This window comes from Polaribacter irgensii 23-P, from assembly GCF_000153225.1.
Taxonomy (GTDB): domain Bacteria; phylum Bacteroidota; class Bacteroidia; order Flavobacteriales; family Flavobacteriaceae; genus Polaribacter; species Polaribacter irgensii.
This window is the reverse complement of record NZ_CH724148.1, coordinates 1,122,040-1,237,382: the sequence shown is the minus strand read 5'-3', so window position 1 is coordinate 1,237,382 and position 115,343 is coordinate 1,122,040. Positions and strand designations below refer to the sequence as shown.

Sequence of the window (115,343 nt, the reverse complement as noted above, 5' to 3'; positions counted from 1 at the left end):
ATATTAAAAGATTTTGCTGCAAACATCTTTCTCTGCTCCATGGAAGTTGCTCCCATGTCTGCTGTTAAGATTTCTAAAAAGGCAGCATACTGATCCATCGAAGAAATGGTAAAAGTATCCTTGAAATTTTTTGCAGAAGCTCGAATCAAAGAAATCCCACCAATATCAATTTTTTCTACAATGTCCGCTTCAAGAGCTCCCGAGGAAACTGTTTTTTCAAATGGATATAAATCTACAATAACTAAGTCAATTTGAGGAATATCAAACTCTTCTAACTGCGCAATATCTCCTTCGTGATCTTGTCTGTTTAAAATCCCACCAAAAACTTTTGGATGCAATGTTTTTACTCTTCCTCCTAAAATCGAAGGGTATGAAGTTACTTCTTCAACAGGAACCACAGGAATCCCCAATTCTTTAATAAATTTTTCTGTACCACCTGTAGAATAAATGGTAACATTTAATTGATTTAATTTTCTCACAATAGGTTCTAAACCGTCTTTGTGAAAAACGGAAATTAATGCAGATTTAATTGTTTTTGAAGTGCTCATTTTGTTGTGTTGTTAAGCACACAAAATTAAGAAAACTATAAGGTTACTACAATAGTAATTTTATAAAAAAAATACAGCTTGTTTTTATTCGTATTTAGCACATAATTATATTAATAAAAAATTATGTACGCCACACAAAAAATATCTTTGGTTGACGTTATTTACGAAGAAAAGACCACAAAGTTGTTGCTTTTTAAAATTTATAAGCTCCTCCGGAAAAATACGTAACATTTTGTCATGCATGCTAAACCTTGAAAAAACAAAAAAGATTTTTACTTGAATCCTGAGAGCATTCCTTGAATAATACAAAAATAAAATTTATTCACTATTTTCTAAAAAATCTCGGAACCATTCTATGAATTTTTCTTTAAAATTTTTTGGTTTTTTTTGTCTTTCTGCTGCAAAAGAAAAGGTGCTTTCTCCTTTGGAAATTGATTCTGAATGCCGCCCTTTCATTATTTAGGGGAGCTTAATGATTAGAAATTTTCTTTAAAAACTTATAATCAAACACATGACAAAAAAAGAAGTTTGGCAATCCCTGAAATCAGTGTTTTTCACTCCACCGCTTGTGAACGAATCTCATAAAATTTCTGCCACTTTTTTACAAACAAATTCCAATAATTCCTCATCATCTGCAGTAAAAACGTTTGCTGTATGGGAATCGATATCTATTTGACCTACATTTTCATCATTCACAAAAATCGGAATTACAATCTCAGACTTTACTTTCCAACCACAAGAAATATAATTCTCTTGTGCAGAAACATCTTGCACCACGAAATTTTTATTGCTTACTGCCACTTGACCACAGATCCCCTTTCCAAAAGGAATGATCGTATGCTCAGTTTCCTCACCTGTGTATTGCGCTAATTTTAGTTCATTTTTATCTCCATTTTTAAAATAAAATCCAACCCAATCATAATGCAGAATTTCACGCTCCAACAAATCACAAATTGCCTGCAACCTATCCATTGTTTGCCCATTTAGAGAAAGGGCCTTCTCTACTTTACTTTTTAATATATCTATTTTCATTTGGTTTTGTTTTGACATGGCGAACGTAAATAAATTCCAGTTATTTGCCGAACAAAAATAAGCTGAATAATACCAAATACAAATGATTTGAACCCTTTTGTGAGTAATAGTCACATTATCAAACAATTTAACAAAAGATTTACATTTGTTATTGTAAATTTGTACCCCGTATGAAAAGTAGTTGCCTTAAAATATTTTCCACCTTTTTAGCCTTTCTAGTGCTATTCTCAACCCTGTCTTTCACTGTTGAAAGCCATTATTGTGGAGATTTTTTAGTAAACACTTCATTTACTGGACATGCAACTAATTGTGGTATGAAAATGTCACAAAAAACAGCAACAAATCAGAAATCCTGCTGCACAGATGTAATCATTAAGACAAAGGGACAAGATGAACTGCACCAATTACCTTTTCAACAAATAGATTTTGAAAAAGCACAATTCTTACCCATCTTCCTTTTTTCTTATGAAGTTTTGTTCCACGACAACCCTCCTAAAGAGCAAATTTACAAACAAGCTCCCCCCACAAACATCCCCATAAACTATCAGATACTATATCAATCTTTTTTAATTTAATTTTATTCTAATTTCAAATAAAAACTTCTATCGAGGAGTACTTTTTTAATTATTATAAAATATATATCAATGAAAAAATACGCTATCAGTAGCTTCTTGCTACTATTACCAGCGCTAATTCTTGCCCAAACAAACCTTAAGGGCATGATAATGGATGCACAAAATCCAAAAAATAATCTCGGCGTTTCTGGCGCAACCGTAAATTGGTTGGGGACAAATATTGGAGCAATTACCAACAAGAAAGGCTGGTTCACCATTCCATATAACATCCAAAATAAAAAATTAATTGTAAGTTATATTGGGTACAAAACGGATACCATATCCATTTCTAATACAACCCCCGTTCACCATTTCATCACTTTAGCTGGTGAACTGAGTGAAATCACTATTCGAAGTAAGCGAAAAGCAATTCAAAAATCTCTATTTGCAACCGCAAATACTTTTACTGTGAACAATGATGAATTGTTAAAAGCTGCCTGTTGTAATTTAGCCGAAAGTTTTGAAACCAACCCGTCTATAGACGTCAGTTTTTCTGACGCGCTTACTGGAACACGTCAAATACAAATGCTCGGACTTAAAAGCCCTTATTTACAAATTATGCAAGAAAATATTCCGTCTATTCGGGGTGCTGCTCAAGCATTTGGATTAACATTTACACCAGGAACTTGGGTAGAAAGCATCCAAATTACAAAAGGAGCAGGATCTGTTGTAAACGGTTTTGAAAGCATCTCAGGACAGATAAATGCCGAATTGGTAAAACCTTTTTCCGATGCTAAATTCTTTTTAAATGCATACAGCTCATTGAACGGAAGGTTCGAATTGAACACACACTTAAACAAGAGGGTTTCAAAAAAATGGCAAACAGGACTTTATATTCATGGAAATTATAGAGGTGAAAAATTTGACAAAAATAAAGATGGTTTTTTAGATGCACCGCTAGCCAACCAAATAAATGTAATGAATCGCTGGCAATACACAGACGCACAAAATGGTTGGGTCAGCTTTATAACTGCTCGATTTTTAAATGATGAAAAACAAACAGGTGAACTTAATTTTAATTCTGAAACAGACAAAGTATACCCAAATTCGATACGAAACTCTGACGACGTGTGGGGTAGCGAAATTGATACAAAGCGTTTTGAAACTTCAGCAAAATTAGGATATGTTTTCCCAGAATTACCTTACCAGAGCCTGGGGCTGCAATTGGCGTATAGCATGCACGTACAAGACTCTTATTTTGGATTAAACGTCTATGATGCACAACACGAAAGTTTATATTCTAATTTTCTTTTCAACTCGATCATCAATGACACTAGAAATAAATTTAAAACAGGTATCAGCTTTACATATGATAAATATGATGAACTTGTGAATGAAACAAACTACAAAAGAAAAGAAAGTTCACTCGGTGCTTTTTTCGAATATGCTTTTGACAATTTAGACGATTTTAGTCTAACGGCTGGTCTTCGAATAGATACTCACAACCTACTCGGAACCTTTATCACCCCAAGAGTCCATTTGAGATACGCTCCTTGGGAAAAAGGAGTTTTTAGAGCTTCTGCTGGAAGAGGAAAAAGAAGTGCCAATATTTTTGCTGAAAATCAACAACTATTTGCGAGTTCGAGAGGAACGCAAGGAAATATTAATATTGATGATACCGACGGAAATATCTATGGACTAAACCCAGAAGTTGCTTGGAACTTCGGAGTTTCCTACCTACAAAGATTCAATTTATTTGATAATAAAGGAGATATTGTATTTGATTTTTATAGAACAGATTTTAGCAACCAAGTAGTAGTTGATTGGGAAAACCCCCAAGAAATTTCTTTTTATAATCTAGACGGAAAAAGTATTGCAGACAGTTTTCAGTTAGAAGTAAATTATGAATTGATAGACAACTTAAGCCTAAGGACTGCCTTCAAATATTTTGACATATCAACAGACTATAAGAGTGGAAAATTACAAAAACCACTGCAGCCAAACAAACGATTTTTTGCAAACCTCTCCTATGAAACAAAATTAAATGACAAGAACGCGCAATGGAAAATTGATCTTACTTTTAATAACATTGGCCGACAGAGATTACCAAACACCGCCTCCAATCCGATCGCATATCAATTGGCAACGCACTCGAAAAGCTACAGCTTGCTAAATTCTCAAATTACCAAAGTGTTCTCAAATACTTTTGAAATTTATTTTGGAGGAGAAAACATTACTAATGTGCAGCAAGAAAATCCTATTTTAGCAAGTGAAGCTCCTTTTGGACCTAACTTTGATACAACTATTGTATATGCACCTATTTTTGGCCGCGCAATCTATGCAGGACTTCGTTTCAAAATCAAATAAGCTTTCAGAAAAATTAAGTGCTCTCGTAAAATTAAAAATAAATCATAAAATAAAAAAGATGAGAAAATTAGTATTTATATTCAGTGTGTTTTTGATGGGCTTCTCCACTCAAGGACAAAAAGTAGAAAGGAAAAAAAACGCTAAGATTGCCTTTGAGGTAGATGGTATCTGCGGCATGTGCAAGAAACGTATCGAGACTGCCGCCTTAAAAACCAAGGGCATAAAATTTGCTATTTGGGATGTAAAAACACATCAATTAAACGTGATTTTAAACGAACAAAAAACAAGTTTAACAACGCTAAAAACAAACATCGCCGCTGCTGGTCACGATATAAAAAACTTTAAAGCAACTGAGGAGGCATACGCTTCCGTGCACCCATGTTGTATGTATAGAGATAGTAAAATTGTAATAGACCACGAAGGAGAACTAAAGAAACAAAATAATTAGAAAATTTAAAAGCCTCATAATAACTATTATGAGGCTTTTTTTTTGTCTGGTTTATCTGTAAATTCTAATTATGTAAAATACTCTAAACTATACTTACAAACGTTTATTAGTACCTGTAATGCTCTGGCTTGAATGGCCCTTTTGGAGTCACACCGATATACTCAGCTTGATCTACACGCAATTCTGTTAGCTCTACACCTATTTTAGCTAGGTGTAAGAATGCTACTTTCTCATCCAAGTGCTTTGGCAACATAAAGACATCGTTTCCGTAAGCAGCAGAATTTTTCCAAAGCTCAATTTGTGCTAGCGTTTGATTTGTAAATGAATTAGACATTACAAAACTTGGATGCCCAGTTGCACAACCTAAATTCACTAAACGTCCTTCTGCGAGTAAAATAATATCTTTTCCATTGACATTGTATTTATCTACTTGTGGCTTGATAGTATCTTTCGTGTGACCATGATTTTTATTCAACCAAGCCATATCAATTTCATTGTCAAAATGCCCAATATTACATACAATCACTTTGTCTTTCATTGCTTCAAAGTGATGCGCTTGTATGATATCTTTGTTCCCTGTCGTAGTGATTACAATATCTGAATTTGCAACTACAGTCTCTAATCTTTTAACTTCAAAACCATCCATTGCTGCTTGTAAAGCACAGATGGGGTCAATTTCAGTAACTGTTACAATAGAACCCGCTCCCTTAAAAGAAGCTGCTGTTCCTTTACCTACATCTCCATATCCACAAACGGTTACGCGCTTTCCTGCTAACATTGTATCCGTTGCTCTTCGAATTGCATCTACTGCAGATTCTTTACAACCGTATTTGTTATCAAATTTAGACTTGGTAACAGAATCATTTACATTAATTGCTGGCATTGGTAAAGTTCCATTTTTCACTCTTTCATACAACCTGTGAACTCCTGTTGTAGTCTCTTCTGACAATCCATTAATTCCAGCAGCTAATTCTGGATATCTGTCCAGAACCATGTTTGTTAAATCCCCTCCATCATCTAAAATCATATTCAACGGTTGCTTGTCTTCACCAAAAAACAAAGTCTGTTCAATACACCAATCGAATTCCTCTTCAGTCATATCTTTCCAAGCGTAGACAGAAGTTCCTGCGTCTGCCATTGCAGCTGCAGCTTGATCTTGTGTAGAAAAAATATTACAAGAACTCCAAGTTACTTCCGCACCTAAAGCTTGTAATGTTTCAATTAAAACCGCTGTTTGAATTGTCATGTGCAAACAACCCGCAATTCTTGCCCCTTTTAAAGGTTGCTCATTTTTATACTCTTCTCTCAAAGACATTAGTCCTGGCATTTCTGCCTCTGCCAAATGAATTTCTTTTCTACCCCAATCCGCTAAAGAAATATCTTTTACTTTAAAAGGTACGTACGTGGCTGTTTTAGTGCTCATATTTTGTATATTTATGTTCTAATTTTCGAACTGCAAAGTTACGACATCCATTTCAAAAAAGTATGCCTCTTTACAAAAGTTTAACGGTTGATTCTAAGACGAAAGTACTCATCTGGAATATTAAGGAGTATATTAACGATTTAAAAACAAACGTTTTATTGACAGAAAAAAGTCAAGTGCGTTTAAATAGCATGAAATCAGAACTGCATCAACGCGGGTTCTTGAGCGTGCGCCACCTCTTAAAAGAAGTGGGATACTGCGATGCCGATTTATTTTATGACCACTACGGAAAACCCCATCTAAAAGATGGAAAACACATTTCAATTACCCATTCCTATACATTTTCGGGAATTATCATTTCAGACGAAGTCCCGGTAGGTATTGACATTGAAAAGCAACGAGATAAAATATTAAAAATAGCTCATAAATTTACACCTATTGAAGAGTATAAAACAATTGCAAATCACGAAGCCTTAATTCGTAAACTTACTATTGTTTGGGGTGCCAAAGAAAGTTTGTATAAAATCTATGGTAAAAAAAGCTTGCTTTTTTTACACCATATTTTTATTGACGACTTTAATTTTATAAATAAAAAAACAATGGGATCCATTCGATATGAAGGACAGACAGCTCCCTATGGCATACATTTTTTAGAGTTTGAAGGCTTTACCTGCGTATATGCGCTGTAAGTTTTGTTTTCTTTGAATATAAACAAGCTCGATAAAGGAAAATCCTTAAATTTGTAAGCGCAACAATAATAAATGTTAGAACTATTTAATGTCCTTTTTGAACAATACAAAACCTACGAAACCGTGGATATTGTGTTGGAAATTATTGCAGTAATTTTTGGTTTTTTATCCGTTTGGTTTTCGAAACAAAATAAAATATGGGTTTTTCCAACGGGAATCATCAGCACCATTATATTTGTATATCTATTGCTAAAATGGGGACTTTTAGGGGACATGATGATCAATGCTTATTATTTTGTTATGAGCATCTATGGATGGTATCTTTGGACTCGTAAAAATGACAACATCCATTTTACACCAATTACTAAAATGACTTCTAAAGAAAATAAAATAGCAATACTTCTCTTCATAGCAGCATTGCTCTTTGTTTTTATTATTTATAATATTTTTGATAAATGGACCCACTGGACTGCATATATAGATACCATTACTACCGCAATTTTCTTTGTAGGTATGTGGTTAATGGCAAAACGTAAAATAGAGAATTGGATTTTTTGGATTGTCGGAGACCTCATTTCTATACCTTTGTACATTTATAAAGGTTTTGCATTTACAAGCTTTCAATATTTCGGATTTACTTTTATTGCCATTTTTGGTTATTTAGCATGGAAAAAAAACTTACACAAGACCCAATTAACCTCGTAAAAGTTGTTTTATTTGGTCCTGAATCTTCAGGAAAAACGACCCTTTCTGGGCACTTAGCACGGTATTATAATACGGTTTGGGCACCAGAGTTTGCGCGTGAATATCTTCAAAGAAAATGGAATAATGAGCGTAAAACATGTCAGCAAGAAGACATTGTTCCAATTGCCATTGGCCAAATGAACTTAGAAAATAAATTGGCTAAAAGAGCCGACAAAGTACTCATTTGCGATACTGATCTTTTGGAAACAAAAGTATATTCTGAAGAATTTTATGGAGGTTTTGTCGATGCTAAACTAAATGAAGCAGCAAATACAAATGAATATGACCTCTATTTGTTAACTTACATAGATACTCCTTGGGAAGCAGACGATTTGCGTGACAGACCAAAACAACGTTTAGAAATGTTCAAGGCTTTCGAAAATGCATTAAAAAAACATAAAAAAAATTATATCATACTAAAAGGTGATAAGGAGACGCGGTTAAAAAATGCGGTTGAAGCGATTGATAAAATCATCGCGAACAAGAAGGATTTACATTCATTCTCAACCTCTTTATTTAATTTGGATATTCCATTTAAGCATCAAAAGAATAATTATAGAAATTCTTTTGACTAAATAAAGATCAAAAAAACTAGTGAAACAAGAATAAGGTGCAATTGATTTCAATAAAATAACAGCCTCAATGAATACCGAAAACATCTTAAAAGAACTTGGATTTAAAGCAACAAGAAGTTCTGGGGCGGGAGGACAGCACGTGAATAAAACGTCTTCCAAAGTGGAACTATCCTTTAATCTCGAAAACTCTCTTGCGCTCTCAGAAAACGAAAAAGAACTTTTGAAGAGCAAACTTTCATCAAAACTAACCAAGGAAAATATTTTGCTTCTTTTTTGCGAAGAAACACGCTCACAACACAGAAATAAAGAAATTGTTATCAAGCGTTTTGTATCTGTTCTGAAAGCAGGTTTAATAATTCCCAAAAAAAGACGAAAAACAAAACCAAGCTATGGCGCTTTAAAAAGAGGGCTTGAAAGTAAAAAACGTGCTTCAGCAAAAAAAGACCTTCGCAAAAAACCAAAATTAGATTAAAATAATTCACTTTTCTGTTTCACAATCAATTTTTCCTACTTAATTTTGCCGCGTTCTCATAAAGGGGTGCCAATTTTTGTTCTTGATTTTTAGTTTTTAGTCCTTACAGATTCCTAAACTATTCGCATTTGAACCTTAAAAAGCTGAGATCATACCCATTGAACCTAGAACAGGTAATGCTGTTTAGGAAGCGAATGTTCAGCAAAGATCTTATGGATCTTTACTGGCGAATGCAAAAATGAAGCCTAGCTTCACACTTAATTATTCAATATTAATCACAAGAATAATTACCTCTTTTTATTCGTTTTAAAATTTTTAAAATGAAAAAAATTACTTTTTTTTTATTCTTGTTTGCAAGTGCGCTTGTAAACGCCCAGTCATTTACGCTCAAAGGGAAAGTTGTAGATACAAACAATGCATATTTACCTGGAGCCACTATTTTAGTCAAAGAAACAAAACAAGGAACCTCGAGCGATTTTGAGGGAAACTTTCGTTTCAATCTTGAAAAAGGAACCTATACCGTTCAGGTTTCATTCATTGGTTATAAAACAGTTTCAGAAAAAGTTTCAATAACTGAAAACAGTCAAATCAAATTTTTATTAGTTCCGGACTCCACCGTCTTGGAAGAAGTCTTAGTAGCTGCAGTGCGCGTGAGTACTGCCGTTCCTGTCTCTTTTTCTAATTTATCAAAAAAGGAAATTGCCACACGTAATTTAGGACAAGACATTCCTATTTTACTAAACTATCTACCTTCTGTAGTCTCATCTTCGGATGCTGGGGCGGGAGTTGGATATAGCTATATGAGTGTGCGTGGATCAAATGGAGAACGGATTAATGTTACCGTAAACGGAATTCCATACAACGATCCTGAAAGTCATGGTACTTTTTGGGTAAATTTAAGTGATTTTGCTTCCTCCACAGAGAATCTACAATTACAGCGTGGAGTTGGAACGTCTACCAATGGCTCTGGCGCTTTTGGAGCAAGTTTAAACATCTTAACAGATGCAGCCTCTAATGACGCATTCGCAGAAATTTCTAATTCTTTTGGCTCTTTTAATACCCGAAAGCACACGGTGAAATTTAGTACAGGAAAGATTAATAAACACATAGAAATCGCAGGACGTTTGTCTAATATTTATTCAGATGGTTATGTAGATAGAGCGTTTGCTGACTTGAAATCATATTACCTACAAGGAAGTTATACCGATGAAAATACGCTGATAAAAGCAGTAACCTTTGGTGGAAAAGAAAAAACATACCAAGCATGGAATGGTTTGACCGCTAGCGAATTAGAAGAGGACAGAAGACAAAACCCGTACACATATGACAATGAAACCGATAATTATGAACAAAATCATTATCAGTTGCATTGGAATGAACGACTAAATGCCCAATGGTCTACCAATTTAGCTCTAAACTACACGAAAGGAGCAGGATACTTCGAGCAATTTAAAGAAGGTGAAGATGCTGTCGATTTTAACAATCTAATTGCAGATGGTAGTGATGTAATTGTAAGACGTTGGTTAGACAATGATTTTTATGTTGTAAACTTGAATGCCAATTATAAAACAGACAACCTAAATTTTATCTCAGGAATTTCGTATTCTGATTACAGTGGAGACCACTATGGAGAAGTAATTTGGGGCTCTGATCTATCTGAGGGGGTGAATATTAGAGATCGTTATTATTTTTCAGATGCAAAGAAAACTGATCTTTCGGTATTTGCGAAAGCGACCTTTGATATTACAGAGAAGTTAATTGGATACTTAGACGTACAAGGAAGATTTGTCAATTACCAAACACAAGGAATTACCAATGACATTGTACCCATTAATATAGATGCTAATTTTAAATTCTTCAATCCTAAATTTGGATTTACCTATAAAATCAATGAAAACAGCAGTCTATATACTTCATTTGCCGTTGCAAATAGAGAGCCAAATAGAAATGATTTTGAAAATGGTGTAGCTACACCTGAAACTTTAAATGATTATGAATTAGGCTGGCGTTTTAAGAGTGACAACGTTAAACTAACGATTAATAGTTACTTCATGGACTACAAGAATCAATTGGTATTAACAGGTGCCTTAAATGATGTAGGTGCACCCATTAGAGCAACCTCGGGAAGCAGCTATCGATTGGGTACAGAAATAGATGCAGACATCACAATTTCTGATAAATTTTCTATTAGACCAAATGCTACTTTTAGTGCGAATAAAAACAGGGACTTCTTCATTACTAAAGACGGTAATGCAACACCACAGTCTTTGGGAAATACCGATTTATCATTTTCACCAGACGTAATCGTTGGAAATATTTTCACCTATATGCCAGCAAAAAACGTACAACTCTCCCTCTTATCGAAATATGTTGGTTCGCAGTTTATGAGTAATTTCAGCAGTGAAGTTTCTACAAACGATGTTTTAGACAGCTACTTTACCTCTGATCTAAATCTTGTATACACACTAAAGACAAATAACATCTTTAAATCTGTTGTTTTTACCGCATTGGTAACCAATCTTTTTGATGCAGAATATGTAGATAGAGGGTATTATTTTACCTTCGATGATGATTACTCTAACCCAGGGACCGTAACTACTGTCGATGGAGCAGGATATTATCCACAAGCGACTAGAAATTTTCTATTAGGTGCGACTTTTAGATTTTAACTAAATTCTCTTTTTTTAAGTCATAATCGACTAAAACTTGTTAAAATAGACCCAAAGCGAGTGATTTTTAGTAGAAAATCGCTCGTTTTTCGTATATTGTAGGTTCATGAATTATACCATCCGCATTTTAAGAAAATCCACTCGAATTGGCCTTATTGTTAGCAATCGACTGGTTCAGTTCAAACTTCCCGCATTTTAAACCTCTCGGTATAAAAATGCTTACTTACTGCGTTTACAAGAGGTAGCCCTTTTTTAAAAGACCCCCTACTACCATCCACTATTAAAATCACAACCATATACCATGAGACAACTTAAAATTGTAAAACAAGTCACCAATCGCGATGCCGAATCTTTAGATAAATATTTCCAAGAAATTAGTAAAATTGGCCTCATCACTGCCGATGAAGAAGTTGAACTTGCACTAAAAATTAAAGTTGGAGATTCGAAGGCTTTAGATGCACTTGTAAGTGCCAACTTAAGATTTGTAGTTTCGGTTGCCAAACAATATCAAGGGCAAGGTTTAAAGCTATCTGACCTGATCAACGAAGGAAACTTAGGCTTGGTAAAAGCAGCAAAAAGGTTTGACGAAACCAGAGGATTTAAATTCATTTCGTATGCTGTTTGGTGGATTCGCCAATCGATCATGCAAGCCTTAGCAGAACAATCTAGGATTGTGCGCTTGCCTTTAAATAAAATAGGAAGTATCAATAAAATAAAAAAAATATATGCACGTCTTGAACAAAATGAGCAGCGCATGCCCACTCATAAAGAAATTGCAAAACAACTAGACATGACGGAAGCTGAAGTAGAACAGTCTTTAAAAAACTCTGGAAGGCATGTTTCTATGGATGCTCCTTTTAAAGAAGGGGAAGATTCTAATCTCTACAATGTATTGCAGTCAGGAGACTCCCCAAGACCAGACAGCCAGTTGATGGCACAATCCTTAAAAATTGAAATCGAAAGGGCGCTGGGTACACTTACTTATAAAGAGGCAAAAGTCATAAAAATGTATTATGGCATTGGAAACGAAGCCATGGCGAGTCTGGAAGAAATTGGTGAGAAATTCGACCTTACAAGGGAACGTGTTCGCCAAGTAAAACAAAAGGCGATTCGGAGATTGCAATCAGGCTCCAAGACACAGATGTTGAGAACTTATTTGGGTTAAAAAATACGAGCTTTAAGCTCGTATTTTTTTTGCAAAAAAAATTCATATGTGCCTCCCCACAATACCTATTTAAAGGATTGTTTTTCTTCTAAAATCCACTGCTGGTAGCCTCCGAGAACATTGACGACTTCAAAGCCTGCTTTTTTCAAAATTTTACCCGCTTTTGTGCTTCTCGATCCACTTCTACAATACAGGTAAACAGGTCTTAACTTATTCAATTTAGCTGTTACTACTTTCTCAAAACCAACATCAAAGTAATTCACAAAAAGTGCTGTTTTTATAGCTCCTCCTTTGATTTCTTCCGGCGTTCTAACATCCACTAGTTGAATTTCTCCTTTTTCAAGCAGTAACTTTAGCTCTTTCGTAGAAATTGAATTGAGTGCTTCCTGTCCACTGAAATTAAAAAAAAAGAAACTCATTAATAAAAAATACTTGCTCTTTTTCATTCTGATTTAAATTATTTCAATGTTTAAATGATCTATTTTAATCTTATCGGGACCACTTTCAAACGAATTTTACAAGCTCTCTAAAAGAAAGTTTTAACACATCTCTTTAAGTATTCGATTGCTGAATATATTTAGCATATTTTTCTTGAACTGCTGTATCTCCAGTTCTATAAAATTTCACTGCCTGATGAATGCCCATATAAAAATGCTGTCCATCAATTATTTCTAAAAAACCGCTTCTAAAAAATGCATCCCGAACAGGTCCTTTTACCCCAGCGAAATAAAATAAAAGCTGTTTTTTTTGAAAGAAACGAATCCGTTCTTTCAACATCTCAACTCCAGTACTATCTACTCTATTTATACTTTCTGCATCTAAAATAATCAATTTTAAAGCAGCACCCTTTTTTAGTGTTAAGTCATCCAATTTGTCCCGAAAATAGCTTGAATTTGCATAAAATAGCTGCGCGTCAAATCTTAATATTAGAATATCTTCATCTACAATAACTTCCTCAAATCGTTCTATATTTCTATAAAAATTAGAATTGGGTACTCTCCCTAATTCGGCAATGTGTGGCCGAGAGGTCCTAAAAACTAAAACAACTAAAGACAAACTTACACCCGCGCTTATGCCATACTCTATTCCTAAAAATAAAGTTGCTAAAAAAGTAACAAGCAGTAACCAAAAATCTAATTGGTTTGCCTTCCAAAGAAACTTTGCCTCTGTAAAATTAACCAATCCTAAAACTGCCACAATTATTATTGCTGCCAATATCGTTTTTGGTAGATAATAAAATAAAGGGGTCAAAAACAGTAAGGTGATCGCCACCATAAGTACAGAAATTAACGCTGCCATTCCTGTCTTTGCACCACTTTCTTCATTAATAGCAGACCGTGAAAAACTTGAGGCACTGGGATATGCTTTAAATAAAGAACCGAACATATTACTAAGTCCCAATGCTATTAATTCTTGGTTTGGTCTTATTCTATAAACGTCTTGTTTGGCTTCTAATAATTTACCAATAGAAATGGTTTCTAAATAACCAACCATTACTAAAGTCAATGCAATAGGTAATAATTCTCTTATTCGCTCAATATTAAATTCGGGCATACTAAAAGAGGGCAACCCAGACGGAATCTCTTTTACGATGGAAACATCTGACAAAACCGCTCCAAAATATTTCATAATTAAGATGCCCAGAACCACCACAATTAATGCATTTGGGATTCTCTTATCTATTTTTTTAGAGAGCATAATTAAGAAGATGGCGCACATCCCAATACTTGCTGTATTCACGCTAAAATCCCCTATTTGCAACCAGATATCTACAAGAATCGTATGCAACTGATCACTCTGGACAAAAGGAACTCCCAATAAATTTTTTAACTGATTTAAACCAATAATTATAGCGATCGCTGAAGTAAAACCTGTGATGACCGGTTTGGACAGGAAGTTTACAATAAAACCTAAATTAAAAACTCCCATAATAAATTGAATCGCCCCTACCATCAGAGCCAATAAAATAGCAATTGCAATATAATTATCAGATCCAACTACTGCCAAAGTTGAGACACCTGTTGCTACAATTAAAGAATCCATCGCTACCGGCCCAATTGCTACTTGCCGAGAAGAACCAAAAATAGCATATATAAGTTGTGGTATCAAAGCACAATACAACCCATAGATAGGAGGCAAACCTGCAATCAGCGCATATGCAATACCCTGTGGTATTAATACAATTCCTACGGTAACACCAGCCACTAAATCTCCTTTAAAAAGAACCTTATTGTACTTTGGCAGCCATTCTAAAATCGGCAGTATCTCTTTAATCTTCATACAGTCTTTTTAAGTTTTCCGGAAGCAACAAGATGTATCCTTAATTCATATGCCCTTTGTGTTAAAACTAAAAAAGCTCTCCGTGATTTTTCCCTTTTACTCTCCCTAAATGTTTGTATGCCAATTCCGTTACTTCCCTTCCTCTTGGTGTTCGCATAATAAAACCTTGCTGAATTAAAAAAGGTTCATATACTTCCTCAATGGTCTCTGTATTTTCACTTACAGCCGTTGCAATCGTAGACAGCCCTACTGGACCTCCTTTAAATTTATCTATAATGGTAACTAAAATCTTGTTATCCATTTCATCCAAACCGTGTGCATCTACATTTAATGCTTTTAACGCATATTTTGCGATTTCAATTGAGATAGTACCATTCCCTTTTATTTGCGCGAAATCACGCACCCTGCGCAATAATGCATTCGCTATTCTTGGTGTTCCTCTACTTCTGCCTGCAATTTCAATTGCCGACTCCATTGAAATAGGTACGTTTAAAATTTGGGCACTTCTTTGGATGATGGTGGTCAGCAAATCAGTTTTATAGTAATGCAACCTACTGCTGATTCCGAATCGAGCTCTCATCGGAGCCGTCAGAAGACCAGAACGTGTAGTCGCACCAATTAATGTGAAGGGCTCTAAATTGATTTGCACCGTTCTAGCATTCGGTCCGGACTCAATCATAATGTCTATCTTATAATCCTCCATAGCTGAATACAGATACTCCTCTACTATTGGACTTAACCGGTGTATTTCGTCTATAAATAAAACGTCACGTTCTTCTAAGTTGGTAAGCAATCCAGCCAGGTCTCCAGGTTTATCTAAAACCGGACCTGAAGTTACCTTAATACCTACCTGAAGCTCATTTGCTAAAATATGGGCCAATGTCGTTTTACCCAAACCCGGAGGACCGTGAAACAACGTGTGGTCTAGCGCCTCATTTCTTTGATTTGCAGCTTCTACAAAAATCTTAAGATTATCAATCGCTTGATCTTGCCCCGTAAAATCATCAAAAGAAAGGGGACGTAATTTTTTTTCTACATCTAAATCTTCGTTGGAAAGATTCGAATTTTCCGGATTTAAGTTTTCATTCATGAAGCAAAGATAATAGAATTAAAGAGGAAAAAACAAACTTGTTACAAAGCAAAAAGCCTCTCCATATTGGAGAGGCTTTTACTTTTACTTTATCGCTTTAAGAAGGAATTTCTCCTTCAAGCATTGGTGTTGTTTGCAATACAAAGTCTTCACCGTGTAGAAAACCACTTGCATCGTCATTTGCATCTATTCGCTTACTATAATCATATGCCCATCGGTGCACCTCTGGCAAACGCCCAGGCCAATTACCATGCACATGCTCCACAGGAGTTGTCCACTCTAAGGTATTCGACCTCCAAGGATTTTGCGTAGCTTTTTCCCCTCTGTACATCGAAATAAAGAAATTTGATAAGAAGAACAATTGTGCTGCTCCCCCAACTAAAGCAAATAACGTAATTACAACGTTTATATCTGCTAAATCATCAAACATTGGAAAATTTGTGTTGGTATAGTACCGTCTCGGTAATCCTGCCAAACCAATAAAGTGCATTGGCCAAAACACTCCGTAAGCACATACTATTGTAATCCAGAAATGCCAATATCCTAATGTTTTGTTCATCATTCTACCATACATCTTAGGAAACCAGTGATAGATACCTGCATACATTCCAAAAATTGCTGATACTCCCATTACCAAGTGGAAATGCGCAACGACGAAATACGTATCGTGAATATTAATATCTAAAGCAGAATCTCCAAGAACTAAACCTGTTAAACCTCCTGTTACAAAAGTTGATACCAAACCAATTGAAAACAACATTGCTGGATTTAATTGCAGATTTCCTTTCCAAAGTGTTGTGATATAGTTAAATGTCTTCACTGCTGAAGGTATCGCAATTAACAATGTTGTAAAGGTAAATACGGACCCTAAAAATGGATTCATTCCTGTAACAAACATATGGTGTCCCCAAACTACGGTAGATAGAAACGCAATTGCCAATATAGAACCAATCATCGCTCTATATCCAAAAATTGGTTTTCTAGCATTGGTAGATATAATTTCTGAGGTAATCCCCAAAGCAGGCAATAAAACAATGTACACCTCTGGGTGCCCTAAGAACCAAAATAAATGCTCAAATAATACGGGCGAGCCTCCTTGATAATGCAAAACCTCTCCTGATATAAAAATATCTGAAAGATAAAATGATGTCCCAAAACTTCTGTCAAAAATTAGTAGAAGCGCTGCTGAAAGTAAAACTGGAAAAGAAACGACACCAATGATGGCGGTCACAAAAAATGCCCAAATTGTCAAAGGCAACCTGGTCATTTTCATTCCCTTTGTCCGTAAATTTAAAACGGTTACAATATAATTCAATGCTCCAATTAAGGAAGATGCCACAAAAATAGCCATTGAAACCAACCATAAAGTCATTCCCATTCCTGATCCCGGAATTGCCTGTGGCAAAGCACTTAAAGGGGGATAAATTGTCCATCCTGATGCTGCAGGCCCCGCTTCAACAAATAAGGATATCACCATTATAACACTTGAAACAAAAAATAACCAATAGGAAACCATGTTTAAAAAACCTGACGCCATATCTCTTGCACCAATCTGCAAGGGAATTAGTAAATTCGAAAATGTACCACTTAAACCCGCAGTCAATACAAAGAAAATCATGATCGTTCCGTGTATTGTAACCAATGCTAAATAAATATCTGGATCCATGATCCCGTCTGTTTGATGAGAACCTAGAAAAGCCTCCACTAATGAAAATGAAGTTTCTGGCCAAGCCAATTGTAAACGAAATAACATTGACATTAATACAGCTATGATTCCCATGAACATCCCGGTTACCAAAAACTGCTTAGAGATCATTTTATGATCCTGACTGAAAATATATTTTGTTACAAATGTTTCTTTATGATGATGCTCTGACATAATATCTTACGTATTTGTGCTGTTTTTTTTCTAAAAATAAATTATTTAATCACTTCTGATAAGGTAAGCTGCTCTCCGATCCATTCATCGAACTCGTCCTGCTCTACCACCGTAATTTTCATTTGCATGTTGTAGTGGGATGCTCCACAAATCTTATTACATAACAATAAATAATCAAAAATATAAGGATCCTCTCCCTTTGCTCTTCTTATTTTATTAATCCCTATAGACTTCTCGATAACTTCCGACTGATTTCTCATTTCTGCCGTAGTAAATTTTGGTGTAAAACCAAATTGAGTCACCATTCCTGGAACACAATTCATCTGTGCTCTAAAATGCGGCATATACGCCGAATGCAATACATCTTGAGATCTAAACTTGAAGTGTATTTTCCTTCCCTTTGGCAAATACAACTCAGTTACCTGTTTGTCATCTGCAGCATTTACATCTGTCATATCCACACCCATTGTGTTCATGCCTTTGATAAAGTTTACATTCCCAAAACCTAAAGTGTTGTCTGCTCCTGCATACCTGGCTTTCCAATTAAACTGTTGCGAATACACTTCGATCACAATGGGATCTTCCAAATCAGACAAGTCCATAATGCTGTTCCACTGCCACAGACCGTAACTTACCAGACCGACCAATACAATTGATGGCGTTACCGTCCAAATAAACTCTAATTTATGACTGTCTGCATAAAACTTGGCTTTATTATTTTTGTTACCTCTGTACTTAAAAGTAAAGTAAAAAATCAAAAACTGCATCCCAAATTGCACGATACCGATTAACCAGAATGTAATTTTAAATAAATTGTCATCATGTTCGCCCTCAATAGAAGCCGACTCAGGCAACATTATCACGTTCATGAATATCAGGCAATAAATCATCATTGCGTATAAAAAAGCCATAAAAACAATGGCATATTTACCTTGAGCATCGTTGTCCTTATCATTGGCTATAGACCCCCTAAAATTCATGATTCTAGTAATCTGCCAAAAACTTACCCCGATCGCAACACCTATAAAAATATAAAATAGAGCTAGCATATGTATCTTTTCTTAATTTAATTCAACTATTTATTAATGATCAGCTGATCCTTCTCCTGTGTGTTCGATATTATAATAATGGAAATGCTCACTTTCTTTCAAGAAAGGATTTCCTTTTGGAATTGCATTCGCTTTTGAAAATGCATTTAACGTTGTATAAATTAACAAGCCAATAAAGAAACACAACGCACTCAACTCTGGTATTCCAAAGAACCATTGTGCACCAACTGTTGATGGCATTATCATAATAAATACATCAATATAATGTCCTGCTAAGATAACCACTCCTCCAATGACAACAAACCAAGGTTTGCTTTTAAAATCACTATTTAACAAAAGTAATATTGGAAAAACAAAGTTCATCACTACCATGCCTAAAAATGGCAACTTATACTCTGTAAACCTCATTACAAAATACGTAGTCTCTTCCGGGATGTCTGCGTACCAAATTAACATAAACTGCGAAAACCATAAGTAGGTCCAAAAGACTGAAAACCCAAACATAAACTTCGCTAAATCGTGAATGTGACTGTCATTAATACCTGGTATCGCCCCTTGTTCACGCAAATAGATAGTAAAAAACGCAATCACTGTTAGCGCACTAACCAATAAGGTGGACAATACGTACCATCCGAATAACGTTGAAAACCAATGCGGATCTAATCCCATGATCCAATCCCATGACATCATAGATTCTGTGATCATGAAAATAAATAAAAATATTACGGAAGCATTGAAGTTTTTCTTGTAAGTCTTGTTGCCGTCGTTAGCAGTATCTTCTTTGATTGAACTTTTTCTGATAAAAAATCGATATACATTCCATGCGACTAGGTAAAGAATACTTCGCACCATAAAACCAGTAGAATTCATCCACCACGATTTACCATCTACAATGGCATCATAATTTTCACTTGCAGGGTCTACAGTACCGTCTGCCATCCATGGAAACAAGTGATTCATGTGCATCACTGATGCTGCAAGCAACAAAATCATGAGAATAGATGTTGGCAATAAATTTGCCGAGATTGCTTCCATCACTCTTAAAATGACAACGGACCAACCTACTTGAGCAACTCTCTGTATTGCATAGAAAGCTAAAACTAATAATGTAATTCCCAAAGAGAAAAATAAGGCCACATAAAAAGCTGACCACGGTCTGTTCTGTAATTGATGTAAAACATGTTCTTCGTGCTCTTGAACATCGGAAACACTGTGTTCTTCTTCTACAGATTGGTTCTCATTTGTATGTTTTTCAGTGTGCCCCTCTACAGCTTCATGTGAACCCGCAACGTTGTGCTCTTCTTTTGAAGAGTAACTTTTGGTTCCATTTTCTTCCGAATGCGAATCTCCATGTTCATCCGCAGCGTGTGCCTCAATTTCTGAAGCATGCTCCCCTTCACCATCTCCTTCTGCGTGTACTGCTGCTGCTCCATGTGACTCTCCATGGCCACTACTGTGAGATGCAGCGATTACCTGCTTTGCATCTTCTATGGTCTTTTGAGAACCATTATAAAAACTGAAGACAGTTCCTATTAGACCAATAATTATTAGTGCTAATGAAAATGTTTTTAACTTACCTGAGAATTGATACATATCTTTCGTATTCTTTCTTATTGTGCTTTATTTTAACAAATCTGCTCTTAATACTTCTACGTATTGAATGATTTGCCACCGTTCATTGTATGTCAACTGCGAAGAATGCGAACCCATTAAATTGATTCCATGCATTAAAATGTGGTATACACTTCCTTCTGTAATATCTCTATCCTTATAATTCGGAATTCCTAAAAACTTTTCTGAAGTTGACAAATATCCGTTTCCATCCCCTTTTTTACCGTGGCATGAAATACAATAGATCGTATACATTTTCTTACCGTTTTCAAGATTTTTCTCGTTCTTATCCAGCGGAGATTTCAAGCTTAATTTTGCTTCCGCATACCCCTCTGCAGTATCTGCAATATCGTATGCCGGCGTTCCTCCTCGCGTCAATGTTTTGAGCACTGGTTTGCTATTTACTGGCTTTCCTCCAAGACCTTTTGCTCCATCTGCTTTGTAAGGAATAGATTCATACATGTCTGGCATGTACTGTGCTTGCCTTGTTTTATTGTCATTACAAGACAGTATGCTTGTAAGAACTACTAACCCGATAATTAATTTAAAATTCTTCATTATCTCTATATTAGTGCTTATCTACTATATTAATTTCTACAGCTCCTGTTTTCGCTAATAAAGAAACCAAAGCTTCCTCATTATTGTTTACTGGGATTTCCATTAAAAAATGATCATCTGTAGTTCTTGGATCTGGATTCTCTGCATCTTTAAAAGGCCATATTCTACTTCTCATATAAAAAGTAATCACCATTAAGTGTGCCGCAAAAAATACGGTCAACTCAAATATAATTGGAACAAACGAAGGCATGTTTTCTATCCATGAAAAACTTGGTTTTCCACCAATGTCCATCGGCCAATCTTCAATCATAATATAATTTGTCATCCAAATAGCAAAGGCCAAACCAGTAATCCCGTAAAAAAATGCGGTAATGGCAATTCTTGTAGGTGCCAATCCCATTGCTTTGTCCAGACCATGGACTGGAAAAGGACAAAAGACCTCTTCAATATGGTGATGCGCAGCTTTCACCTCTTTTACTGCATCTAACAACACTTCGTCGTCTGTATAAAATGCATGAATAACTTTTGATGCTTCCATAATTATCCGTTTAAATTGTTATCAGAACGACCGTTAATTGCTGAACTATCAGTTGCGATAATTGCAGGTTTTGTAGGAATTCCTTGTGCTCTTCTCTTCTTGTAAAATTCTCCAGAAGATTTTAATATTGTTTTCACCTCTGCTTGGGCAATTACGGGGAATGTTCTTGCATATAATAAAAACAATACAAAGAAAAATCCAATAGTACCTATAAAAATCCCGACATCTACAAAGGTAGGCTCAAAACGCCACCATGTAGACGGTAAATGACCTTTACTTAATACAATTGCAATAATATCAAAACGCTCAAACCACATTCCTATGTTTATCGCTATCGAAATAATAAAAGTGATGATAAAACTTCTTCTAAATTTTTTAATCCACAACAACTGAGGTATTAATATATTAAAAGTAATCAGTGACCAAAATGCCCAAGCATAAGGACCTGTTGCCGCTCCTACAGAAAGATAAGTATAATTTTCATAAGGTGAACCAGTATACCAAGCGATGAAAAATTCGGTACCGTATGCTACCGCTACAATTCCACCGGTTAAAATAATTACCATGTTCATGTACTCTACGTGCATCCTTGTAATGTAATCTTCCAAATTTGTTACTTTTCTCATAATTCCTAACAAGGTTTGTACCATCGCAAATCCTGAAAAGATTGCTCCTGCAACAAAATAAGGAGGAAATATTGTTGAGTGCCATCCTGGATTGATAGAGGTAGCGAAATCCATCGATACAATTGTATGCACCGACAATACCAAAGGAGTAGCTAAACCTGCAAGTACCAGAGATACTTCTTCAAAACGCTGCCAATCTTTTGCTCTTCCTGACCATCCAAAAGAGAGTAAGGCATATATCTTTTTTTGAAAAGGCTTTACTGCGCGATCTCTTATCATTGCAAAATCTGGAAGTAAACCTGTCCACCAGAAAACCAATGACACTGATAAATACGTTGAAATAGCAAAAACATCCCATAACAAAGGAGAGTTAAAATTTACCCATAAAGATCCGAACTGATTCGGAAGTGGTAACACCCAATAGGCATTCCATGGACGACCCATGTGAATAATTGGAAACAATCCTGCTTGAAAAACAGCAAAAATTGTCATTGCTTCAGCAGATCGGTTAATTGCCATTCTCCATTTTTGACGAAATAATAAAAGCACTGCTGATATCAATGTACCTGCGTGACCAATACCAACCCACCAAACGAAGTTTGTAATATCCCAAGCCCAACCAATGTTCTTGTTCAATCCCCAAACTCCAATACCAGTTCCTACGGTATAAAAGATACATCCAAATCCCCAAAGCATTGCTGCTAAAGAAATATAAAATGCAATGTACCAATTCTTATTTGCTGCGCCTTCTATGGGCTTTGCAATGTCCTCAGTGATATCGTGATAACTTTTATCACCTAATACTAAAGGTTCTCTAATGGATGCTTCGTAATGAGACATATTTTTATATCTTAAATTTAAATTACGCTTCGTTTGTATTCACGACTTTTACTTGATATACTACATTTGGCTTCGTTTGAAGATAATCCAAAACGTGGTATGCTCTTTTATCTTCCGCTAGCGCTGTAACTTCGTCTTCTTTATTATTTACATCTCCAAAAACCATAGCCCCTGCAGTACATGCAGCCGAACAAGCTGTTTCAAACTCATCTGTATTGACTGGTCTTCCTTCTTTCTTAGCTGTTAAAATAGTCGCTTGTGTTTTTTGAATACACATAGAACATTTTTCCATTACTCCTCTTGCACGTACTACAACATCTGGGTTTAATACCATCTTGCCATATTCATTGTTCATGTTAAAGTCGAACTCATTATTATCCGCATACTTAAACCAGTTAAATCTTCGAACTCTATAAGGACAGTTGTTTGCACAATATCTTGTACCTACACATCTGTTATACGTCATTTGATTCTGACCTTGACGACCGTGGGTTGTAGCTGCTACTGGACAAACCGTCTCACATGGAGCATGGTTACAGTGCTGGCACATCATTGGCTGGAAGGTAACCTCAGGATTTTCTGCTTCCGTTTCCAACGCTTGATACGTAGCTGCTGTGCTCAAACCTAATTCTTTAGCATCTTCTCTTGTTTCTACTTCCGAAGAATAGTATCTGTCAATACGCAACCAATGCATATCTCTACCCACTCTTACCTCATCTTTCCCTACAACAGGTACATTGTTTTCAGCATGACAAGCTACCACACATGCTCCACAACCTGTACACGAAGTTAAATCAATTGATAAATTGAAATGATGCCCCATGTCTCGATTGTGCTCCTCCCATAAATCTATGGTTTTTGCTTCCACCTCTTTGTGATCATAAGAAACATACGCTGGCTTGTTCCAACCATTTTTATGATCTTTAGGAGCAACCGTATTGTAATCTTTTAAAGAAACTACTTTTAGAATATCATGACGACCCGCAATTGTTTTTTGCACTTGTGTACAAGCAAACTTATGCGTCCCCGCTACTTTGTCTATTGTAACGTTGTATTGAATGTTCTGCCCTCCTGAATATAAAGGATATGCATTTACACCTACCTTCATTTCCTCTTTTAAACCAAATGTTTTTCCAAAACCTAATGCTAAACCTACAGACCCTTTAGCCTGACCAGGTTGTACCATCACGGGAACAACTGCAGATACGCCATTTACCGATACCTTCGCATAATCTCCGTTAATTGCACCATTGTCCTTTACAGGATTTGAAAAACCCAATTCTCTAGCATCTGCCATAGACATGGTTAAGTAATTATCCCAAGAGGTTCTAGTAATTGGATCTGGAAACTCTTGCAACCATGGATTGTTTGCTTGTTTTCCGTCTCCTAAACCAGTTTTAGTATATAGATTCAACTCCATTGCTGAAGTTTTAATACTTTCTTTTAATGCACTCACTACTGTTGAAATAGCAATGGAAGTACTTTTTAAATTCCCAGAAGCATTGATATTCTTAGTATAGAAACCATTGTGCAAGGCTTTATTCCACGAAGACCCATCTAAGATATTTGTCGTCCAAAAGGACTTTAAATAATCATAATAATCTTCTGTACTCCCAGACCACTTTAATAAAACGTCTTGTAACTGACGTGTTTTAAATAAGGGTTGGATCGTTGGTTGAACTAAACCGTAACCTGATTCAGTAAACTGGGTGTCCCCCCAAGATTCTAAGAAATGTGTTGTTGGCAATGCATACTCCATTGCATTCACAGTTTCATTGTTTTCTACTGACAAAGCCACTTTTAAATCAACCTTTGACAAGGCCTCTGTAAACTCGGCAGCATTTGGCAGGGTGTAAGATGGATCGGTATTTATTGTCAATATCCCTCCTACTTTTCCAGCCTTCATGTCTGAAACCACCTCTTGAACTTTCTCAAAACTACCTTGACGAATATTCAATGTATTGCTCGTGTCTAGTATTTCGCTTCCTAAAAGAGTATTAATTTCTAATGCAATTAACTGTGCATTTTTATCGTTTATCCCAGTCATCACAACTCCTTTCGAACCTGCCTTTCTGAGTGCTTTTGCTAACTTTTTAATTTCTGCGTCAATCGGCGTAGCTTGTAAAGAAACCGATTTTCCTGAAAGCTCCTGATACAAGTTTAACAAAGAAAAAACAACATCCGACGGTTTAGCTATCAAGCGCTTATCGGCATTTGCTCCTGTAAGAGACATGTTGCTTTCTACCTGAACATGGTAAGACATCTTTCCTGTTTCTGGCTTTCTGCCTGCTACATATGCTTTTTCAAAACCACCGTGAAAATCGCCTAAAAAATCTGCGCCAAAGGAAACAATTGTCTCCGCATTTTGTAAACTGTAATTTGGCAATGCTCTTCTTCCATACACAGCTTCAAATGCATCAACAGCGGCGTCTTCAGAAATAGCATCGTAAATAACGTGCTTTGCATTGGGATAGGCAGCAATAAAGTCTTCAACAACTTTCGATGTTGATGGACTAGCCATGGTTCCAGAAAGTAAAACAACCTGTGTGTTTGCTTCCTTTAAAGAATTTAATTTCTCTAAAATCTCTTTATCCGCATCTACCCAAGAAATGGCAGCACCCTTCTTCGTTGGCTCTTTTAGGCGCAATTGCTCGTCATAGAGAGAAAGCACTACTGCTTGCACTCTTGCGCTCGTTGTTCCGCCTGCTTCTTTATTGGGCATTATTTGGATAGGTCTGCCTTCACGTGTTTTGATTAAAACATTTGCAAAATCAAAACCATCTGCAACAGAAGTAGCATACCAATCCGCTATTCCAGGCATGATATCATTGGGCTTTACTACGTAAGGAATCGATTTAACCACCGGTCCCTCACACGCTGCTAATGAAGCTGCTGCCGTTGTAAAGCCAACATACTTTAAGAAATCTCTACGTGTAGTAGAAGAAGTCTCTAAGGTTTCTTTATCTCCTAAAAAATCTTCTGTAGGAATGTCCGATACAAACTCGTTTTTAGTAAGCGTTTCAACAACAGAACTTCCTTTAAGTTCTTCAACACTTTTCCAGTATTTTTTGTTTAAAGCCATTTATACTTTTTTATTTAATGATTGAAAGATGTAAGAGGCTGAAACAGCATTCTATATCTTTTAATTTTTGAGTCTTTTACTTTTTTAATAATGACATTTACCACATTCTAAACCACCCAACTGTGCGATAGTAACTTTTTCTACCCCGTATTTAGTCGCTAATTCATCATGTATTTTTGCGTAATAATCATTTCCTTTTAAATCAACATTTGTTTCTCTGTGGCAATTGATACACCAACCCATTGTCAAAGGAGAATACTGATACATTTCATTCATCTCTTCCACAGGACCATGACATTTCTGACACTCTATCCCTCCAACAGTAACGTGCTGTGCGTGGTTGTAATACACGAGGTCTGGTAAATTGTGAATACGTATCCATTTGATTGGCTTCTCTACTCCGGTATACACCCGCTCTTCAGGATCCCAACCTGCAGCATCATATACTTTTGCAATTTCGTTGTCCAATCGCTCCTTTCCATAAATCTCTCCGTTCCACTCCAATTCTGTTCCCTCTGCTACTTCTGCAATTGCTTTGTGACAGTTCATACAAACATTTACGGAAGGTATTCCTGAATGCTTACTGTGCTTCGCAGATGAGTGACAATATTGACAATCTATTTTGTTTTCTCCTGAATGTATTTTATGTGAAAAAGCAATAGGCTGAATTGGTTGATATCCTTGATCGATACCAATCGTCATCAAACTTCCAAAAAAGAGATAGATGCCCATCAAAACTAGAAATATAACAAGCAATATTTTCAGGAATGTATTTTTCTTGACACCCGCCCAAAGTTCTTGTAAGTCTCTCTTTAGATTTGATTTGGAATCCGCCTTTTTCTTTCCTTTTAACTCATTCACTTGTTTCAGCAAGCTCGCAATCATTAAAAACGCAACAATAATCGCAGCTGCTAAGAAATAGATAACCCACGAAGGAGCTCCGCCATCTACAACTACATTCCCTCCGATGGTTGTTTCGCCAGCCGCAGGTACCTTTTTAATTTCACCTACTGTTGTGTAATATAAGATATCGTCTATGTTGGTATCTGTTAGCTGTGGAAAAGCATTCATAGCAGATGTACTATACAATGCCGCCTGCGCTGCTTCTGCATTTACCTTTTGAAATTCTGCATTATTTTTGATCCACGACTTTAACCAAGAATTCTCCCTACGCTCCTCCACACCACCTAAAGCGGGACCTACTAATTTCTTGTCTAATTTATGACAAGAAGCACACAAGGATCTAAATAATGTACGTCCTTCTTTATGACGAGCTTCATCTATATCTTGGGAAAAAGACGAGATACTGAACGCAAAAAACAAAAGCAATGTAAGCCCTTTTAAAAGTACCGAAGTTCGTTTATTCTGCAATGCTACACTTTTCATATTTACAAACTATAATTTTACTATTGTGTATAAAATCGTCCAGAAAATACAACTGCTGAACACTCCTACAAAAGTAATACATATTGCTAAATTTTGAAAAGCTAATAGAATCTTAAATATCAATTTATAACCGTTCTAAATAGCTAAAGAAATCAATGTATTCTTTGATAAATGCGTATTTTTAAGGTCAAGTTTTAACCCATGAAAAATAGATTATTTATAAAGATATTTGCATGTTGCGCATTTGCCAGTGGACCAATTTTACACGCTCAGGATGCCGTAAATAATGCAAAAAAAATTTCTAATTTATTAGAAAAAAAACGAAGTTACAACATCTCAAAAGGAAATGGATATTGCATTCAAATCTATTACGGAAATGAATTAGCTGCAAAAAAAAAGAGTGCTGCATTTAATGCTTTATTTCCTGAAGCACCTGCCACACTTGTTTATAACGATCCAGAATGGAAAGTACAGGTAGGTACTTATAAAACAAAGCTTGAGGCAGATAGGATAAATTTAATTTACCAAAAGGAATTCTCTGCCACCATCGTAGTTCCTCTCGGAAAATAACATTATCAGCTTCTTTTGTTCGAAAACGAACCTTTGTCCTTTGACAATAAGGCTAATCCGTGTAAATTTCATAAAACAGTGCATAAAAAAGCCGGAATTCAAATGAATTCCGGCTTTTACTTTTAATTGTAACTCTTTATTTTAACTTTTTCTTAACGGCTACTTCTTTGTATGCTTCTATTAAATCTCCTTCTACAATATCATTGTAGTTCTTAACTTGTACTCCACAATCATACCCCTTAGCTACCTCTCTTACATCGTCTTTAAAGCGTTTTAAAGCAGTAAGCGTTCCATCATGAACCACGATGCCATCTCGAATGATTCGGATCTGGGAATCTCTGAAAATCTTACCTGACATTACCATACAACCCGCAATATTTCCAACTTTAGAAATTTTATAAACTTCTCTAATCTCAACATTACCAGTAACCTCTTCTTTCATGACAGGAGATAACATTCCTTCCATAGCATCTTTCAGATCGTTTATTGCGTCATAAATAATAGAATATGTTCTAATATCTACTTCCTCTCTATCTGCTATTAATCTTGCATTTCCTTGCGGTCTCACATTAAATCCTACAATAATTGCATCCGAAGCAGTGGCTAATAATACATCACTTTCTGTAATCGCTCCAACACCTTTGTGTAGTATATTTACTTGAATTTCTTCGGTTGATAGTTTCTGGAAAGAATCTGTTAACGCCTCTACTGAACCATCTACATCTCCTTTTAAAATAATATTCAACTCTTTAAAGTCACCCAATGCAATTCTACGTCCAATTTCATCTAAAGTTAAGGTCTTCTGAGTTCTCACGGATTGCTCGCGCTGTAATTGAGATCTTTTTGAAGCAATCTGTTTCGCCTCTCTTTCATCATCAAAAACAACAAACTTATCTCCTGCTTGTGGTGCACCATCCAGACCTAATATCGATACTGGTGTTGATGGACCTGCAACTTTTAAATTGGTTCCTTGATCATCAAACATGGCTCTTACCTTACCACTGTGTTTACCTGCTAGCAAATAATCTCCAATCTTTAAAGTTCCCGCTTGCACTAAAATTGTAGAAACATATCCTCTACCTTTGTCTAACAAGGCCTCTACTACTGCTCCAAGCGCATTTTTATTTGGATTGGCTTTTAACTCTAAAATTTCCGCTTCTAACAAAACCTTTTCTAACAACTCAGGAATACCTTCTCCTGTTTTTGCTGAAATATCTTGCGACTGAATGCTTCCTCCCCATTCTTCAATTAATAGATTCATTGAAGATAATTGTGTTTTCACGTTGTCTGGATTCGCATTTGGTTTGTCAATCTTATTGATTGCAAAAATAATTGGAACTCCTGCTGCCTGCGCATGAGAAATTGCTTCCTTTGTTTGCGGCATCACATCATCATCTGCTGCAACTACAATAATTACTAAATCCGTTACTTGTGCTCCACGGGCACGCATTGCGGTAAACGCCTCGTGACCAGGAGTATCTAAAAATGCTATTTTTTGCTCTCCCACACGAACTGAGTACGCACCAATGTGCTGTGTAATTCCTCCGCTTTCCCCATCAATAACATTCGCCTTTCTAATATAATCTAACAATGAAGTTTTTCCGTGATCTACGTGACCCATTACTGTAATAATTGGCGCACGTGTTAATAAATCTTCCGGCTTGTCTATTACCTCTTCAATAGATTCCTCAACCTCTGCTCCTACAAACTCAACTTTGTGATTAAATTCTTCTGCAACAATAACTAATGTCTCCGCATCTAATCGCTGATTCATTGTTACCATCATTCCTAAAGACATACAAGCCGAAATAATATTCGTTACTGGCACTTCCATCATCGTTGCAACCTCACTTACGGTAACAAATTCTGTTACTTTAAGAATTCTATTGCCCAATGCTTCTGCCTCTAACTCTGCGTCTGAGTGTTCTCTTCGCGCATCTCTCTTATTTCTTCTATATTTTGCACCTTTTCCTTTGGAAGATTTTCCCTGAAGTTTTTCTAAGGTCTCCCTTACTTGCTTCTGAATATCTGCCTCTGTAGGCTCTTCTTTTTTAACGTTCGCAGCTGGCCTTACGTTTGCTCTCGATTTGTTGTATGGACCTCTCCCGTTTCCTGCTCTGCTTGGTACTGCACCTCTAGCTGCACTTCTACTTCCCGGCGCACCAATTTTAGTAACAATACGCTTTCGCTTCTTACGAGGATCTAAAGCGGCTTCTTTTTTAACTTCTGGCTTCTTCTTTTTGGGCTTCTCAAATTGTTTTAAATCAATCTTCGCTCCTGTAAAGTTTGGACCATTTAGTTTTTTGTATTGCGTTTTAATCGCTTCTGCATTTTCTGCAGTAATCTCCTGAACTTTCTCTTCTGCTTTCGCGGTATCTTTTTTAACTTCAACCTTCTTCAAAGCCTCTTTTTCCACTCCTGAAACAGGTCTAACAATCTTAACTTCCTTCAATTCGGCAGCTTCCTTAACTACTGGTGCTTTTGCTACTGGTGCTTTTGCTACATCTTTTGGAGCCTCGACAGCTTTCACCTCTGGAATTGCTGCAACTTCTGGAATTTCTGGAGTAACCACAACTTCTTTTTTAGGAGCTCGTTTCCCAAGATTGTCGATATCTATTTTACCTACCGTCTTTACCTCTAATTTTTGAGCTTTTGCCTTCAGAACTTCTTCTTTCTTCGCATCTTCTGCTCTCTTTTCCTCCTGCTTCGCTTCTAACGCTGCACGAATTGCTTCTTTTTCCTTTCGCTTTTCTACACCAACTTCCTTAGAAGCGGCCTTTTTGCTAGCATCTGTTTGGAAACCATCCAGCAGGACTTGATAGACTTCACCAGAAATTTTAGTAGTAGGTCTAGATTCAATTTCATGACCTTTATCTGCTAAATATTCTACCGCTCTATCTAGAGAAATATTTAAATCTCTTAAAACCTTATTAAGCCTCGTTGTTTTGCCTTCAGACATATATTATATTTTAACCTTTAATTTTGTAAAAAAAACACTCTCTTACGTTTACTCTTTACTCAGAAACTATTGCTCAAACTCCTCTTTCAAAATTCTTTGAACATCTAAAATAGTCTCTTCTTCTAAGTCGGTTCTTTTTACCAATTCTTCGACACTAGCTTCCAATACACTTCTTGCTGTATCTAAACCGATATTTTTAAACTCCTTAATAACCCAAGCTTCAATTTCATCACCAAATTCTGTTAATTCAACGTCTTCTTCTTCAAGTCCTTCTCTCTTAACGTCTATTTCATAACCCGTTAATTCACTTGCCAAACGAATGTTAACACCACCTCTACCGATTGCTTTAGAAACCTCTTCTGGCCTTAAAAGAACACTTACACGCCCTTTTTTGCCATTTCTCTCTTCCTCATACATTTCAATTTCCATTGAAGTCACTTTTGCAGGACTCAATGCTCTTGAAATGAATAATTGTTCGTTTTTGGTGTAATTAATAACATCAATGTTTTCATTACCCAACTCACGAACGATTCCATGAATTCTTGACCCTTTTACACCTACACAGGCTCCTACGGGATCGATTCTATCATCATAAGAATCTACGGCAACTTTCGCTTTTTCTCCCGGTATTCTTGCAACTCTTTCTACTGTTATTAAACCATCGAATACTTCTGGAATTTCTTGTTCAAAAAGCTTGTTTAAAAATGCAGGAGCAGTTCTTGATAAAATAATAGCAGGTTTATTACCTCTTAATTCTACTGTTTTTATAACCCCCCTAACTGAATCTCCTTTTCGAAAGAAGTCTGAGCGAATTTGTTCACTTTTTGGCAACACGATTTCATTTCCATCATCATCTAGTAAAATGATAGCATTGTGACGGATATGGTGTACCTCTGCGCTGTATAATTCTCCCTCTAATTCTTTGAAATGCTTAAATATATTTGTGCTATCGTGTTCGTATATTTTTGAAATTAAGTTTTGACGAAGCGCTAATATAGCTCTTCTTCCCAAGTCAATTAATTTAACTTCTTCAGAAACATCTTCACCTATTTCAAAATCTGGCTCGATTAAACGCGCTTCTGCTAATTCAATTTCCTCGTTATCATCCTCTGAAAAACCATCTGCAACCACGACTCTATTTCTCCAAATCTCTAAATCTCCTTTATCAGGATTGATGATGATATCAAAATTATCATCCGAACCAAACTTTCGTTTTAGCGTCGCTCTAAAAACCTCTTCTAAAATAGACATCAATGTTACTCTGTCTATGCTCTTGTTGTCTTTGAATTCTGAAAACGAATCAATTAATGCTATATTCTCCATTACGTTTTTTCTTAAAATACGATTTTCACTCTTGCTTCTATAATATCTGTATGCGCTATGGTTATTGTTTTTAAAACCGTAACTTTTCCCTTACCTATTTCTTTGGGCTCTCTCGCTTTCCATTGTAGGATTATTTTATCTTCGTCTGCAGCGGTTAAAGTTCCTTCAAACTCCTCTGCTGCTGTTTTCACCTTGAGAATTCGATTCAAATTCTTAAGGTATTGCCTCTTTACCTTTAATGGGTGTGCAATATCTGGAGTGGTAACTTCTAAAGAAAAATCCTCAGACTCTCGATCCAAATTAGCATCTATATTTTTGCTGATGCGAATACATTCGCTTAAAGGCACCCCATTATCGCCGTCTACGACAACTTTAATTTTGTCATTTACAGAGATTGATAATTCGATTAAATACAACGAGTCATTAAGTGCTAATGCTTCGTCAACTAAGTCTTTTATTGCTGTTTGATTCATACTAAACCTTAAAATGAAGTATAAAAAGAGGGGACTTTTGAGTCCCCTTCCTGCGTCCTTCACTGTAAATTTCGGTGCAAATATACAAATTGTTTGTGATTTACCAAAGCTCTAGAATTCATTATTTTTTTGTAACTTCAACTTAAGCAACTTTTAATCTTAAAACACCGACTTATGAAAAAGATTCTAGTCCCAGTAGACTTTTCTAAACCGTCTGAATATGCTGCAAGAATGGCCGCTAAAATTGCAAACAAAACTCAAGCTACAGTATATTTAATACATTTTATTGAACTTCCTTCTGGAGTTATGGATATTGGGGTTAGTAGTCGTTTTAGCATTCCTGAAAGCATGCTGTATCTGCGGAAGACAAAAGACAAGATGATCGCATTTCAACAAACTTTTTTCAGTGAGAAAATTGCGGTAGAATACTTCATAAAAATAGGCCATCCATTTGAAGGCATCAAAAAATATGTACAAAAAATTAATGCTGATTTAATTATTATGGGCTCTAAAGGACATTCAAAGTTTGATGATATTCTCATTGGCTCGAACACAGAGAAAATAGTGCGAAGCTCAAAAACGCCCGTTATCATAGTAAAAAGAAACCCTAAAAAGTTCAAATTAAAAAACGTGGTCTTTGCTTCTAATTTTAAAAAAGAAAATAAGGAAGTTTTTAGTAAGTTTTTAAACTTTGCGAATGCCTTTAACAGCAAAATTCATCTCTTACAGATCAATACACCTTCAAAATTTGAAAGTACTGCAAATTCAAAACATAAAATTAAAAATTTTATTAAAGAACACCATCTTCTAAAATTTTCTATAAATATTTATAACGACAGCTCGGTAGAAAAAGGAATCCTAAACTTTTCTAGGGAGAAAAAAGCAGACCTGATTGCTTTAAGTACGCACGGTAGGAGCGGAATATCCCATTTATTTGCAGGGAGTATTGCTAAAAACCTATCTAAAAAAGCACTTAAACCAATGTTTACTGTAAAAGTTTAAATACCAAAAAAAACCTCCTTTTCATATTTATAAAAGGAGGTTTTTAACTCAGAAAATAGAAATCTTACTATAAAATATAATCTGTATTAATAAAATTAGAATTCTTTTTATCTAATAATTCTTGCAAGATTGCATTGTTGTATTCCGTATCTTTAGCTGCTAAAAAAGTTCTAATTGAAAAAGAACGCAAAGCATCATGCACACTTAAGGTTGCCACAGCAGAATCTTTCCTTCCTGTAAAAGGATATACATCAGGACCTCGCTGTGCCGCACTATTTAGGTTTACCCTACATACTAAATTTACCAGTGTATCAATTAAGGGCGCTAAGGTTTTTACTTCACTCCCAAACACACTTACTTGCTGTCCATAATTTGAAGCGGCCATATCATCTAAAGGCTCTTGAATATTTTTAAATGAAACCACAGGAATCACCGGACCAAATTGCTCTTCTTCAAAAACTCTAGAATCTTTAGATACTGGATATAAAACTGCAGGGAAAATATAATTCTCAGTAGTTTCTCCTCCTTTTTTATTGATTATTTTCGCTCCTTTTGAAACAGCATCATCAATTAGCTCTTGGATATATGCTGGTTTTCCAGGCTCTGGTAACGGTGTTAATTTCGCATCGTCCTCCCAAGGATTTGCAAATTTCAAACTGTCTACTTTTGCTGCAAATCGCTTGTTAAATTCAGCTACAATATCTTCGTGAACGTATAATATTTTCAAAGCGGTACAACGTTGACCGTTAAAAGAGGTTGCTCCTGAAATACACTCGCTGATTGCCAAATCTAAATCTGCATCTGGCAACACAATTCCTGGGTTCTTAGCTTCTAAACCCAAGACCAAACGCAACCTGTTTTTCTGCGGATGGTTCGCTTGAATTGCATTTGCCGAAGTACTGTTTCCTATCAATGCTAAAACATCGACAAGACCTGTTTTCATAATTGGAGTTGCTAAAGTCCTTCCCCTACCGTATATCACGTTCACAACACCTGCAGGAAAACTTGTTTGAAACGCTTCTAATAAAGGAGACAATAACAAGACTCCGTGTTTTGCTGGCTTGAAGACTGCTGTATTTCCCATAATCAAAGCAGGAATTAACAAGGCAAAAGTTTCATTTAAAGGATAGTTATAAGGCCCTAAGCAAAGTACAACTCCTAAAGGACCTCTTCTTATGTGTGCATGGACGCCACTGTTTTTTTGAAACTTTGCGGAATCTCTATCCATTTGTTTATAATCTTCAATGGTATCATAAATATATTCTACCGTTCTATCAAATTCCTTTTCTGAATCTGGTAAGGTTTTACCAATTTCCCACATCAGTAATTTTACAATAGCAGCTCTTTTGGTTTTCATTTGAACCACAAATTTCTCCATGGCAGCTATTCGCCCTTCTACCTTCATTGTTGGCCACAAACCCTGACCTCTTCCGTACGCTTTCGAAGCTGCGTGTAACGCCTCAAGCGCCTCATCTCCAGTTAAATCTGGAACCGACCCCAACAAGGTAGGTTGGTATACCTCTGTTGACGAAATTGTTGAGTGTACCTCTGCCATAGCACCATTCCATACTTTCAGCACCCCATCCACTAAATAGGTGTTTTGGTTAACCAATGACGTAATTTTATATTCGTTCGGGATTTCTTTAAATATATTCTTCATAAATTGAGTTTTGTAAAAAAGCGAAGTTCTTTGATTAAAAAATAATAAATTATAGATAAAATGATTCTGAATCTACATTATCATCAAAATTAACGAAAAAAAAACATAAAATATATAAATTCCTTTTTAAAAAGCGAAAAGCATTTCGAACTTTATCAAGGCGGTAAAAAGACTAAAGTAAAAACTGTAACAAATCTGGTTTATCGTTTAAATAGTCTCCAAAAAAGCCTTTTTCCTTCATTCTTTGCATCAACGGTGCTAAATCTTTTGCTGATTTTAGCTCTAAACCAACTACTGCAGATCCATTTTCTCTATTTGTTTTTTTAGTATATTCAAAGTGAGTAATATCATCTTGCGGACCTAAAACTTCTGCAACAAAATCTTTTAAGGCTCCAGCCCTTTGTGGAAACCTAACTATAAAATAATGTTTTAAATTCGAAAATAGCATGGCACGTTCTTTAATTTCTGCAGTTCTCGTGATGTCATTATTACTTCCACTAACAATACAAACAACGCGTTTTCCCTTTATTTCGTCCGCAAAAGAATCCAAAGCCGCAATACTTAAAGCACCTGCCGGCTCTACAACAATAGCATCCTTATTATACAAGTCTAAAATTATCTGACATACTTTTCCTTCGGGAATTGTCACCATATCGTGCAAATTTTGCTGACAGATTGCAAAATTTAAATCACCCACTCTTTTAACAGCAGCGCCATCTACAAAAGAGTCAATTTTTTCTAAAGCAGTAATTTTTTTGTTTTTTAGAGAAGCAACCATCGAAGGGGCACCCTCTGGCTCTACACCAATAATTTTTGTTTCTGGAGATAAATACTTAAACACTGACGAAAGCCCAGACGACAAACCTCCACCGCCAACAGCCACAAAAACATAATCAATTGTCTTCGTTGTTTGTGTTAAGATTTCCAGACCAACGGTAGCTTGTCCTTCAATTACTTTTTCATCATTAAAAGGATGGATAAACGTTTTATTCTGCGCCTTGCAAATTGTATTTGCAACGTTGAATGCGTCGTCAAAGGTATCTCCTTCAATAACCACTTCAATAAAATCCTCACCAAACATTTTTACTTGATTTATTTTTTGATTCGGCGTTGGGGAAGGCATGAATATGGTTCCTTTTACCTTCAAAAGCTTGCACGACAAAGCAACACCTTGCGCATGATTTCCAGCACTTGCACATACAATTCCACGTTTCTTTTCATCTGCATTCAAAGAAGACATTTTATTATAGGCACCTCTAATTTTATAAGAACGAACCACTTGTAGATCCTCTCTTTTAAATAAAATAGTTGCATCAAACTGCTTCGAAAGATTGCTGTTTTTATTTAATGGTGTTTTATATGCAACTCCTTCTAAATTTTTAGCCGCAGCCTTTACGTTCTCGAGACTCGGAAAATAAACTTGTTTTATTTGCATTGTATTGAATTTATGATCAAAGCCTGTCAGAATTTAAACGCTGACAGGCTTTGATAAAATTTAAAATCTTAAGGGTCTCTTTATACCGATTTTATAACTTTCATTGCTGTCATAGAAGCTCTTAATTTTGCTCCTACAATTTCTACTGGGTGGTTTCTAATAATCCCATTAATTCGAATCAGCTCTTTGTTATCAATATCATTTACATCTGTAAATTTTTTACCAATAAGATCTGTGCCAACTGTTTTCATGAAGTTCGTTAACAACGGTTTACAAGCGTGATCAAATAAATAACAGCCATATTCTGCAGTGTCAGAAATTACCCGGTTCATTTCAGCCAATTTCATTCTTGCAATTGTATTTGCTATTAATGGGGTTTCGTGCAAAGATTCGTAATACGCAGATGCCTCTATAATTCCAGAGTCTGTCATTGCTTCAAAAGAAAGCTCTACTCCAGCCCTTACAAAAGCTACTAATAAAGTTCCGTGATCAAAATACTCTTGTTCAGAAATCTCTTTTGTTGTAAGTACCTGTTTTTCAAAAGCTGTTTCCCCTGTTGCTGCCCTCCAAATTAACAAGTTTTTATCGTCATTCGACCAATCTTCCATCATGGTTTCAGAAAAATGACCTGTCATAATATCATCCATATGTTTTTGAAACAACGGACGCATGATCTCTTTTAATTCCTCAGAGATTTCAAATGCTTTTACTTTGGCAGGATTCGACAAGCGATCCATCATATTTGTAATTCCACCGTGCTTCAAGGCCTCTGTTACTGTTTCCCAACCATATTGAATTAATTTAGCGGCATAACCTGGCTCAATTCCTTCGGCTACCATTTTATCAAAAGATAAAATAGCTCCTGTCTGCAACAACCCACATAGAATGGTTTGCTCTCCCATTAAATCGGATTTTACTTCTGCCACAAAAGAAGACTCTAAAACACCTGCTCTGTGACCACCAGTTCCAACAGCATATGCTTTTGCTTGCGCCCATCCTTTATTTTCTGGATCATTTTCTGGATGCACCGCAATTAATGTTGGCACTCCAAATCCTCTTTTATACTCCTCTCTCACTTCAGATCCAGGGCATTTAGGAGCCACCATAATTACCGTTAAATCTTTTCGAATCTGTGTTCCTTCTTCGACGATATTAAAACCGTGAGAATAGGACAAAGTTGCTCCTTTCTTCATCAAAGGCATCACCGTATTTACAACGTTTGTATGTTGCTTGTCTGGCGTTAAGTTTAGCACTAAGTCTGCAGTAGGAATTAATTCCTGATAGGTTCCCACCGTAAATCCATTTGAATTGGCATTCACAAAAGAAGCTCTCTTTTGGTCGATAGCCTCCTGTCTTAAAGCATAAGAAATATCCAAACCAGAATCTCTCATGTTTAAACCTTGATTCAAGCCTTGTGCACCGCAGCCCACAATAACAATTTTCTTTCCTTTCAACGCCGCTACGCCTTCTTCAAATTCTGAAGCATCCATAAAGCGACATTTTCCTAATTGTTCTAATTTTTCTCTTAATGTTAATGTGTTAAAATAATTTGACATTTTAATGTATTTTAATTGTTATTGTAGGTTTCCAACAATGCTGAAATTTTCATTTCTTCTTTGGTAATGGCCACGCGACCCGATCGTGTATACTGCATGATTCCAAAGACACTCAATTGATCGTATAATGCTACTACCTCTTCTTTTTTACCCGATTTTTCTAAAACAAAAAATTCTTTGTTTACCGTAACGATTCGCGCGTTGCTTTCTTTGATGATATTCTGGATCTGAGGCTCTTCAAACAAAAGCTCAGATTTTATTTTAAACAAGCCTGAAATCTGATAAATGGTTTCGTCATCATTGTGATAATATGCCTTAATAACTTCTACCTGCTTCTCTATCTGCCCAATAATTTTCTTTACATTTTCCACTGTCATATTTACCACAATCGTAAATTTAGCAATGCCTTCAATTTCTGATGGAGAAATATTTAAACTTTCAATATTGATATGTCTTCTTTGGAAAATTGCTGAAATCCGATTCAGCAGTCCAATATTATTTTCAGTGTATACTGAAATCGTAAATAATTGCTTTTCTGTACTCATATCTTTTTAAAAAGATTTTGGAAGTAAGTTCATAGAAATCTTATAAAACTCCCTCTTTATTCCTTGTTTTTTTTAAAGTTTACTCCAATCTAATTTGTGAAACGCTTGCTCCAGTGGGTACCATTGGAAATACGTTTCCTTCTTTTTCTACAAGCACTTCTAAAAAATAAGCATCTTTACTCGCCATCATTTCTGCAACCGCCTCTTTTAAATCCTCTCTTTTAACTACTTTCCGAGCTTTGATGTAATAGCCCTCTACAATTGCCACAAAATTTGGATTTACCATTTCTGTAGAAGCATAGCGTTTTTCAAAAAACAACTGCTGCCACTGTCTAACCATCCCTAAAAACTCATTGTTTAAAACCACCATTTTAAGGGCTACTTTCTGTTGAAAAATGGTTCCCAATTCTTGGATGGTCATTTGAAAACCTCCATCTCCAGAAATTGAAACAACTTCCCGCTCAGGAGCTGCCATTTTAGCACCAATTGCTGCAGGCAGACCAAAACCCATGGTGCCCAATCCACCAGAAGTAATATTACTTTTCGTCTGATTAAATTCCGCATATCTGCACGCAATCATCTGGTGCTGTCCCACGTCTGTAACAATTGCTGCCTCTCCTTTACTTTGAATATTAATTTCTTTGATTACCTCGCCCATTGTCAATCCCTCTTTTGTTGGGTGAATATCTCCTTTAATTACTTTCTCATATTCAATTTCATACAAGTCTTTAAACTGCTGATGCCAAGCTTCATGCGTGTTTTCATTAATTAAAGGTAAAATAGCTTCTAAAGTTGCTTTTGCATCTCCTAAAACTGCCACATCTGTTTTTATATTCTTATCTACTTCTGCTGGATCAATTTCAAAATGAATCACTTTTGCCTGGGTAGCATACTCGTCTAACTTCCCCGTAACTCGGTCATCAAAACGCATTCCAATGGCGATTAAAAGATCACATTCATTGGTTAATTTATTGGGAGCATAATTACCATGCATGCCCAACATACCCACATTTAGAGGATGTGAAGTTGGCAACGCCGAAGCACCTAAAATTGTCCACGCAGCCGGAATTCCAGCTTTTTCTACAAACGCTTTAAACTGGGCTTCTGCAACACTTAAAACAACCCCTTGCCCCCATATGATTAAAGGTTTTTTAGCAGCATTAATTAATTTAGCCGCTGCCTCTAAAGTCCCTGCCACTGTTTTTGGAATTGGCACATAACTTCTTATTTTAGTACATTTTTCATAGGAGAAATCAAATTCTTCAAACTGTGCATCTTTTGTGATGTCTACTAAAACGGGACCTGGCCTTCCACTTCTTGCAATGTAAAAAGCTTTTGCCAAAGCTATTGGAATGTCAGCAGCCCTGGTCACTTGACAATTCCACTTTGTTACTGGTGTTGAAATCCCTACAATATCTGTTTCCTGAAAGGCATCACTTCCCAACAAATGTGAAGGAACCTGCCCTGTAATGCAGACCATTGGCGTAGAGTCTATCTGCGCATCCGCAATACCTGTAACTAGATTGGTTGCTCCAGGACCAGAAGTTGCAATTGCCACTCCTACTTGCCCCGAAATTCTTGCAAAACCTTGGGCAGCATGTGCTGCTCCTTGCTCGTGACGCGCTAAAACATGGTGAATTTTATCTTGATATTTATACAACTCGTCATATACTGGCATAATGGCCCCTCCAGGGTATCCATAAATTATTTTTACGTCTTCTGCAATTAAGCACCTTACGATTGCCTCGCTACCAGAAATTCTTTCGGTAACCTTTGCTGTTATGTCTTTATCTACTATGGTTTGCGTTTCCATATTCTTTTAGTTTAGGTGCTGCTTGTGCAGGAGCACGATTTTTATAAGTCTGTTACACATCCTTTAGATGCGGATGCTACTGTTTTTGCATATTTATACAAAATTCCTTTTGTATGCTTTAGTGCGGGTGCAACCCATTTTACTTTTCTTGCTGCAATTTCATCCTCAGAAATTAAAACATTAATAGAATTATCTTCTGCACTAATTCTAATTGTATCGCCAGTTTTTAAAATCCCAATGGTTCCTCCCGATTGTGCTTCTGGTGTAATGTGTCCAACAACAAAGCCATGTGTTCCTCCAGAAAATCTTCCATCTGTAATTAATGCTACAGACTTTCCTAAACCTGCACCCATAATTAAGGACGTAGGTTTCAGCATTTCTGGCATTCCTGGACCTCCTCGAGGACCCACGTATCTAATAACGACGACATCTCCTCTTTCTACCTCTCCATTTGTAATCCCTGTATTTGCAGCTTGCTCACCATCATACACGACAGCTTTTCCTTCAAAAAGTAGCCCTTCGTTTCCAGATATTTTTGCTACTGCTCCTTCAGTTGCTAGGTTTCCATAAATTATTTGAATATTTCCTGATGATTTTAATGCGTTCTCTTTTGGGTAAATCACATCTTGCTCTTCAAATTCCATCGCCTTAACATTTGCTAAATTCTCAGCCAATGTTTTTCCTGTAACCGTCAAACAATCCCCGTGCAAATAGTCATTTTCTAATAAATATTTCATGATCGCAGGTGTGCCTCCAATATTATGCACATCTTCCATAAGATATTTTCCTGATGGTTTCAAATCTGCAATTAATGGTGTTCTGTCACTCACTCTTTGAAAATCCTCTAAAGTAAACTCAATATCTGCAGCGTGCGCAATTGCTAAGAAATGCAAGACGGCATTTGTTGACCCTCCTAACGCATTTACAAGGGTAATGGCATTTTCTAAAGATTTCTTAGAAATAATATCTAAAGGTTTTAAATCTAATTCTAGTAAGTTTTTAATCGCCAAGGCAGTTCTTTCCGCTTCAGACAATTTATTCGGATTTTCTGCCGGAATTGAAGAATTATAAGGCAATGAGAACCCCATACATTCAATCGCAGAAGCCATTGTATTTGCAGTGTACATACCACCACACGCTCCAGCGCCTGGAATGGCCCTCTTAATTATTTCTCGATACTCTTCTTCTTCAATTTCTCCAGACATCTTTTGACCTAAAGCCTCAAAAGCGGAAACAATATTTAACTTTTTTCCTTTGTAATTTCCCGATGCAGTCGAGCCGCCATACATCATTATCGCAGGGCGATTTAAACGCAGCATGGCAATCACTGATCCTGGCATATTTTTATCACAACCCACAATAGCAATTACTGCATCGTAACTTTGTGCATTCATAACCGTTTCGATAGAGTCTGCTATGATATCTCTTGAAACTAAAGAATAATTCATGCCTGAAGTTCCCATAGAAATTCCATCTGACACCCCAATTGTATTGAACCCTAAACCGACTAAACCCGCAATATTACACTCTACTTTAACCTCTTCTTTTAGATGATTTAAATGCATATTACAAGGATTTCCGTCATATCCAGTACTTGCAATACCAATTTGCGCCTTCTGCATGTCCTCATCTGTTAAACCTACAGCGTACAACATTGCTTGTGATGCCGGTTGAGATTCATCTTGTGTTAATCTTTTGCTATGTTTGTTTAATTCCATTTATTGTTTTCTTCAATTGTTTGACTAAATTACGGTGTTTCTCTAATTTCAATGCATATTATTCAATACCGAAACCTAAATTCAGGTATTAAAAAAATTATATAAAACACTAAAAACTAGTATTTTGTATAATTTTTATTATGATACTCAATGGGTGAAATAAAATCATAAAAAAAACCTCCATTTTACAAGAAGGTTTATTTCATAGAATAGGATAGACTATTGTTTAAGTTTTGAGAATATTTCCCATAAAAGAGACTCTAATAAGCTGAATTATTTGAGCGATGCATCTGTAAAATTATTTATACTTTTCGCACAGTTAAAATCAAACAATAGAAAGAAAATCGTTTTTACTTTGCTGTGAAGCTTATTTCTTAGAATTTTAAAGGCTCTTGTCATATGGCCTTCAATTGTTTTTATAGAGATGTTTAAGTGTTCAGATATTTCGATGTGTGTTAATCCTTCTTTTTTATTAAGTAAAAATATTTCTCTACATTTTGGTGGTAAATCACGAATCTCTTTGTCCACTAATTGCAGCAGTTGGTCTAAATTTTCATCCGAATTTTCGACCACTAGATCTACAGATTCTAAATATTTTTTTTCTAAAAAAAACACGGGTTTATTCTTTCTGTATTGGTTAATAAACTCATTATAAACCGATTTATATAAATAACTTTTTATAGAAAATGACGTATTTATATTCTTCTTATTTGACCAAACTTTTACAAATACATTTTGAACAATATCTTGAGCCGCTGCATGATCGTGAGATAATGTATATGCATAGCCGCATAATTTTTGATAAAAAGAATGCATCAAGAAATCGTAGGCTTTCGCATTGCCTAGTTTCATTTGTTCTGCTAAAAATAAATTATCGTTAAAATCCAAAAAAGTCTAATTTTAAAAACAAATCTATACAAATAAAATTGAATATGAGAAAAACGCATTAAATTGATGAAAAAAAAATAATCTAATAAAAATAGAGGGGTGTTATTAAACAATACGTAATAAAGATATAGAACAAAAACAATAAGTGTAATTTAAGTTGAAATGAAGGATCTAGAAATAGAAAAAATAATTATCAAATACATCCAGCAAGAAGCAAATTACAGTGAATTAAAAAAGCTTGATTTATGGCTTAAGGATAAGACTAATAACGAACTTTTTAATCATTTTGTGAAAACCGAATATTTAATTGCAATTAATTTAGGAAACTACAATTTACAAAAAGGGAAAAAGGCTATTAGAAAGAAACTTGATTTGCAAAGAAGAAAAAGAAAAGTTGCTATTATAAAAAAAATGTCTCTTGCTGCTTCCATCGTTATTGTTTTAAGTTGCTCTATTTCGCTACTGATAGGAGATAATAGCTCATTAAAAAACAGTCTTATTGAGACGCCTATTGAAATAAAAGTCAATAAGGCAATTCTTACTTTAAATAACGGAGAAAAAATAAATTTAGATTCCAATAAAAAATACAGTGCAAACAACGCAGCAGGAAATGACAAAGAACTTTTGTATTTGCCAAAAAATGAAACAGAGAAGACCGTTGAAAAATTAGCCTATAATTACTTGACAATCCCTAGAGGTAGCGATTTTTTTGTTCAACTTTCTGACGGGACAAAAATATTCTTAAACTCAGATTCAAAAATAAAATACCCAGTAACTTTTAATGAAGGAAAAACCAGAAAAGTTGAGCTGCTTTACGGAGAAGCTTATTTTGAAGTATCACCAAGCTCTAAACACAACGGAGATTCATTTACAGTACTTACAAAAAACCAAGAAGTGCTTGTTTTAGGAACTCACTTTAACGTGAAAGCATACAAAGAAGACCGCCTAGTGTACACCACCCTAATAGAAGGAACGGTGAAGGTAAATAGCGGTTTAAATGCTATTTTGTTAGCACCAAATCAACAATCTAGAGTTTCTAATGATACAAAATTTATAGAAGTTTTAAATGTAGATGTGTCTCACGAAGTTGCTTGGGTTAAAGGACTCTTCTCTTTTAACAATGCGCCTCTTAAAGAAATTATGAAAACGCTATCTAGACATTATAATGTCGAAGTAATTTTTGAATCGGAAAAAATAAAAAAATACAAATTCACAGGAATCTTAGAAAGTAAAACAGCACTCAAAGAAATTTTAAAATTCTTTGAATCGATAAGCGATGAAAATATAAAGTACAGTTTAAATGATAATAAAATAAGAATAAAATAAAAAAGGAAATGGCCTCACCTTGGACAGTATCAGCCATTTTCCAATCGACTTTAATTAAAAAGATGTTTAACTAAATCAAATGCAAATTTATGAATTTTAAATTTACTAAAAACAGCGTTCACCCTTATCGTGGACTCCTAAGAACAATTATGAAAAGTTTTCTTTTTCTCTTTTGTACACTATCTTTTGCTTTAGGACCTAAAAAGGGGTTCTCGCAGGATGCAAAAATAACTATTGAAAAAGATATGGAAATAGGAATTGGTGCAGTCTTTAAACTTATTAATGAACAAACAGACTACACGTTTGTATATCGAAATGATGTATTAAAAGAGGCTTCCAAATTACAGCTAAAAAAAGGCATCATAAAGGCAAGTGTTTTATTAAAGCAATGTTTGTCTCCGAACAACTTAACCTATGAATTTACAAAAAACAAAACAATTCTTGTAAAAAAGAGCGAAGCCAACAACATTCAAAAAGAATCCAAAAAAGCACAAGCAACCTTAAAAATTACAGGGGTTATAACTGACAAGGCTGGTGGGCCTTTGCCTGGTGCAAGTGTCTTAGAAAAAGGAACCACCAATGGAGTTAGTACAGATTTTGATGGCAATTACACAATAGCCGTTACTGATAGAAATGCAGTATTAGTTGTTGCCTTCATTGGGTATGCTTCTAAAGAGGTTCCCGTGTTAGAGAATACTGAGATTAATATTATCTTACAAGAAGATGCTGCAAATTTAGATGAAATTGTAATTATTGGATATGGTTCTGTAGCTAAAAAAGACTTGACAGGCTCTGTTGGTGTTGTAAGTAATATTGGAGAAAGACCAGTTACCAGTACTGCCGCAGGTCTGCAAGGTAGTGTGTCTGGTGTTACGATATCTAACACTGGTGGAGATCCTACGGCACAACCTAATGTACAAATTAGAGGGTTAGGAACCGTAAATAACGAATCTCCTTTATACGTTGTAGACGGTGTTCCTTATTTTGGAGGACCTATTAATCCTTTTGATATTGCTTCAATCAGCATTCTAAAAGATGCTTCTTCACAAGCTATTTACGGAGTAAGAGCCGCTGGTGGAGTCATTTTAATAACTACCAAGAAGGGGAAAAACGGAAAACTATCTTTCGATTTTAATAGTTTTAGTTCTATGGTATCTGCAAAAAAACCAAAGGCCTTGAGCGCAGCTGACCGGGTTACTTATTTAACGCAAGCTGGTTTTGACACCAGCTCTAATCCTGTTGAATATAGCACGGTTACCAGAACTGATTGGGTAGATGAAATTTTTAGAACAGGCGTTGTTCAAAACTATGACATTGGTGTAAGAGGTGGTAATGAAAAAAATACATTTGCATCTTCTATTGGTTATAATACCACAGAGGGAACTTTAATAAATACAAATGCAGAACGATTAACTTTTAGATTAAGTTCTTCCTTTAAAGTAAATGACAAACTAAAAATTGGAGAAAATATTTACTACACTAGGACAAGTGGTAACTCCGTATTTACAGGAACTACCGATGAAAATGGTGGGCAGAGTTATAACGGAATTATAGCACAGGCTATTAAAGCAAATCCAGGTGTCGCTGTTTTTGATGAACGTGGAAATTATTCAGATTTACTATCAGTAAGTACGATTAATCCAGTTTCTACATTAGAAAGGTTAGATATTGAGGATGTGAATCAAGATTTTTTCGCAAACTTGTATTTTGATTATAAAATTTTAGACAATTTAAAATTAAAGTCGAGTTTCGGTATCAATTCTAAAACAAGAAATTTTCAACAATTTAAGCCTAAAAGTCCAGAAGTTTCTAAAACTAGAACGGATCAAAATAGCCTAGATTATTTAACCGGTGAACAGCAAGATTGGTCTTTAGAGACCACGCTTACATATAACGAAACTTTTAAAGATGTTCATAATTTAACACTGTTAGCGGGTAATACCTTACAGCGTTTTGAAAGTAGTATTTTTAGCATAACAGGTAGAGATTTTTCTTCAGAGCTCCCGAATCTTAGACAACTTGTAAACGCTACTTCATGGACAAAACCTCTTACTAGCTATAATTCGAACTCTTTAGTTTCTTATTTTGGTAGAGCTATTTATGCCTATGATCAGAAATATATTCTTACGACCAGTTTAAGAGCAGACGGAACTTCAAAATTACCGAGTTCCGCCTCGGAAAACACGTGGGGTACGTTTCCATCAGTAGCAGTTGCATGGAGAATGTCCAATGAAAATTTTTTAAAAGAGAATAAAACGATTAGCAATTTAAAGTTAAGAACTAGTTGGGGTATTATTGGAAACATCAATTCTTTAGACAACTACCCTACAGATATTCGATTGGCTACCGTAAATACCGTTCTGGGTGCAGATGACAACAATTACCTTTCAGGCCTTGCTTTAGACGGAAGATCAAATTCAAATATTAAATGGGAGCTCACAAAGTCTCTTAATTTTGGTGTAGACCTTAGCCTATTTAATAATGCATGGTCTGTAACAGGAGATTATTTTATTAAAACTACAGATGATATGCTCCTTAGATTACAAGGAAGTACACTTGAAGGAATTGGTGAGTTTCCTTTCGTAAATGGAGGATCTGTTGAAAATAAAGGATTTGAATTAAGCCTAAATTATCAAAAAAACCAAGGTGACTTTACCTATAAATTTTCTGGTAATTTATCTAAAATTGATAATACGCTAACATCAGTTTCAAACGATTCTTCGATACCACATATTATAGGGTATAATGTTGCTAGTCATACACCGCTCTTAACTGAAATTGGTGAATCTTTATTTTCTTATTATGTTTTAGAAACAGCTGGTGTTTTTCAAACAGATGCGGAAGCAACTGCTTATGCAGTGCAACCAAATGCAGTTGCAGGAGATTTAAAATTTGTTGACCACAATGGTGATGGCAAAATTACTGATGATGACCGCGTTACAAGGGGTAGTGCATTCCCAGACATTACCTATGCTTTTAATGCCGATTTTAATTATAAAAACTTCGATATGCGCGTTTTCTTGCAAGGAGTGAGTGGTTCCAGTGCCTATAATGGCTTTAAATTAACCACAGTATATCCAAATCAAACATCAGTTGGCCCAGAAGCAAATTTATCTGCTGACGCTATGGATACATGGAGCCCAAACAATACGGGATCCTCTAACTTCAGATTAGGCGGAGCTGGAGACAATTTAAGACCCTCTGATTTTTGGATTGAAGACACCAGTTACTTAAGACTAAAAAACATAACTATTGGATATACATTTCCTGCAATAAAAGGAATCAGCAGGCTAAGAGTTTATGCAGCAGGTGAAAATTTATTTACGCTTACAAACTATTCGGGATTAGATCCAGAGGTTGGGAATAGAGGTTTAGATGGTGGACAATATCCGCTTGCGACTACCTTCACAATCGGACTAAATGTGGGCTTTTAATTTACAGCAAATCAATTAATAATATAAATTTCAAAAACAATGAAAAAATATATATCAGTACTAATATTAGCGCTATTTGGACTAACAGGTTGCGAAAATTTTTTAGAAGAACAACCCAAAGGAGAGCCTACCAACGCTAATTTTTGGAAAACAGAAGCAGATGTGATTTCTGCCACAACTGCTCTCTACATCTTTAATGATTACCAAGGAATATACGGAAGAGGAATGAACCTTTATTCTTTGGTGCCAAGTGACGATTTTGTCGTTGGAAAACCAAAGTCTCAAATTGAAGAAATTAAGGACTTTATAACCTCTGGGAATGGTTCTTATACAAGAGATATTTGGCCGATGCATTTTATCGTTATCAAAAGAGCGAACGATATCATACGCAATGTAACCGATTTAGATATTAATGCCGAAGTAAAAAACTTTGCTTTAGGAGAAGCTTATTTTATGAGAGGTTTGGCCTATTTTCAATTATCCCTCTTATATGGAGATGACAACTCTGGAGGAATTCCGATTATTGATGAAACAGTTGCTGAAGATTTTTTTATTGAAAGACCTGCTTCAGTCAGCATAAGTTACGCGTTTGCTGCAGCAAGTTTTGAAAAAGCAGCAGAATTGTTACCTTATTTTAATGCAGCTGACAGTGAGCGTTTTGGAAGACCCCATAAAAATGCAGCGCTTGGTTATTTAGCAAGAACACACTTACACAACGCAGAATATAACGCTGCTTCTTGGGATATTGTAATTACCGCATGTGACCAAGTTATAAATTCTAATAAAAATGCTTTAGAAACTAATTTTAAAGATGCGTTTAAAATTGCGAGTAACTGGGGGCCCGAATATCTTTGGTCTGTACCAAGTAATACAGTAGGTGGTAGTATGTTCGCTGGAGCATCACTAGAAAATAGGGCTTGGGGTAAGTATAATGGCTGGGGATATTTTGCGCCAACCAAGGAGTTGTACGATTCTTACGAAACTGGCGACGAAAGAAGAGATGCCACCTTGTTAGCATTTGGAGACGAATTTGAATTTTTTGGGAGTACTAGGAAATATGCCTCTGCAAATAATTTAACAGGTTTTCAATTAAAAAAATTCTTAGAGCCTTATGGCTATGCTAGCCCAATTCATCTAAATCCGAACGGAGACCATCCTTCGACAGACTTAAATTTACCATTATTAAGATATTCGCATATTTTATTGATGAAAGCAGAAGCTTTGATTGTAAAAAATGGCGCGGGATCAGGAGATACCGAAATTAATTTAGTTCGAGCACGTGCAGGATTAGCTGCAAAAACAGGCGCAACTTTAGAAGACTTAAAGTCAGAGAGAAGAGCGGAATTTGCGGGAGAGCTACTTGGGCGCTACGAAGATTTGTGCCGTTGGGGTGATGTTGCTAAAATTAAGGGAGCTTTGCATGGAAAAAGACATTTAGGTGTTGTGTTTGACACCTCTGAAGGAGAGAATAAAGGTTTTCCTGTAAATTCTACAGACTTTACGCAAAACTTTCCAACCACAGAAGTTTGGAAAGAAAGAAGCAACTTTATCTTATCAACCCATCGTATTTGGCCCATTCCTGCCAATGCAATAGATACAAGTAGAGAGACATTATCACAAAATAAAGGCTGGTAATCATCCTATTTATCGGTATATAAGTTTGGATTATTTGTAAATGACAAGTATGTTTTTATTGCATACTTGTCATTTTTTAGCTCATTTTCTGCCGTTTCCCGTGCATACAAATACAAGATATTAGTATTTCAATCTATCTGTTTCTAACAACTTCTTAGGGATCTTATAATTTAACACCCAAAATCTTATGAAGCTTAAAATTAAAGTATATGTTTAAAATAAAAATTCCTTCCTTCAAACAAATACCACCATCCGAAGACAAAACTCCAGCGGAATTAGTACCTAAAAAATTTAAATACTGGCGCTGGCGGATGTTTATTGGCATGTATTTGGGATATACTATATTTTACTTTACACGAAAAAACATTTCTCCTGCGTTGCCGCTAATTAGTGATAAATTAGAGATTGATATTATCCAATTGGGCATATTAAGTAGTGTATTCTATATTGTTTACGGCATTGGTAAATTTATTAGTGGAATGTTTGCGGATAGAGCAAATATTAGAATGTTTATGGCGATTGGACTTTTTTTAGCCTCAATAATCCATTTATTTATCGGTTTTTTAGATAGTTTGTATTTAATCGTTTTCTTTTGGGGACTGAATGGCGCTTTTCAATCGATGGGATTTCCCCCAATAGCTAAAGGATTAGTGCACTGGTTCTCGCCAAAAGAAAGAGCTACAAAATGGACCCTTCTTTCTTCTTCACATACAGCAGGAACCTTTGGAGTGGGTTTGCTAGTGGCAGGTATTATTAACTTATACAATAAAGGCCTTGTTGGTTGGGAAGCTGTTTTCTATATTCCCGGCATCATCGGGTGTCTTACCGCTATCTTTCTGTTTATAACGCTAAGAGATAGACCTGTATCTTTAGGATTGCCAGAGATTGAAGATTTCAAAAAAGACAGTGCTTTGTTAGTCTTATCTAAAAACACAAAATCCCATTGGGAAATTTTAAAAAAATACATATTTACAAATAAATATATTTGGATTTTAAGTTTGGCAAATATGTTTATTTACATCATCAGATTTGGCACTTTAGATTGGGCAACTATATTTCTATATGATGTAAAGGGAATAGACCAAGTAAGTGTGGCTATCTTTTGGACCCTAATGCCTTTGGCAGGAATTCCTGGAGGAATCGTTGCTGGTTATTTAGCAGATCGTTTTTGGAATGGGCGTTGTGCACCTATTAATGTTATTTATTTAATACTCTTAACGTTTAGTATTTTAGGTTTTTATTTTTACTCTGGACCTAATAATATTGTTATTACAGGAGTGTCTCTATTGCTGATTGGTTTTTTAATTGATGGACCACAGAATTTAATTAGTGGCGTTCAAACATCTCGGGTAACTGTAAAAGAAGCGATTTCTGCAGCCTGCGGTATGACTGGGTTTTTTGGATATGTAGGCGCTACATTTTCTGGAATAGGCTTAGCATACATTACAGAATCTTTTGGTTGGCTTGGAATGTATCTAACCTGCGCCTCCTCTGCAATTTTCTGCATCATTTTAGTTTTAATGACTTGGAAAAAAGAGAAAACAAATGCTATTAATACTATATAATAGTACTTTGACCCGCATGAATATTCATAAAGTTCAGGTTACTATCCTCCTGATTTAAAATGTAATCAGCAATAAAATCTCCAACATTAGAAGTAGAAGCTGGATATTTATTTTTTCCTTTAATATCCTGTGTCATAATCCCTAAAATTAGAGATTTTTCCACGGCACGCTCTATCGCGCCAGCTTCTTCATGCAAACCTAAATACTCTAAAAGCATTCCTGCAGATAAAATAGATCCTATTGGGTTTGCAGTGTCCTTCCCTTTGGCTGTTGAAAAAGAGCCGTGTATGGGTTCAAATAATGCGTTTTCTGGTCCTATTGAGGAAGATGCTAGTAAACCTATGGAACCACTGATGACACTTGCTTCATCCGAAATGATATCTCCAAATAAATTTTCTGTAAGAATTATATCAAACTGTTTTGGATTTATAATTAGTTGCCTTGCTGCATGCTCTATGTATAGATATTCCAACACAACATCTTTGTATTGTTTTGCAATTTCGGTAACCGTCTTTCTCCACAAGCGAGAAGTTTCTAAAACATTCGCTTTGTCAATTAAAGTTACTTTTTTCCTTCTGCTCTGGGACGCTTTAAAAGCAATATGTGTTATTCTTGAAATTTCTTCCACCGTATAAGATGAAATATCAAAAGCAGTCAGACCATCCGTACTTGTTTCTTTTTTTCCTGAGTAAATACCTCCAGTTAGCTCCCTATAAATAATAATATCAGTTCCAATAATTATTTCTCTCTTTAAAGGAGAGTTTTTAATAAGACTATCAAAAGCTTTTACGGGCCTTGTATTACAAAATAAACCAAGCGCCTGTCTCAGTTGCAGAAGGCCTTGTTCTGGGCGCACTTTTGCCCCGGGATCACTGTCGTATTTAGGGTCTCCAATAGCACCAAATAAAATTGCGTCTGCTCCCTTGCAAATCGCAATAGTTTCTTCAGGCAAAGGCTTTCCAAAACGCTCGATTGCACACGCACCCATTTGAGCTTCTTGATATAAGAAAACGTGGTCATACATTTCTGCAACTGCATCCAGCGCTTTTTTTGCTTGATTAACAACTTCTGGCCCAATGCCATCTCCAGGAATTACCGCGATTGTATATTTCATTTATAGGCTTATTTCAAGATTTTATGCAACTGCTATTTTAGAAACTTTGTTCACTTTTTTCATAACTTCATGAATCCCTTCGTCTCTTACTTCTTTTTGCTTATCTGCAATAATTAAAAACGCATCATAGGCAATGTCTAATTGAATCTTTGTCAATTCATACCCAATTTTCTTTGCTCTGTATGCCAAAGCAGCTCTTCCACTTCGCGCTGTTAAAACAATAGCACTTTCGGTAACTCCAACATCTTCCGGATCCATAATCTCATAGGTTTCTCTATTTTTTATGACCCCATCCTGATGAATTCCAGAACTGTGAGCAAATGCATTTGCGCCCACAATTGCCTTGTTTGGCTGCACGGGCATCCCCATACTTTCACGCACTAAAATGCTCGTGTCGTATAAAAGTTTTGTGTTGATACTGGTTTCTAAATTTAGATAAGGGTGCTGTTTTAACACCATTACAACTTCCTCTAAGGCTGTATTTCCTGCACGTTCTCCAATTCCGTTTATTGTGCATTCAATTTGACGCGCACCTTGAATCACTCCAGCAATAGAATTTGCAGTGGCCATTCCCAAATCGTTATGACAATGACAAGAAAGTATAACATTTTCGATACCCCTTACATTTTCGCGTAAATACTTTATTTTCGCGCCGTATTCTTCTGGGAGGCAATACCCTGTAGTATCAGGGATGTTAAGAACAGTTGCCCCTGCTTTTATAACTGCTTCACAAACTTTGGCTAAAAAAGCATTGTCTGTTCTTCCAGCATCTTCAGCATAGAACTCCACATCTTCTACAAAAGTCTTTGAAAAAGAAACTGCTTTTACAGCTCTCTCGATCACTTGCTCTCTCGTTGAGTTAAATTTAAATTTTATATGAGAATCGCTTGTTCCAATTCCTGTATGAATCCTAGGAAACTTCGCATATTTTAAGGCTGCTGCAGCAACTTTTATATCGTTCTCTACAGCTCTTGTCAAAGCACAAACACTTGCATTTTTTATAATTTTTGAAATTTCAGAAACGGACGTAAAGTCTCCCGGACTAGATACTGGAAAACCGGCCTCTATCACGTTTACACCTAATAAATCTAGGCGCTCAGCTATTACTAGTTTTTGCGCTGTATCCAACTTACAACCCGGAACTTGCTCTCCATCTCTAAGTGTTGTATCGAAAATTTGTACTTGGTTGTCTTGCATAATTTCTGAAAAGATTGTAATTATTATAAATCAAATATATACCTTGCTTACTTATTCGCATTTACGCTGCAAGATACCATACGATTTCTAAAGCATGTCAACCATATTCAAAAACTTGAACCTCAATATTTTATGAGCAAAATCATTACATCCGCCAGTCAGCAAAATGATGCTCTTTTTGTACTAATTAAGTCCTTAACCAAGTCCGAAAAGCGACAATTCAATCTGTATGTTGGAAGATTGGGAGGAAATATTGACGCTAAATTTTTCTCTTTATTTAAATTTTTAGAAAAGTTAAAAATATATGATGAGAAAGTAATTATTGGAAGTGGTATTGTTTCGAAACAACAACTTTCTAACTTAAAAGCACATTTATACAAACAAATATTAATCAGTCTACGTTTGAATCCTGCCCATAAAAATGTAAGGATTCAAATTAGAGAGCAGCTAGATTTTGCAACCGTTCTCTACCAAAAAGGGTTGTATAAACAAAGTTTAAAACTATTAGAAAAAGCCAAGAATATGGCTTTGGATAATGAAGAAAAAAATATCGCTTATGAAATTGTAGAGCTAGAAAAGGTTATCGAAACGCAGTACATAACTCGAAGTTTAAGCAACAGAGCTGACCAACTTTCTGTGCAAGCAAAAGAGTTAAGTCAGCAAAATGTAATTGCCAGTAAACTCTCTAATTTATCGCTACAGCTATATAGCCACCTCTTACAAAACGGCTATGTAAAAAACGAAAAAGAAGTGGCATTTCTCGAGGTGTATTTTAATAAAAAAATGCCAAAATATGACTATCGGTCTTTAGGCTTTAGAGAAAAGCTGTGGCTTTACAAAGCCAACTTATGGTATAGTTTTCTGATTCAAGATTTTTTATTGAGTTATAAGTATGCAAGAAAATGTGTCGATTTATTCAACAGTTCAAAACTCATCCACTTACATCCTGTCTTTTATTTAAAATCAAAAAACTATCTTCTAGAAGCATCTTTTTTAGTAAAAAAAACATCTACTTTTAAAAAAGAGTTAGCAGCTTTTGAAACGGAAATTGAGAACAAAGAAATTCCGTTAAATACAAATACAGAATTATTGATTTTCATGTACTTATATTCTAACAAATTGCATTTGCATTTTTTAGAGGGTTCTTTTAAAAGTGGAGAATATTTGGTCGCTGTGATTAACGCTAAAATTGAAAAATATCAAAATAGATTAGACAATCATTATGTTGTTTTATTGAATTATAAAATTGCTTGTTTATACTTCGGTATGGGTGAGAACAGAAGCTGTATTGCTTACCTACAGAAAATAATTCGTTCTAAAAATTTAAGCTCTGCAGAAGATTTACAGTGCTTTGCGCGCATCTTAAATTTAATAGCACATTACGAGTGCGGATTAGATTACGACCTAGAACGCCAATTTGTAGATACCTATAAATTCTTGCTTAAAATGGAGAATTTACAGGAAGTTCAAAAGGTTTTCTTAGCCTCTATTAGAGACCTAAGTGATGTATTTCCGCATGAAATTAAAAATGAATTCAAAAAAATTCATGCCAAATTAAAAAAATTCGAAAATCACCCCTACGAGAAAAGAGCCTTCTTGTATTTAGATATTTTATCATGGTTAGAAAGTAAAATTCAAAATAAATCCATCGCTACGATTATTAAGGAAAAAGCAAATCTATCTGCGAAGTAACTTTTAATTTTAAATTTTAAGCTCTTAATTTTATCAAAATCACATTAATGCGGTTATTTTTTAAAATAATTCACATTCCATAATTGCAAATTAAATATAAAGAATACTTTTGCTTTGTGCGTCCAACAATATTCAACATAAAAAACATTCAAACTATTTCTATGGTTCGTATTTCTATGGCTAAGAATACGCGTACTTCTTCTACAACCATTACCCTTTAAGGGTTTTATATATTTATATTAATTTAGGTCATACAACGTTTCGAAACATCTCGAAATAAATTCAACAACAAATAAGTTCCATTAATTACACAGTACCAATGAAAGTATTAAAATTTGGCGGCTCTTCGGTCGCAAACTCAGAAAACATAAAAAAAGTCTTAACTATTGTTGCTCACGCGTCTCAAAAGAATAAAGTGGTCGTTATTGTGTCTGCGTTTGGCAAAACTACCGACAAACTTTTAGCTACCGCGAATAGTGCATTACAAGACATCAGCATTTCAAAATCAATTTTAGAAACCATTAGAGCGCTTCACAACCAAATTATAAATGATTTGGTTGTTGTCCATAAAAAAGAGGTTTCAAAAGAAGTTACTTATTTATTTAATCGCTTGACCTCTATCTGCGAAGGAATTTTTCTACTTCAAGAATTATCTGACAAAACACTTGCCAAAGTATGTAGCTTTGGAGAGCGACTTTCTTCACTTATTATCGCAAATGCGGCAAAAGAATTATTTGACGCTGCACATAAAGAAAGTAGAGATTTGATTCTTACGAATGACGACTATCTAAACGCGCAGGTAAATTTTAAACTTACAAATGAAAACATCGGCTCTTTTTTTCAAGAGAATAAAAATCGTGTTGTAATGTTAGGAGGCTTTATATCTTCTAATATTTCTGGCAATACGACTACCTTAGGAAGAGGAGGTTCTGATTTTTCTGCTTCCATTTATGCCGCGGCCTTAAACGCAGAGGAACTTCAAATATGGACCGACGTGAGTGGAATGTACACTGCAAACCCCAGCGTTGTGAAAGAGGCATATCCAATCTCAGAAATTTCCTACGAAGAAGCAATGGAGCTCTCTCATTTTGGAGCAAAAGTTCTATATCCCCCAACAATACAACCCGCTTTAAGAAAAGAAATTCCAATTCGAATTAAAAATACTTTTAACCCCGAAAGTATTGGAACTCTAATTTGCAAACACCCTAAAAACAAGAATGAAGTAAAAGGAATTTCACACATCGAAAACATTAGCTTAATTACTTTAGAAGGCGGTGGGATGATCGGAATCCCAGGTTTTTCCAAACGACTATTTGAAACATTATCACTGGAAAAAATTAATGTTATTTTTATCACACAAGCGTCTTCTGAGCACTCTATTTGTGTAGGTGTTTATGAAAATGATGCTTCAAAAGCAAAAGAGCTTTTAGATGAAACTTTTAGCACAGCCATCGAAAGAAAAAAAATAAAGCCTATAATTATTGAAAGTGACTTAGCAATTATTGCGGTCGTCGGAGAAAGCATGAAAAACCATCAGGGCTTAAGTGGACAAATGTTTAGTGCATTGGGGAGAAATAATGTAAATATTAGAGCGATCGCTCAAGGTTCCTCAGAAAAAAACATTTCTGCTGTCATCAATAAAAAAAACGCAAAAAAAGCTTTAAATATTTTACATGAGCAGTTTTTTGAAGAAAAAACAAAACAATTAAACCTTTTTATAACAGGTGTTGGAAATGTTGGAGAACGCTTTCTAGCGCAACTACAGCAACAAAACAAATTTTTACTGGAAAATTTAAAATTAAATATACGGGTAATAGGAATTTCAAATTCTCGTAAAATGTATTTTAAGAATACTGGTATCGACCTTAACACCTGGAAAGAAAACTTAGAAAACGGCACGCCAACCAGCTTAGAGCTCTTTCGTGAAAAAGTAAAAAAAGCAAATCAAAGAAATAGTGTTTTTATAGACAATACCGCAAACCAGCAGGTATCTGAAGTCTATGAAAAATACCTTCGTGAAAGTATTTCTATTGTTACCTGTAATAAAATTGCCTGCGCTTCTAGTTTTGAAAATTACAAAAACTTAAAAGCACTTTCCAGAAAATACAACGCATCATTTTTATTTGAAACTAATGTTGGTGCAGGATTGCCGATCATAGACACGCTGAAAAATTTAATTAATTCGGGGGATCGAGTTCATAAAATCCAAGCAGTGTTGTCGGGAAGTTTAAATTTTGTCTTTAATAACTTTAATGAAGACACAAGCTTTCACGATGTGGTGGCAGCAGCTCAAAAAGAGGGCTACACAGAACCAGATCCAAAAATCGACTTGAGTGGTGTTGATGTTGCTCGAAAAATTCTAATTTTAGCGCGCGAAAGTGGGTATAAACTAGAATTAGAAGATATTTCAAACAACTCTTTTTTACCCACAGAGAGCTTGAGTACTTCAAGCAATGCCTCATTTTATGCGGCGTTAACTAAAAATGAAAAACATTTCCAAAACCTCTATAAAGATTCCAACGACCGGGGGAATCGCTTGAAATATGTAGCAGAATTTAGTGATGGAAAGGCAAATGTAGGATTGCAGCACATCGCTTCAACACATCCCTTCTATAATTTAGATGGAAGTGATAATATTGTCTTATTTTTCACGGACAGATATCCTGAAAATCCCTTAATTATAAAAGGTGCTGGCGCAGGTGCAGATGTAACTGCTTCAGGTCTTTTTGCGGATGTCATTAGAATTGCGAATAAATAAGTCTTCAGTTCAAAATAAGCAGTAAAATGTTTGCGAAATACTGAATACAGAACACTAAAATAAATGGATTATTTAAAAATATTTTCCCCTGCAACCGTCGCTAATGTCTCTTGCGGATTCGACTCTCTCGGTTTTGCTGTGGATGCCGTTGGAGATGAGATGACCTTTACAAAAACAGCTGAAAAAGGTGTAAGGATACTGCAGATTACCGGTGCTGAACTCACCTATAATGTTGATGAAAATGCGGCAAGTGCGGTTGTCAAAAAAATGTTAAATGAGGCCAATGCTAATTTCGGAGTGGCGCTTACCATACATAAAGGGTTTTCTCCAGGAAGTGGCTTAGGTAGCTCTGCTGCCAGCGCCGCTGGAGCTGCCTTTGGTGCAAATCAACTTTTAGGAGCTATGTACTCTAAATTAGAACTGACAAAGTTTGCCATGTTTGGAGAGCAAGTTGCTTGCGGTACAGCCATCGCAGACAATGTAGCTGCTGCCATATACGGCGGGTTTGTTTTAGTCCGAAGTTACCAACCATTAGACATTATAAAATTACCCGTCCCTAAGAAATTGAGAGTTGTTGCAATCCATCCTCAAATACAAATAAAAACAAAAGATGCTAGAGCAGTTCTACCAACAAAAATCCCATTAAAAAATGCCGTTATCCAATGGGCGAATCTTGGTGGCTTAGTGAGCGGTTTGTACACGGAAAATTATCAACTAATTAGCAATTCCTTAGTGGATGTAGTTGCAGAACCTGCCCGTAAACGTCTAATCCCATTTTTTGACGCTGTTCAAAATGCCGCTAGAAAAGCAGGTGCCTTAGGTGCTGGAATCAGTGGCTCTGGACCCACCATTTTTGCACTCTGTAAAGGAGATAAAATTGCTGAGGTAGTTCATAAAAGTATTGAAGAATCTTATTCAAATAAAGGAATTGATTTTGAGATGTTTATTTCGAAAGTAAACCAAATAGGAATCAAAATAATAAAAAGCACATAAAAACAGCGCGATACAAATTTAATATAAGACGAAATTCACCGCACAGGAAAGCATATTTGTCTGTGCCAGTGATTTTTTAGGAATAAAAAAAAAGTATTGAGCACCCAAAACTAATATAAAATGAACTACTACAGTCTGCACCACACATCTCCGAATACAACTTTTAAAAATGCTGTTGTACAAGGTCTAGCAAAAGATAGAGGCATCTATTTTCCAGAGAATACAACACCCCTTTCCAAAGATTTTATTGAAAATATTACCGATTATTCAAACCATGAAATTGCATTTGAAGCAATTAAACAATTTGTGGGAGACGAAATTCCCGCTAAAAAATTAAAAGCAATTATTGCAGCAACTGTTTCTTTCGATTTCCCTTTGATAAAAATAGACGATAACATTGCCTCTCTAGAGTTGTTTCATGGTCCCACAATGGCTTTTAAAGATGTTGGAGCAAAGTTTATGGCGCAATGCTTGGAGTACTTTAACAAAGATCATAAAGAAGAGATCACTGTTTTAGTTGCCACTTCTGGAGATACTGGTGGCGCAGTTGCAAACGGTTTCTTAGGAGCAAAGGGAGTTAATGTTGTCATTCTGTATCCTTCAGGAAAAGTAAGTGATGTGCAAGAAAAACAACTAACTACACTGGGCCAGAACATAACCGCCTTAGAAGTAGATGGTGTTTTTGATGACTGCCAAGAAATGGTGAAAACTGCTTTTTTAGATACCGATATTACTAAAAAATTAACGTCTGCAAACTCTATTAATGTTGCGCGCTGGTTGCCACAAATGTTTTATTTTTTCTTTGCCTACAAAGCATTAAAAAAAATAAATAAAGAGCTTGTTTTTTCAGTACCAAGTGGAAATTTTGGAAATATATGTGCCGGAATTATGGCAAAAAAATTAGGCTTACCGATTCAACATTTTATTGCTGCAACCAATATAAATGATACCGTTCCCAATTATCTAATAGACGGCATTTACAATCCCAAACCATCAAAAACAACTATTTCAAACGCGATGGATGTTGGAAACCCGAGCAACTTTATAAGAATTCGAGAATTGTTTAACAATGATCTCGAATTGCTTAAAAACACTTTTTCCTCTTATAGTTTCTCTGATATCGAGACACGAACTACCATGAAAGACATATACTACAATACAGGTTATGTTGCAGAGCCCCACGGAGCTATTGGATATCTAGGTTTAAAGAAATACGGATTGAAAGAAAATGAATATGGTGTTTTTCTAGAAACAGCGCATCCCGTTAAATTTTTAGATGTTGTTGAAGAAACCCTGCCTGTTCAAATTGAAATTCCCGAACAGATTCAGAAAGTAATCAATAATAAAAAAGTGGCGATACCAATTTCTAACTACGAAGGCTTAAAATCGTTTTTATTAAAATAAAGCAACCTCAACCTCTTTTATATTTAGAAATTAAAAACTCTTTTTTTTACGGAATAAACAATGTAGTTTTAGCGGTGTTAAATCAAAACATACAGCATGCAAGAAAAAAAGAATACCACCGCAATAATTATAATTGCAAGTTTATTTTTCATTTTTGGTTTTGTAACTTGGATAAATGGCGCTTTAATTCCATTTATGAAAACAATCAACGAGCTTACCGATGCACAATCGTACTTAGTAGCCTCTGCATCCTACATTTCGTTTGTAGTAATGGCACTACCCGCGTCTTACATTTTAAATAAAATTGGCTACAAAAAAAGCATGTCTTTAGGGCTCATAATTATGGCCGTTGGAGCGTTGATTTTTATTCCCGCAGCCTCTGCAAGAACCTATTGGATTTTCCTAACAGGTATTTTCATTCAAGGAGTTGGAATGACAATTTTACAAACAGCAGCAAATCCATATATTACAATTTTAGGACCTCTTGAGAGTGGTGCAAAACGCATTGCAATCATGGGAATTGCGAATAAAACTGCAGGTGCGTTAGGCGCTCTGATTTTTGGAGCTTTGTTATTATCAGGAATTGACGAAACAAAAGCAAAATTGAGCAGCGCAACAATAGCAGAAAAAAACACCCTGCTAGATGCCATGGCAGACAGCGTTTTTATACCCTACTTAATTATGGCTATCGTGCTTTTTGTACTAGGTGTTTTAATAAGAAAGGCACCTTTGCCACCTGTTGAGGCAGATACAACAGAAGAAATAATACCAGGAACCACTGCAAAAACAAATATTTTCCAATTCCCAAATTTATGGCTGGGTGTTTTAGCATTGTTTGTTTACGTAGGTGCAGAAGTACTTGCTGGAGACACAATTATTGCATACGGAATTTCACTTGGTTTTACAGGAGAAGAGGCGAAGTTTTTTACAACATACACTTTAATGGCAATGGTTGCAACCTATGCCGTTGGAGTCTTTTTAATTCCAAAATATGTACAGCAAAAAACGGCCTTGATTGCAAGTGCTATTTTAGGAATTGTTTTAAGTTGCTGTATTATAAATACCACAGGATTTATTTCTATTATGCTTGTGGCGGCACTTGGCATTGCGAATGCTTTAGTTTGGCCCGCAATTTGGCCACTAACCTTAGAAGGTCTCGGTAGGTTTACAAAAACAGCCTCTGCACTTTTAATAATGGCGATCTCCGGTGGAGCTATTATTCCTCCTTTATATGGCCGGATTGTAGATGCAAACAAGGTACACCTAATTACCAATGGAATAGGGGAAACAGAAGCCTTGGCAGCTGCCTCTACTAGTAGTTATTGGATTTTAATTCCGTGCTATACGCTCATCTTATTTTTTGCTATTTGGGGACATAAAATGAAAAAATGGACTGCTACTATATCTCGATAAAAAAAATAACTGACTTACTTTTAGACAATAAAGAACACACTTTAAACAACACGGTGTGCTACACAATAAAAAATCCTAACAAATTATATTTGTTAGGATTTCTATGTTGGCCTACAAGGACTCGAACCTTGAATGTCGGTACCAAAAACCGGTGTGTTACCAATTACACCATAGGCCAATGCTGCTTAGCGGATGCAAATTTAGTCTATTCTTTCAATTTCACAAACATTTTTTTAGGAATTTTTTATTTAACAAAGTTTTATATCCCTTTACCCCCGTAATTCAAGCCTTTAAGAAGCAATTTATTCATATTTATTGTTAAATTCGCCTGACCAATATTTTGTAGTTCTTATGACAATAGCAAACTTTAAAAAATGGAATATCATCTTAGGGTGGATTACATTTATACTAGCACTAATCACATATTCATTAACAATTGAGCCTACCGTTAGTGCTTGGGATGTTGGAGAGTATATCGCAACCTCTGTAAAACTTGAAGTTGGTCATCCGCCAGGTGCACCCTTGTTCCAGATGCTAGGTGCATTCTTTGCGATGTTTTCTTCTGAGAGTTCAGAAATTGCTAAAATGGTAAATTTCATGTCGGCCTTGGCAAGTGCATTTACCATATTATTTATGTTTTGGACCATTACCAACTTATCCGAAAAATTAGCCTTAAAAGCAGGTAAAATTACTTCAGGTAGCTACGTTGCTATTTTAGGAAGCAGTATTGTTGGTTCTTTAGCGTATACATTTTCAGACAGCTTTTGGTTTAGTGCAGTCGAAGGGGAAGTATATGCAATGTCTTCTTTTTTAATGGCTCTTTTATTTTGGTTGGGGCTAAAGTGGGAAAGTGAACTGCAAACTCCAAGAGGAAATAAATGGTTGGTATTAATCAGTTTTATAGTTGGCTTGTCTTTTGGTGTTCACATTTTATCGCTGTTGGTAATTCCGGCAATTGTGTTGTTATACTTCTTTAAAACCTATAAGAATATCAATTTAAAAACAACCGCTATTGCAACAATCCTATCAGTATTGGTCTTGGCTTTTGTCTTCAAGTTCTTGTTTCCGTTCACACTAAAGTTTTTTAGTAGCGCTGAGCTCTTTTTTATAAACACGATTGGAATGCCCTACAATTCAGGAAGCATTATTGCTGCCCTAATTTTAATTGCCCTTTTCTTTTTCGGTCTGAAGTACACCCGAAAAAACGAAAAAGTACACGCCAATACTTTAATTTTATCTGTACTTTTTATTATGATTGGTTTTTCTTCTTGGATGATGCTTCCAATAAGAGCAAATGCAAATACGACAATTAATGAAAACAATCCTTCTAGTGCCCGCGAACTACTAGCGTATTATGAACGTGAACAATACGGTGATGCCAATGTTTTTTATGATACCTATTACTCCAATAGCTTTGAACGAACGCAGGACACAAAAAAACCATTCAAAGACGACAAACCGAAGTATGAAAAGAAAAATGGAAAATATATTATTGTAAATAAATACAAAAATATAATACCAAATTATGCAGATACGCACAAGGGTTTCATCCCCCGAATGGTGAACCCTGCAGCGGAAGAAATGTACAAAAGTATCGCTGGAATTCCAGCAAACAGCAAAAGAAGACCCACTTTTGGAGAAAACCTAAAATTCATGTTTAGCTATCAATTTGGATATATGTACGGTCGCTATTTTATGTGGAATTTTGCAGGAAGACAAAACGATGCTCAAGGGAGATTAGACCTATTTAATGGAAATTGGATTAGTGGCATTGATGCAATAGATGAAGTAAGACTGGGTTCTCAGAAACAACTTCCCTCACAGGCTTTAGAAAACAAAGGACGGAATAGATACTACTTTTTACCGCTAATACTAGGACTTATCGGTGTGTTTTTTCAGCTGAAATGGGATAAGAAAAACTTCTTCACTCTCTTTTTATTCTTTGCGTTTACCGGATTTGCTATTATCTTTTATACCAATCCAAAACCTTTTGAGCCAAGAGAGCGCGATTACGCTGTTGTTGGTAGTTTTTATATTTTTGCCATTTGGATTGGTTTTGGAGTCTTGGCACTTTACGAATATTTAAAGAACGTTGCCAATAAGAAAGCCGTTGCTTTCGCGGTTTCTATCATTTCGCTGCTAGCAGTTCCGACACTAATGGCCTCAGAGAACTGGGATGACCACGACAGATCTAATCGCTACACCACACGCCTAAATGCACAAGCATACCTAGAAAGCTGTGATGAAAATGCCATTATGTTTACCATCGGTGACAACGATACTTTTCCCTTATGGTACATGCAAGAAGTAGAAGGCATTAGAACCGATTTAAAACTCGTAAACACCAGTTTATTTGCAACCGATTGGTACATCGATCAAATGAAACGGGCCACCTATAAATCACCTCCAATCCCATCACAACTTACACATAATCAATATAAATATGGAAGTTTAGACATTGCTTATCACATAGAACATCCAAGATTTAAAGACTCTATTATCGGAATTAAGGACTTAATGCGTTGGATTTCCTCGGATAGTGATGCCACCTATTATATCGATGAAGAGAATGACATTAAAGAAAAGTTTTACCCTACAAATCGAATTCGAATTCCTGTAAACAAGGCGAATGTTTTAAAAAATGGTCTTGTTGCTCAAAAAGATGCCGATAAAATTTTAGATTTTATAGACATTACCATCGATGATAGGGGGATTACTAAAAATCGTATTTTAATGCTTGATATTTTAGCAAATAACGACTGGGAACGTCCGATTTACTTTACTGGTGGTGCAAACGCAGATGAAGAATATATTTGGTTGAAAGATTATTTACAGTTAGATGGATTGGCTTTTAAATTAGTGCCCATAAAAACAGCCACAAACTACGTGGATAGTACTGGGCAAAATCGTGAAATAAGTTTATTTAATATTGGCAGAATCGATACTGAAAAGATGTACACCAACATTCAAAAATTAGAATGGAAAAACATAAATAATGGTGAAATATACTTAGATGAACAAACGAAAAGAAATGCGATTTCTTTAAGAAACAGTTTAATGCGTCTATCTGATGCTTTCGCAAAAGAAGGCAACACTGCAAAAGCAGTGACTGTATTAGATCTGTCTTTAAACAAGCTACCAATAGAAGATTTTGACCATTATAGCCTGTCCCTAGGATATCCTGAAATGTATTTTAAATTAGGTGAACAGGAAAAAGCAAAACAGGTTACAAACACTTTAGTGCGGCTCATTACCGAGCAACTAACCTGGTTAAGCACTTTTGACAAGAAAGACAGTGCTCTTATTTTTGATGAAATTGATCGATCCTTGTATATGTTTAAAAACTTAATTGATCAAGTTGAAAGCGGAAGTACTGAAAAAGATTTTGTTTCTAAAATCCAAAAAGACTTTATGAACACCGTAAATCTTTTTGAGTATTTAATGCCAGATGGAGAAAATGCAGATTAATATATTTAAATTTTATACCTAAAAAATATTGAACTTTTACCTCCCTAAAACGCCAAATGTAATAATGAGACTTCTCTCTCGCTATGTTTGGCGTTTTTCTTCCAGTAAAAAAGAAATCTACCTCACCTTTGACGACGGACCTACTGAAGAGATTACCGATTTTGTATTGAAAGAACTTCATAAATACGATGCAAAAGCAACTTTTTTTTGTTTGGGAAAAAACATACAAGCGCATCCCGAAATTTTTAAAAAAATAAAAAACAATGGTCATCGTGTTGGAAATCACACACAACAGCACCTGAATGGCTGGAAGACCAATAAAGAGGACTATCTTGAAAACATCCTGAAGTGTGAGCAGATTATAGATACTTCAGAGGGGCATCACAAAACAGGATCCACGCGTCAAGAACAAAAATTGTTTCGACCTCCTTATGGAAAAATAAAGAAAAGTCAGACCACAGCACTTCTTAAAAAGGACTATAAAATAGTGCTATGGGATGTACTTTCTGCTGACTTTGACAAAAATATCTCCAAAGAAAAATGCTTAAAAAATGTTTTGGAAAATGTTCAAAACGGTAGTATTGTTGTTTTCCACGATAGTATAAAGGCACGTGCAAAAGTACAATTTACCTTGCCTATTGTACTTGCAGAATTGACTTCTCAAGGGTATATTTTTAAAGCTATTTAATGCTGGAAGACACCCTGATTTGCAAAAGAATGTACTTAAAGTAACCGTAAGCTTTAGAGTACCCATCTTTTGAACATAACAAAAGATACTTTTTCTAGGCAACTCTAATCTTTTAACACTACGGCAGTCGTTAAAAACGATGTAAAAGCTTGGTAGCTGACAGCACCTTAATAAAACTAAACGTATTGTTGCACTAAACCAATTAGCGTATTGGCATCTTGAAACCCCGTTTGACGCCATTTCATTTCACCATTTTTATAGATCATAAAGGTCGGATTTCCTTTCACCCGCAATGCATCTGCCAGTATTTTATTTTTACTAATGTCTATCTTAATTACCTTTGCACTATCTCCTAGAGTAGCCACTACGCTTCTCAATATCTCTAATGTGTTTTCAGCATCATTAGCATCTGTATAAAAGTCGATTAATACAGGTCTTTCAACATTAATTAACTCACCAAATTTCGCCATATTGTAAATGTTTAAAGGAGGTAAAACGTAAAACCGTTGTTTCTTTAGATATAAAGATAATGCAAAAGCATCTAAATGTTTTGATTATCAGCCTTTTTTAAGCTCTATGACAGTAATTTCTGGCCAAATACCCACACGTCCTGGAAATGCATGGTAACCAAAACCACGATTTACATTTATAAAACGCCCCCCTTCTTCGTACAATCCTGCCCATTGCTTATACACATATTGAGAAGGACTCCATTTGAACCAACCCGGAATTTCAATACCCATTTGCAAGCCATGTGTATGTCCACTTAAAGTGAGCTGATAATTTAAAGGATCCTTTTTCACCTTCTCTTCCCAGTGACTGGGATCGTGAGACATTAAAATTTTAAAATCTTCTTTGTGAATTCCAGCAGCAGCGCGTTGCAAATCTCCTGCTTGATTGAATCCTTTTCCCCAATTCTCCACTCCAAGAAGTGCTATTTTTTGCCCATCTCTCTCTAAATATCGATGTTCGTCAAGTAAGAGATCAAAACCTATTTTTTCGTGAATATCTTTTACTTTTTGAAAGTTGTCTATTTTGTCCTGTGGATTTTCCCAATCCATATAATCGCCATAATCATGGTTCCCTAGAATTGAATATTTACCTTCTTTTGCTGATAATTTATCAAAAACATCCATCCAATTATCCATCTCATCTGCTTTATTATTTACAATATCCCCAGTAAATAAAAGCATATCAGAATTTTGTTGGTTGATTAAGTCTACGCCATATTGAATTTTTTCTTTGTTGGTAAAACTCCCAGAGTGAATGTCTGAAATCTGTGTAATGGTGAACCCATCAAAAGCAGCGGGTAAATCTTTAAAAGTCAATTGATATTTTAGTACTTTATAGTTGTATTTCCCTTGAACAATTCCGTAAATAAAAGAAACAAAAGGGATTGCTGCCAAACCCAATGCTATTTGGGAAATAAATTTTCTTCTACCTGCCAAAGATTCTGTTTCACCGGAAGAAATTGCGGAAATTAATTTTAAAACCCCACGATACAGATCTTCACCGAAAAGAACAAATATGACCACTAATTTTGGAATTGATGCAGTCAGTAGCAATCCCATGGCCATCTGAAACTCTGGAGTCTGTCCATTGCTCCTATCATATGTAATAAGTACAATAAAAGAATAAATATAAATTCCAATGCTCGCCGTTAAAAAAAAGAAACGAAGTAATTTGTTTTTAGAAACCGTTTTAACTGCTTGAAATGTATAAATTTCAACTACAATTATTAAAATAGTAAGAATAAGAAGTGGAAGCAACCAACGAGACATAGAAGATGTTTAAAAATTTTTGTCAAAGATAACAGTTATAATACCGAATGAATTTTAATAGGATGTTAAAGTTTTGTAGCTTTACTGCAGGTACTTTGGATACAATTAATTGGACGCTACTTAAAAAAAATCATCCACAAATAGGTTACAAAACGAATATGTCAGATCAAAAAAGAGTTTTTTTAGTAGATGCTTTTGCATTAATTTTTAGAGGATATTATGCATTTATCAAGAATCCACAAATTAATTCTAAAGGATTAGATACCTCTGCTATTATGGGTTTTATGAATTCTCTTTTAGATGTAATCAAACGAGAAAAGCCCGATCACTTAGCCGTCTGCTTTGACAAGGGCGGAAGTGTGGATCGTGTGGAAATGTTTGAAGCGTATAAAGCAAACAGAGACGAAACGCCAGAAGCGATTAAAATTGCAGTGCCTTACATCCAAGAAATTCTAAAAGCAATGCACATCCCTATTATGGTAAAGGCAGGTTTTGAGGCAGATGACGTTATTGGAACCCTTTCTAAACAGGCAGAAAAAGAAGGCTATAAAACTTTTATGGTAACCCCAGACAAAGATTTTGCACAGCTAGTTTCTGATAATATTTTTATGTACAAACCGCGTTTTGGAGGTGGGTACGATATTTGGGGCGTTCCCGAAGTACAAGAAAAATTTGGTGTTACTGATCCCTTACAAGTGATTGATTTCTTGGGAATGATGGGCGATTCTGCCGATAATATTCCTGGTTTACCAGGGGTTGGTGAAAAAACTGCAAAAAAGTTTTTAACTACTTATGGCACGATGGAAAACCTCTTAGCAAACACACATGAACTCAAAGGAAAGATGAGAGAGAAAGTAGAAGCGGCGAAAGATTTAGGCCTACTCTCTAAAAAATTAGCTACCATCATGTTAGATGTCCCCGTTACTTTTAATGCCAAAGATTTTGAACTTGACCAACCAGACATGCCAAAAGTTACTGAACTTTTTAACGAATTAGAGTTCAGAAACTTATTGAAAAATTTCACAAAAACATTCGCCATTGATACTGCAGAAGAAACAGGTGCCTCTAAAAATGGTTCAGAAGAAAAAATAAAAGCAACTCCAAAAAAGGAAACTCTTATCCCTGAGGGCCAATTCGATTTATTTGCAGCTCCCGGAACCGGAAGTGTTTCTGAAGAAGAGATTGCCTCTGGTTTTAAAACCATTTCAACCACAAATCATTTTTACCAACATATAGATTCTCCTTTCGCAAGAACCTTATTACTTCGAAATTTAATGAAACAAACTGCGGTTTGTTTTGACACTGAAACTACCGGTTTAAAAGCCCTAGAAGTTGAGTTAATTGGCATTGCTTTTTCCTATGAAACCGGAAAGGGGTATTATGTGTCTTTTCCTGAAGACCAAGCAGAAACTCAACGTATATTAGAAGATTTTAGACCCTTTTTCGAGTCGGAAATTGAAAAAATTGGACACAACTTAAAATATGATATCAAAGTACTGTCTACCTATAAGATGCCTGTAAAAGGTAAATTATTTGATACGATGATTGCGCATTATTTAATCAATCCAGACATGCGGCACAACATGGATGTCTTGGCGGAGACCTATTTAAATTACCAACCTATCTCCATTGCGGAGCTTATCGGGAAAAAAGGAAAGAACCAGCTTTCTATGCGCAGTGTGCCTCTAAAAGAGCAAACGGAATATGCTGTAGAAGATGCAGACATCACCTTTCAACTGAAACAGCTTTTTACCGGAGAATTAGAAAACGGAAATGTTACGAAACTCTTCAATGATATTGAATTGCCTTTGGTCTCTGTTTTAACAGCTATGGAAATTGAAGGGATCAATGTCAATACAGACTTCTTAAAAGAACTTTCTGTTGCCTTAACTGCAGATATCGACCGCTTAGAAAAAAGCATTTATGAGCAAGCAGGTGAAGAATTTAACATCGCCTCTCCGAAACAATTAGGAATTGTTTTGTTTGAAAAAATGGAATTGGTAAAAAAACCTAAAAAAACGAAGACCGGTCAATATGCTACAGGTGAAGACATTTTATCTTACTTGGCAAAAGAGCATGATATTATTAAAGACATTCAAGAATATAGGCAGTATAAAAAACTACAAAGCACCTATGTAGATGCCTTGCCAAATGAAGTAAATCCAAAAACAGGAAGAATTCACACGCAATACATGCAGGCTGTTGCGGCTACAGGTCGTTTGAGTTCTAACAATCCTAATTTACAAAATATCCCCATTAGAACAGCACGCGGAAGAGAAGTTCGAAAAGCATTTGTCCCAAGAGATGAAAATCATGTGTTGTTAGCCGCAGATTATTCTCAAATAGAATTGCGAATTATTGCTGCTTTAAGTGAAGAAGAAAACATGATAAATGCGTTTAAAAACGGAGAAGACATACACGCGTCCACCGCTGCTAAAGTTTTTAATGTTCCTCTAAACGAAGTTACACGCGATCAACGTAGCAACGCAAAAACAGTGAATTTCGGAATTGTCTATGGAGTCTCTGCCTTCGGATTGAGCAATCAAACGGATCTATCAAGAAGCGAAGCCAAAGAACTAATTGACACGTATTACGAAACGTATCCAAAGTTGAAAGCATACATGTCTGCACAGGTAGATTTTGCCAGAGAGCACGGTTATGTCGAAACCGTGTTAAACAGACGTCGCTATTTGAAAGACATCAACTCTAGAAACGCAGTGGTGAGGAACGGTGCTGAAAGAAATGCGGTAAATGCGCCCATTCAAGGTTCAGCTGCAGATATTATAAAGTTGGCAATGATCAACATTCAAAAGCGTTTTGAAAAAGAAGGTTTTCGGTCGAGAATGTTATTACAAGTCCATGACGAATTGGTTTTTGACACCCACAAAGATGAATTAGAAATTATTAAGCCAATTATAAAATACGAAATGGAACATGCTTTTAAAATGAGTGTACCATTAGATGTTGAAGTTGGTATTGGAGAGAATTGGTTGGAAGCGCATTAAAATAAAAATTTCCCAATCTTTTTATTGACTAAATTTGATCTTTGTACCGCTAAAAAACATGGATACCATTCGTTTTATTTTTGTGGCAATACTGTCCACAACTAGCGTAACTGCTCAATACTGCTCGCAGGCAGGTAGATATAATACTGCTGAATTTTTCTCTAAAACTAAAACTGACTCTTTAAAAAATAGCAGGTATGGGACTGCAATGGGCGTCCGTGGTACACCCCAAGAGCTATTCATAGATCTTTTCTTTCGAAAGAGCACTGCACGATCAATTACCGCATTAATGACAGCCTATGGAAGTCAGGAAAAGTGGAATAAATTTATTCCAACGCTAGGAGCAAAACTCGAACTTTTGGATGCGTCAGGAAACTCTTTTACTCATACTTTTTCAATTACAGCCCTTTTTAACAATTGGGGAGCTGTTTCTCTTATCGCGATAAAACCAGAAGAACTACTTCCAATGATTTCTTTTCATGGCGAACTTGACAAGATCCTGTCGATTGACATCAGTCCATATACTGACTTTAATTCTAAAAAATTTACAACATGTTAAATGAACAGCACATTTGCAACGATTTCACCATTGATCCAAAAGGAGATCGTGCCGTTTCTGGCAACAAAAAAGGCGCTATTTTGAGAGTGAACCGAGCAGCATGTTTCTTTAAAAGTTTGTTTTTCGGCACCTACTCCAACTTCCTTTCAAAAATCATGGTTTCTGCCAATTGCTCCGATTAACAGCCGCTAAAAATTCTGCAAATACCTCCACAACCAATAAACACCACTAATCAAAATAAACATGAAAATTCCATTTATACTTTTGCTATCTCTTTTCATTCACGCAACTGCCTCTTTTAGCCAATGTGAATCTCTTACAATTGAAAACATCAGCAATTACACACCATTGACATTCGGTTCCTTAAAAGAATCTGATGGACTTCGAAATGGACCAGATTATGCCGGTGCTACCTTATATTTTCCTTTGAATGCAAATAGCCTTTTGAAAAGCATTGTTTTAGTTCCTGGTTACAGAGCTACTCAAACATCCATTGAAGGCTGGGCAAAATATTTAGCTTCACGCGGATTTTTATGCATGACAATTGGTACAAATTCTATCTATGACCTCCCAAAAGTAAGAGCCAATGCGTTAATCGATGCAATGGTTACATTGCGACAAGAGAATCAAAGAATAGCTTCTCCTTTATACCAAAAAATTGACACCAATAGCATTGCGGTTGGTGGGTGGTCAATGGGTGGTGGCGGCGCTCAATTAGCTGCTCAAATAAATCCTACAATAAAAGCAGTGCTCGCAATCGCCCCCTGGTTGTTGGAAAGCACCTTGACTACTTCAAGCCTAGACCATAAAGTACCTGTACTCATTATTAGTGGCCAATTAGACGAGGTGGCTCCTACAAATAAGCATGCAGATGTACATTATAATTATACCCCAACCACTACCAGTAAATTACTTCTTGAAATTGCTGGAGGCAACCACGCTACTCCTTTAAATCCGTTAACAGGAAACGAAGATATTGGGAATATTGCGATTGCATGGCTACAGCTGTTCTTAGAAGACAGCACTTGCTATTGCAAGATGCTAAAGGTTCAAACCTTAATTCAAAATTCAACTACCTCTAAATATATAACAAACCTACACTGCTCAACGCCATCAAAAGAGAAATTAAAAACACGCCCTTAAAAGTTTAAATATTTCTAAGTCTTTAGAGAGTAACGTCCAGACTTTACGCTAAAAAATAATTGCATTCTCTTCTTTACAATGTATTTAGATGAAAAATCATAAGATGCTGAAAGAATAAAATGGTACATGATCCTTCAAAAACCGAACTTTTATAGCAAAGAAACTTGCAGATATCCCTTTAGAAAATAGCATCAAAATAACTCGATAAAAATTTAAACTACCAAATGCAGCGAAGTGCATTTTTAAGACTAAAAAAATATCTTTTAAAAAAAACACAATTGCCCCCAAAAAAGTTTAACAAATTGAAAATTCATGTAATTTAATTATCTTTACACTTGCATAAGTGTACTTGTGTTGTTTACTTCAAAAATAATTAATGAACAGGTTGTTTAAAAATTAGGGATATGATTAAAATAAAGAACATAGTACCATTTATCTTCGAAAAACTGCTCTCTGACAAAACGCGAGGAAAAGCGGAGAATATCATTCTTAAATTAGCAATCCTTAGTTTTTTTATTCATTTAGCTATTATTTACTTTTTAAAATTAGACTTTGTAGATTTCCCTTCAAATTCTGAACTGCTTAAAAATCCAATATCAGCAGCATACACGCCCTTTTCTTTTATCCTTGTGTATGAGGTATACTTATTGATTTACTATTTACCAAAATCTTTTACAACCTACATTACCAAACAATACGAAATTATAACACTAATTATTATCCGTAAATTATTTAAAGATTTGTCAGCATTAGAACTGACTGCAGATTGGTTTGAAATCAAAGGAGATTTGCAATTTACCTATGATTTAGTGGCTTCTCTCGTACTATTTTATCTCATCTATCTTTTTCAAAAACAAGGAAAACGTAAAGCATCTCAAGAAACCATTACCAAACCCATAATTGAAAAATTTGTTCAAAAGAAAAAGCTAATTGCTATTATATTAGTGCCCTTATTTTTTGTTATTGGACTGTATACTTTTATTGATTGGTCTGCAGGAATCTCCGCACCCTCCACAAAACTACCTTCTTTCGAAAGTATTAACAACCTGTTTTTTGATCAATTTTTTACGGTATTGATTCTCGTCGATGTAATACTTCTTTTAATTTCTTTTTTTTACACTGATCAATTTCATAAAATCATCAGGAACTCAGGATTTGTTATTTCCACGATTCTAATCCGGATGTCATTTGGAGTTAGCGGATTGATTAGCACCGTCTTAATTGTTGCTGCTGTGCTTTTTGGGTTGGCAATAATTACAATTCATAACAAATATGAAATGGACTCGTTTACAGACAAAAAATTAAACTAAAATAAGCTCTTTTTCTTTGGACTATAATGGAGACCTGTAAAGATTTCTATTAAAAAATGAAAATCCAAAACCAAAAGAAACGCTATCCAACCGATTATTTTCAAATCCGACACTTCTTTTCCGATGGAAATCTATTCTAAAAATAGTATTCCATCGTTCTTCGCCAGCCACTTGAATTCCCAATCCAATACCGAAGTAATTTCCATCGGAATAAATAGAGGATGGCGTCCACATTTTACCTACCCTAATTTCAACAAAATGAGTGTTGTCCTCTTTTTCTATAATGTTATATTTTAAACTGCCACATGTAGGGAAAGCCTTGACGTTATAATTCCAATGGAGATCATATCCTGAATTAAAAGCAATCGCTATTTTTCTTTTGAACTCATAACCAAAACCAACTCTAAAAAATAAAGCCGAAGGCACAATTAAAGGACCGCTTTCGTCCTCAGAACCTATTTGATAATTCTCGTTAATTCCGAGGGTGAAATTTGCATCTCCTAAGAAAAAGACGCGCCCTGGCTTTTCTTGTGATATTGAAAATTGAAAAAATAAAATTAAGACTGAAACGAGAAGCTGTCTTTTCATTAGTTGCGTTTGAATAAGTTGCAAGAACAATAACTATTCCATTCTTCCTATTTGCTACTAAAACAGTTTACATTTATATGAAACGTTTTAAGGGATACGTTCCTTGTCAACCCATAAAACGACGCATAAGTCTGAATTTATATTCGGAATTTTAAAAACAATTATTTGCGTAGAAATTATTAATTTTTATGTGTAGTTTTGCGATAGTTATGAGTATTATTTCTACAGATATCGAAAAGGCAGTGCAATTATTAACAGACGCGCAATTAGTAGCAATACCTACTGAAACCGTCTATGGCCTCGCGGGAAACATTTACAGCGAAAAAGCGATTCATCGCATTTTCTCAACAAAGAAACGGCCCTTTTTTAATCCTTTAATTGTACACATCCCTTCCATCGCTTCTTTAGAGAGTATTGTTACCCATATTCCTGAAAAAGCAAAATTATTGGCTGCTGCATTTTGGCCGGGTTCTTTGACTTTAGTCTTAAAAAAGAACCGGAGTATACCTGACCTTATTACTGCAGGCAAAGACACGGTCGCGGTGAGAGTGCCAAATCACCCTGTAACTTTAGCTTTGCTTCAACAATTACCTTTTCCACTGGCTGCACCAAGTGCAAATCCTTTTGGAAGCATAAGCCCTACAAAGGCTGCGCACGTAGAAGCCTATTTTAAAAATGATATTCAAATGATTTTAGACGGAGGTTCTTGTGCAAACGGCATTGAATCCACCATCATTGGATTTGAAAATGACACCCCGATTATTTATCGATTGGGTGCGCTGGCATTAGAAGATATTGAGGCAGTTGTTGGTAAAATCACAATCAAAAATAAAGAAGAAGAACATCCAGAAGCTCCAGGAATGTTAGCAAGGCACTACGCTCCTAATACCAATACTTTTTTAGTAAACGATGTAGCCGCTGAAATTCAAAAGTACACCAATAAAAAAATTGGTGTGCTCGTATTTAAAACTTCTTTGAATGCTCCAAATATCTCTGAGATAATTTTATCAAAAACTGGATCTATGCAAGAAGCAGCGGCGAACTTATACGCCGCGATGCATGCCTTAGACGCCCAAGAGCTAGACCTAATTATCGCAGAAAAATTTCCTGAAGTTGGATTGGGGAAATCTATAAATGACCGCTTACAACGCGCAACTTTTAAATAATTTAACGCACAAAACGATAGGTTGCTTTAATTAAAAAAGTATCATTAGCAGGGACGTCAAAAACCTGATTTTGAACGCTACTAGTCAATGAATTGTTAAAATCTTGTGAGCCGCTAGAGCCTCTTGCCCAAACAAAGAATAATTCTGAACCTGGAATGTATTCCCATCTTACCACTAAATTTGTTTGCAACTGCACAAAGGAAAAGTCTGGCTTTTTAAAAGAATAATCTGTTATATTATCTGAATTTTCATCTACTAAAAACGCAGCGGCCCCCTTCGCATTGGCACCAAATGAAATCTGCTCTTGGTTGTATAAACGCACGCGTTGGTTGAAAGAACTTGCCGTCGGATTGTCTACAAAACTAAAGTCAGAATATCTTCCTCTAGAAATGAAAGGCTGTCCATAGAATTGCACAGAAAAATTCGGGTTTAAACTGTAGTTTAAACGCAAAGTTGTAGACCAATTTTGATTGTTTATTTTTCCTAAAATATATCTTTTCTCAGAACCAAAATCCTTTGTAGCAACGTATTGTGTTTTATCTATCGATTTCACTAATTCTGTATTTAAAGACATACTAAAAGCATCAAAAGGCTGATAATTCATTCTAAAAACATATTTGCTTAAATTATTTAAATTCTCTTCTGTTTTACGGTTAACGTATCCCAGCGTAAAGCTCAGCTTCTTGGTACTGTCTGAATTAAGGTAAAGGTATATGAAGTCTTTATCCGCAAAGCGCCAACGTGGACCACCTCTTAAATAGGCATTTTCGTAGGTTAACGGGTTGTGACCAAGTCCCAGATTTGTTGACCAGTTGTTTATCCAATTTACTCTTCCCTCTAACCTGTACTCCATTTTATTCTGATTTCCCTGAAAATCAAAATTTGAAACCTGTTCTAAACTTACTCGAATATCTCTGTACGTGTTTGTGGGCACCTGCCATAAATAATTTATCTCTGCAAACTGAATCACCTCGTCTGTTTGCCTTAAAAAACCAACATCATTTAATTCTAGTTCTGGAGAACGCCAAAAAAGACCTGCATTGTATCGCCAATTCCCTCCACCTTGTTTTCCAATATTAATTTTCCCTCCAGTTCCCGTTAAAGAGGTCCTTCTTGCGTTAACATTTACATGATCTGCATCTGTTCTTTGAAACAATCTGGTAATAGAGCGTTGTGTGTTTTCTATTGCTCTTTCACTTCCCATTACATGGCTCATAATTGTATTTCCTTCTAAATAAAAATCCCTTTTATGCCAAGTATGCCTAAAATCGACTCCACCCGTATATGCTGCTTTGTGTAATTCAGAAAAATTACCGCTTAAATTTCTATTCGTTGCTGTAAAGATTCCACCAATATAAGAATTTCGTTCATTAAAATCTTTTTGCGCTCTAGCCACAAAATAATTTGTTAGCGGCTCTACAATTTCTTCCCTTTTACTACCGTCCGTTTGTTTAATTTCAGCAAACTCATTGGAGGTAACACTTTCTAAGACACCAACAGACCATCCATTTTTGGTTTTTCCTGAAAATTTTGCAGCTCCTAATATTGTTGAATTTTTGGGAACATCTGCAAATTCGCCATCTGTTAAATTTGGATTTCTGTGCGGATTGCGACCGATTCTTCTGCTGTAAAAAAGATTGTCTCTTCCATTTGCAAATTCAAAATCAAAAATATTTTTATTTTCCACAAAAAAAGGTCTTTGCTCTCTAAAGAAAATTTGGAAACCGTCTAGTGCAATGGTTCCTGGATCTGCTTCTACTTGGCCAAAATCTGGGTTAATTGTCAAATCTAACGTCAGATCATTGGTAATTCCTATTTTCGCATCCAATCCAGCATTGACCTTAAAATCATTTCCATCTCTGTACGGATTTTTGCCTTCCTTAGGATATGAATCATATTGTAAAACTACAAAAGGTTGAATTTCCAACTGCTTTTGTGATGTTAAATTCACCAAACCATGCAATTCTCCCGCTTCGCTTATAAACCCTGCCTGGGCGTTTGGTATTCTCTGCCAAAGAGAACGTTCATTTGTTCTAAAAAGATTTCGAATTACATTAAATCCCCAGATTTGTTCTTTTGAATTTCCAAAGCGCAATTGACTAAAAGGTATTTTCATTTCTGCGGTCCAACCTTTCTCATCTACATTTGCGGCGGTATACCATACTGGATTCCAACTTTCATCAAAATTATCTCCATTTCCTGTCGCAATTTCTTCGCCCTTTACTCCTGCTGCTGTTGTTGTAAAAACAAAAGCGGTTCTTTTATCATGGTAACTGTCTATCACTACATTAATCCGATCTCCCGCAAATCCATCTCTTCTGCTCAATCTTTTTTCAATTAATTCCGGATTGTCATCAAAAGCTCTCAACGCAATGTATAAATACTTTTCATCGTACATTACTTTGAATTTTGTTTGAAAAGTGGGTGCAGTTCCTTCATCTGGAGCTTTTTCTACAAAACTTGAAGACCAAGAAACAACATCCCAAGCATCTTCAACAATACTACCGTCTATAATTGGTACTTTTACTAGCTTCTTTGTGGAGTATACTCTTTTAGAAATTTTCTCCGAAGAAAGCTTTTGCGCACAAAGTTTAGTGGTACAAAAACAAAGAGATAGGAGAATTAACGTATAAAATTTCATCGCTTTTGGGGTTGAATTAATCTAGTGAAAATTATTTTGTAGTAGTGGCAACACATAATCACAAAAGTAACTTTCTATTTTCTTAAGGTTTTCATAAGGTTGTGTTAATTTTAAAACGCGAATTTTAACCGAAAAAAAGCTTAAAAAATATCCTAAAACATTATTTAGAAAAAAATAAATAGTATTACCTTTAAACCTCTTTTAAAAGTAATTGCATTTTGTGTTATCTAAAACACTGCAGTTGTCTCATTTAATTGCTCCAATTTTACTGAAGGCATGAATAAAGTTTTAAAATATTTAGTTTTGTCAGGTTTTTTATGTGTGTGGAATATTTCACATATTGACACCTTACAAAAAAGCAAGATTAGCAAACTTTCAGAAACTGGTATTAAAACTACATTAAGTAAACCATATCAAAATTTAAATTCATTTTTTTCTCCTCTTGATAACGCGCACAGAAACGCACTTTCTGTCAGGTTTATTGATCTAAAAGACCTAGAAGAAAATGAAGAAAGAGTATCAAATAAAGATAAAGTTCGTAATTTTTCAGATCATTTATTAGCTGTTTTTTACATCCATATTTCAAATAAAACTTCTCAAAAAAAGTACGTAAATTCTTTTGCGCACTATTCTTATACTCGCCAAAAACCCTTCAGACTACACGCGAAGTATCAGGTTTTTATAATTTGATTTTTTACCAATTAAATAGGCTTTTTACGGCCTAATTTAATTGCATCCACACTTCCATTAGAAAAAAAACAGAACACATATTTATACCTGTTTTCAACACCAATCAATTTATAAAATTAATTTTTTTTAAGATAGTACTACTATGAAAAAAATAAGCATTTTCATTGTCTTGTCTGTATTGTTTATATACACAAGTTGCCAAACAAAGAAAGAAGAAAAAGAAGAAATTGTTGCCTTTGAGGTAACCAACCCAGTAAAAAAAGACACCGCACTTACAAAAGATTACGTAAGTCAAATACACGCTATTAGACACATCGAACTAAGAGCCCTAGAAAAAGGATATTTAGAAAACATATCTGTAGACGAAGGGCAATATGTAAAAAAGGGACAAGCGATGTTTCAAATAATGCCCAACATCTATCAAGCTGAATTACAAAAAGCGAAAGCAGAATCTCGAACTGCTGAAATAGAATTAGCGAATACACAACTTTTAGCAGACGGTAATGTTGTTTCTAAAAACGAATTGGCTTTAGCAAAAGCAAATTTAGACAAAGTAAATGCAGCAGTAACACTTGCACAAACCCATCTTAATTTCACGCAAATTAAAGCTCCTTTTGATGGAATTATGGATCATCTTGAAGTACGGGAGGGAAGTCTTTTAGGTGAAGGTGAACTACTAACTAAATTATCGGACAACAGTAAAATGTGGGTCTATTTTAACGTTCCAGAAGCTGAATATTTAGATTATATCACGAGTGCTAGCAAAGATTCTAAACAAAAAGTAGAACTTTTAATGGCTAACAACCAACGTTTTAATCAAACCGGCATTGTTGAAACTATTGGAGGTGAATTTAACAGTGAAACTGGTAACATTGCTTTTAGAGCTACCTTTCCAAACCCTAATCAAATTTTAAGACACGGAGAAACTGGAAGTATATTAATGACGGTTCCTTTTAAGAATGCAATTTTAATTCCTCAAAAGGCAACTTTTCAAATTTTAGACAAAACCTATGTTTTTGTAATTGATAAAAACAATGTTGCAAAGCAACGTGAAATAAAGGTAGCTGCAGAATTACCGAATCTTTTTATCATCGATAGAGGGCTTTCTGAAAATGATACCATTTTACTTGAAGGTGTTAGAATGGTGAAAAACAACCAAAAAATACGCACCAAGTTCTTAGAACCAACCAAAGTGATGTCTGAATTAGACTTATACGCTGAATAATTTTAGAATTTAATCTACAAAAGACATGTTTAAACAATTTATAAAAAGACCCGTTCTGGCTATTGTCATTTCGGTAATTATCTTATTTATAGGTGGACTTGCCATAAAGCAACTCCCTATATCTCAGTTTCCACAAATAGCACCAACTACTGTAAATATTTTTATAGCATACCCAGGCTCTAGTGCAGAAGTACTCGTTAATTCAACACTCATTCCGCTAGAAACAGCAATTAATGGCGTACAAGATATGCGTTACATCGCTTCAGATGCGACCAGTGCAGGTGAAGCAACTATTCGTGTTATTTTTGAACCAGGCACAGACCCGAATGAAGCTGTAGTTCGAGTTAAAACGCGTGTAGATCAAGTGCTGCCACTGCTGCCAGAATTAGTACAAAGAGAGGGTGTTATTATAACACCGGTTCAACCTAGTATGTTGATGTATGTAAACCTTTCTAGCACTGATAAAAACAATGATGAAAAATTTCTATACAACTATGCATACACTATAGTTATTCCAGAAATACAGCGCATCAAGGGAATCGCAAGTGCTCAAATACTAGGAAGTAGAAAATATGCTATGAGAGTTTGGCTAAAACCAGACAGAATGAGAGCGTATAATATTTCTGCAGAAGAAGTTTTAAAAGCAATGGAAGCACAAAGTATTCTTGCGAGACCCGGACGTCTCGGCCGAAGTTCTGGTATGACTTCTCAATCTTTAGAGTATGTTTTAACCTATGAAAACAGGTATAACGAGCCAGAGCAGTATGAAGAAATCATTATTCGTGCCAATAAAAAAGGGGAAATTATTCAATTAAAAGACATTGCAAACGTACGATTAGGAAGTGAGTTTTTTGATATCTATTCTAATTTAGATGGTAAACCTTCCGCCTCTATCGTTTTAAAACAAACTTTAGGGACCAATGGAAGCGATGTTATCAAAGAAGTAAAAGCAAAATTAGCGGAATTAGAAGTGGATTTACCGCCCGATGTTGACTTTCAAATTAGTTATGATGTATCTAACTTTTTAGACGCTTCTATAGAGCAAGTATTGCACACGCTAAGAGATGCATTTATTCTAGTTGCTATTGTGGTATTCTTGTTTTTAGGAGATTGGCGTTCTACATTAATTCCAATTATAGCGGTACCTGTCTCGTTAATTGGGGCCTTTTTTGTAATGCAATTATTTGGATTGTCTATAAACTTGATAACACTTTTTGCATTGGTCTTAGCCATTGGTATTGTCGTAGATAATGCGATCGTAGTGGTAGAAGCGGTGCATGTCAAAATGGAAGAAGAGAAACTCACGCCTTACAAAGCATCCTACGAAGTTTTAGGTGAAATTGGAGGCGCAATTATTGCGATTACTTTAGTCATGGTTTCTGTATTTATTCCAATTTGTTTTATGACAGGTCCTGTTGGAGTTTTCTACCGCCAGTTTTCAATAACGATGGCAGGCTCTATTGTTATTTCGGCAATTGTTGCTTTAACATTAACCCCTGTTTTGTGCGCAATGTTGCTTAAAAATAATCATGGAAAAGCGAAGAAATCACCGATAGATAAATTTATTTTCTGGTTTAACAAAGGCTTTGAAAGGCTAACAGGAAAATATGTCGTAATTCTTAATAAAATTGTAGCAAGACGTATTGTTACTTTCGGAATACTCGCTGCTTTCTGTATAGGAATTTATTTTACAAATAAAGTATTACCCGCTGGATTCATTCCAAATGAGGATCAAGGAATGATTTATGCTATTATTCAGACACCTCCTGGAGCAACACTTGAACGCACGAATGAAGTTGCAAAAAAACTTCAAAAAATTTGTGAAGAGACTGAAGGAGTAGAATCTGTATCTTCCTTAGCTGGTTATGAAATTATGACAGAAGGTCGTGGTTCGAATGCCGGTACCTGTTTAATTAACTTAAAACCCTGGTCAAAACGAGAGCATTCCGTGCATGAAATTATGGAAGAACTTGAAAAAGAGACAAAAGACTTGGGTGCTATTATAGAATATTTTGAACCACCTGCAGTTCCTGGATTTGGATCTTCTGGAGGATTTGCAATGCGTCTGTTAGACAAGACCAACTCAACAGATTATCATCATTTTGAAAGCATCAATAACGAGTTTATGGATGCTTTGTCTAAACGCAAAGAAATAACAGGGTTGTTCACATTCTATTCGGCAAATTATCCACAATATGAATTAAAAATAAACACTAAAATTGCAATGCAAAAAGGGGTTACTGTAAGCAATGCAATGGAAAACCTAAACATTTTAATCGGTAGTACCTATGAACAAGGATTTATTCGTTTTGGTAGATTCTTTAAAGTGTACACACAAGCTGCACCAGAATACAGACGTTTACCTTCTGATCTTAAAAAGCTTTTCGTGAAAAATGAAGAAGGGGAAATGGTGCCTTACTCTGCTTTTATGACTATTAAAAAGAAATTAGGTCCTAATGAAATTACGCGGTACAACCTTTATAATTCGGCTTCCATAAGAGGTTTGCCTGCTCCTGGATTTACCAGTGGAGATGCCATAAACGCCATTAAAGAGGTTGCTGCTAAAGAATTACCGAAAGGATATGATATTGCTTGGGAGGGTTTGTCTTATGACGAAGCAAGCAGAGGTAATGAATCTACCTATATCTTTATTGTGGTATTAATCTTTGTTTATTTTGTTTTGGCAGCACAATACGAAAGCTTTCTTTTACCCTTTGCCGTTATACTATCACTTCCTGTAGGTGTCTTTGGATCGTTTTTCTTATTAAAAGTTATGGGATTAGCGAACGATGTATATGCACAAATTGGAGTAATTATGCTAGTAGGTCTGCTCGGTAAAAATGCCGTATTAATTGTAGAATTGTCAGTTCAAAAACAAAAGCAAGGTGCTACCGTTTTAGAAGCAGCTATTGAAGGATCAAGAGCAAGATTTAGACCAATATTAATGACCTCTTTTGCTTTTATAGCAGGCTTAATTCCTTTGGTCATGGCAACAGGCGCCGGTGCTATTGGAAACAGAACTATTGGCGGTTCCTCTTTAGGAGGAATGCTTATCGGAACTCTTGGTGGTGTATTAATAATCCCAGGTTTGTATTACATTTTTGCAAAAATGGCAGAAGGAAAGAGTCTTATTAAAGATGAAACTCACGAACCTTTGTCTGAAGAATTCATTCGAAGTATTGAAAACTCGGGAAAACAGTCAGCAGAAAATACAACACAAATTAGCAAATTAAGAGGACTTTTAAAAAAATTAATTAAAAAAAATAAAAATGAATAAGTCTTTAAAAATTTTAAATACGAGAAAATATTCTGTTCTTTTTGTTAGCATTCTGACAATTTTATATTCGTGCGTTCCTGGTAAAGCAATAATTAGAGCTGAAAGTAAAATAGTACCTGAGCAATACAAAGGACAAATAATAGACACGGTAAACGATGTAACGGTTAAATGGAAAGACTTCTTTAAGGATTCTAATTTAGAGGGGTTGATACATACTGCCCTTACAAATAACCAAGAGTTGAACATTATGTTGCAACACATGAACATTGCTCAAAATGAAATTCAGGCTAAAAAAGGAGAATATGTACCTTATGTAAATATTTATCTAGGCGCAGAGGTTGAAAAGGTTGGTGAATATACCAGAAATGGTGCTATAGAAAAAAATCTAAATATTCGCGAAGGCAGAGCATTTCCCGAACCTTTAAAAAACTTTACTGGAGGACTTTCTGCTAGTTGGGAAATTGATATTTGGAAAAAACTTCGAAATGGTAAAAAAGCAGCTGTTCTAGAATATCTCGCGTCTGTTGAGGGAATTCAGTTTATGAAAACACAATTAATTGCAGAGATAGCAAGTGTTTATTATGAACTCATTACTTTAGATAATCAACTAGAGATTATAGACCAGAATTTAAGCATTCAACAAAATGCTTTAAGAATGGTGAAACTTCAAAAAGAGGCAGCAAGAACAACACAACTTGCTGTAAGGCGTTTTGAAGCAGAAGTTCTCAAGAACCAAAGCAATAAGTACCAAGTTCGCCAAAAAATTGTAGAGAATGAAAATAAGATTAACTTTCTTGTAGGAAGGTATCCACAAGCGGTTCTGAGGAATTCTAATGATTTTATCACAAAAGCGATTGACTCGGTAGCTGCTGGAATTCCTCTTCAATTATTAGAAAATCGTCCAGACATTAGAAGAGCAGAGTTAGAATTGTCTGCCTCAAAATTGAATGTAAAAATAGCAAAAGCTAATTTTTACCCAACAATAGATATAAAGGCAAACATGGGTTTAGAAGCGTTTAAAACAACATTTCTAAAAAATACTCCAGAATCCTTGTTATATGCATTAGCTGGTGATGTTGTTTCTCCTCTCATTAACAGAAATGGCATAAAGGCGGCATATAAAAATGCCAATTCAAAACAATTGCAAGCAGTATTTGAGTATGAAAAAACCATACTAACTGCTTATTTGGAAGTTTCGAACCAACTTTCTAATATTAAGAACCTACAGAAAAGCTTTGAATTAAAAGAAAAGCAAGTGCAAGCTCTTAAAGAATCTATCGATCTTTCGATTCAACTTTTCAAATCTGCAAAAGCAGAATATACCGAAGTTTTGTTAACACAAAGAGAGGTTTTAGACGCTAGATTAGAAATTATAGAAACGAAGAGAGACCAGTTACTCGCCAATGTCAAATTGTATCAATCTTTAGGCGGTGGATGGCGTTAAAAAAATAATTTATGTAAAGTAGATTTTATTTTTCTACTCTCTAAGAGAGGCTGCTTTAGAGCAGTCTTTCTTGTTTCACAGTAACTGCTGCAAAATAATCAAAACACAATTTGTCAATCGAATAAATAGCATTACATTTGCACTCCTTTTTTAAGGAAAATAACTATTATTAATTGACAAAAACTAAAAGTGTAATTATGAACACATTAAGTTACAAAACAGTATCAGCAAACAGCGCTACCGTAAACAAGGAGTGGGTTTTAGTTGATGCGGACGGGCAAACGTTGGGTCGTCTTTCTTCTATTATAGCGAAGCTAATTAGAGGTAAGTACAAACCAAACTTTACTCCTCACGTAGATTGTGGAGACAACGTGGTTGTCATCAACGCAGAAAAAATTGTATTATCTGGAAACAAATGGAAAGAGAAATCTTACATCCGTCACACGGGGTATCCAGGTGGACAAAGATCATTAACTGCAACAGAAATGTTTGAGAAGGATCCTACAAGATTGGTCGAAAAAGCAGTAAAAGGAATGTTGCCAAAAAATATTTTGGGAGCAGCTTTATTCAGAAACTTGTATGTATATGCAGGAACAGAGCACAAACAAGCAGGTCAAGAACCTAAAGCTATTAACCTTAACGATCTTATATAATGGAGACAGTTCACAAAATAGGTAGAAGAAAAACAGCAGTTGCTCGTATTTATCTTACAGAAGGTAAAGGTGACATCACTGTAAATAAAAAAGATTACAAAAGCTACTTTACCACCGGTACTTTACAGTATAAAGTGCAACAGCCTTTGATGTTAACAGAAAACTTAGAATCGTATGATATCAAAGTGAATGTGTACGGAGGAGGAATCACTGGTCAAGCAGAGGCAATTCGTTTAGCAATCACAAGAGCACTTGTTCACATTGATGCTGATCACCGAATTATCCTAAAACCAGAAGGATTATTAACACGGGATCCTAGAATGGTTGAACGTAAGAAATTTGGTCAGAAGAAAGCACGTAAAAAATTCCAATTCTCGAAACGTTAATACAGCATGCAGCTTAAATGCTGTGCTCTATTATATCGAGAACTGTTATTATTATAAAAAATTAATAGTAAACAGTTTAGCATCTAAATATACCCGACTCTTAAACGACTACTTGTATATTGATTTCAAAACAGAACGTAAACACATTTAAAATGGCAAAAGTAAACATTCAAGAATTATTGGACAACGGTGTACATTTCGGACACCTTACTAGAAAATGGAACCCAAACATGGCTCCGTACATTTATACAGAAAGAAATGGTGTGCACATCATTGATTTGTATAAAACTGCAGCAAAAATAGAAGAAACTTCAGAAGCTTTAAATAAAATTGCAAATTCTGGACGTAAAATTTTATTTGTTGCAACTAAAAAACAAGCAAAAGACATCGTTGCTGAAAAAGCAAAAGCAATCAACATGCCATACATTACAGAAAGATGGCCTGGTGGAATGCTAACAAACTTTGTTACGATCAGAAAAGCTGTTAAGAAAATGGCTTTAATTGATAGAATGAAGACGGATGGTTCTTTTGATGCATTGTCTAAAAGAGAAAAACTACAAATCAATCGTCAAAGAGAAAAGTTAGAAAAGAATTTAGGTTCTATTTCCGACATGACTCGTTTACCTGGTGCGTTGTTTATTGTTGATATCAAAAAAGAACACATTGCAGTAGCTGAAGCTCAGAAATTAAATATTCCAATTTTTGCCATGGTTGATACCAACTCTGACCCAAGACAAGTGGACTATGTAATTCCTGCAAATGATGATGCTTCTAAATCTATTGACAAAGTATTATCTTTTGTTACAGATGCGATTGCAGAAGGCTTATCAGACAGAAAGGCGGACAAAGAAAAAGTGAAGGACACCAAAGAAGTTGCTGCTCCAGAAACGGAAGAAGTAGCTCCAAAAGCTGAAACTCCAAAAGTAGAAGAAGCTAAAGTTGAAGAAACAAAGGCTGAAGATACGAATGCGTCTGCTGAAGAAAAAAAATAAATTAATAACTCCTAAGAGACTTTGGTTTCTTAACAAAAAATAAGTGACATGGTAAAAGTAAGTGCTGCTGATGTTAAAAATTTAAGAGAAGCAACTGGTGCTGGAATGATGGACTGTAAAAATGCATTGGTAGAAGCGGAAAACAACTTCGACGAAGCCATTAGTATTTTACGTAAAAAAGGTCAGAAAATTGCAGCGAAAAGAGCAGATAGAGAATCTACAGAAGGAGTTGCAGTAACAAGAATCAACGATGCGAAAACTGCAGGTGTAGCAATCGTATTGGCATGTGAAACTGACTTTGTTGGTAAAAATGATTCTTTTGTAGCTTTAGGCGGACAATTTGCAGACATTGCATTACATACAGCTGATAAGGAAGCTTTCTTAGCTGCCGATTTTGACGGTATGACGGTTGCTGAAAAGCTAATAGAACAAACTGGAGTTATTGGAGAAAAGATAGAAATCACTGCTTTTGATAAAATCGAAGCTGCCTATGTTGGTGGTTACACTCACATTGGAAAAATTGCTGCAATTGTTGGTTTATCTGCGGTAGTAGAAAATGCAGAAACACTCGCAAAAGATATTGCTATGCAAATAGCATCCATGGGAGCATCTACCTTATCGTACAAAGATTTTGATCCTGCATTCGTAGCAGCAGAGACAGAAGCTAGAATTGCAGTTATAGAAAAAGATAATATTGAATTGGGAAGATTAGGGAAAACTTTAAAGAACGTTCCAGAATTCATTTCAATGTCACAATTATCTGAAACTATCTTAACAAAAGCGGAAGAAGCTGCCAAAGCTGAATTAAAAGCGGAAGGCAAACCAGAGCAAATTTGGGATCGAATTTTACCCGGTAAAATGGAGCGATTTATTTCTGACAACACGACTTTAGACCTAGAGCAATGTCTTTTAGACCAATCTTTTATTAAAGATGATAAGAAAAATGTTGCCCAGTATGTGCAGACCTACGGAGATGTTGTTGTAACTGGCTTTAAAAGAGTGACTTTAGGATAAGTATTCATCTTAAAAACATATACTAAGACCTCGTTTTCAAACTGTTTGAAAACGAGGTTTTTTTTTGTTCAAAAAAAAGAAACTCAAAAAAAAAACGTAATTTTGCACAACTCTTAAAAAAAACTATGGAATACAAAAGAATTCTTTTAAAATTAAGCGGAGAAGCACTGATGGGCGAAAGGCAGTATGGAATTGACCCAAAGCGTCTCTCTGAATATGCAAAAGAAATTAAAGAAGTAGTGCAAAAAGGGATACAAGTAGCGATTGTAATTGGTGGTGGAAACATCTTTAGAGGTGTCGCTGGTGCTGCAAACGGAATGGATCGAGTACAAGGCGATCACATGGGTATGTTAGCCACTTGTATAAATGGATTAGCGCTGCAAAGTGCCCTAGAAGATCAAGATGTAAATACACGTTTGCAAACAGCCTTAGAAATTAAAGAAGTTGCAGAACCCTATATAAAAAGAAAAGCGATTCGTCATTTAGAAAAAGGACGTGTTGTTATTTTCGGAGCAGGAACTGGAAACCCCTACTTTACAACAGATACTGCGGCCGTTCTAAGAGCAATCGAAATAGATGCGGACGCCATATTAAAAGGAACCCGTGTTGCTGGAATATTTGATGTAGATCCAGAAAAAAATAAAAATGCCGTAAAATACGAAACAATTACTTTTAAAGAAGTCATTGCAAAAGGTCTAAAAGTAATGGATATGACTGCATTTACGCTAAGTGAGGAAAATAAACTACCAATAACGGTATTTGATATGAATACCAACGGAAACTTGCTAAAACTAGTGTCTGGGGAGAAAATTGGAACTATTGTAACAAATTAATAAAATCTTTAAACGACTAAGGAGATGAGTGAAGAAGTTGAATTTATAATAGACACTACGAAAGAAGCAATGGGCGATGCAATTGCTCATTTAGAAAAAGAATTAAGAGCAATACGCGCAGGTAAAGCCACTCCCGCAATGCTGGCAAATGTCATGGTCGATTATTACGGATCTCAGACACCTTTAAGTCAGGTTGCAAATGTAAACACACCCGATCCCAGAACCATCGCAATACAACCCTGGGAAAAAAGTATGTTACAGCCAATTGAAAAGGCTATTATGGCCGCAAATCTTGGATTCAACCCTATGAATAATGGTGATATTATTATGATCAATGTGCCACCACTAACAGAAGAAAGAAGAATTGGCTTAGCCAAACAAGCAAAAGCTGAAGCTGAACACGCTAAAGTGGGTATACGAAATGCTCGTAAAGATGCAAACAATGACATTAAAAAGACTGACATTTCTGATGACCTCAAAAAAGATTCGGAGCTAGATATTCAAAATTTGACAGATTCTTTCGTAAAAGTTATAGAAGAAAAGCTTGCGGTGAAAGAAAGAGAAATTATGACCGTCTAATACCTGTTGAAATAAAAAAGATCTTTTTTAAGATTTCATTTTCACACTTTACAAGTCTCTAAATAATTCATTTATATCTAAAAACAAATACATGAACTTTTGGCCAAAAGCCGCAGGGCTTATATTAAGAAACCGCTATGTGGTTTTATTAATTATTGCATTGATTACAGCTTTCTTAGCGTCCCAAACAAAGTATATGAAATTTTCATATACCGAAGCAAATCTATTGCCAGAAGATCATCAAGCAAATCTAGAGTACAACAAGTTTTTAGAAATTTTCGGAGAAGAGGGGAATTTAGTTATTCTAGGAGTAAAAGACACTACCGTGTTCACTCCTGAAAAATTTAACGCTTGGAATGCCTTAGTTGCAAAGTTTGATCAAAAAGAAGCCGTAGACTTTACCATTTCCATTGCGGATGTTCAGAAATTAAAAGCGGACAGAGAACAAAAGAAATTTGTAGTTGCACCTTTATTTGAAAAAAAACCAACAACGAAGAAACAGGTAGAAGCCATTAAAAAAGACCTCTTTGAAAATCTCCCTTTTTATGACAATCTGTTATATAACAAAGAAACAGGAACATTACAAACTGCAATTTATATAAAAAAGGAACTCATCAACACTCCGAAACGTAGAGACTTTATATTTGATGACTTAATTCCTGAAATAGAAAAATTTGAAAAAGAAAATAATCTAGATGTTCGCGTATCAGGGATGCCCTACATTCGTACGCTAAACGCGCAAAATATTCAAGACGAAATTCTACTTTTTGTACTTGGTGCTCTCGGTATTACCGCCTTAATATTCTTTTTCTTCTTTCGCTCGTTCAGAGCAACTTTCATCACGCTACTCGTAGTAATTATTGGCGTAATTTGGGCTTTTGGTTTCATTGGATTATTCCGCTACGAAATTACCGTACTTTCTGCGCTGATTCCGCCATTAATCATTGTAATAGGAGTCCCAAACGCAGTCTTTCTCATCAACAAATACCAACAAGAAATAAAAAAGCATGGCCAACAGGCCAAAGCACTTCAGCGGGTCATCTCTAAAATTGGAAATGCCACTTTGATGACCAATATTACAACCGCCTCTGGTTTTGCGACTTTTGTATTTGTAAAAAGTGATTTATTGCGCGAATTTGGAATATTAGCTTCGGTTAACATCATTAGTATTTTCATATTAGCGCTATTAATCATTCCGATTATTTACAGCTTTATGCCCATTCCTAAGAAAAAGCACTTGAGCCATTTAGAAACAAAATGGATTGAAAATGTGGTCAATTGGATGGAGAAAATGGTAAAAAACCAAAGAATAACTATTTATTTTGCAACGGTATTAGTTATTGTTTTAAGCATCATTGGTGTGTACAAAATAACTGTTTCGGGCAGCTTAATAGAGGACATGCCTAAAAACACAGACTTTTACAAAGACATAAAATTCTTTGAAAAAGAGTTTGGTGGTATCATGCCCTTAGAAATTTTAATAGACACCAGGAAAGAAAACGGCGTCATGAAACTTTCCATTTTAAAAAAGATGGAAAAGCTAAATGACATCATCGAAACATTTCCAGAGTTATCAAAACCAATTTCTGTGGTGAACCTTGTAAAGTTTTCCAAACAAGCATATTACAACGGAAACCCCAAGTACTATCAATTACCTACAAATCAAGAACAAAGTTATATTTTTTCGTACGCTAAAAATTCGAACAGTGATACAGGAATGCTAAAAACATTTGTAGATACAACAGGCCGCTATGCACGAATTACAACGTTCATGAAGGACATCGGTACCGATAAAATGGATGTTATTCAAGAAAGAATAAAAACAGTCATTGCCAAAGAGTTTCCTGCAGATAAATACACCGTTTCGCTCACGGGAAAAGCCTTAGTCTTTATAAAAGGAACTAATTATCTAATTAAGAACTTGGTTATTTCTTTGTCGCTTGCAATTTTACTGATCGCCGTCTTTATGGCGTGGATGTTTCGCTCTCCGCAAATGATTCTCATTTCTTTAGTTCCTAACATGCTGCCACTTTTAATTACTGCAGGATTGATGGGCTTTTTAAATATTCCTATAAAACCATCAACCATTTTGGTGTTCAGTATTGCCTTCGGAATATCCGTTGACGATACCATCCATTTTTTAGCAAAATACAGACAAGAACTGATTGCAAATAAATGGAAAGTGAAACCTTCAGTGTATGCTGCGTTAAGAGAAACAGGTGTTAGTATGTTTTATACTTCTATTGTGCTGTTCTTTGGGTTTTTAGTCTTTACACTTTCAAGTTTTGGTGGAACGATCGCACTAGGAGGCCTTGTGTCAGTCACCCTGCTATTAGCAATGGTATCCAACTTATTATTGTTACCTTCCCTGCTCTTAACCTTTGAAAAGAAAATTGCGAATAAAAAAGTATTTAAAGAACCTAAAATGAGGATTTTTCCTCCGGCTGAAGACCCACAGGACAATTAAGAAAAGTTTACAAAACCTCTATTCATTGCTTATTTTACAATGATAAAGATCCTTTACACAATAAGAAAATTGCTTTCTTACAAATTATACTCACACAATGATAAAAAATACAGTAAAAGAATTATTAATTTCTGGACAAATATTGCAAGAGGTGGTTCTCAAGGGATGGGTTAGAACCTTTAGAAGTAATCGTTTTATTGCTCTAAATGATGGTTCAACTATTCACAACATACAATGTGTAATTGACTTTGAAAACACTTCAGAAGAAACCTTAAAAAGAATCACAACCGGAGCTGCAGTTTGCGTAAAAGGAACTCTGTTAGAAAGTCAAGGAAAAGGACAGTCTTTAGAGCTACAGGTTCTTGAAATAGAAATTTTAGGAGATTCTAATCCTGACGAATATCCGATTCAACCCAAGAAACATAGTTTTGAATTCTTAAGAGAAAATGCGCACTTGCGCATTCGTACAAACACTTTTAGTGCTGTAATGAGAGTGCGCTCTAAGCTCTCTTTTGCAGTGCACAAATACTTTCAAGACAATGGTTTTAATTACGTAAACACACCTATTGTTACAGGCTCTGATGCGGAGGGTGCTGGAGAAATGTTTAGAGTTACTTCTTTCGAAGATAACAAAGCACCAGTTACAGAAGATGGGAAAATAGATTATACCAAAGACTTTTTTGGAAAAGAAACCAATCTTACCGTTTCAGGACAACTAGAAGCAGAAGCCTATGCCATGGCTCTCGGAAAGGTATACACTTTTGGCCCTACTTTTAGAGCGGAAAACTCAAATACTACGCGGCATTTAGCAGAATTTTGGATGATAGAGCCCGAAGTTGCCTTTATGGACTTGGATGGTAACATGGACTTAGCTGAAGATTTCATAAAATCAGTTTTAACATATGTTTTAGAACACTGTAAAGACGATTTAGCCTTTTTAGATGAACGTTTTGTGCAAGAAGAAAAAGCAAAGCCACAACTGCAAAGAAGCGAGATGAGTCTATTAGAAAAACTAAAATTTGTTGCCGACAATAATTTTAAAAGGGTCTCTTACACAGAAGCAATAGACATTCTGAGAAACTCGAAGCCAAATAAAAAGAAAAAATTTCAATACCCTATTAACGCATGGGGAGCAGATTTACAATCTGAACATGAGCGTTTTTTAGTTGAAAAACACTTTAAATGTCCAGTGATACTCTTTGACTACCCAGCCGATATTAAAGCATTTTATATGCGTTTAAATGAAGATGGAAAAACAGTTAGAGCCATGGACGTTTTATTTCCTGGAATTGGAGAAATGGTTGGTGGTGCACAACGTGAGGAACGCTATGATGTATTAATAGCAAAAATGAAAGCGATGCATATTGACGAGAAAGAGCTTTGGTGGTATTTAGATTTGAGAAAATTTGGAACAGCCGTGCATTCTGGATTTGGACTAGGATTTGAAAGATTGGTTCAATTTACCACAGGGATGGGAAACATAAGAGATGTTATACCCTTTCCGAGAACACCACAAAATGCAGATTTTTAATCAGATTTTTGTATCTTTAAAACATGCTTAAACAAGGCTTACAATATAAACTTTTACAAAAATTATCTCCTCAACAAATTCAATTGATGAAGTTAATTCAATTGCCTACACAAGCATTCGAGGAGCGCTTAAAATTAGAAATTGAAGAAAACCCCGCTCTAGACACTGGAAAAGAAGCTTCTAATGAATTAGATGATGATTTATCAAATGAATTTGACGACGATCGAACTGAAAAAAAAGAAAGTGAAGATCTCAATATTGAAGATTATTTAAGTGATGACGAGATTCCTAATTACAAAACACAAGCAAACAACTATTCTGCAGATGATGAAGAAAAAAACATTCCGTATGCCGCGGGCACTAGTTTTCACCAATCCTTAGAAAGTCAGTTAAATACATTTCGATTAAACGACGAAGAATATGCGATCGCAGAGTTTTTATTGGGAAGTATAGATGACAGTGGCTACATACGAAGAGCACTTATAGATATCGTTGATGATTTGGCTTTTACCGAAAATATTTTTACAACAGAAACGGTTGTAATCAGTATTCTTAAAAAGGTAATTCAAACATTAGATCCTATTGGAGTTGGTGCCAGAAACTTAAGAGAATGTTTAATTATACAGCTCAAAGCAAAAGATAAAACAAAGTTTAGAAGCATCGCTATTGAAGTTTTAGAGGATGCCTTTGACCATTTTGTAAAAAAGCATTATCAAAAGCTGCAAGAGAAATTTACAGTATCGGAAGCTGAATTAAAAGAAGTTATTCAGGAAATTTCTAAGTTAAACCCAAAGCCAGGAAGTTCTTATGCTGGTAACAATAAAATTGCAGAACAGATTGTTCCAGACTTTTCTATAAAACTTTTAGACGGTGAGTTAGACTTAGTTCTAAACTCAAGAAATGCACCAGAATTGCATATTTCAAGGGAATACAACAACATGCTAAAAGGATACCAAGAATCAACTATAAAATCTAAGTCACAAAAGGATGCCGTGTTTTTCATCAAACAGAAGCTAGATGCTGCAAAATGGTTTATCGACGCCATACGTCAACGTCAACAGACACTTTTAGTAACGATGAACACGATCATGGTCTATCAATATGACTACTTTCTAACCGGCGATGAGCGCAAGTTAAGACCAATGATTTTAAAAGATATTGCTGATAGAATCAATATGGATATTTCCACAGTATCCCGAGTTGCAAATAGTAAATATGTTTCCACACCTTATGGAACCAAACTGATCAAAGAATTCTTTTCTGAATCCATGAAAAATGACCAGGGAGAAGACGTTTCTACAAAAGAAATTAAAAAAATATTAGAAACTGTAATTGCGGAAGAGAATAAAAAGAAACCCCTCACAGATGAACGACTGGCTGTTCTATTAAAAGAAAAAGGCTATCCCATCGCGCGTAGAACCGTTGCCAAATATCGAGAACAATTGGACCTATCTGTTGCAAGATTGCGTAAAGAAATATAGAAACTATTGCTAATCAAAAGCAAAACGCAATATCGATATAAATGTCAACAGTGTATTCGCACTCACATTTTAGCTAGATAGCTTTATAAGATATAAAAAATTAAGCCAAATTTTATAATTTTCGAATCCACGACCTCTTCGTTTATCGCAGCCTTCTCAAATAATGGTGTTATTCCATAGAATAAATGCACATTAAAGGCATCATAACCGGCGGACATGGTCAGTCCATATTGCCATCTGTTATAAGCCGATACGTTCTCATACTGATACGACGTCGCGTTTGCATCTATGTATTCAAAATTATTCTTTAAGTTGTACAATGCCTTTACCCCTGCATATACTCTCCAAAAACTGTACTTCAAGGCTGTTGAACTTCTCCACCTAAACTCAAATGGTAGCTCCAAATTATGAGAAGTAAAAATATTTTTAGAAATCGAATTCGCACTATCAAAAACAGTATTTTCAGCAACCTCATCTACCCTTAATTCGTGATTAAAGAAATCATACCCGTAACCAACCCCAGCTGCAACAGCGATTGTACCCTTTTTATTTAAAGACACATCTTTTATAAAACCCCCTGAAAAACCATATGAAAAACCACTTTTTGTAATCCTAGAAGGCTGTCCAATTAACTGATTATAAGAGACCGATATATACACCTGATCCTCGGCATATGCATCTCCCAAGCGCAAGGTATTTTTCTGCCCAAATGCCAGCATCGGAATTGTCAATAAAATTATTAAGATAATACGACCTCTCATAAAAATACGATTGAAGGATAAAGATACACTAATTCCTTTTTTATAAAAAAGCAAAAAAAAAAGGATAATTCGAAAGAATTATCCTTTTTAAAAACTATAGTTCAAATTAATTATCAACTGCTTTTGAAGCTGAATAACTAATTTTCAAAGCGTTTGCATCTCTTAATTTTAATCGAATATCTATAATCGTACCCACGTTAGACTCTTTATCTGCCTTTATTGATGTTGTCATAAATGGCACTTCCGCTTCTGATACTTTAGATCTAGAATTAATAATAAAAGCAGGTACATCTGCTGCAGTTGCAATCTTGTCGTTTAATTGTATTCTATTGAACCCCACTCCATGTCTGGCTGGATCCTTAGATTTACCAACATAGATTGTACTTACCAAACTTTTATGCTCTAGCTTTTGTACTTCTGTAGCACTTGGTAATTTTGGATTCTCTAATTTTAAATCAGTCTCTCTCATAGTAGTAGTTACCATAAAGAAAAACAACAACATAAAAACGATGTCTGGCAAAGAAGCTGTATTTACCGCTGGCATACCCTTTTTCTTTTTTCTAAATTTAGACATATTATTTTATTTTAAAAATTAATTTGATGTTGGTTCCGCATCCGAAATAATTTCAGGATAACTATTCTTAATATCCTCTACTTTCTTCTTCAACTCTAAATTATTCCGATCCTCTTTATAAGACTCTTCTAATTCTACAAACGAAATTCCGTACCGTTGCTTAGAAAGTCTATCCCGAAGAACAGAATATGCCTTTATCAGTTCGTCTTGAACTTTTAAATAGGTTCCATATTCTGTACCTCTGTCACTTTGAACCGAAATAATTGCTTTGTTCGGATGATCTGAAGAACTAATGCTCCTCTCCCCTTGACAATATGTACAAGGACCCGTTACAACTCCTTCATCTATTTTACCTTCACCACCACCATTGTCTATAAAAGCCATTGCAGTAATTTTAAGATCCTTAATATCCATTCGCTCTCCCTCTACAAGAAGATCATTATTTCTATTAATATTTACCTCAAAAATATTCTTTTCCTTTATAATTGGTGGTACGTAATCTTCTGGTGGTTTTTCAGATAACTTTTTAGAAACACCCGAATCTACATTCATCGTTGTTGTTACTAAAAAGAATATTAATAACAAGAAGGCAATGTCTGCCATAGAACCTGCATTAATTTCTGGATTCTCTCTTCTTGCCATAAATTTATGATTTTATTAAACCTTTCACTAAATCGAATACAAAAAAACCAAAACCAATTAAGCCTAATATAACGCTAAACCAAATTCCTGTTCCTGTCAATTGATTGATCGTTGCACCTGCTTCTCCTCCTTCTAATACCTTGTCTGCATTGTCTAGCACAACATTACTATCTGCTAAAAAATAAGCAATTACAAATAAAACACCCAAAGCTAACAAACTAAATAAAGTTTTCTTTAAGTTTTCTGGATTTTTAAACAAGCCCCACATGGACAAAACAATTGTTACGAGTACTACCCCGTAAAATAAGTACTGAGAAAAAGAAACCAATGGGCTCACAACATTATTCTGAACCAACACGTCATTTTTCACAGCATCTTCTCCCGCCATTAGCACCCTTCCCAATAGGATAATACCAATTAAAGCGAGTCCCGTCACAACATATGTGATAATTTTTGAAAATTTATTATCTGTCATAATAAAATTATTTTTTAAATTTTACTAGCATGTCTATCAACTGAATAGACGCATCTTCCATATTATTTACAATACTGTCAATTTTAGACACAATGTAATTATAAAAAACTTGCAAAATAATTGCAACTACCAAACCAAATACGGTTGTTAACAAGGCAACTTTAATACCTACGGCAACTACAGAAGGAGAAATGTCATTTGCTTGTGCAATTGCATCAAAGGCTCCAATCATACCAATTACTGTACCCATAAAACCTAACATAGGAGCTAAAGCAATAAATAAAGACAACCAAGAAACATTCTTCTCTAAAAGTCCCATTTGAACTCCACCGTAAGAAACTACTGCTTTTTCTGCACTTTCCACGCCTTCATCTGCTCTGTCTAAACCCTGGTAAAAGATAGATGCAACAGGCCCTTTTGTATTTCTACAAACCTCTTTTGCCGCTTCTACACCTCCGGAGCTTAAAGCCTCATCAACATCTGCTACTAGCTTTTTAGTGTTTGTTGTTGCTAAGTTTAAATAAATAATTCTTTCAATTGCAATTGCCAAACCTAAAATTAAGGCGACTAGTACAATTCCCATAAATACGGGACCACCTTCTATAAAACGTAGTTTTAATTCTTGGTGAAAAGTTCTTGACTCTGCTGTTGCATCTTGTGCAAAAGTTGATTGAATAGCTCCAAAAAACATGAATCCTGTTACAGATAGGACATTTACTACTTTTTTCATCTTTGTTATAATTAATTTAATAGTTAACGGGTTAAAGATATAAATTTTTCATTTCACACAAATAGAATATATATACTTTTTACAACTAATAATAATATATTTGTCTTGAATAGAACGGCAAGTAACAAAAAAATTGTTGCTCCTCAAAAATAAATCCATCTAATTTGTGTAAAAATAATATTTTTATTTCAGTTGCATAATTTGACCAAAATATTTATTTCTCACTTATCTCACCTCTTAAAGATTTCTGAAAATATAGTTTAAAAGCTTCTGCATCCAAATCTTCGCTCAGTAAATACATTAATTTAGCAATTGCGGACTCCGTTGTAATATCTATTCCTCCGATCACTCCAATCGATTTTAAACCAAGACTAGTGTCATAATGACCTAGAATTACACTCCCTCCTGAACACTGTGTTACATTGATAATTTTTATACCATTTTGTATGGCTTTCTCAATAAGGTCTAAAAACCAAGGTTTGTTCGGTGCATTTCCAGCTCCGTAGGTTTCTAACACAACCCCTTTTAAGTGCTGTATAGATAAAATTGCTTTCACCACCTCTGCAGTAATTCCTGGAAACAATTTTAAAATAACAACATCTGTTACCAATTTCTTCCGAATAACAAGCGCGCTCTTGGCGCGTATTGGTTGCGATAATAAGTGCTCATTGAAGTTTAAATGAACACCACTTTCTGCCAAGGCAGGATAATTCTTTGATGCAAACGCCTCAAACTGTTCTGCACTTATTTTTGTAGTTCTATTTGCTCTATATAGTTTGTATTCAAAATACAAACAGACTTCAGAAATTATGGGTACATCCTTTTTTCTTGAAGCGGCAATTTCGATAGAGGTAATTAAGTTTTCTTTAGCGTCTGTTCTTAAGTCTCCAATAGGCAATTGGGACCCAGTAAAAATAATAGGCTTTTGTAAATTCTCTATCATAAAACTAATTGCAGAAGAAGTGTAAGACATTGTGTCTGAACCTGTAAGTATTACAAAACCATCAACCCTGCTATAATTTGTTTCAATAATCTCAAGAATATCAACATAGTATGTTGTATTCATGTTGGATGAATCTATTGGTTCCTTAAAAGAAACACTTTCTATTTCACAATCTAACTGCTCTAATTCTGGAATTTTATCTATGATACGACTAAAATCAAATGCTCGCAAAGCCTTTGTTTGGTAATCTTTTACCATTCCAATAGTCCCTCCAGTATATACAATAAGAATCTTGGGTTTGTTTGTCATTTTGTCATTTTAATACACCAAATTATAAATTGGAATACTTTATGTTGTAAATTTATTAAACTAAAACCAAATACAATTTTAAAACAATATAAATTATGATGCAGTTCTATATTCTAATTGGCCTAATCTCCTTGGTAAGCTGGTGGATAAGCAATAAACTTAAGAGTAAGTTTGAAAAATATTCGTTGGTTCAGCTTCGCAACGGAATGAGTGGTGCCGAAATTGCAGAAAAAATGCTAGCTGATAACGGTATTTTTAATGTCAAAGTAATCTCAACACCAGGTAGATTAACGGATCATTACAACCCGAAAGACAAAACGGTTAACCTAAGTGAATCTGTTTACAATCAGAGAAATATCGCTGCTGCGGCTGTTGCTGCGCATGAAGTAGGGCATGCAGTGCAACACGAAAAAGCGTATAGCTATCTGACAATGCGATCTAAATTAGTCCCTATTGTCAGTCTCACTTCTAAATTTTCGCAATGGCTCGTTATTGGTGGTCTTATTTTAGGTGCTGCTTCTGAAGCAACTGGAATTGGATTCTACATTGCTGTAACTGGTCTAATTTTTATGGGATTTGCAACTGTTTTTAGTTTTATAACATTGCCTGTTGAATATGACGCAAGCAACAGAGCTTTGGCTTGGCTACAGAGCAAAAATATGGTTTCACAGCAAGAATTGGTGGGTGCTAAAGATGCGCTCAAGTGGGCTGCAAGAACTTATTTAGTTGCTGCATTGGGTTCTCTTGCGATGCTTCTATATTGGGGAATGAGCATCTTAGGAGGTAGAGACTAAAATGCTTATACTGTTTGGTTTCTCAATCAACTTCTTACAATGAAAAAAGCTTCGGTTTATCGAAGCTTTTTTCATTGCAAGAAGATAGTTCTTTTAGATTGTACCTAAAATTAAAACCAAGAATGCCTAAAAAAAATCAAAAAACACCTTCTTTATTTTTTAAAAAAGAGCGTTTTTTTTATATTTAAACAGCAGCACTTCTTTTCTTCAATCTGATTGGCATTGCCTCAAAAATAACATCCCTAACAATAGCAACTATAATGACCAAAAAAATATTTGAAAGGGATACAAATAAACTTACTATTGCCGCATTGACAAATGCAATGAAAAAGACAAATATTTGAATTTAATCATGCTCGTTTTAGTCATTCAATTTTAGAACGGCCATAAATGCCTCTTGTGGGATTTCTACATTCCCCACTTGACGCATTCTCTTCTTCCCTTTTTTCTGCTTTTCCAGCAACTTTCGCTTTCTAGAGATATCTCCTCCATAACATTTTGCAGTTACATCTTTACGAAGTGCTTTTGTAGTTTCCCTTGCAATAATTTTTGCACCAATTGCTGCTTGAATAGGAATATCAAACTGTTGTCTCGGCAACAACTCTTTCAGCTTCTCAACAATTCTCTTCCCAATTGAATACGCATTATCCGCGTGTAAAAGAGCTGAAAGAGCGTCTACCGGCGTACCGTTTAATAAAAGATCTACCCTTACTAATTTTGACTCTCGCATTCCAATGGGCGAATAATCAAAAGATGCATATCCTTTAGAAACTGTTTTTAAACGATCATAAAAATCAAATACAATTTCTGCCAAAGGCATGTCAAAAGTTAGTTCTACTCTCTCAGTTGTTAAGTATGTTTGGTTGGTAATTTCCCCACGTTTTTCAATACACAGACTCATTACTTGACCCACAAAATCTGACTTCGTAATAATACTTGCTTTTATAAAGGGTTCCTCTACTCTGTCTAATCTGGATGGATCTGGTAAATCGGTAGGATTGTTTAAGAGCAATATCTCATTTGGATTTTTCTTGGTATACGCATGGTAAGATACATTGGGCACTGTGGTAATCACCGTCATATTAAATTCACGCTCTAGACGTTCTTGAATGATTTCCATGTGCAGCATTCCTAAGAATCCGCAACGAAATCCAAAACCTAAAGCAGCGGAACTTTCCGGCACAAACACCAAAGAAGCATCATTCAATTGCAACTTTTCCATAGAATACCGCAACTCTTCATAATCTTCTGTATCCACAGGATATATTCCTGCAAAAACCATTGGCTTCACATTTTCAAAACCAACAATACTTTCTTTTGTTGGATTGGCAGCATCTGTAATAGTGTCTCCTACTTTGACCTCTTTTGCAGTTTTAATTCCTGTAACTAAATACCCTACATCACCAGTTTTTACTGATTTTTTGACTACCTGCTCTAACTTTAAAGTTCCTACTTCGTCAGCGATATATTCTTTATTCGTTGCAATGAATTTGATCCGTTGCCCTTTTTTAATTTCTCCATTGAAAACACGAAAATACGTTTCGATTCCTCTGTACGAATTGTATACGGAATCAAATATTAAAGCTTGTAACGGAGCATCTGGGTCTCCCTTAGGAGCTGGTATTCTTGCGATAATTGCTTCTAAAATATTTTCAACCCCAAAACCAGTCTTTCCACTTGCATGAATTACATCTTCCGGTGCACACCCTAAAAGATCTACAATATCATCGGTTACTTCTTCTGGATTTGCAGAAGGCAAATCTACTTTGTTTAAAATAGGAATAATTTCCAAATCGTTTTCTAATGCGAGGTATAAATTAGAAATTGTTTGTGCCTGTATACTTTGCGCTGCATCTACAATTAATAAAGCGCCTTCACAAGCAGCAATAGAACGCGAAACTTCGTAGGAAAAATCAACGTGCCCTGGAGTATCTATTAAGTTTAAAATATACTGCTCTCCATTGTGTGTGTAGTCCATTTGGATGGCATGAGATTTTATGGTAATTCCGCGTTCGCGTTCTAAATCCATACTATCTAATAGCTGATCTTTCTTTTCCCGATCTGTTATTGTGCCTGTAAATTCTAATAATCTATCCGCTAATGTACTTTTACCGTGATCGATATGTGCAATAATGCAAAAGTTTCTAATGTTCTTCATAGGTCGTTGTCTATCTACTTTCAGTGCGCAAAGATATGATAATTACACCCTTTGACAAATAAAAAAAATAGATTGAAGTTCACTGAACTTCAGGTTCCAAGTATCTTCAATTGTGCTTTTGCTTCATACTCATAAATTTCTTTTTTAAACTCCTCCCAATTTATAGTCTCATCGCTTGAAATATCGCATCCTTTTAGCAATGCGTTACCCACACCAGCACTTATAAAATCATTTATGACCCCTGCCCTCAACATTTTTTTTAACTCATGCTTTTTCAATCTTCCCTCATTCTCAGAATCAAAGAAACAAAGGGCCTCTTCAGGAGAATCAAACTGATTGGTAATTAAAATTCTTACTTTTCGTAAAACCGTTTCTTTAACTTCCATACTTCTAGCCTTTTTGTTTCACCTAAAGATACCTGTTTAAATTTAAAACAGGAAACCTTCGCGTTTTCCATGTCTTTTACATCTCATTAATAGAGCATGTATTTTCTTTTGAATTGCTGAAGACACTCAAGCATTGGAAACGTATCATTTTAAGAGCACATCCATCACTATCTGGTTTTATCTTAAAAAACTTTTTTTTACTCAAAATAAACACCCTTTTTAGAGCAATACCTCAGAACGTACCCACAACTTTCTTTAGGATCCTTCAGAATTTGGGTTCTCACCAATAAAAACACTAGTTTTGCAAAAAAATAAAGTATTTTGGTAAAAATAGGCAACATAGAACTCCCTGAATTTCCGCTATTATTAGCACCTATGGAAGACGTATCAGATCCCCCGTTTAGAGCATTGTGCAAAGAAAATGGTGCAGACGTTGTATATACAGAATTTATTTCTTCGGAAGGCTTAATTCGCGATGCGGCGAAAAGCTTGATGAAATTAGATATCTACGAGAAAGAGCGACCTGTAGGAATCCAGATTTTTGGAGCGAACTTAGAATCTATGTTGCGAACGATTGAGATTGTCGAAAAATCGAATCCTGATATTATCGATATTAATTTTGGTTGTCCTGTTAAAAAAGTAGTTTCTAAAGGAGCTGGCGCGGGGATATTAAAAGACATTGACTTAATGGTTTCCCTAACCGAAGCAATGGTAAAACACACCAATCTCCCCATAACAGTAAAAACACGTTTGGGCTGGGATCACGATTCTATTCGTATCGTGGAAGTTGCAGAACGCTTGCAAGATGTTGGCTGCGCTGCAATTTCTATTCATGGTAGAACCCGCGCACAAATGTATAAAGGAGAGGCAGATTGGAAACCAATTGCGGCTGTAAAAAACAACCAAAGAATGCACATTCCTGTCTTTGGGAATGGAGACGTTACTACGCCCGAAAAGGCAATGGAAATGAGAGATTCTTATGGCTTAGACGGTGCAATGATTGGGCGGGCTGCAATCGGCTACCCTTGGTTCTTTAATGAAGTAAAACACTATTTTAAAACAGGTGAACACCTAGGACAACCTACTATTGCGCAACGCGTAGAGATGGCCCGAAGACATTTACAGATGGCTATTGATTGGAAAGGTCCATTGTTAGGGGTTTTTGAAACAAGGCGACATTACACCAATTATTTTAAAGGAATTCCTCACTTTAAGGAACACCGGATGAAAATGGTTACTTCTGACGATGCAGAAAATGTTTTTAATGCATTTGACGAAGTGGAAGCAAAGTTTGGAAACCTAATTATTCCTGAAGCTATATAAATTTACTTTTCTATAAAAGATACAGAAATTCTACTGCTTGCTATTTTAGCGGCAATAAAGCCCAATATTGTAATTGTGAAAAACACAATTAGCAGATTTGAAAAGCTAAATTCTACCGGATATGCTAAATTTGGCACAATCATAAACAGCTCAAATTTCTTTTGAATAAAGACCAACACAGTCCCCAATAACAAACCCGTAGACATTCCAAAAAAAGTCAATAAGAATCCCTGAAAAATAAATATTTTTTTAATTTCTTTGAGTGTTGCTCCTAAATTAAGTAGAGTTTTTAAATTTTTCTTTTTGTCAATTATCATCATAATTATAGCCCCTATTACATTGAATAATGCAATGATCACAATCAATGTGAAAATTAAATAGGAAACGAAATTTTCGGTATTTATTACCTTATAAAACACTGCATTCAATTGGGCTTTCGTTTGTACTTTAAACATTTTACCTAAACGCATTCTTAAAAGATCAGCAACCGCGTCTGCATCTTGAGAGTCCGTTAACTTTAGCGCCAATGCTGTCACTTGATTTTCCTTAAAGTGCAATAAACTGCGAGCCTGACCAATCGATGTAAATACAAATTTACTTTCGAACTCTTCCGTGCCCTCATAAATACCTACAATTTGTGTTTCTATTTTATAAAAAGGGTTTCTAGGATTGATAAATCCTGTCCCTGGTTTTGGAACCATTATTTTTAAGGGAGCTCCATAATTTAAAATGCCAAGAGAAAGTTTATTTGAAATTCCTCTACCAACAACTGCAGTATTACTATAGTCTGTTTGAAGCCAAGTCCCTGTAGTCAAAGCAGCGTCTATTTTGGAAATTTTTGTGTAATTTTCCTCCACACCTTTGATGTAGGCAATTTCAGTTTTATCGTTGTACTCTAAAAAAACGCGCTCTTCAATAATGCTTGACGTTTCTTTGATTGAAGCATTATTTTGCAAGTCTTCTAACAAACTACGCACCACTAGAAAAGATTTGCCTTTTGTAGCTGTGATTTTTATATCTGGATCGGAAACATCTAACAAGTTGTAACTAAATGTTCTCAGTCCAGAGAAACCTGATAGAATTACAAACAATGCCAAAGAACTGACAATGACACCGAAAGACGCAATAATAGTAATAATGTTAATCGCATTATTACCAGTCTTAGAAAATAAATATCTTTTAGCTATGTAGTAGGAAAAACTCAAAGAACGTATTTTATTTTTTTCGACGTCTTTCTAGTACATCTGGATTCTTTATAGGATCCACATCATTTCCTTTTAACGACTTGTCAATTTCTTCAATATAATCTAACGTATCATCCCCGAAAAATAATAATTCTGGCATCCTTCGCAATTGATTGCGCGTTCTCTTTGCCATTTCATGACGAATCAAAGGCGTATTAGACTGAACTCCTTTTACTATTTCATCTCTATTTTCTGAAGGAAAAATACTTAAATACACTTTTGCAACTCCTAAGTCTGCTGTAACATGAACTTTAGAAACAGAGATTATGACTCCTTTCATACCATCTTGTGCTGCTTTTTGTAACACATCTACCAAATCTTTCTGTAAAACTCCTGCAATTTTACGCTGTCTGTTCGTTTCTTCCATGGCACAAAGCTACAATATTTTTATGAAGTATATCTGTTATTTTTAAAAGCACACATCACAAAACATTACAAATACTATCACAACTATTTTATAAATAATACAGAATTAACACCGCAAAATCCACTCTGCAAACACTATTTTTTGCGCATAAAAAAACCTCAAAACAAAAATGCTGTGAGGTCTATTTTTTTACTTGCTGAGGCACCTAATCCGCTAAAATAATCGCTTTATTCTCACTTAATTCTAACGTTCCAGATTTAATTTTTAAAATTAAAACGTTATCATCATCTGCGTGCACTTCTAACTTCCCATGCAAATCATCTAAAACTAAATGTTTTTGACTGTGTACATGAATTTTTATTTCGCCCTCTTTTAAAATAGCGACTATTGGTGCGTGATTGTTTAATATCTGAAACTCTCCATCGTTTCCTGGAGCTGAAAATAGATCAACTTCCGAAGAAAATAATATGGCCTCTGGTGTTACAATTTCTAAAAACATAATTTTCTATTTTTTTGTAGTTTGTTCTTAGTTGATTGCTAAAGCATATCTACTAAAAAATAACAACTGTTTATGCTTCAGCTAACATTTTTTCACCAGAATCTATAGCATCTTGAATTGACCCTCTTAAATTGAAGGCAGCTTCAGGATATTTATCTAACTCTCCGTCCATAATCATGTTAAACCCTTTGATCGTGTCTTTAATGTCTACTAAAACACCAGGAATCCCTGTAAATTGTTCAGCAACATGAAAAGGTTGCGACAAGAAACGCTGTACACGTCTTGCTCTGTGTACGACTAACTTATCCTCTTCAGACAATTCTTCCATCCCTAAAATAGCAATGATATCCTGTAATTCTTTATATCGCTGTAAAATTTCTTTTACTGCAGTTGCCGTATTATAATGCTCTTCTCCTAAGATGGCTGCTGATAAAATTCTAGAGGTAGAATCCAATGGATCTACTGCCGGATATATACCTAATTCTGCAATTTTACGAGACAACACTGTTGTTGCATCTAAATGCGCAAAAGTAGTTGCTGGCGCAGGATCTGTTAAATCATCTGCAGGCACATAAACCGCCTGTACTGAAGTAATAGAACCCTTTTTTGTAGACGTAATACGTTCTTGCATTGCCCCCATTTCTGTTGCTAAAGTTGGTTGATAACCTACCGCAGAAGGCATACGCCCTAACAGTGCAGAAACTTCAGAACCTGCTTGTGTGAAACGAAAAATATTATCTACGAAAAACAACACATCTTTTCCTTGACTTTCGCCAGCACCATCTCTAAAATATTCAGCAATTGTTAAACCAGACAAGGCGACACGCGCACGTGCTCCAGGTGGCTCATTCATCTGTCCAAAAACAAATGTTGCTTTCGATTCTCTCATACCAGGCTTATCTACTTTTGATAAATCCCATCCACCTTCTTCCATGGAATGCATAAAATCGTCTCCATATTTTATAATTCCTGACTCTAACATTTCGCGAAGTAAATCGTTCCCTTCACGTGTTCTTTCTCCAACTCCTGCAAAAACGGATAAACCACCGTGTCCTTTTGCAATGTTATTTATTAATTCTTGAATTAAAACAGTTTTACCTACTCCTGCTCCTCCAAACAATCCGATCTTACCTCCTTTTGCATAGGGTTCGATTAAATCAATAACCTTAATTCCTGTAAATAAAACTTCTGTTGATACAGATAAATCTTCAAACTTAGGTGCTGACCTGTGAATTGAAACACCGTCTTTGCCTTCTTTCTTTAAATTTCCTAAACCATCGATAGCATCTCCGGTTACATTGAATAAACGACCGTAAATATCTTTTCCAATTGGCATTTGAATTGGATTTCCTGTAGCCAACACTTCTGTTCCTCTACTTAATCCATCAGTAGCATCCATCGCAATGGTTCTTACTGTATCTTCACCTATATGCTGTTGTACTTCCAGTACTAAAATAGAACCATCCGCTTTTTTAATTTCTAACGAATCGTAAATTTTAGGAAGTTCAGAATTTTCTGTATTGAACTCAACATCAATTACGGGGCCAATAATTTGAGAAACTTTTCCTGTTGTCGTGGACATCTGTATCTAATTATAATTATTATTTATATATTGAGAATTGCACTCCCAATTTTAGGTTGCAAAGGTACTTTTTTGCGGGGAATAAAAAAAGGTTTTAAAAAAAAAAGGTCTCATCTGTTATGATGAAACCTTTTTGGTATTTTATGGCAATAACTAGTTGGTTACCTTCACTTCTACTCTTCTATTCTGAATTCTACCTGCTCTTGTTTTGTTTGAAGCGGTTGGACTTTCTTGACCAAAACCAGCAACAGTTAATCTTGCAGCATCTATTCCGTTTTTAACTAAATAATCTTTTACCGCATTTGCTCTTGAGTTCGATAATTTCAAATTTCCAGAAACACTTCCAGAAACATCTGTATACCCTCTAATTGCAAAATTAGCCTGCGGAAATTCATTAATAATAGCTAACATACCGTCTAAATCTTTCCTTACTCCTCTTTGAAAGTTTGCACTTTCTAAAGTAAACAAGATCGCCTCTGCAAACGTATCCATTCCCATTTTAGCTTCATTAGTAATTACTTCTGGACAACCTCCCTCTGAGGCAATACCTGCAACTGTTGGACATTTGTCATCTTTATCTAAAATACTATCTCCATCTGTATCTGGCCAAGGACATCCTGCATTTGCAGTTGGTCCTGCAACATCAGAACACTTGTCATCTTTATCAAAAGTTCCGTCACCATCCGTGTCGGGGCAGCCTTTATTTCCTTTTGTACCTTTTTCATCAGGACACATATCGTCTTTATCTGCAATACCGTCACCGTCAGCGTCAGGACAGCCGTTCATAGCTACTAAACCAGCTACCTCTGGACATGCATCGTCAGAATCCTTTACTCCATCACCATCCGCATCAGGACATCCATTAAACTGCTCTAAACCAACAACCTCAGGACATGCATCGAATTTATCATATACACCATCTCCGTCTGTATCAGTACCTCCAAATTTAATAACTAAACCTATAGAGTGCTGCACATGCGTTGCTACATTCTGAGAAAATCCTTTCTTAACTCCTGTTTGAAAATTTAAACCCAAATTGTCATTAAACCAAGTATTGAAACCCAATCCTACATTCAACATCCCCTCTCCTTGATCGTCAACAGCCACATAACCTCCACCGATAAATACATAAGGATCAAACCAAGCAGTTTCACCTACTAAAGTATTTAAATCATACTTTACATTTGCATCCAGCGCATAGTACAGGAAATCTGAATCTCCTTCAACCATTAAGGTTTCAATTTTATTAAGAGCACCTGCGACTTGTAATGTAAAACCTTTTTCTAAATATTTCTCAACTGAAATTCTTGAAACTGAAGGTATTGTATTCCAATCTTTAATCTCTGTAAGGTCTTTAAACTGTGACTTAAAATCGCTATTAGTATTAAAATCTACCGCATTTATTCCAAAACCTACAACCCAAGGATTGTTAGCGTCTTGTGCATTTACATTACTGGTTAATGCGAATACAAATAAGGCGATTGCAACTGTTTTTAATGTTTTCATTGTCGAATTTTTAAAATTAATATCTCTATTTTCAAAAACAAAAATAGGCTCTTAATACGAATTAACAAAATAAATTGAAAAAATATTCATATTACGCTATTTTTTTAGTTTTTTTTTAAATAACCTTTAATTCCTTACCTACTGCAATAAAAGAGGCTATTGCTTTGTCTAAATGTTCTTTTGTGTGGGCAGCTGACAATTGCACTCTTATTCTTGCTTTTCCTTTCGGTACTACCGGGAAAAAAAATCCAATTACATAGATGCCTTTTTCTAGAAGCTTATCTGCCATTATTTGGGATAATTTTGCATCATAAAGCATCACTGGCACGATAGCCGCATCTGCACCTACCAAATCAAATCCTGCATTTCCCATTTCTTCTCTGAAATAGTTTGTGTTCCATTCTAACTGATCTCGCAATGAAGTATCTTCAGAAATTAATTCGAAAACCTTTAAAGTTGCTCCTACAATAGCGGGTGCTAAGGAATTTGAAAACAAATAAGGTCTCGAGCGTTGTCTTAGGATTTCAATAATTTCTTTTTTACCTGTAGTATATCCGCCCATTGCGCCACCCAAAGCTTTCCCCAAAGTTCCTGTAACAATATCTACTCTGTCCAATACATTTTTTAGTTCTACAGTTCCACGACCCGTTTTTCCGATAAAACCAGTAGCATGACATTCATCTACCATTACCAGCGCGTCATATTTGTCTGCTAAATCACATATTTTGTCCAGTTTCGCAACAATCCCGTCCATAGAGAAAACACCATCGGTGACAATCAATTTAAAACGATGGTTCTCTTTATTCGCTTTAATCAATTGCTCCTCTAAAGACTGCATGTCATTGTTATCGTACCGGTAGCGCGCTGCTTTACACAAGCGAACCCCATCAATAACCGATGCATGGTTTAAACTATCTGAAATAATAGCATCCTCTTTTGTTAATAATGGTTCAAAAACTCCTCCATTTGCGTCAAAACAAGCAGCATATAAAATAGTTTCTTCTGTCGTGTAGAAATCTGCTATTTTCTTTTCTAATTTTTTATGAATATCTTGAGTACCACAAATAAACCGTACTGAAGAAACTCCAAAACCATGCGTATCCATAGTGTCTTTTGCAGCTTGTACCACTGCTGGATGATTGGACAAGCCTAAATAATTGTTTGAACAAAAATTTAGCACCTTTTCTCCTGTCGAAATTGTAATGACTGCGTCTTGCGCAGAAGTTATAATTCTTTCTGTTTTATACAAACCTGCTTCCTTAATTTCTTGAAGCTCTTTTCTTAAAGTATCCTTAATTTTTCCGTACATTTTTTATTGATTTAAAAAAGACAAAGTTACAAAGTTTATTTTTTTGCTGATACCTCAACGACATCAATTTTTTCATTCCTGTAAATAAGTATTTTTTTATCGATAATAAAATGCATCGATTTCAAAACTCTTTCATACTTAAGCAGCTGCTGTTTATGGTCGTTAGTGGGATTTCCCGTCTTATAATCGATGATTGTAACTTCATTTTTACGATTAAAAACCAATCTGTCTGGAATGATTACTTGATTGTCTACGTCTACAATTTCTCGTTCATTAAAAACCACAACATCCGCTGCATAATAAGGAGTTAATTTTGGATGATTTACAATAGCATAAATCTTCGATTTTATTTCAACTAACTGATAATCATTTATAAGCCCTCTCTGGTGGTACTGATTTAACACAGACGAAACGTCCTTAACTGTAATAATTTTTGACAATATTTCATGAAATAAATTTCCAAAGTCAATTGCATCTCCTTGGGCTGTATCCCATAATTTTGAAGAACTCGCCAATAACACAATATTGTGTTCTTGCCAAGGTGTTGAAATAAACTTCTCATGCACCGTAGTTAAAGAAACTTGTTTTTCTTTATTTTGAACCCTGAGATCTTCACCAAAACGATACTCTAAACAGTCCTCTTGCCAAAGATTTTGCTCTTTTAAGTAGTTTAGAAAAATACCTGAATAATAGTTTGTGTTTTCAAGTCCTTTTGCCGAAATTTTATTTTCAGTAATAATATGTAACTGTTCTGAAGCCCTTGTTAATGCTACATATAATAAGTTAAAATTATCTAATTCCAAAGCCTCTCTTTGTGCATTATAAATTTCGATCCCTCGTGCACTAATCAAACTCAAATCCTTCTTATAATCTATCAAAAGCTCTTTAAAATTGTAGTCTTTTGGCAAATCATCAAACCAAACTTTAGGTTTAATTTGTCCATGAATTTCTACATCACAAGGAAAAATTACTACCGGAAATTCCAATCCCTTAGACTTGTGAATGGTCATTACTTGCACCGCATCCAAATTTTCTGAGGCAATAATACTTAAAGAGTCTTTCTTGCGTTCCCAGAATTCTAAAAAATCACCAATATCTGTCGCCTTTCGCTGTTGCTCTAACACAATATCTAAAAAAAACTGCACGTACGCATTTGAAGAAGTGACCAAATTGAATCCTCGAATAATCTCCTCAATTTTTTCGTAGAAGGGCACTTGCTGAAACGCTGTAAAATTAAATACAACCCCAAAAGACTTTAAATCTTCAAAAATTAAATCATTTGTTGATTTCACGTATTTTTCAAAGAAAGCGTGTTTCGGTATTTTTACCTGCAAATGCTCATACAAGAAATATAAAAACTCAAATCTCCTCTCTTCATCATTTGCATTCTGAAAACTGTGTAAAATATTAATGATAAAATTGATCTTAGCATTACTTTTTAATAATAGTGTTTCCGAAGAAACAATAGCAATCCCATTTTCTGAAAGGTAATCCGCAACTGCGATACCATCTTTTTTTGTTCTTGTCAGTACGCAAATCTCATTTAGATAAAAATCTTTTTCCAACTGCTTAATTTTCTCTAAAACTTTTTTTGGATACTTTATTTTCTCTGCATCCTTGTGGTCTTCTTTGTTTAAAAAAGACAGGGAAACAAAACCTCCTTTTTTTAAATTCTCCAATTGCTTATTTCCCTCATAAAAAAGTTTCTTATAGGATTCGTTCTGGAGAAAATTAACGGTGTGTTGGAAAAAAGAATTATTAAAACTGATGATTTCTGAATAGCTTCTATAATTCGTTGCTAAATCTTTCACCTCTTTATGAACGTTAAAAGGATTTTCTTCCTTCGAGCCTAAAGCTATAAATTGTTCTGCTTTCCCTCCACGCCATCTATAAATAGCTTGTTTACCGTCACCAACCAACAACAGATTACTGTTCTCTTGCGCCAATGCATTTTCTATTAAGGGGATTAAATTTTCCCACTGCAACACCGAAGTATCTTGCATCTCGTCAATAAAATAGTGCTGAAAACGCTGTCCAATTCTTTCATATATAAAGGGCGCAGGCTGGTCTTTAATATTGTCTGAAATCAGTTGATTAAATTCTGCATTTAAACGAATATTATTATCCTCTTTTATGGTATTTAGCTCTGTATTAATATTATTTAAAACAGCTAATGGTATAATACTTTTTAGCGTAATTTTATTGAGTAGATAGTCAGAAAATGTGGCATTATAGACTTCTTTAGACTCCAAATAATACTGCCTTAATCGGTCTGAAATTTCTTCGATAGCTTGTTTTGTCGCTGGAGATGCTTTTGCTGCAAAAAGATTTTTACATCCTTTAATAGTCGCATCTAATCTGCCGTCAAACTTCAGATCTTCACTTTTTAAAAAGCGCAAATTTCTTAACTTTTTAAAGTGCTTTACAAGCTCACCGGTTTGCGCAAAATCTGTACTTGAGATTCCACTACTCTCAATAAAGGATAAAACTTCGTTTCCAAGCTTGCTATATGTTGTCTCTATTTCTTTATTTGCGCCCTGTAATTTCTTTTTAAGTTCAAAAAAGTCATCCAACTCTTTGTCTGCAAGTTTTCTGAAGTGTTTTACATCATCTTCATTCAAAAGCACTCGGGCAAAATCATTTAAATCTTTAGAAATATCCCAGGATTTATCGTCATCTGCTTTGTCTAAAGAATAATCGATTAAAAGCTGCGTAAGCTTTTTATGGGTTCCAATCTTAGAAACTAGAACGTCTACAGCCTCATTCAACAAAGAAATGGCATCCATCTCTACTTCAAAGTTGCCTGACAAGCCCAAATCATGCGCAAAGCTTTTAATGATTTTATGAGTAAAACTATCGATCGTAGTGATTGAAAAAGCAGCGTAATTTTTTAGAATAGCATCTAAAATATTTTTACTTCGCTCTTGAACTGTCCTTTGATTTATATTTGTTTCTTCAAGAATCATTTTTAATAAATCATTCGTATTTCCCTCCGAAAAGCCCTCTAAACTCGACAAAACTCGCTCCTTCATTTCACCCGCAGCTTTGTTCGTAAATGTAATTGCCAATACTTTCTGGAACATAAAAAGATCCTCTGAAGTCAGGAGCACTTTTAGGTACTGTTTTACTAAGGTGAACGTTTTTCCGCTTCCCGCAGAAGCGTTATATACTTGAAAAGAAGAAGATTGATGCACAGCGTTATTTTAACTGCAAAATACAAAATATAGAGATTGTTATCCCCGAAATAAAAAGAAATCCTCTTTTATTGATTCTATTTTAGAATGATCATTGGTAATAATGTAGTCAATCGCTTTATCAGTAAAATCTTTTCCTTTCTCCGTTAAAGAAATAATACTTTTATCGATGACAATCATGTTGTTTTTTGTGGCTAAATCTAATACTGATTTTGATTTTACACGCCGCCAATTAATGTGTTCATTTAAATGATTTATATGGCGTTCACTTATTTCTTGATGATTGTTTAAATGCAATAAAAAAGTCAATAGAGAGACCTCTATTTGCTGCTGTCTATTTCTATACAATACAGAAATCAAACCTCTTTTTGGCGCAAATAAATAAACAATTAAGAATACGATTCCTAAAATTGTGGTCATAGAACCAGAAATAGAAGCATCTAACCAATGCGCCAACCAATAGCCCGCAATCGCTGCAAAAACACCAAACACAACAGACAAGCCTAACATTTTCTTTAAATTATCCGTTAATAGATAGGCAGTGGCTGCTGGCGCAATCATTAAAGCGACTACTAAAATAGCTCCAACGGCATCAAAAGAGCCTACAACAGTAATGGATGCAACGCTCATTAGCCCATAATGAATTACAACTGGCGAAAAACCTAAAGCTGTTGCCAAACCTGCATCAAACGTGCTAATTTTTAATTCTTTAAAAAAAGCAAATAATAAACTTATGGTTATTAGTAAAATGGTTCCTATGATCCAGAGAGATTTTGGCCCGAGATCAGACCCATTGAGTAAAAACCGATCAAAAGGAGCAAAAGCCAATTCTCCCAATAAAATGGCATCTGTATCTAAATGTACATCATTGGCGTTTTTTGCGATCATAATAACACCAATGCTAAAGAGCACGGGGAAAACCAAACCAATTGCAGTATCTTCTTTTACCAATTGTGTCTTCTGAATAAATTCTACTAACACCACGGTAACTACCCCAGATAAAGCGGCCGTAATAATTAACAAAGGAGAATTTAAATCGTGTGTGATAAAAAAACCCAACACCAATCCCGGTAGGATAGAATGGCTGATTGCATCACTAATTAACGCCATCTTTCTCAATACTAAAAAGGTACCCGGAATTGCGCATGCAATTGCCACAATACTGGCAATTAATTGTATTTCTATTTGAGCACTACTCATTTTCGTTTCCTTGTTGATTGTATAAATTTGCTGCAAAATGATATCCTTTTGGGGTCATAGACCACATAGAACCCGATACATTTATATATTCTTTTCGCTCTAATTTCCCAAGCGACTTCCTCGTATACCCGTGGAAATTATTTAAAATTTTTACGGCATGTGGGTGCGATATATTCTCGTGACTTTTCACGATCTCGAACATAAAGGCCAACGTTTTATGCAACTCTAAATCTTTTCTATTCTGGATAAATCTAATTTGTCTGAACAACAAACCCCTGGATGGAGAAAAAATAAAAGAGAAGCCCACAAAAACAGCTGCCACTAAAAC

Annotated in this window: 90 protein-coding genes and 1 tRNA gene (2 of these 91 only partly in view); 43 read left to right on the top strand and 48 right to left on the bottom strand. The window is 35.4% G+C overall.

The genetic code is table 11. From position 1 onward, the window contains the following. Together purH and PI23P_RS05465 are read right to left on the bottom strand one after the other, a co-directional pair. Positions 1-548 carry the 5' portion of a bifunctional phosphoribosylaminoimidazolecarboxamide formyltransferase/IMP cyclohydrolase gene (gene purH, locus PI23P_RS05475; RefSeq protein WP_004569759.1) on the bottom strand. Its footprint begins 982 nt before the window's first position, so only the first 548 of its 1,530 coding nucleotides appear in the window; its start codon is at positions 546-548; its stop codon lies off the left edge, out of view. 579 nt (positions 549-1,127) lie between these two features. Then, complete coding sequence (locus PI23P_RS05465) at positions 1,128-1,580, bottom strand: GAF domain-containing protein (protein ID WP_026288403.1); 453 nt, start codon at positions 1,578-1,580, stop codon at positions 1,128-1,130. A 170-nt stretch (positions 1,581-1,750) separates the two neighbouring features. Here PI23P_RS05465 and PI23P_RS05460 point away from each other — a divergent pair, with 170 nt between their 5' ends. The 3 genes from PI23P_RS05460 to PI23P_RS05450 all read left to right on the top strand — a co-directional run bounded on the left by PI23P_RS05460 (position 1,751) and on the right by PI23P_RS05450 (position 4,949). Beyond that, positions 1,751-2,155, top strand: a complete 405-nt coding sequence (locus tag PI23P_RS05460) for an HYC_CC_PP family protein (protein WP_018941903.1) — start codon at positions 1,751-1,753, stop codon at positions 2,153-2,155. 69 nt (positions 2,156-2,224) lie between these two features. Next, complete coding sequence (locus PI23P_RS05455) at positions 2,225-4,501, top strand: TonB-dependent receptor (protein ID WP_004569755.1); 2,277 nt, start codon at positions 2,225-2,227, stop codon at positions 4,499-4,501. Positions 4,502-4,559: 58 nt separating this feature from the next. Next, on the top strand, positions 4,560-4,949 hold the full coding sequence (locus tag PI23P_RS05450; RefSeq protein WP_238299980.1) for a heavy-metal-associated domain-containing protein: 390 nt from the start codon (positions 4,560-4,562) through the stop codon (positions 4,947-4,949). Between the two features lie 106 nt (positions 4,950-5,055). Here the strand turns inward: PI23P_RS05450 and ahcY are convergent, their stop codons facing one another. Further along, the gene (ahcY, locus tag PI23P_RS05445) at positions 5,056-6,372 is read right to left on the bottom strand and encodes an adenosylhomocysteinase (protein WP_004569753.1); all 1,317 of its coding nucleotides are present in this window, start codon (positions 6,370-6,372) and stop codon (positions 5,056-5,058) included. Positions 6,373-6,434: 62 nt separating this feature from the next. Between ahcY and PI23P_RS05440 the strand changes: the two genes are divergently transcribed. From PI23P_RS05440 to PI23P_RS05415, 6 genes are all read left to right on the top strand, one after another. Continuing rightward, positions 6,435-7,061, top strand: coding sequence for a 4'-phosphopantetheinyl transferase family protein (locus PI23P_RS05440; protein WP_004569752.1), 627 nt, complete (start codon positions 6,435-6,437; stop codon positions 7,059-7,061). A gap of 72 nt (positions 7,062-7,133) precedes the next feature. After that, the gene (gene pnuC, locus PI23P_RS05435) at positions 7,134-7,766 is read left to right on the top strand and encodes a nicotinamide riboside transporter PnuC (RefSeq protein WP_004569751.1); all 633 of its coding nucleotides are present in this window, start codon (positions 7,134-7,136) and stop codon (positions 7,764-7,766) included. Next, positions 7,727-8,380 carry an AAA family ATPase gene (locus tag PI23P_RS05430; RefSeq protein WP_004569750.1) on the top strand — a complete coding sequence of 218 codons (654 nt, stop codon included), beginning with the start codon at positions 7,727-7,729 and terminating at the stop codon, positions 8,378-8,380. Before pnuC ends, PI23P_RS05430 begins: the two co-directional genes overlap by 40 nt. A gap of 67 nt (positions 8,381-8,447) precedes the next feature. Further along, the gene (arfB, locus tag PI23P_RS05425) at positions 8,448-8,852 is read left to right on the top strand and encodes an alternative ribosome rescue aminoacyl-tRNA hydrolase ArfB (protein ID WP_004569749.1); all 405 of its coding nucleotides are present in this window, start codon (positions 8,448-8,450) and stop codon (positions 8,850-8,852) included. A gap of 320 nt (positions 8,853-9,172) precedes the next feature. Continuing rightward, on the top strand, positions 9,173-11,521 hold the full coding sequence (locus PI23P_RS05420; RefSeq protein ID WP_004569748.1) for a TonB-dependent receptor: 2,349 nt from the start codon (positions 9,173-9,175) through the stop codon (positions 11,519-11,521). Positions 11,522-11,822: 301 nt separating this feature from the next. Further along, the gene (locus tag PI23P_RS05415; protein ID WP_004569747.1) at positions 11,823-12,686 is read left to right on the top strand and encodes a sigma-70 family RNA polymerase sigma factor; all 864 of its coding nucleotides are present in this window, start codon (positions 11,823-11,825) and stop codon (positions 12,684-12,686) included. A gap of 65 nt (positions 12,687-12,751) precedes the next feature. Here the strand turns inward: PI23P_RS05415 and PI23P_RS05410 are convergent, their stop codons facing one another. From PI23P_RS05410 to PI23P_RS05360, 11 genes are all read right to left on the bottom strand, one after another. Further along, positions 12,752-13,132, bottom strand: a complete 381-nt coding sequence (locus PI23P_RS05410; RefSeq protein WP_238299979.1) for a rhodanese-like domain-containing protein — start codon at positions 13,130-13,132, stop codon at positions 12,752-12,754. 106 nt (positions 13,133-13,238) lie between these two features. Further along, positions 13,239-14,966: a SulP family inorganic anion transporter gene (locus tag PI23P_RS05405; RefSeq protein WP_004569745.1), complete on the bottom strand. Its 1,728-nt coding sequence runs from the start codon at positions 14,964-14,966 to the stop codon at positions 13,239-13,241. A gap of 67 nt (positions 14,967-15,033) precedes the next feature. Further along, positions 15,034-16,056: a Holliday junction branch migration DNA helicase RuvB gene (ruvB, locus tag PI23P_RS05400; RefSeq protein WP_004569744.1), complete on the bottom strand. Its 1,023-nt coding sequence runs from the start codon at positions 16,054-16,056 to the stop codon at positions 15,034-15,036. A 97-nt stretch (positions 16,057-16,153) separates the two neighbouring features. Then, positions 16,154-17,935, bottom strand: a complete 1,782-nt coding sequence (locus tag PI23P_RS05395; RefSeq protein WP_004569743.1) for a cytochrome c oxidase subunit I — start codon at positions 17,933-17,935, stop codon at positions 16,154-16,156. A 41-nt stretch (positions 17,936-17,976) separates the two neighbouring features. Then, on the bottom strand, positions 17,977-18,984 hold the full coding sequence (locus PI23P_RS05390; protein WP_018941900.1) for a cytochrome c oxidase subunit II: 1,008 nt from the start codon (positions 18,982-18,984) through the stop codon (positions 17,977-17,979). A 33-nt stretch (positions 18,985-19,017) separates the two neighbouring features. Further along, positions 19,018-20,577, bottom strand: a complete 1,560-nt coding sequence (locus PI23P_RS05385) for a hypothetical protein (protein WP_004569741.1) — start codon at positions 20,575-20,577, stop codon at positions 19,018-19,020. 27 nt (positions 20,578-20,604) lie between these two features. Then, positions 20,605-21,153, bottom strand: a complete 549-nt coding sequence (locus tag PI23P_RS05380; RefSeq protein ID WP_026288402.1) for a c-type cytochrome — start codon at positions 21,151-21,153, stop codon at positions 20,605-20,607. A gap of 10 nt (positions 21,154-21,163) precedes the next feature. Further along, the gene (locus tag PI23P_RS05375; RefSeq protein WP_004569739.1) at positions 21,164-21,691 is read right to left on the bottom strand and encodes a DUF3341 domain-containing protein; all 528 of its coding nucleotides are present in this window, start codon (positions 21,689-21,691) and stop codon (positions 21,164-21,166) included. 2 nt (positions 21,692-21,693) lie between these two features. Then, the gene (nrfD, locus tag PI23P_RS05370) at positions 21,694-23,157 is read right to left on the bottom strand and encodes an NrfD/PsrC family molybdoenzyme membrane anchor subunit (protein WP_004569738.1); all 1,464 of its coding nucleotides are present in this window, start codon (positions 23,155-23,157) and stop codon (positions 21,694-21,696) included. A 22-nt stretch (positions 23,158-23,179) separates the two neighbouring features. After that, positions 23,180-26,239: a TAT-variant-translocated molybdopterin oxidoreductase gene (locus PI23P_RS05365; RefSeq protein ID WP_004569737.1), complete on the bottom strand. Its 3,060-nt coding sequence runs from the start codon at positions 26,237-26,239 to the stop codon at positions 23,180-23,182. Between the two features lie 84 nt (positions 26,240-26,323). Further along, the gene (locus tag PI23P_RS05360) at positions 26,324-27,625 is read right to left on the bottom strand and encodes a c-type cytochrome (protein ID WP_004569736.1); all 1,302 of its coding nucleotides are present in this window, start codon (positions 27,623-27,625) and stop codon (positions 26,324-26,326) included. 201 nt (positions 27,626-27,826) lie between these two features. On the opposite strand from PI23P_RS05360, the gene PI23P_RS05355 reads away from it, so the two are divergent. Next, positions 27,827-28,195, top strand: coding sequence for an SPOR domain-containing protein (locus tag PI23P_RS05355; protein ID WP_004569735.1), 369 nt, complete (start codon positions 27,827-27,829; stop codon positions 28,193-28,195). 136 nt (positions 28,196-28,331) lie between these two features. Here the strand turns inward: PI23P_RS05355 and infB are convergent, their stop codons facing one another. The 3 genes from infB to rimP all read right to left on the bottom strand — a co-directional run bounded on the left by infB (position 28,332) and on the right by rimP (position 32,950). Further along, positions 28,332-31,154, bottom strand: coding sequence for a translation initiation factor IF-2 (gene infB, locus PI23P_RS05350; protein WP_004569734.1), 2,823 nt, complete (start codon positions 31,152-31,154; stop codon positions 28,332-28,334). Positions 31,155-31,220: 66 nt separating this feature from the next. Further along, positions 31,221-32,477, bottom strand: coding sequence for a transcription termination factor NusA (nusA, locus tag PI23P_RS05345; protein WP_004569733.1), 1,257 nt, complete (start codon positions 32,475-32,477; stop codon positions 31,221-31,223). Between the two features lie 11 nt (positions 32,478-32,488). Then, positions 32,489-32,950 carry a ribosome assembly cofactor RimP gene (gene rimP / locus PI23P_RS05340; protein ID WP_004569732.1) on the bottom strand — a complete coding sequence of 154 codons (462 nt, stop codon included), beginning with the start codon at positions 32,948-32,950 and terminating at the stop codon, positions 32,489-32,491. 174 nt (positions 32,951-33,124) lie between these two features. Between rimP and PI23P_RS05335 the strand changes: the two genes are divergently transcribed. Continuing rightward, positions 33,125-33,952: a universal stress protein gene (locus PI23P_RS05335; protein ID WP_004569731.1), complete on the top strand. Its 828-nt coding sequence runs from the start codon at positions 33,125-33,127 to the stop codon at positions 33,950-33,952. Between the two features lie 67 nt (positions 33,953-34,019). On the opposite strand, the gene PI23P_RS05330 is transcribed toward PI23P_RS05335, so the two are convergent. The 7 genes from PI23P_RS05330 to PI23P_RS05300 form a co-directional block, all read right to left on the bottom strand. Then, positions 34,020-35,612 carry an NADP-dependent glyceraldehyde-3-phosphate dehydrogenase gene (locus PI23P_RS05330; protein ID WP_004569730.1) on the bottom strand — a complete coding sequence of 531 codons (1,593 nt, stop codon included), beginning with the start codon at positions 35,610-35,612 and terminating at the stop codon, positions 34,020-34,022. A gap of 172 nt (positions 35,613-35,784) precedes the next feature. Continuing rightward, positions 35,785-37,047 (bottom strand): threonine ammonia-lyase IlvA, encoded by a 1,263-nt coding sequence (gene ilvA / locus PI23P_RS05325; RefSeq protein WP_004569729.1) that lies wholly within the window; start codon positions 37,045-37,047, stop codon positions 35,785-35,787. An 80-nt stretch (positions 37,048-37,127) separates the two neighbouring features. Next, positions 37,128-38,603, bottom strand: coding sequence for a ketol-acid reductoisomerase (gene ilvC, locus PI23P_RS05320; protein ID WP_004569728.1), 1,476 nt, complete (start codon positions 38,601-38,603; stop codon positions 37,128-37,130). A gap of 11 nt (positions 38,604-38,614) precedes the next feature. After that, positions 38,615-39,148, bottom strand: a complete 534-nt coding sequence (gene ilvN / locus PI23P_RS05315; RefSeq protein ID WP_004569727.1) for an acetolactate synthase small subunit — start codon at positions 39,146-39,148, stop codon at positions 38,615-38,617. A gap of 79 nt (positions 39,149-39,227) precedes the next feature. After that, positions 39,228-40,961, bottom strand: coding sequence for a biosynthetic-type acetolactate synthase large subunit (gene ilvB, locus PI23P_RS05310; RefSeq protein ID WP_004569726.1), 1,734 nt, complete (start codon positions 40,959-40,961; stop codon positions 39,228-39,230). A 41-nt stretch (positions 40,962-41,002) separates the two neighbouring features. Continuing rightward, positions 41,003-42,679, bottom strand: a complete 1,677-nt coding sequence (ilvD, locus tag PI23P_RS05305; RefSeq protein WP_004569725.1) for a dihydroxy-acid dehydratase — start codon at positions 42,677-42,679, stop codon at positions 41,003-41,005. A gap of 273 nt (positions 42,680-42,952) precedes the next feature. Next, positions 42,953-43,567 carry an RNA polymerase sigma factor gene (locus tag PI23P_RS05300; protein WP_004569724.1) on the bottom strand — a complete coding sequence of 205 codons (615 nt, stop codon included), beginning with the start codon at positions 43,565-43,567 and terminating at the stop codon, positions 42,953-42,955. Between the two features lie 162 nt (positions 43,568-43,729). Between PI23P_RS05300 and PI23P_RS05295 the strand changes: the two genes are divergently transcribed. The 4 genes from PI23P_RS05295 to PI23P_RS05280 all read left to right on the top strand — a co-directional run bounded on the left by PI23P_RS05295 (position 43,730) and on the right by PI23P_RS05280 (position 51,527). Next, positions 43,730-44,893: a FecR family protein gene (locus tag PI23P_RS05295; protein ID WP_004569723.1), complete on the top strand. Its 1,164-nt coding sequence runs from the start codon at positions 43,730-43,732 to the stop codon at positions 44,891-44,893. A gap of 89 nt (positions 44,894-44,982) precedes the next feature. After that, on the top strand, positions 44,983-48,327 hold the full coding sequence (locus tag PI23P_RS05290; protein WP_018941899.1) for a SusC/RagA family TonB-linked outer membrane protein: 3,345 nt from the start codon (positions 44,983-44,985) through the stop codon (positions 48,325-48,327). Between the two features lie 39 nt (positions 48,328-48,366). Beyond that, a complete protein-coding gene (locus tag PI23P_RS05285) occupies positions 48,367-49,962 on the top strand; it encodes a RagB/SusD family nutrient uptake outer membrane protein (protein ID WP_004569721.1) in 1,596 nt (531 codons plus the stop codon). 209 nt (positions 49,963-50,171) lie between these two features. Beyond that, the gene (locus PI23P_RS05280) at positions 50,172-51,527 is read left to right on the top strand and encodes an MFS transporter (protein WP_004569720.1); all 1,356 of its coding nucleotides are present in this window, start codon (positions 50,172-50,174) and stop codon (positions 51,525-51,527) included. Here the strand turns inward: PI23P_RS05280 and leuB are convergent. Together leuB and PI23P_RS05270 are read right to left on the bottom strand one after the other, a co-directional pair. Continuing rightward, on the bottom strand, positions 51,520-52,641 hold the full coding sequence (leuB, locus tag PI23P_RS05275) for a 3-isopropylmalate dehydrogenase (RefSeq protein WP_004569719.1): 1,122 nt from the start codon (positions 52,639-52,641) through the stop codon (positions 51,520-51,522). The genes PI23P_RS05280 and leuB overlap by 8 nt on opposite strands. A gap of 21 nt (positions 52,642-52,662) precedes the next feature. Beyond that, the gene (locus PI23P_RS05270) at positions 52,663-53,838 is read right to left on the bottom strand and encodes a 2-isopropylmalate synthase (RefSeq protein WP_004569718.1); all 1,176 of its coding nucleotides are present in this window, start codon (positions 53,836-53,838) and stop codon (positions 52,663-52,665) included. A 132-nt stretch (positions 53,839-53,970) separates the two neighbouring features. On the opposite strand from PI23P_RS05270, the gene PI23P_RS05265 reads away from it, so the two are divergent. From PI23P_RS05265 to PI23P_RS05245, 5 genes are all read left to right on the top strand, one after another. Then, on the top strand, positions 53,971-55,530 hold the full coding sequence (locus tag PI23P_RS05265; RefSeq protein WP_004569717.1) for a hypothetical protein: 1,560 nt from the start codon (positions 53,971-53,973) through the stop codon (positions 55,528-55,530). Positions 55,531-55,849: 319 nt separating this feature from the next. Continuing rightward, positions 55,850-58,288: a bifunctional aspartate kinase/homoserine dehydrogenase I gene (thrA, locus tag PI23P_RS05260; RefSeq protein WP_004569716.1), complete on the top strand. Its 2,439-nt coding sequence runs from the start codon at positions 55,850-55,852 to the stop codon at positions 58,286-58,288. Positions 58,289-58,351: 63 nt separating this feature from the next. After that, positions 58,352-59,281 (top strand): homoserine kinase, encoded by a 930-nt coding sequence (locus PI23P_RS05255; protein ID WP_004569715.1) that lies wholly within the window; start codon positions 58,352-58,354, stop codon positions 59,279-59,281. A gap of 120 nt (positions 59,282-59,401) precedes the next feature. After that, the gene (gene thrC / locus PI23P_RS05250; RefSeq protein ID WP_004569714.1) at positions 59,402-60,685 is read left to right on the top strand and encodes a threonine synthase; all 1,284 of its coding nucleotides are present in this window, start codon (positions 59,402-59,404) and stop codon (positions 60,683-60,685) included. A gap of 96 nt (positions 60,686-60,781) precedes the next feature. Further along, complete coding sequence (locus tag PI23P_RS05245; RefSeq protein WP_004569713.1) at positions 60,782-62,098, top strand: sugar MFS transporter; 1,317 nt, start codon at positions 60,782-60,784, stop codon at positions 62,096-62,098. 106 nt (positions 62,099-62,204) lie between these two features. Here the strand turns inward: PI23P_RS05245 and PI23P_RS05240 are convergent. Next, a tRNA-Gln gene (locus PI23P_RS05240) sits at positions 62,205-62,276 on the bottom strand. Between the two features lie 173 nt (positions 62,277-62,449). On the opposite strand from PI23P_RS05240, the gene PI23P_RS05235 reads away from it, so the two are divergent. Together PI23P_RS05235 and PI23P_RS05230 are read left to right on the top strand one after the other, a co-directional pair. Beyond that, the gene (locus PI23P_RS05235; protein WP_004569712.1) at positions 62,450-65,566 is read left to right on the top strand and encodes a glycosyltransferase family 117 protein; all 3,117 of its coding nucleotides are present in this window, start codon (positions 62,450-62,452) and stop codon (positions 65,564-65,566) included. 64 nt (positions 65,567-65,630) lie between these two features. Next, positions 65,631-66,254, top strand: a complete 624-nt coding sequence (locus PI23P_RS05230) for a polysaccharide deacetylase family protein (RefSeq protein ID WP_004569711.1) — start codon at positions 65,631-65,633, stop codon at positions 66,252-66,254. A 176-nt stretch (positions 66,255-66,430) separates the two neighbouring features. Here PI23P_RS05230 and PI23P_RS05225 read toward each other — a convergent pair whose 3' ends face one another. Together PI23P_RS05225 and PI23P_RS05220 are read right to left on the bottom strand one after the other, a co-directional pair. Then, entirely contained in the window at positions 66,431-66,724 is a 294-nt protein-coding gene (locus tag PI23P_RS05225; RefSeq protein WP_004569710.1) for a thioredoxin family protein, read from the bottom strand. A gap of 87 nt (positions 66,725-66,811) precedes the next feature. Further along, positions 66,812-68,035: a metallophosphoesterase gene (locus PI23P_RS05220; RefSeq protein ID WP_004569709.1), complete on the bottom strand. Its 1,224-nt coding sequence runs from the start codon at positions 68,033-68,035 to the stop codon at positions 66,812-66,814. Positions 68,036-68,193: 158 nt separating this feature from the next. Here PI23P_RS05220 and polA point away from each other — a divergent pair, with 158 nt between their 5' ends. The 5 genes from polA (at position 68,194) to PI23P_RS05190 (ending at position 74,052) form a co-directional block, all read left to right on the top strand. Continuing rightward, the gene (gene polA / locus PI23P_RS05215) at positions 68,194-71,040 is read left to right on the top strand and encodes a DNA polymerase I (RefSeq protein ID WP_026288400.1); all 2,847 of its coding nucleotides are present in this window, start codon (positions 68,194-68,196) and stop codon (positions 71,038-71,040) included. Positions 71,041-71,098: 58 nt separating this feature from the next. Next, positions 71,099-71,599 carry a hypothetical protein gene (locus PI23P_RS05210; RefSeq protein ID WP_004569707.1) on the top strand — a complete coding sequence of 167 codons (501 nt, stop codon included), beginning with the start codon at positions 71,099-71,101 and terminating at the stop codon, positions 71,597-71,599. Further along, the gene (locus PI23P_RS05205) at positions 71,593-71,781 is read left to right on the top strand and encodes a hypothetical protein (protein ID WP_004569706.1); all 189 of its coding nucleotides are present in this window, start codon (positions 71,593-71,595) and stop codon (positions 71,779-71,781) included. Before PI23P_RS05210 ends, PI23P_RS05205 begins: the two co-directional genes overlap by 7 nt. Before the next feature lie 61 nt (positions 71,782-71,842). Then, positions 71,843-72,742, top strand: coding sequence for a poly(ethylene terephthalate) hydrolase family protein (locus tag PI23P_RS05200; protein WP_004569705.1), 900 nt, complete (start codon positions 71,843-71,845; stop codon positions 72,740-72,742). Positions 72,743-73,146: 404 nt separating this feature from the next. Then, the gene (locus tag PI23P_RS05190) at positions 73,147-74,052 is read left to right on the top strand and encodes a hypothetical protein (RefSeq protein WP_004569703.1); all 906 of its coding nucleotides are present in this window, start codon (positions 73,147-73,149) and stop codon (positions 74,050-74,052) included. 21 nt (positions 74,053-74,073) lie between these two features. Here PI23P_RS05190 and PI23P_RS05185 read toward each other — a convergent pair whose 3' ends face one another. Beyond that, on the bottom strand, positions 74,074-74,640 hold the full coding sequence (locus PI23P_RS05185) for a hypothetical protein (RefSeq protein WP_004569702.1): 567 nt from the start codon (positions 74,638-74,640) through the stop codon (positions 74,074-74,076). Between the two features lie 209 nt (positions 74,641-74,849). Here PI23P_RS05185 and PI23P_RS05180 point away from each other — a divergent pair, with 209 nt between their 5' ends. Beyond that, complete coding sequence (locus tag PI23P_RS05180) at positions 74,850-75,806, top strand: L-threonylcarbamoyladenylate synthase (RefSeq protein WP_004569701.1); 957 nt, start codon at positions 74,850-74,852, stop codon at positions 75,804-75,806. A gap of 1 nt (position 75,807) precedes the next feature. Here PI23P_RS05180 and PI23P_RS05175 read toward each other — a convergent pair whose 3' ends face one another. Continuing rightward, the gene (locus PI23P_RS05175) at positions 75,808-78,447 is read right to left on the bottom strand and encodes a DUF5916 domain-containing protein (RefSeq protein ID WP_004569700.1); all 2,640 of its coding nucleotides are present in this window, start codon (positions 78,445-78,447) and stop codon (positions 75,808-75,810) included. Between the two features lie 276 nt (positions 78,448-78,723). On the opposite strand from PI23P_RS05175, the gene PI23P_RS05170 reads away from it, so the two are divergent. The 13 genes from PI23P_RS05170 (at position 78,724) to rpoN (ending at position 95,019) form a co-directional block, all read left to right on the top strand. Beyond that, the gene (locus PI23P_RS05170; protein ID WP_004569699.1) at positions 78,724-79,137 is read left to right on the top strand and encodes a hypothetical protein; all 414 of its coding nucleotides are present in this window, start codon (positions 78,724-78,726) and stop codon (positions 79,135-79,137) included. A gap of 142 nt (positions 79,138-79,279) precedes the next feature. Then, on the top strand, positions 79,280-80,362 hold the full coding sequence (locus PI23P_RS05165; protein WP_004569698.1) for an efflux RND transporter periplasmic adaptor subunit: 1,083 nt from the start codon (positions 79,280-79,282) through the stop codon (positions 80,360-80,362). Between the two features lie 25 nt (positions 80,363-80,387). Then, positions 80,388-83,639 carry an efflux RND transporter permease subunit gene (locus PI23P_RS05160; protein WP_004569697.1) on the top strand — a complete coding sequence of 1,084 codons (3,252 nt, stop codon included), beginning with the start codon at positions 80,388-80,390 and terminating at the stop codon, positions 83,637-83,639. Next, on the top strand, positions 83,632-85,083 hold the full coding sequence (locus PI23P_RS05155) for a TolC family protein (protein WP_004569696.1): 1,452 nt from the start codon (positions 83,632-83,634) through the stop codon (positions 85,081-85,083). The genes PI23P_RS05160 and PI23P_RS05155 overlap by 8 nt, the downstream gene beginning before the upstream one ends. A gap of 197 nt (positions 85,084-85,280) precedes the next feature. Beyond that, positions 85,281-85,736, top strand: a complete 456-nt coding sequence (rplM, locus tag PI23P_RS05150) for a 50S ribosomal protein L13 (RefSeq protein WP_026288399.1) — start codon at positions 85,281-85,283, stop codon at positions 85,734-85,736. Next, complete coding sequence (gene rpsI / locus PI23P_RS05145) at positions 85,736-86,122, top strand: 30S ribosomal protein S9 (protein WP_004569694.1); 387 nt, start codon at positions 85,736-85,738, stop codon at positions 86,120-86,122. Before rplM ends, rpsI begins: the two co-directional genes overlap by 1 nt. A gap of 152 nt (positions 86,123-86,274) precedes the next feature. Next, positions 86,275-87,114 (top strand): 30S ribosomal protein S2, encoded by an 840-nt coding sequence (gene rpsB, locus PI23P_RS05140; RefSeq protein ID WP_004569693.1) that lies wholly within the window; start codon positions 86,275-86,277, stop codon positions 87,112-87,114. Positions 87,115-87,162: 48 nt separating this feature from the next. Further along, entirely contained in the window at positions 87,163-88,128 is a 966-nt protein-coding gene (gene tsf, locus PI23P_RS05135) for a translation elongation factor Ts (RefSeq protein ID WP_004569692.1), read from the top strand. 125 nt (positions 88,129-88,253) lie between these two features. Next, positions 88,254-88,961 (top strand): UMP kinase, encoded by a 708-nt coding sequence (gene pyrH, locus PI23P_RS05130; RefSeq protein ID WP_004569691.1) that lies wholly within the window; start codon positions 88,254-88,256, stop codon positions 88,959-88,961. A gap of 24 nt (positions 88,962-88,985) precedes the next feature. Then, a complete protein-coding gene (frr, locus tag PI23P_RS05125) occupies positions 88,986-89,540 on the top strand; it encodes a ribosome recycling factor (protein ID WP_004569690.1) in 555 nt (184 codons plus the stop codon). Between the two features lie 91 nt (positions 89,541-89,631). Then, positions 89,632-92,007, top strand: a complete 2,376-nt coding sequence (locus PI23P_RS05120) for an efflux RND transporter permease subunit (protein WP_004569689.1) — start codon at positions 89,632-89,634, stop codon at positions 92,005-92,007. Between the two features lie 97 nt (positions 92,008-92,104). Then, the gene (gene asnS, locus PI23P_RS05115) at positions 92,105-93,538 is read left to right on the top strand and encodes an asparagine--tRNA ligase (RefSeq protein ID WP_004569688.1); all 1,434 of its coding nucleotides are present in this window, start codon (positions 92,105-92,107) and stop codon (positions 93,536-93,538) included. A gap of 23 nt (positions 93,539-93,561) precedes the next feature. Further along, positions 93,562-95,019: an RNA polymerase factor sigma-54 gene (gene rpoN / locus PI23P_RS05110; RefSeq protein ID WP_004569687.1), complete on the top strand. Its 1,458-nt coding sequence runs from the start codon at positions 93,562-93,564 to the stop codon at positions 95,017-95,019. A gap of 83 nt (positions 95,020-95,102) precedes the next feature. On the opposite strand, the gene PI23P_RS05105 is transcribed toward rpoN, so the two are convergent. From PI23P_RS05105 to PI23P_RS05080, 6 genes are all read right to left on the bottom strand, one after another. Then, entirely contained in the window at positions 95,103-95,780 is a 678-nt protein-coding gene (locus PI23P_RS05105) for a porin family protein (protein ID WP_004569686.1), read from the bottom strand. Positions 95,781-95,886: 106 nt separating this feature from the next. Then, positions 95,887-96,354 (bottom strand): ExbD/TolR family protein, encoded by a 468-nt coding sequence (locus PI23P_RS05100; protein WP_004569685.1) that lies wholly within the window; start codon positions 96,352-96,354, stop codon positions 95,887-95,889. Between the two features lie 18 nt (positions 96,355-96,372). Further along, positions 96,373-96,996 carry an ExbD/TolR family protein gene (locus tag PI23P_RS05095; protein ID WP_004569684.1) on the bottom strand — a complete coding sequence of 208 codons (624 nt, stop codon included), beginning with the start codon at positions 96,994-96,996 and terminating at the stop codon, positions 96,373-96,375. Between the two features lie 4 nt (positions 96,997-97,000). Then, a complete protein-coding gene (locus PI23P_RS05090; RefSeq protein WP_004569683.1) occupies positions 97,001-97,471 on the bottom strand; it encodes a hypothetical protein in 471 nt (156 codons plus the stop codon). Positions 97,472-97,478: 7 nt separating this feature from the next. After that, positions 97,479-98,201, bottom strand: coding sequence for a MotA/TolQ/ExbB proton channel family protein (locus PI23P_RS05085; protein WP_004569682.1), 723 nt, complete (start codon positions 98,199-98,201; stop codon positions 97,479-97,481). Positions 98,202-98,415: 214 nt separating this feature from the next. Next, positions 98,416-99,453 carry an asparaginase gene (locus tag PI23P_RS05080; protein WP_004569681.1) on the bottom strand — a complete coding sequence of 346 codons (1,038 nt, stop codon included), beginning with the start codon at positions 99,451-99,453 and terminating at the stop codon, positions 98,416-98,418. Between the two features lie 95 nt (positions 99,454-99,548). Between PI23P_RS05080 and PI23P_RS05075 the strand changes: the two genes are divergently transcribed. Then, positions 99,549-100,247, top strand: a complete 699-nt coding sequence (locus PI23P_RS05075; protein ID WP_026288398.1) for a zinc metallopeptidase — start codon at positions 99,549-99,551, stop codon at positions 100,245-100,247. A 361-nt stretch (positions 100,248-100,608) separates the two neighbouring features. Here the strand turns inward: PI23P_RS05075 and lepA are convergent, their stop codons facing one another. After that, positions 100,609-102,405 (bottom strand): translation elongation factor 4, encoded by a 1,797-nt coding sequence (gene lepA / locus PI23P_RS05070; RefSeq protein WP_004569678.1) that lies wholly within the window; start codon positions 102,403-102,405, stop codon positions 100,609-100,611. An 89-nt stretch (positions 102,406-102,494) separates the two neighbouring features. Then, positions 102,495-102,791 carry a hypothetical protein gene (locus PI23P_RS05065; protein ID WP_004569677.1) on the bottom strand — a complete coding sequence of 99 codons (297 nt, stop codon included), beginning with the start codon at positions 102,789-102,791 and terminating at the stop codon, positions 102,495-102,497. A 321-nt stretch (positions 102,792-103,112) separates the two neighbouring features. On the opposite strand from PI23P_RS05065, the gene dusB reads away from it, so the two are divergent. Continuing rightward, the gene (gene dusB, locus PI23P_RS05060) at positions 103,113-104,114 is read left to right on the top strand and encodes a tRNA dihydrouridine synthase DusB (RefSeq protein ID WP_004569676.1); all 1,002 of its coding nucleotides are present in this window, start codon (positions 103,113-103,115) and stop codon (positions 104,112-104,114) included. Between the two features lie 2 nt (positions 104,115-104,116). Here dusB and PI23P_RS05055 read toward each other — a convergent pair whose 3' ends face one another. The 9 genes from PI23P_RS05055 to PI23P_RS05015 all read right to left on the bottom strand — a co-directional run. Continuing rightward, on the bottom strand, positions 104,117-105,319 hold the full coding sequence (locus PI23P_RS05055; RefSeq protein ID WP_018941895.1) for an ABC transporter permease: 1,203 nt from the start codon (positions 105,317-105,319) through the stop codon (positions 104,117-104,119). A 10-nt stretch (positions 105,320-105,329) separates the two neighbouring features. After that, positions 105,330-105,725, bottom strand: coding sequence for a 30S ribosome-binding factor RbfA (gene rbfA / locus PI23P_RS05050; protein WP_004569674.1), 396 nt, complete (start codon positions 105,723-105,725; stop codon positions 105,330-105,332). Between the two features lie 205 nt (positions 105,726-105,930). Then, on the bottom strand, positions 105,931-106,224 hold the full coding sequence (locus tag PI23P_RS05045) for a hypothetical protein (RefSeq protein WP_004569673.1): 294 nt from the start codon (positions 106,222-106,224) through the stop codon (positions 105,931-105,933). A gap of 70 nt (positions 106,225-106,294) precedes the next feature. Further along, positions 106,295-107,806: a F0F1 ATP synthase subunit beta gene (atpD, locus tag PI23P_RS05040; protein ID WP_004569672.1), complete on the bottom strand. Its 1,512-nt coding sequence runs from the start codon at positions 107,804-107,806 to the stop codon at positions 106,295-106,297. A gap of 153 nt (positions 107,807-107,959) precedes the next feature. Beyond that, entirely contained in the window at positions 107,960-109,312 is a 1,353-nt protein-coding gene (locus tag PI23P_RS05035; RefSeq protein ID WP_004569671.1) for an OmpA family protein, read from the bottom strand. A 115-nt stretch (positions 109,313-109,427) separates the two neighbouring features. Then, positions 109,428-110,621, bottom strand: coding sequence for a glycine C-acetyltransferase (gene kbl, locus PI23P_RS05030; protein ID WP_004569670.1), 1,194 nt, complete (start codon positions 110,619-110,621; stop codon positions 109,428-109,430). Positions 110,622-110,656: 35 nt separating this feature from the next. Next, on the bottom strand, positions 110,657-113,815 hold the full coding sequence (locus tag PI23P_RS05025; protein WP_004569669.1) for a UvrD-helicase domain-containing protein: 3,159 nt from the start codon (positions 113,813-113,815) through the stop codon (positions 110,657-110,659). Between the two features lie 39 nt (positions 113,816-113,854). Further along, positions 113,855-115,015 (bottom strand): metal ABC transporter permease, encoded by a 1,161-nt coding sequence (locus tag PI23P_RS05020; protein ID WP_004569668.1) that lies wholly within the window; start codon positions 115,013-115,015, stop codon positions 113,855-113,857. After that, a protein-coding gene (locus PI23P_RS05015) for a metal ABC transporter permease (protein ID WP_081439183.1) crosses the window boundary here: on the bottom strand, positions 115,008-115,343 show its final stretch. Its footprint extends 738 nt past the window's final position; the window shows 336 of its 1,074 coding nt (coding positions 739-1,074); its start codon lies off the right edge, out of view; its stop codon occupies positions 115,008-115,010. Before PI23P_RS05015 ends, PI23P_RS05020 begins: the two co-directional genes overlap by 8 nt.

Coding starts and splice junctions, on each gene's coding strand:
- PI23P_RS05465 (WP_026288403.1), bottom strand. CDS start 1,580: ATGAAAATAGATATATTAAAAAGTAAAGTAGAGAAGGCCCTTTCTCTA.
- PI23P_RS05460 (WP_018941903.1), top strand. CDS start 1,751: ATGAAAAGTAGTTGCCTTAAAATATTTTCCACCTTTTTAGCCTTTCTA.
- PI23P_RS05455 (WP_004569755.1), top strand. CDS start 2,225: ATGAAAAAATACGCTATCAGTAGCTTCTTGCTACTATTACCAGCGCTA.
- PI23P_RS05450 (WP_238299980.1), top strand. CDS start 4,560: ATGAGAAAATTAGTATTTATATTCAGTGTGTTTTTGATGGGCTTCTCC.
- ahcY (WP_004569753.1), bottom strand. CDS start 6,372: ATGAGCACTAAAACAGCCACGTACGTACCTTTTAAAGTAAAAGATATT.
- PI23P_RS05440 (WP_004569752.1), top strand. CDS start 6,435: ATGCCTCTTTACAAAAGTTTAACGGTTGATTCTAAGACGAAAGTACTC.
- pnuC (WP_004569751.1), top strand. CDS start 7,134: ATGTTAGAACTATTTAATGTCCTTTTTGAACAATACAAAACCTACGAA.
- PI23P_RS05430 (WP_004569750.1), top strand. CDS start 7,727: ATGGAAAAAAAACTTACACAAGACCCAATTAACCTCGTAAAAGTTGTT.
- arfB (WP_004569749.1), top strand. CDS start 8,448: ATGAATACCGAAAACATCTTAAAAGAACTTGGATTTAAAGCAACAAGA.
- PI23P_RS05420 (WP_004569748.1), top strand. CDS start 9,173: ATGAAAAAAATTACTTTTTTTTTATTCTTGTTTGCAAGTGCGCTTGTA.
- PI23P_RS05415 (WP_004569747.1), top strand. CDS start 11,823: ATGAGACAACTTAAAATTGTAAAACAAGTCACCAATCGCGATGCCGAA.
- PI23P_RS05410 (WP_238299979.1), bottom strand. CDS start 13,132: ATGAAAAAGAGCAAGTATTTTTTATTAATGAGTTTCTTTTTTTTTAAT.
- PI23P_RS05405 (WP_004569745.1), bottom strand. CDS start 14,966: ATGAAGATTAAAGAGATACTGCCGATTTTAGAATGGCTGCCAAAGTAC.
- ruvB (WP_004569744.1), bottom strand. CDS start 16,056: ATGAATGAAAACTTAAATCCGGAAAATTCGAATCTTTCCAACGAAGAT.
- PI23P_RS05395 (WP_004569743.1), bottom strand. CDS start 17,935: ATGTCAGAGCATCATCATAAAGAAACATTTGTAACAAAATATATTTTC.
- PI23P_RS05390 (WP_018941900.1), bottom strand. CDS start 18,984: ATGCTAGCTCTATTTTATATTTTTATAGGTGTTGCGATCGGGGTAAGT.
- PI23P_RS05385 (WP_004569741.1), bottom strand. CDS start 20,577: ATGTATCAATTCTCAGGTAAGTTAAAAACATTTTCATTAGCACTAATA.
- PI23P_RS05380 (WP_026288402.1), bottom strand. CDS start 21,153: ATGAAGAATTTTAAATTAATTATCGGGTTAGTAGTTCTTACAAGCATA.
- PI23P_RS05375 (WP_004569739.1), bottom strand. CDS start 21,691: ATGGAAGCATCAAAAGTTATTCATGCATTTTATACAGACGACGAAGTG.
- nrfD (WP_004569738.1), bottom strand. CDS start 23,157: ATGTCTCATTACGAAGCATCCATTAGAGAACCTTTAGTATTAGGTGAT.
- PI23P_RS05365 (WP_004569737.1), bottom strand. CDS start 26,239: ATGGCTTTAAACAAAAAATACTGGAAAAGTGTTGAAGAACTTAAAGGA.
- PI23P_RS05360 (WP_004569736.1), bottom strand. CDS start 27,625: ATGAAAAGTGTAGCATTGCAGAATAAACGAACTTCGGTACTTTTAAAA.
- PI23P_RS05355 (WP_004569735.1), top strand. CDS start 27,827: ATGAAAAATAGATTATTTATAAAGATATTTGCATGTTGCGCATTTGCC.
- infB (WP_004569734.1), bottom strand. CDS start 31,154: ATGTCTGAAGGCAAAACAACGAGGCTTAATAAGGTTTTAAGAGATTTA.
- nusA (WP_004569733.1), bottom strand. CDS start 32,477: ATGGAGAATATAGCATTAATTGATTCGTTTTCAGAATTCAAAGACAAC.
- rimP (WP_004569732.1), bottom strand. CDS start 32,950: ATGAATCAAACAGCAATAAAAGACTTAGTTGACGAAGCATTAGCACTT.
- PI23P_RS05335 (WP_004569731.1), top strand. CDS start 33,125: ATGAAAAAGATTCTAGTCCCAGTAGACTTTTCTAAACCGTCTGAATAT.
- PI23P_RS05330 (WP_004569730.1), bottom strand. CDS start 35,612: ATGAAGAATATATTTAAAGAAATCCCGAACGAATATAAAATTACGTCA.
- ilvA (WP_004569729.1), bottom strand. CDS start 37,047: ATGCAAATAAAACAAGTTTATTTTCCGAGTCTCGAGAACGTAAAGGCT.
- ilvC (WP_004569728.1), bottom strand. CDS start 38,603: ATGTCAAATTATTTTAACACATTAACATTAAGAGAAAAATTAGAACAA.
- ilvN (WP_004569727.1), bottom strand. CDS start 39,148: ATGAGTACAGAAAAGCAATTATTTACGATTTCAGTATACACTGAAAAT.
- ilvB (WP_004569726.1), bottom strand. CDS start 40,961: ATGGAAACGCAAACCATAGTAGATAAAGACATAACAGCAAAGGTTACC.
- ilvD (WP_004569725.1), bottom strand. CDS start 42,679: ATGGAATTAAACAAACATAGCAAAAGATTAACACAAGATGAATCTCAA.
- PI23P_RS05295 (WP_004569723.1), top strand. CDS start 43,730: ATGAAGGATCTAGAAATAGAAAAAATAATTATCAAATACATCCAGCAA.
- PI23P_RS05290 (WP_018941899.1), top strand. CDS start 44,983: ATGAATTTTAAATTTACTAAAAACAGCGTTCACCCTTATCGTGGACTC.
- PI23P_RS05285 (WP_004569721.1), top strand. CDS start 48,367: ATGAAAAAATATATATCAGTACTAATATTAGCGCTATTTGGACTAACA.
- PI23P_RS05280 (WP_004569720.1), top strand. CDS start 50,172: ATGTTTAAAATAAAAATTCCTTCCTTCAAACAAATACCACCATCCGAA.
- leuB (WP_004569719.1), bottom strand. CDS start 52,641: ATGAAATATACAATCGCGGTAATTCCTGGAGATGGCATTGGGCCAGAA.
- PI23P_RS05270 (WP_004569718.1), bottom strand. CDS start 53,838: ATGCAAGACAACCAAGTACAAATTTTCGATACAACACTTAGAGATGGA.
- PI23P_RS05265 (WP_004569717.1), top strand. CDS start 53,971: ATGAGCAAAATCATTACATCCGCCAGTCAGCAAAATGATGCTCTTTTT.
- thrA (WP_004569716.1), top strand. CDS start 55,850: ATGAAAGTATTAAAATTTGGCGGCTCTTCGGTCGCAAACTCAGAAAAC.
- PI23P_RS05255 (WP_004569715.1), top strand. CDS start 58,352: ATGGATTATTTAAAAATATTTTCCCCTGCAACCGTCGCTAATGTCTCT.
- thrC (WP_004569714.1), top strand. CDS start 59,402: ATGAACTACTACAGTCTGCACCACACATCTCCGAATACAACTTTTAAA.
- PI23P_RS05245 (WP_004569713.1), top strand. CDS start 60,782: ATGCAAGAAAAAAAGAATACCACCGCAATAATTATAATTGCAAGTTTA.
- PI23P_RS05235 (WP_004569712.1), top strand. CDS start 62,450: ATGACAATAGCAAACTTTAAAAAATGGAATATCATCTTAGGGTGGATT.
- PI23P_RS05230 (WP_004569711.1), top strand. CDS start 65,631: ATGAGACTTCTCTCTCGCTATGTTTGGCGTTTTTCTTCCAGTAAAAAA.
- PI23P_RS05225 (WP_004569710.1), bottom strand. CDS start 66,724: ATGGCGAAATTTGGTGAGTTAATTAATGTTGAAAGACCTGTATTAATC.
- PI23P_RS05220 (WP_004569709.1), bottom strand. CDS start 68,035: ATGTCTCGTTGGTTGCTTCCACTTCTTATTCTTACTATTTTAATAATT.
- polA (WP_026288400.1), top strand. CDS start 68,194: ATGTCAGATCAAAAAAGAGTTTTTTTAGTAGATGCTTTTGCATTAATT.
- PI23P_RS05210 (WP_004569707.1), top strand. CDS start 71,099: ATGGATACCATTCGTTTTATTTTTGTGGCAATACTGTCCACAACTAGC.
- PI23P_RS05205 (WP_004569706.1), top strand. CDS start 71,593: ATGTTAAATGAACAGCACATTTGCAACGATTTCACCATTGATCCAAAA.
- PI23P_RS05200 (WP_004569705.1), top strand. CDS start 71,843: ATGAAAATTCCATTTATACTTTTGCTATCTCTTTTCATTCACGCAACT.
- PI23P_RS05190 (WP_004569703.1), top strand. CDS start 73,147: ATGATTAAAATAAAGAACATAGTACCATTTATCTTCGAAAAACTGCTC.
- PI23P_RS05185 (WP_004569702.1), bottom strand. CDS start 74,640: ATGAAAAGACAGCTTCTCGTTTCAGTCTTAATTTTATTTTTTCAATTT.
- PI23P_RS05180 (WP_004569701.1), top strand. CDS start 74,850: ATGAGTATTATTTCTACAGATATCGAAAAGGCAGTGCAATTATTAACA.
- PI23P_RS05175 (WP_004569700.1), bottom strand. CDS start 78,447: ATGAAATTTTATACGTTAATTCTCCTATCTCTTTGTTTTTGTACCACT.
- PI23P_RS05170 (WP_004569699.1), top strand. CDS start 78,724: ATGAATAAAGTTTTAAAATATTTAGTTTTGTCAGGTTTTTTATGTGTG.
- PI23P_RS05165 (WP_004569698.1), top strand. CDS start 79,280: ATGAAAAAAATAAGCATTTTCATTGTCTTGTCTGTATTGTTTATATAC.
- PI23P_RS05160 (WP_004569697.1), top strand. CDS start 80,388: ATGTTTAAACAATTTATAAAAAGACCCGTTCTGGCTATTGTCATTTCG.
- PI23P_RS05155 (WP_004569696.1), top strand. CDS start 83,632: ATGAATAAGTCTTTAAAAATTTTAAATACGAGAAAATATTCTGTTCTT.
- rplM (WP_026288399.1), top strand. CDS start 85,281: ATGAACACATTAAGTTACAAAACAGTATCAGCAAACAGCGCTACCGTA.
- rpsI (WP_004569694.1), top strand. CDS start 85,736: ATGGAGACAGTTCACAAAATAGGTAGAAGAAAAACAGCAGTTGCTCGT.
- rpsB (WP_004569693.1), top strand. CDS start 86,275: ATGGCAAAAGTAAACATTCAAGAATTATTGGACAACGGTGTACATTTC.
- tsf (WP_004569692.1), top strand. CDS start 87,163: ATGGTAAAAGTAAGTGCTGCTGATGTTAAAAATTTAAGAGAAGCAACT.
- pyrH (WP_004569691.1), top strand. CDS start 88,254: ATGGAATACAAAAGAATTCTTTTAAAATTAAGCGGAGAAGCACTGATG.
- frr (WP_004569690.1), top strand. CDS start 88,986: ATGAGTGAAGAAGTTGAATTTATAATAGACACTACGAAAGAAGCAATG.
- PI23P_RS05120 (WP_004569689.1), top strand. CDS start 89,632: ATGAACTTTTGGCCAAAAGCCGCAGGGCTTATATTAAGAAACCGCTAT.
- asnS (WP_004569688.1), top strand. CDS start 92,105: ATGATAAAAAATACAGTAAAAGAATTATTAATTTCTGGACAAATATTG.
- rpoN (WP_004569687.1), top strand. CDS start 93,562: ATGCTTAAACAAGGCTTACAATATAAACTTTTACAAAAATTATCTCCT.
- PI23P_RS05105 (WP_004569686.1), bottom strand. CDS start 95,780: ATGAGAGGTCGTATTATCTTAATAATTTTATTGACAATTCCGATGCTG.
- PI23P_RS05100 (WP_004569685.1), bottom strand. CDS start 96,354: ATGTCTAAATTTAGAAAAAAGAAAAAGGGTATGCCAGCGGTAAATACA.
- PI23P_RS05095 (WP_004569684.1), bottom strand. CDS start 96,996: ATGGCAAGAAGAGAGAATCCAGAAATTAATGCAGGTTCTATGGCAGAC.
- PI23P_RS05090 (WP_004569683.1), bottom strand. CDS start 97,471: ATGACAGATAATAAATTTTCAAAAATTATCACATATGTTGTGACGGGA.
- PI23P_RS05085 (WP_004569682.1), bottom strand. CDS start 98,201: ATGAAAAAAGTAGTAAATGTCCTATCTGTAACAGGATTCATGTTTTTT.
- PI23P_RS05080 (WP_004569681.1), bottom strand. CDS start 99,453: ATGACAAACAAACCCAAGATTCTTATTGTATATACTGGAGGGACTATT.
- PI23P_RS05075 (WP_026288398.1), top strand. CDS start 99,549: ATGATGCAGTTCTATATTCTAATTGGCCTAATCTCCTTGGTAAGCTGG.
- lepA (WP_004569678.1), bottom strand. CDS start 102,405: ATGAAGAACATTAGAAACTTTTGCATTATTGCACATATCGATCACGGT.
- PI23P_RS05065 (WP_004569677.1), bottom strand. CDS start 102,791: ATGGAAGTTAAAGAAACGGTTTTACGAAAAGTAAGAATTTTAATTACC.
- rbfA (WP_004569674.1), bottom strand. CDS start 105,725: ATGGAAGAAACGAACAGACAGCGTAAAATTGCAGGAGTTTTACAGAAA.
- PI23P_RS05045 (WP_004569673.1), bottom strand. CDS start 106,224: ATGTTTTTAGAAATTGTAACACCAGAGGCCATATTATTTTCTTCGGAA.
- atpD (WP_004569672.1), bottom strand. CDS start 107,806: ATGTCCACGACAACAGGAAAAGTTTCTCAAATTATTGGCCCCGTAATT.
- PI23P_RS05035 (WP_004569671.1), bottom strand. CDS start 109,312: ATGAAAACATTAAAAACAGTTGCAATCGCCTTATTTGTATTCGCATTA.
- kbl (WP_004569670.1), bottom strand. CDS start 110,621: ATGTACGGAAAAATTAAGGATACTTTAAGAAAAGAGCTTCAAGAAATT.
- PI23P_RS05020 (WP_004569668.1), bottom strand. CDS start 115,015: ATGAGTAGTGCTCAAATAGAAATACAATTAATTGCCAGTATTGTGGCA.